Here is a 115343-nt window from a genome sequence, read left to right as displayed (position 1 = left end):
AAGGTCCCGTTTTTCGCATCGATGCAGATCAGATCGAGCGCATCGGCGCGTTGCCACCGGGTAGCTTGCTCGGGTGGCAAGTCGGTGTAGTGATCGGCGCTGTACCAGTTCTCGGCGTGCATATCGGTGGAGCGAGGCACTTCAACCTCGACAACATCCTTGGCGTTCTTCTCCATGGTAAAGCCGCCGCGGATATCGACGAATTCTGGGCCGCGTTGGACGAGGAATTCGAAGTCGCCGCCGCGAGGGACGAGGGTGAATTGGGGATTGGCGAGCCACCATTCGCCGTTCCAGAGCAAGCCGCGAGGTCGGCTCACCCGTTTCTCCCCCATCTTCCATTGGAAACGTGCGGTTACCGGCTCCCCCGATTCGTCATCGTAGAATTCCAAGTCGACGGTTTGGGCGTTGCCGATTGGAACAGCAAGGCACATCGCAAGGAAAGACGCACCCACGGCCGGCCACCGCAACCAACCCCGTCGCACAAGTTCGCTCCGGGCCATCTCTCGTCGCGGATGTTGGCAAGTCATGGGGATTGAGATCCATTCGCATGCAAGGGAGCGGAGTTCGTTCAGCCGGCTCGTGTTATACCGGCGGTTCTTTCTTGAGCGGCAGCAATGAAATCAAGAAGGCGGAACAAAGGCTGGTCGCACAGAGAACGTATAGACCATACTTGTATTCCCCGAAGTTGCTGTCCATATACCCCATGACCATCGGACCTAAAAAGCCGCCGAGGTTGCCGATGGAATTGATCATTCCGACGCTACCGGCCGCTGCCGACGAAGTGAGGAAGAGGCTGGGGAGGGACCAGAAGGCGGGCATATAGGATTTCGTGCCGGCCGCCGCGATGGTGAAGCAAAGAACGGTCAGAACCAAATTGCCTTGAGTGAACGTAGTAACCAGGAGCATGGTCGAACCGATCACCACGGGAATCACCGCATGCCATCGACGTTCGCGAAAGCGATCTGAGCTCCAGCCGACAAAGAGCTGACCCGGGATGATCAGCAGGGAAGGAATGATTGCCAGCAACGAGACTTGCCCTGGCGTCAGGTCATACCACTGCTTGAGCACGCTCGGCAGAAAGAACTCAATGCCGTAATTGGCGGTGACGATCCCGAAGTAAGCAAGCGAGAGAAGAAGGACGCGCGGGTTGGTGAATGCGGCCAGGGCCGATTTGTGTTTGGCGTCACCCTTCAAGGCTTTTTCGCGTGCGAGTTCCGATTCGAGTGCTTCGCGTTCCTCTTCGGTCAGCCATTTGGCGTGGCGCGGACGATCCGTCAGGTAGAGGAGTACAACGATCCCTGCGACGACGGCCGGGATGCCCCAAATGATGTAGATCCACTGCCAGCCCTGCATTCCCAAAAGAGAAGGATTGGTTTTGGTCACATCGTCGATCGTGATGGTGCGGCCGATATCGATGAATAGCCGTGAGATCGCGGGGCCGATCATCATCGCGATGGGGGATGCGACAAGAAAGTAGGAAATAGCTCGGGCCCGATCGCGCGTGGTAAACCAGTGGGTGAGATAAACCAGCACACCGGGAAAGAAGCCTGCTTCGGCGACACCGAGGAAAAAACGAACGATGTAGAACTGCGTCGGCGTCCGGACGAAGGCCGTCATCGCAGCCATGATTCCCCAGGTCACCATGATGCGGCAAATCCATTTGCGTGCGCTCCATCGTTCGACAATCAGCGAACCTGGGATCTCCAGAAGAAAGTAGCCAAGGAAGAAGATGCCACCGCCGAAGCCGAACACCCAACTGGTGAAGGCGGGCAGATCCTCCGCCATCGTCAGTTTGGCCACGGCAACGTTGGTACGATCCACGTACGCAATGATGTAGCAAACGAACAAAAGGGGAAGGAGTCGCCAATAGGCCTTCCTGCGCGCGGAGTTCAGCGCCGGTGAATTGGATTCCGAAATGATTGCACCCTTGGTCGTAAGCGAGAGGTGTCGTTAGCGGGGAGGCGTCAGCGGGAAATGTTGCGAGCCGCTGCTACTTTAACCTCCTGTGCGTGGGGTGCAATGCGGCTAGCTGCGCCGTTGCCCTGGTCCGGGGGTGAGCTGGACCAACGGCTTTTGGCCTTTTTGACTGCATCCGGTGCAATGACCGCATGGAGACTGGGGAGCGTCATGCACATGAACCCAACCCAAAATCGAGGCGACAACGCGACGGACCATCCACGCGAGGCATATGCCAACGATGGTTGCAACCAAGATGGTTTGCCCGTCCATTATGCGGCGAGCCCCCATGCGCTGGCGATGGTGTAGGTCAGGTAGGCCCCTGCATATGCGAGTGTGGTCATATAGACAAACGAGAAGATCGGCCAACGCCAGGAGTTGGTCTCGCGTCGAATGACAAGCAGTGTGGCGGAGCATTGCGCGCATAGAGCAAAGAAGACCATGATCGAAAGAGCGGTAGCCAGCGTGTAGACCGGTCGGCCATCCTCCCACTTCTCTGCTTTCATTTGAGCCTTGAGCCCTTCGCTTTCCTCATCCTCTTCCGCGCCGAGCGAGTAGATCGTACCGAGCGTGGCGATGATGACTTCGCGAGCCGGAAACGATGCGATGGTAGCAACCCCGATCTTCCAATCCCAGCCTAGCGGCTTCACGACCGGCTCGACCCACTTGCCAGCCATGCCGAGGAAACTGGCATCGATCAATTCGCTGCGAGCCGTGTTGAGTTCCTCCTCCGCTTGGGTCAATTGATTCGTTACGGCCTCTTTGTTGTCGTCAGTGGCCGCATCCAACTCCGTTTGCAATGTCTCCACTTGTTTTTGCGCTTCGGTCAATTTGGATGTGTCACCGGGGAAGTACCCAGCGGCCCAGACGAGGACCGACGTGCAGAAGATCAACGTTCCGGCTCGGGTCACGAACGCAGACGCCCTTTCCCAAACGCGTTGGAACAGGACATAGGGAGATGGCCACTTGTAGCTATGCAGCTCCATCAGGAATGTCGAAGCTTGCCCAGGGAAAAAGAACTTGCGAAGAAACCACGCGACGGGGATGGCGACCAAAGCCCCGACGCAGTGCATGAGAAAGAGAACGATCCCCTGCAGGGCGAGCCATCCGCCCGCGTAGCGAATATCGGGCACAAAGGCGGAGACCATCAGCACATAGACCGGAAGCCGCGCGGAGCAGCTCATCAGCGGTGCGATGAGAATGGTCACCATACGGTCGCGCGTATTGTCGATCGTCCGGGTGGCCATGATTCCTGGTACCGCGCAGGCGAACGACGACATGAGCGGCAGGAACGACCGACCGCTCAATCCGATCGATGACATCAATTTATCGACCACAAAGGCCGCGCGGGACATATACCCGCAATCCTCTAAGATTGCTATGAACAGGAACAAGATAACGATCTGGGGCAGGAAGACGAGAACACCACCTATCCCTGCGATCACGCCATCTTGAAGTAGACTTCGAAGGGGCCCCGGCGCAACGGCTTGTTCCACGAGTCCCTGCACCCAACCCTGCCACTGCTCGACCTGGTCCATCGGCCAAGCGGCCAGTAGGGTGATCGATTGAAAAATCAGGAACATGAGGGCGATGAAAAACGCCATCCCGAGCCATCGATGGGTTAGCCATCGATCGATTCGATCGCTGGAGCTCGCAACGTTTGCGGGGGGGCGTTCGACCAAACCCGCGATTTGTTGTCGAACCCATTGGTAACGATGCTTGGTTTCGAATAGCGGAATCTTGCAACCCGCTTCCCCCAGCCTCTCCCGAGCTTGTTCGATAGCATCGAGCAATCCTGGGATCTCCAGCTTGGCGATCTTCTGTTGGAAGTGACCATCTTTGTCGATCAAGACACGATCGACTTCCAGCGCCGGCAGGTGGTGATTGGCATCCGCTAATTTCTTTCGCAGGCTTTCCGACTCCTGCTGAAAGGATTCCGGATAGTACTCGCGAGGCGAGTGTTTGGGAGTGTAGACGTCGCTATTCGCAGCAACCAGTTGTTGAACGGCCGTGCGGACAGCGATCACTCCCTCGCGCCGGCTGGCGGTGGTACAGAGAAGGGGAACCCCCAATCGTTCGGCAAGAGTCTTGACGTCGACGCGATGTTTTTCATCGAGAACCCGATCCCACATGTTGAGGACAACCAATGTGGGAAGGGATAAATCGAGGACTTGGCTCAGGAGATAGAAGTTTCGTTCGATGTTGGTCGCATCGATGATGACAACGACCGCATCCGGGCGTGGCACCCCTGGCTGCACACCGCAGAGGACATCGATCGTAACCGCTTCATCGGCCGATCGGGCTGCGAGCGAGTAGGTGCCTGGCAGGTCGATGATATCGATCGGCTCGGGGGAATCGAGGAGAGACCCAATCTTCTGCTCGACGGTGACGCCGGGATAATTCCCGACACGCGCCGACATGCCGCAGAGCGCGTTGAAGAGGCTGCTTTTACCGGTGTTGGGGTTGCCGATCAGCGCGACCGACTTTTTGGCGGGTTTCATTGCGAAGCCGAGGGGGAGGTAAGGGTGACTTCGACTCGGTCGGACTCATTGCGACGCAAACTGATGCGATACCCTCGCAGCGCGTATTCCGTCGGGTCGCCCATCGGAGCCCGGCCGACCACCTCGATAGGCTCGCCATCGAGAAGTCCCATTTCCATCAGTCTGCTCGCGAGAACGTCATCTCCGACGATGTGATCAATGACGCCCGATTGACCTGGAGCAAGCTGGGAGAGTTTCACGCTGAGGCTCGCGAGATAGTTGGAAGGGCCACCTAACAATGGGAGGCGTCGTCGGTCGCGACAAAGATTTCGGCTTGCTCGTCCAGACGCAAACTGAGGCGGCGACCCTCTACGCAGATCATGCACGGCTTCCCGGGGCATACCATGCGAACGTTGCACCCGACCTGCAACCCGATCTCTTGAAGACGTTTGAGATGGCAAGGATCTCCCGACATATCAACGATCACCCCGTGATCTTCGGGTTTCAAGGTATCGAGAGGAACGGGGTTCGCGGACATAGTCGCTCAGCAGGTCTGTCGGAAACACCAAACACCATACTTTCTTTTACTATATCCATCATCGACCTAAATGAGAAGCGGTCTCAATAACGCCCGCCCCATTTTTGAATCTTTTTCGCATCTTCTAGTGAGAAAAAATTCGACCGTTCGCGACGGGCTCGACGGGACCCATTCCCATGGACTTCTGGGGGGTTCGCCAAATTACCTTGTTTGCCAAAACAAGGCTCGATCTGGGGATTCTTCGCAAGTCCTGGTTTTCAAACTGTCGATGCAAAGGAGACTTTAGTACACTACTGAGGCTGTTAGGGAAGACGGCGATAGCCAGGCTATGGACAATTCTGGCGGGTGACCAAAGGGGCAAAGCGTGCGGCAGAGTAAACTCGGCGGTAAGACATTCTACGATCGATTTGGGTGGTTGCTTCTCATCCTTTGCTTTGCTGGCATTCCATTCGCCTTCTTCGGCGCGGGGAAAGCTGTCCAGAGTAACGTCAATAAAGTTGAGGATTGGCTTCCCAAGACGTACGAAGAGACCGGCGAGCTTGCATGGTTTCGCAAGAATTTCCCATCCGATCAGTTCATTATCGTTAGCTGGGACGGTTGTCTCCTAGGTGATGATCCCAACGGGGATCCTTCTTTGGACGATCCCCGGATCGCGAAATTGGCGAATCTCGTCGCTCCAGAGTCCATCGATCCGAACGACATCGATGCGGTCGAAGCTCACAAATACTTTAAAGGCGTGCAGACGGGCCGGACGCTCATCGAGCAAATGACGCAGGGAAAGCATGCCCTGAGTTATGCCGAGGCCATCGAGCGTCTCAAAGGCACTGCGATCGGTCCCGATGGCCGTCAAACGTGTGTGATCGTTTCGTTAGATCCCGCGACGAGCGGGAAGATGAAGCCGATTCTGGGGCATGGGCAGATGCGGATCTTCCGTCCCAACGTTCCCCCTGGGGTTCTGCGACGACTGATTGCCAAAGCGGGCATTGAAGATTCTGAATTGCACCTGGGCGGTCCTCCTGTCGACAACATCTCCATCGACGAAGAGGGAGAAAAGACGCTTGTTCGCCTGGCCGGACTCTCCGGTCTATTGGGACTCTTTCTGGCGTGGTGGTCTCTTCGAAGCATCATTCTGACTTGGATTGTCTTTTCTTGCTCGGTCACGAGTGCGGCAGCTTCCTTGGCTATTATCTGGGCGTGCGGCGAGACGGTCGATGCGATCGTGCTATCGATGCCATCGCTGGTCTATGTGCTAGCGATGTCCGGCGCTGTGCACTTCATCAATTACTACAAAGACGCCGTGCGGCATGGCGGATTACACCGAGCGACCGAACGGGCGGTCATTCACGCGATCAAGCCCGCGATTTTGTGCTCGATCACCACTGCTCTGGGTCTTTTTTCACTCTGTGCTAGCGAACTGGTCCCGATCCAGAAGTTCGGATTCTTCTCCGCCACCGGGGTCTTAGTCCTGAACGTCATCCTTTTCTTGATCTTGCCCGCTGCGCTCCACGTAATCGGGTTCGCCAAGAATTGGGTCGGTGAGAAACCGAATGAGAAGCGGCCGATCGACGACGATACGCGCAGCGAGCGCATGTGGGCATCGTTTGCCCGCTTCCTTGTTCGAAATCATTATGGCGTCGCGGCGGCCTGTGTTCTGTTTGTCGCCTTCATCGGATTGGGTTTGAGCCACACCAAAACGAGCATCAATCTTTTGGAGCTCTTCGACTCGCAAGCTCGAATCCTGCGCGACTACCGATGGCTCGAAGAGAAGCTCGGCATGCTGGTGCCACTCGAGATCGTGATCGAGTTCGACAAAGAAAGCATGGCGGTCGCTTCCGACGGAAAGCCGACCGACAATACGAGCAGCACCGATGACACTGCTCTCGGAGAAGACCTTTCTCGCTTGACGTTCTTAGAACGGATGGAGACGATCGTTCGGATACAAGACGTGATCAAGAAGCGATTCGGCGAAGACGGGCCCCAAATCGTCGGGCGGAGTATGTCGGCAGCGACGTTCGCGTCGAGTCTTCCTTCCAAAGGAACGAGCACTCAGACTTACTTGATTCGAAAAGGCTACAATCAGCAGCTCGAAAACAGTCGCGATGAATTGATCCAATCCGGCTTTCTCCGCATCGATCCCGACACCGGGAGCGAGCTTTGGCGGATCAGCCTTCGGGTCGCAGCCTTCCAGGGAGTTGACTACGGTCAGTTCGTTCAGGAGATGAGGGATTCGCTGTATCCCATTATTCAAGCCCAGCAGGACCGCGTACGAATCCTTCGCCAGATGACCGCTTGGACCGGCGAAGCCAAGATGGCGGGTCGCGACATTGCCCTTTGGGACCCCACGAGCAAAGACCTGCCGCCGGCTGACGTAGAGAAATCGAAGCTTCGGTCGGAGGAATTATCCAATCTACTGGCGAAGTCGCGTGTCAAGATCGCTCGGATCAGTGCGCCTCCCGCCGATGTACCTTACGTCCAATTGCAGAAGCTGAACGACTTGGACGCCGTGGTTCTCGCGGGCTCTTTCTCCAACGCAGAAGTCGATGTTCTGGATGTCGCCCTCCAGCGCGTGATCGATTTAGAATCGGACGACCCCAAGGTTCCGAAAGAGTGGGTCCGTTCGGTTTACACGGGGGTGGTACCGATTGTTTATAAGGCCCAGCGCGCGTTGCTAGCGAGCTTGATCGAAAGCACCATGTGGTCTTTTTTGACCATCACTCCGTTGATGGTATTCGTCTCCCGCAGTTTGCGAGCGGGGATGGTGGCGATGATTCCAAACGTGCTACCTGTCCTTGCGATTTTCGGTGGCATGGGATGGCTGGGCATTCCGATTGATATCGGCTCGATGATGACGGCCAGCATCGCATTGGGAGTCGCGGTGGACGATACGATTCACTTCTTGGCTTGGTACCGAGAGGACCTCCACGTGGTTCGCGACCGACGCAAAGCCATCGTGTCTTGTTACAAGCGATGCGCGACACCGACGTTGCAAGCCGCATGTATCAGCGGGCTGGGATTGTCCGTCTTCGCATTTAGCACGTTCACGCCGACACAGCGGTTCGGATGGCTGATGCTGGCCATCCTCATCGCAGGGGTTATTGCTGAGCTCATCTTGTTGCCAGCGATTTTGGCAGGACCTCTCGGCAAGGTTTTCGAGCCGCGGCGCAAGAGCGAGACCATGGCAGGGCGTTTCTTCTTGATCTTCCGATACCAGCTTCGAAAGCGATTCGATCTCGGTGCCAAGGGAGTAGAAGATCGCGACTCCTCCGAGCTCCGCAGCGCTGCCTGAATGGACTCCTCGCTGGCTTCCGAGGTTAACGGTTAGTGTCAAGGATGGCTTTCTCTCCACTCCAAGAACGCATCCGACATGAACACTCCAAAGTCCTTCCCTCGGGAGGATCAAACCCCGTCTATTGGTCGACGCCAATGGCTTCAGAATGCGAGCGCAATCGCGGGAGGAACCTGGATTGCCTCGGGCTTGCACACACCAGGGACCGCGATGGCTACCGATTCGACCGACGAGCACGCGGCATTTTCTGATTCCTTTCGCGTCACGCATCGCCGCATTCGCCAATCCGTGATGGGATGGTGTTTCAAACCGATGCCCGAGTCGAAACTCATCGATCATTGCGTCGAAATTGGTATCGAAGGGATCGAGGGAATCGATGCGAAGTTCTATCCCGAAGCGGTTCAAAAGGGACTCAAAATCGCGCTGGTCAGCAGTCATGGGTTTGGAAACGGTCCCACCGACCGGTCCAATCACGCGCTGTGCATTGAAAAGCTGAAAACAGGCATCGATACAGCGGTTCGCTTTGGCGCTCCGTCGGTGATCACCTTCACCGGCATGCGAGTCCCCGACATGCTCGATGCCACCGCGGACCAGAATTGCTTGGATTGCTGGAAGCAAGTCATCGAGTACGCGGAAGAGAAGAAGATCACGCTCGTGTTGGAGCATCTCAACTCCCGAGACGACAGCCATCCCATGAAGGGGCATCCAGGCTACTATGGAGACGATGTCGACCACTGCATCGACTTGGTGAAGAAGATGGATTCGCCTCGATTCAAACTCCTTTTCGACATTTACCACGTCCAGATCATGAATGGAGACATCATTCGGCGCATCCGCGCGTACCATCCGTGGATTGGTCATTATCACACGGCGGGCAATCCGGGCCGTTGCGAAATGGATGAGCATCAAGAGATCTATTACCCACCCATTTTGAAGGAGATCTTAGCTACCGGCTATCAAGGATTTGTCGCCCAAGAGTTCATACCGAATTGGAAAGACACCGTCCGCTCGCTGCGGCACGGCGCATGGGTGATGGACGTCGCTTGATCGCGAACCTGACATTTGCGAGAGTTCTGAACTATAATCCGCCTATCGTTTGAACCCTTTCCTCTCTATCCTCCACCGAGAACTGATAATGCAATACGGAATGAATCTTCTTCTTTGGTCCGGCGAACTCCAGGACAGCATGTTGCCCAATCTGGAAAAGCTTAAGAAGATGGGGTTCGATGGAGTCGAGATTCCGCTGTTCAATCTCGATCTGGACTACGCGGCTTGGGGCAAGCGACTGGATGACCTGGGACTGCGGCGAACGGGAGTAACGGTTCGCGGTGTGGAAGATAACCCGATCAGTCCCGACGCAGCGGCCCGAAAGAAAGGGGTCGAGCTCAACAAGAAGACACTTGATTGCTGCGCCGCGGCTGGCGTAGAAACCCTCGTCGGTCCTTACCATTCCGCCATCGGCCACTTCACCGGCTCGGGTCGCACCGAACAAGAGTGGGCTTGGGGGATCGAAAGCATGAAGCAAACTGCGGAGCATGCTGGGAAAGTCGGAGTGATGCTCGGGGTCGAACCACTCAATCGATTCGAAGTCTATTTTCTTAACGGGCAAGCCGACGCAGCCGAGTTCTGCCGTCAGGTCAATCATCCAAACTGCCGCATGATGTACGACACTTTCCATGCGAACATCGAAGAGAAGAGCATCACCAAAGCGATTCATGCCATCCAGGACATGATGTGCCATGTTCACATCAGCGAAAACGACCGCAGCACTCCCGGCTTAGGTGACATTCGATGGGATGAGACCTTCGACGCGCTCGCATCGGTCCAATACGACGGCTGGTTGGTCATCGAAGCATTTGGCTTAGCACTGCCTGAACTGGCTGCTGCGACCCGGATCTGGAGACGGATGTTCGACGATGAACTGCAATTGGCTGAGCAAGGCCTCAAGTTCATGAAGGAACAAGTCGCCAAGCGAAAGAAGTAATCCCAACCGCGCCAACGCCCCTAGGAGCCGGAAAGTGCTCGTATGCGGCTATTGAATTTTCTGGCAGCGGGGACAAAAGAACGTGCTCCGCTGCCCCTGAACAATACGTTGCACCGTTCCTTTGGAGCAACGCGTGCAGGGCAAGCCTTCGCGGTCATAGACTCGGTGCATCGATTGGTATCCTCCTTCTCCATTGATGGCATTGCGATAGGTTCCATCTTTGAGCGTTGAGCCTTCATTCTCGATCGCTTGCTGGAGGATGCGAATGGTTTCTTCGTGGATTCGTTTCCATTGGCGAGTGGACAAATCGGTGCATCGCTGTTGCGGGTGTATCTTTGCAGCAAAGAGAATTTCGGCCGCGTAAAGGTTTCCGATCCCTGCGACGAGGGATTGGTCTAGCATGGCCACTTTGACTTCGCGATTGCATTCTCGAAATCGTGACACGAAGAGATCCGCATCGACAATCGATGCGTCGGGGCCGAGCCGATTCGGGCCTAGCACCGCATCGATCTCAGCCTGGCTCCAAAGGCAAACGTTCCCCAGCCCCCGGCGATCCCAATAGAGGAACTGGTCGTGAGGAGCGGGGCGATCGAGATGAAAGAGGACTCGAATATGCTGAGGAGAGGGCGCATCGCGAAGCATCGCGATGCCGGCCATTTTGGGTTGCATCACGATGGACAATCCGTTGTCGAGGTCTACCAGCACCCGTTTGGCGATCCGTCGCACATCGCGGATCTGTTTCCCCAAACATCCTCGTGCGAACGCCTCTCTATCCGGCAGTACAACGATGGGTCGGTAGGGAATTTCGGGAAATTCCACCTCGGTGATACGACTGCCGACGATGGGGAGCAAACCTCTCCGCATCGTCTCCACCTCGGGAAGCTCGGGCATCTAACGCTGTGCTGGCGGGATGAGATCATCGATCGTAAGCAGGGTGACTAATGGGATCCCTGCTGCGTCGAAATTGGCACGCCCACCTTCGAGTCGATCGACCACTCCGATCGCACCAATCACATCGAGTCCGAAATCCTTAGCCGCGGCAGCTGCTTTCAAGGCGCTGCCGCCGCTAGTGATGACGTCTTCGACGATGACCACTTTCATGCCTGGGGTCACGGGCCCTTCGACCAACTTTCCAGTTCCATGCTGCTTCGGTTCTTTGCGAACCATGAAGCCGAGGATGGGATGTTGTCGCAATCCGGCATGGACCACGACCGAAGCGGTGATGGGGTCGGCCCCGATGGCGAGCCCCCCAACAGCTTGTGGAATGCCACCAAAGGCTCCCTTCTCCAGGACATCGAGCATGCCTGCAGCAATTTGGTTGGCCCCTTGAGGGTGAAGCGTTACCATGCGGCAATCGAGATAGAAAGACGCTTGTTTACCGCTCGCCAACGTGAACTGCCCGAACTTGAGGGCATGCTGATGAATGCTGTCGATGAGCTGTTGTTTGTCGTAAGAAATGGTCATGAGTTAGAAAACCGTTGGATGATCGAATAAGCCGAAACGGGCCGAGATGCGGGTATCAGTGAACCCGTTGACCGGGGACAGCGCCGCTATCGACGCCGAGCAAAAAGACTTCGGTTCCTCCAGGGCCAGCTGCCGTGACCATCCCTTCGCTCAAACCGAACTTCATTTGACGAGGCTGCAGATTGGCAACGATGACGACCAATCGCCCCTGCAACTGCTCCAGCGTGTACGCCGCTTTGATTCCGGCAAAGACAGTGCGGACGTTTTCGCCACCTAAGGATACAGTCAGCTTGACGAGCTTTTTCGCCTCGGGGACTTCTTCCGCTTTGATAATTCGCGCGACCCGCAGATCCACCTTGGTGAAATCGTCGATCGTGCAGACGGGAGCGAGCGGTTCTGCGGCGAGAGCATCGCCTGAATCTTGGGGCGCTGCGGTCACTTCGGTGCTAGGAGTTGTTTCGGACAGTGGAGCTGCCTCCGCTTTGCTTTCTTCGATCATAGCTTGGACTTTCTCAGGTTGGAGTCTTTGGAGAAGGTGTTCGAATTTGGAGATAGGAGATCCGACCAATGGACTTTGGCTGTCGTTCCAATGCTCAATAGGGCTTTGAAGGAGCTGTCCACATTGCTCGGCCAACCGCGGGAGTACCGGGGCCAAATAGACGCAAAGTTGTCGGAACAAATTGAGAACAATGGTGCAGACTTCTTGCAGTCGGACTTGTTGAGTCGGATCCTTTTTCAGTGCCCAAGGAGCCGAGTTTTCGACGAACGCATTGGCTTGGTCGGCGATCTCCATGATGAGTCGCATGGCTCGCGCGTAGTCCAGTTGTTCGTAGGCTTGCGCGATTTTTTCGCCTGCCGAGGCTGCGGAAGCGAACAGGCCGCCATCATGCGGATATTCGGGAGCGAGTCCGACCGATTCGATGAATCTCGCCGTGCGGCTGGCCAAGTTCACGACCTTGCCGACCAAATCGGAGTTCACTTTGTTGGCAAACTCGGTCAGGTTGAGGTCGATATCATCCAATCGCGGCCCCAGTTTGGAGGCGTAGTAGTAACGCAGGTACGCGGGATCCAAATGCTTGAGGTAGGTGGCAGCCTGAACCTGCGTCCCCTTTCTCTTGGCCATCTTCTCACCATCGACGGTAAGGAATCCGTGGATGTGAACGGATTGCGGGAGCGAGAATCCAGCTGAGTGGAGAACGCCGGGCCAAAAGAGGGTGTGGAAATAGGTGATATCTTTGCCAATGAAGTGGTGGATTTCCGTCGCGTCGCTCTTCCACCAGTCCTCGAGATTCTCATTGTGTTTTTTGCACCACTGCCAAGTCGAGGCGATGTAGCCGATCGGCGCATCGAACCAAACATACCAGTAGTTCCCTGGGCTATCGGGGATCTCGAAACCGAAATAGGGAGCGGGGCGCGAGACGTCCCAATCGCGCAAAGGTTTGCCTAGGAAGTGACCCTTGAGATAGTTAGCGATCTCGTTTTGCAGGTGCTCGCCCGACTGAGTCCAGGAATCGAGGAAGTCGTGCAAGCTCTCAAGGCGGACAAACAAGTGCTTAGCCGTTTTCGCTACCGGGGTAGCTCCGCTGAGGGTGCTCACCGGATCGATCAACTCCGTCGGGGAGTAAGTCGCTCCGCATTTGCTGCAGTTGTCACCATACTGATCGGGTGATTTGCAGGAGGGGCAAGTTCCCTTGACGAACCGATCTGCGAGGAAGGTCCCTGCTTCGGGGTCGAAGAGCTGCTCGACATCATCCTCCACGATCAAGTTAGCATCGCGAAGGGACTGCCAAATGGTGTGGCAAAGCTGGCGGTTCTCGTCGCTGTTCGTGCTACCGTAATGATCAAAGGAGATATCGAAACCCGCGAAATCTCGTTCGTGCGATCGCTGCATATCGGCGATCAGCTCGACCTCCGCTCGTCCCTCTTGGCGGGCGCGAATCATGATGGCCGTGCCGTGCGTATCGTCGGCGCAAATGTAGATGCATCGACGGCCGATCAGACGTTGATAGCGGACCCAAATATCGGTTTGGATGTACTCGACCAAATGGCCCAAATGGATTTGCCCGTTTGCGTAGGGCAACGCCGCGGTAACCAGGAGTTTCGGTGGAGTCATAGGTCAGCTTTCAAGGAGCGAAGGTGGAGGGCGATCCGTCAGGGACCGGATTGTAGCCATTCAGGCCAGAATCCAAAACCGAACCCGGCCGACGGGCGCGAATGCGATGGGGTGACCAGGTTCAGGCGTCGCTCCAATCCAACACGACCTTGCCGCACATCCCGCTCTGCATGGCTTGGAATCCTTTTTCGAAATCACGGAAAGAGAAGCGATGGGTAATAACCGGGCTGATATCCAGGCCGCTATCGAGCATGACCGACATCTTGTACCAGGTCTCATACATCTCCCGTCCGTAGATACCTTTGATGGTCAACATGTTAAAGACCACCAGATTCCAATCGATGGCGATGGGTTCGGAGGGAATTCCCAACATGGCGATCTTTCCGCCATGGCACATGCTCTCGAGCATGGATCGGAGGGCTGCCGGGGACCCCGACATTTCGAGTCCGACGTCGAATCCCTCGCGCATGTCCAGCTCCTTTTGGACTTGCGCGAGCGTTTTCTCTCGGGGGTCGACGGCAACGGTCGCTCCCATCTTGCGGGCCAAATCGAGCCGATAAGGATTCAAATCGGAGACGACAACATGGCGAGCCCCCGCGTGGCGGACAACGGCGACGGCCATGAGACCGATCGGTCCCGCCCCCGTAATCAACACGTCCTCCCCGAGGAGATCGAAGCTTAGGGCGGTGTGGACCGCATTCCCGAGCGGGTCGAAGATGGACGCGATATCGCGGTCGATCGTACTCTTGTGATGCCAAACGTTTGTCATCGGGAGTGCGATGTATTCGGCAAATGCACCGGTCCGATTGACCCCAACCCCCGACGTGTCCTTGCACAAATGCCTGCGACCGGCCAAGCAATTGCGGCATCGACCACACACGACGTGCCCTTCGCCCGAGACGATTTCACCGGGGAAGAAATCGGTGACATTCGCTCCCACTTCGACGATTTCACCAACAAATTCATGGCCGACGACCATCGGTACCGGGATCGTCTTCTGGGCCCAAGCGTCCCAGTTGTAGATATGCAAATCGGTTCCGCAGATTCCCGTTTTGTGAACGCGGATCAGACAGTCGTTGATACCGATCGTCGGTTTGGGAACATCTAGAAGTTCCAACCCAACATCGCGCTTCGATTTGACAAGCGCCTTCATGACTCACCTCGTTTGGAAAAGAGCGGACTCTCGAGGTGAGAAAAGATAGTGCAAGGCTTAGGGGCGTGCTAGATCAGCGTGCCCCCTCCAAACGACGAATCTGAATCCAGTACTGCACAAGCTGGGACAGGGAGCTCACTCCGAGCTTCGACATCGCACGGGAACGGCGAGATTCAATCGTTCGCAACGCGACTCCCAATTGGGACGCAATTCGCTTGTTCATCTGACCATCCACTACCAGCTCGACGACTTGCCGCTCCACCGGAGTAAGCAACGCTGCTTTTTCAAGCAATTGCTTCTGCGCTTCGGGAGAGAGTTCGGTCGAATCGTTTGTCGACAAGTTCCTTAGGATACCGGTCGCGCCGACCATAATCCCGTGATGCACTACCGGAACCATCCAGCATTCAACCCGCAGGCGTTTGCCAGACGAGAACTCCAGTTCGCATTGCTTTTTGGTCGGAATGTACTCCGTGGACGAAATCCAATTGTTCGCCCGGAACGCGTCATTGATCGGCGAATCGGTAAGAAAGTCGTAAAACGATCGCTCCAACAATTCCCCTCGCGAAACCCCGAGGACGCTTTCGCAAGCATCGTTCAAAAAGGTGATTCGCCCGTTGTTGTCCTGACTAAAAAAGACGACTTCTTCCCGGAGGCTGCGAGCCAGAATGGGGAGAACAAGTTCAGGTCTGGAGAGGACTTCGTGAGCGGCCGTCGTTGGAAAGCCGGATGGATTCATGGAAACAAGTTCGGTTACTGGTATATGGTTATGCGGTGGATGAATTGGCATCGCGTGGAGCGAGTGAAAAGACACAGAACAGCCTCCTCGGAAATGGATACAACTGTCACCCTGAACCGTGCTATGAACGTCGGGGTGTTGTGGTAGCCCGCGACAAACGGAGGCGCTAACCGCAAAACTTTCTCTTAATTTCTGTTTAATTTCGTGTCCAAACAGGCACGCACGGCTCGTTTTGGCACACTTCTTTCTCTCGCGACCGGTTTTAAGGGAGTCGAAGGTCCCTTATCCGAAGAATCAAATTTTGGATTTGGGTGGGGGCGGAAGTGGGGAGGGATAGGTCGAGGTGCTTGGGTGCACACAATCGTTGGACCGAGCGTTGGAGAAGATTAAATTCGCTTCTGATGCTGATGTTGTACTTTTTCGGTGCATCGCGCATGCTATCGCTATGACCGATTTCCTATCGAACTACTTGCGACTCGAGCCGCCGACCTGGGTGTTTTTGTCGACATTCCTGGCCATCGGGTTGTTTCTGATGTTCCATCGGTTTTGGTCGTTGCGGAATCTCGACATCGTCTTGATCCTTTTGTTCACCCCCGGACTCATGATGGTCTTCGAAGGGAGTCGTCAATTGGTCCCTTCCCCGGCCGATGTCGCCACCCTGGACAAACGGGCCGAGGGCGACATTCCGAGCCAGGGAACCCCCGAGAGCGGAGGGGGTGTGGAGACGGCAGGGGACGGATCGACTGCGGCCGAGCGTGCGTTCCAAGCGTCGCTGCAGAGCCCGACATTGCTCTACTTCGGATACTTGTGGCTGATTATTGTCGCCAGTCTATTAGTGATACGACTGCTACTGGACACGGCCATTGTGCGGCGGCCCATGCTGGACCCGAATTTGAGCAGTGGCGGCATGCTCTTTCTGGGAACATCGATGCTGGTTTATCTCTTGGTGAATGTCGCCGTTAGCCAGCCGTCCTACTCGGGGCGTGATCTGACTAGTGGGGGGCCCGGATACATTTTGATGGCGGCGTTGCCGGATATCTCAACGGTTCCTATGTCGGGGCCAGGGGACGAGTCGAGTGACGAGATGCGAGAGGAGCCGAAACCCCCATCGCGGTTGAAGCTGTTGCTATCCCGATGCATGTCGATCGGCGCGAATTTGGTCATGGTGCTCAGCATTGTGGCGATTGGCTACTGGCACTTTGGCAATTTCAAAACCGGCGTAGGTGCGGCGACTCTTTATCTTTTGCTCCCCTACACGGCGTATATGACCGGGCGGGTCGATCACGTTGTCCCGAGCGCTTTGCTCCTGCTCGCGGTTCTTTTGTATCGCCAGCCCTTCGCAGCCGGATTGTGCTTGGGGTGCGCGGCCGGCGTGGTCTACTACCCGTTCTCCCTTTTGCCCCTTTGGTGCAGTTTCTATTGGCAAAGGGGCATTCGTCGCTTCACGGGCGGCTTTGTAACGTCGATTGTGGGGCTGATGGTCGCGATGATCATTCTCCATCCGAATAATGTTTTGCAGCACCTCGGCTACATGTTCGGCATTAAACAGATTGCCATGACCGGGATGGATGGCATCTGGGGTTTGGGCTGGTATCCCGTGATGCGTATCCCGTTGATTGTGATCTTTGTGCTTCTTAGCGTTTCCTTCGTCGCTTGGCCGGCTCAGAAAAGTCTTGCTACCCTGATGAGTTGCTCCGCCGCATTGATGGCCGCAACACAATGCTGGCACGGATTTGGTGGCGGTCTCTATTTGGCTTGGTTCGTCCCACTTGCGTTGCTCACGATCTTCCGTCCCAACCTCGATTACTGCGTCGCTCTGGAGGTCGTCCGCCCTCGAAGACGAAAGCCGACCAAAGTCACACCATCGATCGAAAAGGCGTCGGCAGCCTAACAGCCCCGCCCACACAACCCCTACACGCCGACTCTTCCGCAATCCTTACCCACGCAGCAAGCTTTCTCTGCTTTCAGCGCTCCGTCGATGCGACCCCGCCGCGAATTGCGTTCTATGGTACCGAAGATCTTGTAATCTCTGGTCCCATCGAGGCGCATTATGGCTCGCTCCCCTGAACACCCTACTTCCATGGATCCAAGCACCTTCGTCAATGCGTTGGCCTGGGATCAACTGCGACGCGAAGTAGCGCAACGAGAGAACAAACCATTTCGATCGCGTTCCCGATCGACCCACCGCGACCCAGCCCTCGCAGCCGTATGGAGCTGCTTGGAAGGGGAAGCGATGAAGGCTGTCACTCCTGGTGAGGCATTTCAGATCGTCCTGCAAGACTTGGGAGACTCGATGTCCTACGACTCGTTGGAACCTGGCACACTCGACTCCTTGGCGATGCAACTTGACTGCATGGCCGTCGATACGTGCTTTGCGCAGCATGCCCCATGGATGTTGAGCGACGAGTCGTTCACTTCCTCAGCGGAGAATGAATTCGATCAAGAGCTCGAACTGTTAGAGAGCGTTCAGCAGATCTCCCTCGAGATTCAAAGCGGAGTTCACCAGAAGCGAGATATGGAATCTTCGTGTATAATCCAAGCAACCGAGTCGCAGGTCGAAGGACAGTCCGTGTGATTCGGTTTTTTGTGTTCGAACACTTTGAAAGGTAGATATCATGAAACGCTCTTGGACTTGGATGGCATCGATTGCGATCGCTTCGGTACCCATGTTGGGTTGCACCCCGGAAGCCACCAAAAAAGCAGAAGAAATGAACAAAGAAGCGGCTTCGGCTGCGAAAGATGCAGCGGAATCCGCCAAGGATGCCGCCCAAAGCGCCGCGAGCGCTGCGCAAGACGCTGCTTCGGCTGCTAAGGAAATGGCCAAAGATGCTGCCGCCGCCGCAGGCCTCGACGACCTTTACAAGAAGGCAACCGATTCCCTGGCCTCTGTCGAAGGTGGCGAAGCGATGCTGAAAGGCATTCAAGCATCGATTGGACAACTCTCGTCGACCCTGGCGAATGTCAAAGATAGCGATACGGCCAAAGCAGCAGCCCCGGTTGTCACACAGCTCACCGAAACCTTCGGATCGATGGGCGAATCTTTTGCCAAATTGCCAGACGCAGCCAAAGGGGTGGTCGCCAATATCTTCCAAACCGCCTCGAAGGACCTGAAGCCTATGATCGACAAAGTGCTTGCACTGCCCGGTGTCGAAGAGGTTCTAAAGCCCGCTCTCGAAGCGCTCCTCGCGAAGCTTAACGAATTCAAAGCTAGCTAAACAGCGTTCGATGGACGCGAAGCATGCAAGGGCGGGGTTCACTCCGCCCTTTTTTCGTGGTCGCGCTCTGAGTTCGAGCCTGTCGACGCCCCCCTGCTTCCCGATCCTGTTTCACCGATCTGACCTGGACTCGCGACTGGCAAACTAGGTAAAGAAGAGGACTGTCGTAAACCGTCTTCTCCGAGCCACCGGACCGTCCATGCCAGCCGCCGATCAACGCATTCGCCAAGTCGCCATCGTCTTGCAGTCGCTGGATGCTGGCACCGCGAGAAGTTTGCTGGGGCAACTCCCCCCTGATATGGCTCGCCTGGTTAAGCAAGCGATGACCAAGCTCGGTACGGTTTCCGCATCCGAACGCGCCCAAGCGATGAACGACCTGCAGAGCATGCTGCATGCGCTCCAACCGTCGACCGGGACGATGGAATCCGCGACAGAGTCGCCCGCCGCCGCTCTCCTGGCCGAATCCTCCTCGCATGACCGCGTCGAATGGAGCGCCAACGCATCGCCCGCCGGAGCCGCTTCCAACACGGGGTCACCGCTCGCTAGCCGCGTAACCGAAAGCGAGTTGCCTTGGTTAGCCTGGGATCCCTCGGCCTTAGCGACCTTTCTCGCCAACGAACGACCGACAGTCATCGCCACGGTTCTCAACCAACTATCGCCCGAACGCGCCAAAGCCTTGCTCGACCACCTTCCGGTCGAGACCGCCGGTGCAACCCTGGCAGCGATCCCCAATCTCTTTTTGGTCGATCCCAGCATTCTCACGGATATCCTAGCCGAAGTCGAAAAGAAGCTCCCGAAGCAGCAGCCCACGACCACGACAGCTACCATCGCTGGCATCGCCAAACTCGCAGCCATCATCGAACAGTTCCAAGGGAACCAGAAGCAAGCCTGGCTCAAAGCGATCGCCGCAAAAAACCCGGACGTGGCGATGCAACTGGGCTGGCACGGACCATCGAACCCATCGAGCGAATCCTCCTTTGCCGGCCTCCCTCCATCCCCGTTGCCATCGAACGCGGCAATCTCCGGGAACGACGAGGCATCCGACATTTTCGAGTCCCCTCGCATTCTTTCGATGGAGTCCCATCGCAAAGATGCAAATCGGCCCAAGCTCGATTCGGAATCGGAACAAGAAACTGCACCGAACTCGCTCCCCCTGCAAACGGCCTTTGACGACCTGCTCCATCTGACCGATGGAGATTTGGTGACCCTCCTTCACTCCTGCGAGCGTACGGATGTTCTCCACGCTTTGAGAAATGCGAGTCCCGCGATGCTTCAACGCATCGAACGGCTCATTCCTCGCGACGATCTCAAAAAGTTTCGTGACTTCCTCCGACGCATGCCCCATCAGAGTGAATCGGAATCGAGTTGCTCGCAAAAAACGATCTTAGAACAATCCGAACGGTTGATGGCATCGGGCCGGATAGCCCAGGTCGATCGCGTTTCCTCTTTCAAAGCGGCATAACCGGGCGAAATCTTCTATGGCGAGTGTATTCAAATCGCGATCGATTCCGGCCGGATCCAACACCGCGCAGGCCGAGGTCTTCAATTGGGAAGATGTGACAACCCGAGCGAGGGAATACCTCGACACTGTTCGTCAACAAGCTCAGCAGTTGATACGAGAGAGCCAATCCGAGTGCGACCGCATCCGATCGCAAGCCCAGCAGGAAGGCTTGAAGAGCGGCCAAAACCAGGTTGAAAAAATGGCGCATCAACTCGCCAATCAGCTTGCAAGTGAGAAAGCCCAGCAGTCGACGCAGAGTGTCGATCGATTCTGCAAAGAGCTTGAAGCCGCGACCGAGCAGTGGCTGAGGCAATGGCAGCATGAGACCATCGCCCTTTCGATCGCGATCGCGGAAAAGCTTCTTATCCGTCAAATCGAATCCGATCCCACGATACTTTTGGATTGGATCCAAGACTCCATTCGGCTGGTCGCTGGACAGAGGAACATCACGATCAAGCTCCATCCTGAGGATGCACAGCAACTCTCGGACGGTCTTTCCTACTTGATCAATTCGTCGGGTCCCAACGCCCAGGTGCAAGTCTCCGAGGACGTGGAAGTAGGTCGGTTCGGCATCATTCTGCAAACCGATGACACCCAAATTGATCGCACACTTCGGACTCAGTTACGACGTTTGATGGAGGAACTGCAGTAGCAGAGAATCGACTATGACCCAAGCATTCGCTTCGTTCCCGAGCATGATCCAACGCAAGCACTGGAGCCAAAACCTTCAGCGGATCGTTCCGTTTGGAATCTCAGGACGCGTCCGAAGCATTCGCGGTACGACGATTGTTGTTGATGGATTGCCCGTCCCCGTAGGTGCCTTGGTAAAAATCCATCGAAGGCAACAGGATTCGCTCCAGGCGGAAGTCATCGGATTCGATGGCGGCAAAACCATCCTGGCGCCGCTCGACAACTGGGATGGGGTAAGCCAAGGGGATCACGTCGAACTCTTCCAAACCTATCGTTCGGTCAACGTTGCGTCGAACATTATCGGTCGGGTCCTGGATGCGACGGGGCAACCGATGGATGATGCTGGGCCTTTGGAGCTGGGACGCAAGATGCCTTGCGATGCTCCACCCGTCCCCGCATTGCAGCGACCTCCGATCGACAAAATTCTCCCGACGCAAGTTCGGGCCATCGACATGTTCCTCACCCTCGGGTGCGGCCAGCGGATGGGGATCTTTGCGGGGTCCGGTGTTGGAAAGAGCACGATCCTGGGCATGCTCGCGCGAGGCACCGCCGCAGACCATGTCGTGATCGCCTTGATCGGCGAACGGGGGCGAGAAGTGCGCGAGTTCCTCGAACGAGATCTGGGCGAAGAAGGACGCCAAAAAAGTGTGACGGTTGTCGCGACCAGCGACCAACCTGCCCCCAAGCGTATTCTGGCCGCCAAAACGGCCACGGCCATCGCCGAAGCGCTCCGAGACGAAGGGAAGAATGTATTGCTCCTGATGGACTCCGTCACCCGGTTCGCCATGGCGCAGCGCGAGGTCGGGCTCGCCGCCGGCGAAGTCCCCACGACGCGGGGCTATCCACCCAGCGTGTTCGCTATGTTGCCCCAGCTGGTCGAACGATCGGGCATCAATCATCGCGGCAGCATCACCGCGCTTTACACAGTCCTGGTCGAAGGCGATGACACCAACGAACCGATCAGCGATACGTTGCGAGGGCTCCTCGATGGTCACATTCACCTCTCCCGAAGCATCGCGTCGCGCGGTCGCTACCCCGCGATCGACGTACTTCCAAGCCTCAGCCGGCTGCAATCGCATTTGATCGACCCAGAACTCAAAAAGGGAACCGATGCGCTTCGAGCCCTCATGGCAATCTATCGCGAAAACGAAGACTTGATCAACATCGGAGCCTACACGCGAGGGAGCAACCCGCAGATCGATAAGGCCATTCAAATGCGACCGATGATCGAAGCACTGCTATCGCAGGGCCAACGCGAACTGGTTCCCTGGGAGAAGTCTCGCGAGGACGTATTGAAACTGGCGATCGCTGCAGCCGCTACGGCCCCACCTCCCGCGATGTCGAACCCACCGACCGCTCGAGCGGCCTAATGATTCTCCCGTGGAACGCGTTCGCAACCCAATTCCCAACCTATAGTTCTTACGAGAAGTAACCATGGCGAAATTTCGACTTGCGACCCTTCTCAAACTTCGCGAACGAGAGCGAGACCAAGCGGCCAAAGCAGTGCAAGACGCTCGAATGGCCATCGACAAACTGACAACCCAAAAGCAAGAGCTTCTAGCGGAGAACGAGACGATGAACTCGATTCGAAAATCCGCTAGCCAAGGAGCGATGAACTTGCAAAGCATTTTGGATACCCAGCGATTCCAAATGGTGCTCGGATCCCAGGTGCAACAGATTGATAATCACCTGGGAACCCTCCATCAGGAATTGCAGCGCCGCGAGGCCCTGCTCTTGAAATGCCAACAAGGGGTGAAGTCGCTGGAGAAACTTCGCGACCAACGCGAGGAGTCCGAGGAAGTGCTCGCCCTTCAAAAACAACAGGAGCGAACCGACGAGTGGGCAAGTGTTCGATTCGCGATGGATATTCAATCGCAGTCCGATGATTCGTAAACTGATGCAGCGAGGTTGAGATGTCGAAACTCATTCAGTTCTTCCTTTGGACGTGCACCGCCATGCTCCTCGGCTTGGTGGCGATCGTCACAATGGCCGCAGCAAAAGGAAACTTCGATCGGGATACTCTCGTCAAAATCGTTGCGCTACTGAGCGGGATCGACATCCAAGGAGACCGTCTCGCGGCAGCCATCCAGAGTGGCAAGGCAGCGCCGGTGCCTACGTACGACGAAGTGCTCGATGCCAAGGTCAAAGCGCTTCTGCAGTCCGACTCCCGGTCCGCCGCGCTCGACCGGTACAAAAAGGAACTCGACGATCGAGCCAAGCGGCTGCAGGAAGAATCGGAGCGCCACAACGCCCTCGTCGCGGAATTCAAAAAGACGGTCGCGCAAGCCGAGGAGGCAAGGCAGACGCAGAGCCAGCAACAGATCCGCGAAATCCTCGAAGCGCTCGATCCTGCCGCCGCGAAACAGCAGCTCGTGGCGATGCTAGAAAAGGAACAGAAAGCCGAGGTAATCTCGATTATGAAGGCCTTGGATGCCGATAAGCTGAAAAAGATCCTGGCAGAGTTTGCCGATCTTGCCGATCAGCAAAAGATTTCCGAGATCCTCGAAGAGATCCGTTTGCGGGGAACGGGGACCGACACCACCCCTCCAAAAGCCCCCTAACGGACCGAATCGTCGATCCGATCGACGAGCCGCGAAGGCTGGGAGGGATAAATCCATGGCCGAATCCGAACGCGTTCATTCCTCATCCATCACCCCTCCGATTTCGCTCCCATCGCGTAAACGTTTCGGCTCCGACGTCTCGGCCAAACGGTTCCAAGAAGAGCTCCTGAGCTTGGATTTCTTTCCAGCCCGCTCCTCCGAACCGGTAGATCCCTCCACTTCCGCTGTCGAATCCCCCCAATCTGGGCAACCCATTTCCGATTCCAGCCCGACAGCCAACGAAAAACAATCGGAGCCATCCGACACCTCCGACGAGGAAGAACCGGTAGAGAGCCAGCCCACGCTCTCGGACTCCTATCCGCTTCTGTGCAACCCCACCTCCTGCCGCGCCCCTGAAAACGCCCCTGCTGAGTCGGATAGCCCCTCCGAGGGAGACCGAGAACTCGTTGCTGCCAATTCCAAACAGGACGAACAAGATCGCTCGCCGCTCCCAAGCACCGAACAACCCGTTGCTACCCAGAGAGAGACAAACCAAGCCCATCGCTCCGTAACGCCCTCTCCAGCACCCCTTTCGGACGAAACCGAATCCGCCGAACAACAACCGACGCCCGTCGATACCGATCCGAAATCGCCTACGACCGAACCGTCCAACGCCCCACCCACGGTAACCATGGAGGATGCCGAACCCACGCTTTCGGAGTGGTCATCGACGCAGACCATGGTCGAGAACGAGGGACGCCCACGACCGAAGCGCCAAAGGGAGGATTCCAAACCCTCCGCCTCCGCGGAAGACACTTCGGCGCAACTTTCTGCAATAGCCGACAAGGCTCCCGATGACGAAGGAGTGCAACTGTCTTCGGATTGGAAAGGCGCGACGGAGGAAGAGACCTTCCCCACGATGGAGCTGCGGGAATCGGATACCAACCCCAAGAACCGTCGTGCTGATCGCCTGGAACGAGACAAGCGTTCGGGAAGGGACGAACTGGATCCGTCCGAGGCGAGCGCCTCGGAATCTCAGTCCGATTCCGAAGGGTCCGCATCGCGAGTGTCCGATGGCACGACGACTCTCGCGCTCCCATCCGACGCGTCGTGGAGTGGATTAGCCAATATCCCCACCGAAGTCGTCACCGCGGGTTTTACCGAGGCATCCGCAGCTGGCATCACCTCCTCCAGTCCTCAGATGGTGGTACCACCTGCAATCACCACTCCCTCCTCGGTCGACTCGACCGCCGCGACCGCTGCAGGAACAACGGCCTCGAATGGCTTCGACCCCGCATCCACATTGGGTGCATCTTTTAGTTCAACCAACGACGGACAACGAGTGGGGTCCAGTGAGAGGTCCCAGGCGGGAGCTTCCTCGGTGCGAGGTCCGCTGACTCCCTATCAGGAGAGCAAGCTGGTACAGCGGGTCATGCGAGGATTTGAGCAGCTAAGCGAGGGGGGAGGGCAAGTTCGATTGCGGCTCCACCCACCGGAGCTGGGCACGCTCCAAATGACCCTTCGCATCGAGTCGATGCAGGTCTTCGCCAAACTAGAGGTGGAAACCACTGTCGCTCGCGATGCTTTGGTTCAGAATGCGCAAGCGTTGAAGGATCAGTTGGCAGCCCAAGGGTTTGAAGTCGAGCGATTCGAAGTAGAAATTCGCGCCGAGGTAGGGGGCGACTCGTCGGGGATGGAAGATCGATCGGATCGCCAAGGTGAGAATCAGCGGTGGCAAACGCTAGAAAGTCGTTATGCTGCGATGCAATCGAATCGAATCAACGAGGGGCATCGCGATCCGCAAACCCCGCCCACCCGAACGCCTTGGTTCCGCAATGGGAACAACCTCGACCTCACCGTCTAGACGAGACTTCACCGTCTAGACGAGACTTCACCGTCTAGACGAGACTTCACCGTCTAGACGAGACTTCACCGTCTAGACGAGACTTAGCTGGCTAGATCGGTGGAATGCCGTTCCATTGCATCCAATTCCAGATCCAAGTCTGCGACCATGGGTTCCAATGGGGGTAGGTCGCTGCGAGAGCGGACAGAAATCCGAGCGCACCGACCAATGCGATTCCCCATTTTCTTTGCAACAGTCGACTCGCGACCGGTGCGGACGCGATCAGCCAAAGTGGGTGCAGCCAGAGCAATTGCCGAAACGCTGACGTCGTCCCTCCATAGTTCCTTTGCCGCGTATCGAGCATGAACAAATAGAACACGATGCACGCTGCGCTGACGGCGAGCAGCGATATCCCCCAAAGCTGTTGGTCGCGGCGCGCGCTCCAGCAGGTCACCAAAAGTCCTGGGATGGCGAGCGCGAGCAATGGGGTAAGCGAGAGAATGCCATGGTGCCCCAGGGTTGCGTGAAAGACGTATTTGCCCAGATCCTTTTCCCCCAGGTCCAACGGGTTGTCCGGTCGTCGCCAATAACTGTCGACTTTCTTCCCATCGAAAAGACGAATGAAGTCGTAGTCGTACCAATTCTCTTTTGTCTTGCTATCGGCGGTGTTCACGTCACCCGCTCCAAACGAATAAGGGGGACTCCATCTTCCGTGCGCCACATAGTTGGTTCCGAAATACGCGAACAATACCAAGACCACCGCGGGTGTGCCCACGAGAAGCGTTAGCTGGGGGGCGCGCCACAATAACAAAAGTCCAAACATTCCAACCAAACTAGCCGCAGGCAGCTCGCAGGCGAACGTGAATGCGCTCCAGAATCCCACCCAAGCAAAATCGCTCCACGCTTGACTTCCTCGCCAACATTTCGATGCGTACCAGCTCGCGGCCGCCGCGCTGATCGCCCCCCAAGTGTGATTGTTAATCGCCACATGAAACGTTGAAAGGAGAGTCGCGAAGCAGATCCCCGCCATGATGACGACGAACGTAAGATCCTCATCGCACCAAGCATCCAGCAGACGAGCGCAACACCACCAGCCGATTCCCAAAGGGACAACGTTCACGATGAACAAAAGGATGCGCCCAAGCTCAAACGGGTGGTCCCCTAGGGTCCAGCCAGTCATCTTGTGCAAAACCCAGTACGGGGCTGCGATCAACGTGGCTTGCAGGGGTGGTTTGCTCGAATAGAGTTTTTGCTCTCCCTGAGCATTCATATGGCTGACGATATCGACCGAATCCCAGGCCGGTTCGTATTCGAGAATCGAGTTGACTTCAAAGGTTCCATGCTCGACAAGAGAGCGAACCGTAAGCCAACGGCTTCGATCGTTCCCGCTGAGGAACGGACGTTGTTTATTGGTTTCTTTGAGCACCATATCCACGATCGCTTGGGTGCTGTAAAGTTCAGCGATTCGCTGGGCGTCGCGTTTCCGCAGCTCGATAGGCCAGTGGTGTTTTGCCTGTTGTTTGACGGCGCGAATCGATTCGGCGATCTCCGGGGCACGGAGTTGTTCTTCGGTAAGCGGAACCACGGTCGATACGACTTGATCGTTCGATGGCACTGGGTTTAGATTCTCCAGCGCTCGCAGATAGACGGCGAGATCTTCGGGCTTGTTCGATTCGAGCGCCTCGAGCGCCAGCCAGCGCAATTCCGCCACAAGATCCTCTTGACGATACTTGGTTTCCCCGACGACCTTCTTCACGAGAGCTTCCGTGGTGATCGTCTTTTGGCGGGAATCCCAGTTATCGCGTCTCGATTGAATGGGCCATTTGCGAGGGGCCTTCTCTTTGGACGCCTTTGCAGCTTTGGCGGCGGCATCTCCCTCAAGCACCTTTGGATCGAATCGAAACTCGCGTCGCAATGTTTCCTCGTAAATCGCGAGATCCTCAGCGTTGGATTCCTCTCGAGCGACGACCGCGAGATACTTCAACTCGTCGAGCAAATCGTTCCGGAGGACTTGCTCCAGGCTCAGCATGTTCACCGCGTTGATCGAGAAGATCCTGCCGCTGATCTGTCCCAATCCGATCAAGATCAAGAGAACGGCGACTCCGGCCCGAATCGGAGATCGAAACGTAGTGACTTGAGGGGCAGGAGATTCTGGGCTGGTTGTCGAATTCGACATCGTTCAGGCTCCTAGGTCACGAGTTGGTTGGAGTCGACTCGCCGATACTATCCCGAATCGAAAACGGAGGATTGCGATGCGCCGAATTGGCGACGACGAGTTCGGCCAACAGGCCAGTGCTCAAAAACTGCAAACCCGCGATGAACAAGATCATCGAGAGATAAAAGAGCGGAGTCTGCGTGAGATGAAATGGACTCGAATCGCTGAAGGCGCGCGTCAAAACCCAAAGCGAACAGAGCATGACAAAAATTGCCACGGAAAGCCCGCATGCGAACAACCCGATGCCCCCGAGAACATGCTGCGGTCGATAGCGAAACCGAGTGAGGAACACAACCGTGAAGAGATCCAAGAAACCTTTAAGGATGCGCGAAACGCCGTATTTCGAGACGCCATGCACGCGAGGATGGTGCTGCACCGCAAGCTCCGCGACGCGGTAGCCGCGCGAATTGGCGAGAACAGGGATAAAGCGGTGCATCTCGCCATACATTTGGACTTCGGAGAGGACTTCGCGGCGATAGGCTTTGAGTCCGCAGTTGAAATCATGCAAATGGAGCTTGGTCGCCGCTCGCAGGATTCCATTGAATACGAGGGACGGATATCGCTTGTGCCACGGGTCATACCGCGTTTGCTTCCAACCGCTCACCACATCGAATCCTTCCTCGAGTTTTTTCAAGAGGCGAGGAATCTCGGCTGGGTCGTCTTGCAAATCCGCATCCATGGTGATGACGTAATCCCCTGTCGCCCGCTGAAATCCGGCGTTCAATGCGGCAGCTTTGCCAAAGTTTCTACGGAACCGAATGGCGCGAACGGAAGTTTTTTTCGCGGCGATTTCCTGGATCACCTCCCAAGATCGATCGGTGGAACCGTCGTCGACGAATAGGATTTCATAGGAACCCAGTTGATGGCTTTGGATCGAGGCGTCGATGCGCTCGACCAGTTCTACGAGGGAGTCTTGCTCGTTCAGCAGGGGGACGACGATCGAGATCATGGACCAGCGTGGTGTGGGGGGAAAACCATCATTCTAGTCGATTCCGAGTCCTCAGGGCAGTTGTCCCGAGGCTCTGGGCCGACTGTTCCCCCCTTCCCACCGAAGTTCTAGCTTGCTTTCGGCATTTTCGTTGTAGAATGGAGATTGGCGTTTTCGATCGAAATCCTATCGGCCGAGCCGTCCCCACCTATCCTTCCTGTCCCCGATCGCCTCGCTCCGTCCCTTTCGAACCTTTCACCGAACCTGGAAGGGGCGCTGGGCTTCATCTTGTTCAACCGATGACGACTTATGCTCCATCACTTCGTTTCATCTAAGGCCTCGAGTTGGGTGATTGGGTTGCTCTGGATACCCCTTCTCTCGGTCGCCTCTCTCGCCGAGGGGATGGTTCAATACAATCGGGATATCCGACCGATCCTCACCGAGAACTGCTTTGCCTGCCACGGCCCGGATGCCAACAAACGCGCTGCGGACTTGCGACTGGACGTCCGCGACCAAGCCATCGCAGGGGGGGCTCTCGTCCCTCAGTCGGCCGAGGAGAGCGAGCTATGGAAGCGGATCATCTCCACCGATGCCGATTCGGTCATGCCTCCGCCAGAGTCCCACAAGTCGCTGACCGAGAAGCAAAAGGAACTGATTCGTCAGTGGATTTCCGAAGGTGCCGAGTACCAGAGCCACTGGGCATTCATTCCTCCGAAGAAGCCAGAGCTTCCCCACGTGCGAAACGGCGGCTGGGTGCGCAACCCAATCGATCGCTTCATCCTGGCCGAATTGGAACGCCGCGGCATGGAGCCTTCGCCGGAAGCGGACATGCGATCGCTCATTCGTCGCGTCTGCTATGACTTAACCGGCCTTCCTCCGACCCCCGAAGAGATCAAAGCGGTGCTGGAGGACCCCAGCCCCGATCGGTACGAGAACTACGTCGATCAACTGCTCAAACGTCCCGAATGGGGCGAGCACCGCGGTCGCTATTGGCTTGACTACGCGCGGTACGCCGACACGCACGGTATTCACTTCGACAACTTCCGCGAGATGTGGTCCTACCGCGAGTGGGTGATCAACGCCTTCAATCGAAACCTGCCTTTCGACCAATTCACCATCGAGCAGCTGGCCGGGGATCTTCTCCCCAATGCAGATTTGGACCAACGCATCGCGACCGGATTCAACCGCTGCAACATCACCACCAACGAAGGTGGAATCATCGATGAGGAATACCGAGTGCTCTACACGCGAGACCGGGTGGAGACGACTGGTCAAGTTTGGTTGGGACTCACCGTCGGATGCGCCGTTTGCCACGATCACAAATTCGATCCGATCAGCCAGGCGGAGTTCTACCAAATGGCGGCGTTTTTCAACAACACCACGCAGGCGGTCCGCGATGGCAATATCAAGGACACACCTCCGATCGTCCCGTCCCACTGGCCGAGGACCGCCCTCGCGCTGCCGAACTCGAAGGCTTGATCGCCAAATCCAATGAAAGCATCCAAGCGAGAAAAGAAGCCGCCAAAGAGCCTTTTGAAAAGTATTTGACCGATCCTGCTACAAGCGCCGAATTGGCTTGGCCATCCCCCGGCGCACCCGGTGCCCCTGAGACCCATATCCCCTTTGTGGCTTCCGAGGCGCGATGGATCGAGAGCGTTCACCAAGGTGTCTACCGACGGACGCCCCTGAGCCAAGAGGCCGCTCTCGCCGCAGGTTACATCGGCCCCAAAGCGTGGGAAGTGCGGGATGTCTTTCCATCCCTGCCAGTGGGGGACTTGGAACGAGATCAACCGTTTACGGTCGCGTTATGGGTCAAGCCAACCAATAACCAAAATGGTTCGTTGATCGCCCGGATGGATGAGGCCAACGGCCATCGAGGCTGGGATATCTGGATGGAAAACGGCACCGTGGGGATGCATTTGATCCACAAGTGGCCCGAGGACGCCCTTAAAGCGGTCTCCAAACCGAAGCTCCCGGCCAACCGATGGAGCCACGTCGCAGTGAGCTACGATGGCTCCTCGAAAATCGAAGGACTAAAGATCTTCATCAACGGAAATGAAGTCGATCGCACCATTCAATCCAAGACACTCACTGCGACCACGCGCACCGAAGTCCCCCTCACGATCGGACGCCGCCATACCAGCGCGCCTGCGGATAAGGCTGTCATCCAGGACATTCGAATCTATCGTTCGGTCGTTCCGGCGGACGCGATCGCCGAGTTGAAATCGAAGTCGCGGCGAGATTTCTTACTGGCCAAGTCCGAGCGATCGGATGCCGAGAGGGAAGAACTCTTCAGCCATTACTTGGCCACGCGCGACGAAGAATCGATTCGACTCAACAACGAGCGCAACCAATTGGTCGCCGAGCAAAATGCCATTCGGCAGCGAGGAACCATCGCTCACGTCATGCACGAAGCGGACTCGGCTCCCATGGCTCATGTGCTGACCCGGGGAGATTACGACAAACGGGGAACCGAAGTCCAACCGGCAGTCCCGGCCGTGTTGCCACCGATGGCGGAGGGACTGCCTAAGAACCGTTTGGGTTTTGCGAAATGGCTGCTGCAGCCCGATCATCCGCTGACCGCGAGGGTCACCGTGAATCGTTTTTGGCAAGAAGTCTTCGGAAACGGCTTGGTCCCCTCCGCTGGGGACTTTGGCATCACCGGGCAGCTCCCCACCCATCCGGAACTCCTCGATTACTTGGCCGTCCACTTCCAAGAAGACGGCTGGAACATCAGGAACTACTTCCGGTTGATCGTCACGAGTTCGACCTATCGCCAAACCGCCAGCGTTTCTCCTGAAAAACTGGCTCGGGATCCTTCCAACAAACTGCTCGCTCGCGGGCCTCGATTCCGAATGGATGCCGAGATGATCCGCGACACCGCCTTGGCGACGAGCGGACTGCTCGTGTCGAAGATCGGTGGTCCGAGCGTGAAGCCCTATCAACCCCCGGGAGTATGGGAAGCGGTCGCCATGCCGGAGAGCAACACGCGAAACTATGTGGCAGACAAAGGGGAGGGTTTGTATCGAAGAAGCATCTACACATTCCTCAAACGAGCCGCGCCACCCGCCAATATGGAAGTGTTCAATGCGACCGCTCGCGAGGTATGTACGATCCGACGAGAACGAACCAACACTCCCCTTCAAGCGCTCGTTACGTTGAATGACACGCAGTTTGTGGAAGCAGCCCGCGTCCTGGCCAACAAGGTCTTGAAAGAGCCAGGGGCCGGCGCGGAGGTCTCGTCACGCGTTCAATGGATTGCCGAGCGGCTGGTTGGCCGACCGCTTCGAGCCGAAGAGGTGCAAGTGGTCCAGGGCAGCTATCAAGAACTCTTGAGCTTCTACCAGACCAATTCGGAGCTAGCCACCCAGTTGCTGCAGGTGGGCGAATCGAAGAACGAGGAGTCGGTGCCCCCCGCGGAGTTAGCGGCTTGGACCATGCTTTGCAATGAACTGATGAACTTGGACGAAGTGATCACCAAGTGATTGGATCCATCGAATCCAACACATGCTGAGACGTCGACACGAACCCTACTTTTACGATCGAACCTGAACCATGATTCATCCGCTGTTTGAGGAATACGTTCGCAGCGAAACGCGACGCCAATTTTTTCGACGAGGCGGCAATGCGGTGGGACTCGCAGCGCTCGCATCGCTAGGGCTCCCGGTCGGCCAATCGTTCGGGGAGGATGCTCCCGTGACGGGTGGATTGCCGATGCTCCCCCACTTCGCCCCCAAAGCGAAACGGGTCATCTATATGCACATGGTCGGTGGTCCGTCGCAGATGGATCTCTTCGACTACAAACCTCAGATGAATGATTGGTACGACAAAGACTTGCCCGAGTCCATTCGCAATGGACAACGGTTGACGACGATGACGAGCGGACAGTCCCGCTTTCCCATCGCTCCTTCCAAATACAAGTTCGCGCAGTACGGACAGTCTGGCATGTGGGTTTCGGAGCTACTCCCCGAGACGGCGAAAGTGGTCGACGATATGTGCTTCGTGCGATCCATGCACACCGAGGCCATCAACCATGAGCCCGCCATCACCTACATGCAAACCGGCAACATGGTCACTGGCCGCCCCTGCATGGGAGCTTGGGTTTCCTACGGCTTGGGTTCGATGAACAACAACCTACCCACGTTCGTCGTGTTGGTGGCACAACCTAGCAATACCGAGCAGATCCAAGCCATCTCGGCGCGGCTATGGTCATCGGGGGTACTGCCTGGAGAGCATGCGGGAGTGAGCTTCCGTTCGTCCGGCGACCCGATCCTCTACATCAACAATCCGGCCGGTGTGCCGATGGATGTCCGCCGCAAAACCTTGGACGGATTGAAGCAGCTCAACGAAATGAATTTTCGAGCTGTGGGCGATCCGGAAATCCATACCCGTATCCAACAGTACGAACTTGCGTTCCGCATGCAGTCGAGCGTCCCGGAACTAACCAGCATCGCGAACGAGCCCGAGAGCACGTTTGAGCTGTATGGTGAAGACGCCAAGAAGCCGGGCACCTATGCCAACACCGTTCTTCTCGCTCGGCGCATGGTCGAACGCGACGTACGATTCGTTCAAGTCTACTTGAACAACTGGGATCACCACGGGAATGTAGCGAAACGTTTACCGTCGCAGTGCAAAGATGTCGATCGCGCCACCTACGGATTGATCACCGATCTCAAGGCCCGGGGATTGCTCGATTCGACCCTCCTCATTTGGGGCGGAGAATTTGGTCGAACCATTTATTCGCAAGGTGGACTCACCAAAGACAACTATGGACGGGATCACCATCCTCGCTGCTTCACCATGTGGATGGCGGGTGGAGGGATCAAGCCGGGGATGATTTACGGTGAGACCGACGACTTTTCGTACAACATTGTGAAGGATCCCGTTCACATCCGCGATTTCCACGCCACGGTTCTCCATCTGCTCGGCGTCGACCACGAGCGATTCACCTTTAAGAACCAAGGGTTGGATTTGAAATTGACGGGAGTCGAGCCAGCGAGAATCGTGAAAGAGATTCTCGCCTAAGCCTCGGCGCCATAGGCTTCGCTGAAACCTTGCGGAGCGTCCATTTCCGGCGTCGTTTCCGCGACCGGAATGCGGATGGAGAAAGCGGTCCCCTTCCCGACGGTGCTTTCTACCCGGATGCGACCTTTGTGGTTCTCCACGATCTCGCGGCAGACACTCAGCCCCAGCCCTGTTCCCCCTTTGCCCGTTTCATCGGGGCCTTTTTTGGTGGTGTAAAAGGCTTCGAAAATTCTCGGCAGTTGTTCAGGTGGAATCCCGCAGCCGGAGTCGCGGATTGTCAACGCGACCGAGTTCGTTTTCTTGTCCAAAGCTAGCTTGATACGGATCGTTCCGTTCTCGCCGATCGCTTGCCTGGCATTGGTGAGCAGATTCAGCAGCAGACGCTGGATTTGGCTTGGAGACGCGAAGACGGGAGGTACCTCGTCCAATTGCATCTCGACATAGATGCGGTACTTCTGCATCTCGCGTTCGAGAAGGACCAACGTGTCTTCGACGAGTTGCCCGAGTTGGCAAAGCTCTAGGTCGTTGGGGCGACTGCGCGAGAGGCCGAGGACGGTGGACGTGATTTTGGCACCTCGGTTGGCTGCGTCCAGGATCCGAGTAAACGCCTTTTCGCGAGTCGGCTCATCTTTGTAACGCAATCCCATCTTCGCGTAGTTGATGATGGTCATGAGCAGGTTGTTGAACTCGTGCGTGGTGGTGCTCGTCAGTTCCCCGACGGCCGCCAATCGCTCGACTTGCATGAGACGCGATTGCAGTTCCTCGAGCCAAATCGCAGACGAAGCATCCTCGTGGCGCTGCGTCGAAGAAGCTGGCAGGGGGGCGGTGGTGGAGAGCTCTTGATTTTGCATTGAGTTTCGCAAAGAAAGAGTAGTCGGTTCGATCTGGCGACACGCACGAAGAATGATTATCGTCCCGAAGGAAAGTCGACCTGGAGGCTTAGTTGGAGCTTTTCCGGCAAAGTCGCATGGGAGCGGCTCGGGTCTCCTAACCAAATGCGAGCTTGGGAGGTTTGCGAAATGCAGGGAACGGTAGACAAGCTAGAGCGAGTGCTTGCAATCGCCCTCGAGGAAGGAATTCAGATTCGTCGAGAGTGGCTTCGAGGGGTCCGGGGCGGATTGGTTCGAGTGGGTCGCCAGCCGATCCTATTCGTCGACGAATCCCTCGCGGTAACCGACCAGTGGGATCAAGTTCGTGCCGCTTTGACACAGTTAGATTGGACGGACACCCCGTTTGGGGAGGAAATGATCGATCTGCTGGGGGGCAAAGCACCTGTTTTGCCCAGCATCTTGGCCTAGTCCGAGGGATTCGATCCGGATGTTCGAGTGGCTTGGAATTCGTATTTCCGACGCGACGCAAATCGAGAAAAACCTGCATGGGGCTAGCCAACAATGGCTAAAAACGTTATCTAAATGCTTCGATTTTGGCGATAAAGCATAACCTGTTCGCCTTTTCCACCGTTCGGACAACGCGCTGAGCCTTGTCCCATATTTCGACCAAAGGTTCGAGGAATCATTGAAATGCCAGTGAGTGAAGAAGTCTTTACCAAAGTCCAGGCCGCGCTGACCGATGCGCTCGGAGTCGATGATTCCGAAGTGACCGAAGACGCGACATTGGTGGGAGATTTGGGAGCGGAATCGATCGACTTCCTCGATATCGTTTTCAAGCTTGAGAAGGCGTTTGGGATCAAGATCGCAACGGAAGATCTTTTCCCCAAGGACATTCTCACCGACAGTCAATATGTTCAAGACGGCAAGGTGACCGCATCGGGTCTCGCCGAACTCAAGAAGCGGATGGCTTGGGCCGACCTTTCCAAGTTCGAGCAAAATCCTCGCGTCCAAGACTTCGGTAATTTGCTGACCGTCAGCGATCTGTGCCGATACGTCGAATCCAAGGTTGCAGCGTAAGGTCGCCGATGCGTTGGTTTTGGATCGACCGGTTTACAGAGTTCGTGCGCGACAAGCGGGCTTGCGCGATCAAGAACATTTCCTTTGGTGAGGAGCCGCTGGACGATTACCAGCCAGGCCATCCGCACTACCCCCATTCGCTCATGATAGAGGGGATGGCGCAGACGGGTGGGCTATTGGTATCGGAGCCTGGTGGATTCAGAACGAAAACGGTTCTCGCTAAGGTTTCGAAAGCCGTGTTCCACCGCTTGGTCGTGCCCGGCGACCAAATCCACTTCGAGGCCGTCATCCAAGATAAGCAACCGACGGGTGCGATTATCGAAGGGACGATTCGAGTCGGAGGTGAAATCATCGCGGAACTGGAACTTTGGTTTGCATTTCTGGATGAGCGATTTGGGGAGTCCGCGCTATTCCCCCCGGAAGATCTGCTCCGAACACTTCGCATTCTGAAAATGTTCGACGTTGCTGTCGACCAGAACGGCAATAGAATAGGACCTCCAGCCCATATGATCGAGGCGGAGAAAGAGGCGGCAAAAGCATTCGCCCGATCGGCTGATTAGATCCTTTCCAGCCCAGCCCAGTTCCTTCTGCATTTTTGGAGTGATAGTTTAATGCGTCGACGCGTTGTCGTTACAGGGATTGGGATGATCAATCCTCTCGGTCATGACGTGACCACTGTGTGGTCCGCCTTGAAAGAGAGCCAAAGCGGGGTCGGCAAAATTTCCTTGTTCGACCCGACAGGCTACCCCACCACCATTGCAGCGGAGGTGAAGGCGTGGGACGTCAGTCGATGCGGCGAAGATCCCCAGGTGTGGAGTCACCGCGGCCGCCATACGCGATTCGCCATCGGCGCCGCCCATCAGGCGATCCGCCAATCCGGCATCCTCGACTCCGGTTTGGATCCCACTCGCCTCGGGGTTTATATGGGCGCTGGGGAAGGGAATCAGGACTTCCACAATTTCACCACCATGATGGCAGCGGCCGTTCAAAACGGTCCCTTTGATCTCGCCGCATTCCTGCGCAAGGGACGAGAAGTTCTCGACACCAAAGCGGAATTGGAGCAAGAACCCAACATGCCGGCCGCCCATTTGGCCGCCCTCTTCAATGCTCAAGGTCCCAACTCCAACTGTCTGACCGCGTGCGCCGCGAGCAGCCAAGCCGTCGGGGAAGCCACAGAGTTGATCCGCAGTGGAGACGCGGATGCCATGATCGCCGGGGGAGCGCACAGCATGATTCACCCCTTTGGGCTGACCGGCTTTAGCCTGCTCACGACTTTGTCGCAACGAAATGATGCACCGGAGAAAGCATCTCGTCCCTTCGACAAAGAGCGCGACGGCTTCGTGCTGGGTGAGGGAGCGGCCATCGTCATCCTGGAAGAATACGAACACGCTCGCAAACGGGGAGCGGAAATATTTGGTGAGATCCTTGGTTACGGAAGCACCGCCGATGCGTACCGTATCACCGATATCCACCCCGAAGGTCGCGGAGCGATCGGATGCATGCGGCAAGCCATCGCGGATGCCAAGCTCAACATTGAGGAGATCGGTTACGTCAACGCGCACGGAACGAGCACTTCGGTGAATGACCGAACCGAAACGCTTGCTTGCAAAGGAGTGTTTGGTGATTACGCTAAAAAGATCCCTGTCTCCAGCACCAAGAGCATGATGGGACACCTGATCGCCGCGGCAGGCGTCACCGAAATGATTGTCTGCTTGATGGCGATTCGCGATGGCATATTGCCGCCGACCATCAACCAAGAAACGCCAGATCCAGACTGCGATCTCGATTACGTCCCCAATGTCGCACGCCCAGCGAAGATCCAAGTTGCCTTGAACAACAGCTTCGGCTTCGGTGGACAAAACGTGACCTTGGCCGTCGGCAAACTTCGAAGTTAGATCGAACCTAAAACCCGCTTGGTTGCGCCAAGAACGAACATGGTCCCTTTAAACGATGCAACTCTCTTGGCCTATATCGAGGAGGCGTTGCCAGCCGAACAAATGTCCGAGCTGGAAAAGAGGTTGCGTCACGATGCCTCGATTCGAGATCGATTGCTGCAACTGGTCGCCCAACGCGACCATGGGGTACATTCCATCGGAGATATATGGCGTCGTCACCGTTTGAGCTGCCCCACCCGTGAAGAGATCGGAAGCTACATCCTCGGTGCGATGAACGAAGATCGCAAGGATTACATCCGATTCCATATCGAAGAGATCGGTTGCCGATTCTGCAAATCGAATTGGGAAGATCTTTCCGAGAGCCATCATCAAGAAGCGGTCCGTGCTCGCCGCCGCAAATACTTTCAAAGCAGTGTGGGCCGAATCAAGGCCGAAGGTTAGGTTGCTCATGCGAGTCGGAACCATTGTCAAACTCGTGGAAGATCGAAAGTTTGGGTTCATTCGAACCGAACATTTTCGCGACGACGTTTTCTTCCACCAATCCACTCTCAAAGGCTTGGTCTTTCGCCGTCTGGAAGTTGGCCTCGAAGTCGAGTTCGAGATCAATGAGATCCTTCGTATGGATGAGCAGAAGCTGGAAGCGACGTTGGTCCAAGCCGCTTCGAGACCTCTTTCGAAATCATTGACCGAATTGCCGATGCGCGAAATGCTCGCCTCGCATCATCCGCGCGCCCGACAAAGAAAGCCGACTTGGAGAGAAAAAAAGGACCCAGCCCCTCCGAACGACGATTCTGCCCCGCCACCCGAAACGGTAGACTAACTCCCCGATAGCATTTGTTTCTCACTCGGGCAATCGAATTGGCAACATGGTAAACGTCGGATTGGTTGGTATCGGATTCATGGGCTGGATCCATCAACTAGCTTATCGCCGCAGCGACAATGCAAACCTCGCTGCATTCTGCTCCCGAGATGCGAAGAAACGGGCGGGGGACTGGCGAGGTATCCAAGGGAATTTTGGCCCTCCCGGTGACCAGATCCATCTTCAGGGCATCGCCGCGTTCGAATCGTACGACGCGATGTTGCGTGATGCCAACATCGATGTGGTCGATATCTGCCTGCCGCCCCATTTGCACGCTAATGCAGCCGTACAAGCCATCGAGCACGGCAAGGATGTCTTCTGCGAAAAGCCGATCGCCCTCACCGCAGCAGATAGCCGACGCATCATGGACGCCGCCAACGCGAATGGCCGTCTCGTCATGGTCGCCCATGTTCTCCCCTACATGGGAGCCTTTGCTTTTGCTACCGAATTGGTGCGAAAGGGAACGTACGGCAAACCCATCGGCGGCTACTTCAAACGCGTTATCTCCGATCCGACCTGGATCCCGGACTTCTACGACCCGAACCGTGTCGGGGGTCCGCTCGTCGATCTCCATGTCCATGACTTGCATTGGATCCAACTCCTTTTCGGTAAACCGGTCAGCGTCGATGCGATCGGACGCATGCGGGGGGATGTCGCAGAGTATGTGCACGTGCTGTACCGCTTCGAAGATCCCAACATTTGCGTCGCGAGCAGCTCGGGGATCGTCAACGCCCCTGCTCGCCCCTTTACCCACGCGTTCGAACTCCATCTGGAACACGCGGCCCTGCAACACGAGTTCGCGGCCTTTTCCGATACCCCGGAAACCATGCCGCTCAAAATCCTCACGCGCGATGGCCAGATCCTGCGCCCCGATCTCCCCGGCGGAGACGAGATCGATGCCTTCGTCGCCGAAATTCGCGACATGGCTGAAAGCGTTCGAACCCGACAAGTGGCGCCGCGACTGAGCGGCCAATTGGCCAGCGAAGCTGTCGAGTTGGCATTGCAAATTCAATCGCAACTGGCCGGTAAGTAGTAAAAGGCTCGACTCACGCGAGCTACCTCAGCCAAGGATCCAAAGCCTATGCGTCGGTTCACTAGCGGTGGGTTGAGTCTTACCATCCTACTGGTCGCCTGGTTGACATCGGTGCAATCTCTCGTTCCCAGCGGTTTCACGCAAGAGGTTCGCACGACGAACGAAGGCTTCCACGAGTTGGTCGCGCCGAACATGCGGCTGATTACCGATCTCGAGATCGACGACGAACTGAAGCGATGGCCTGCCTACCTGGAGCAAGCTACCGAGCAGTGGAAGCGAATCTTTGCTCCCCCTCCCGCCAAGCTTCAAGGCTCCGGGCCGGTCGTCTATCTCGTCGGCGATCGCGCGCGATGGGAGCGAAGTGGCCTTCTTGCTCAGGTACCACGGTTGGAGGATGGGTTCCAGCTCGGAGATCAACTCTACGTCGTTGAGCAATCTAGTACCTATTACCGCAGACTCCTGTTCCTGCACGAAGCAACCCACTGGGTCATGTATCGATGGCAGGGAGGCGCAGGATCCCCATGGCTCATGGAGGGAATGGCCGATCTCCTCGGGACGCATCGATTCCAACAGGAACGACTGGAATTGGGCTATTTCCCCACCAAACCAGAGGACGTTCCCAGCTGGGGACGTCTCCGACTCATCCGCGAAACACTTGAACAAAAAACTGCACCCAAGCTCTCTGCAATCGTCTCATTCCCGGACATGCGTCAACAACGAATGGAACGTTATTCCTGGAGTTGGGCGGCCTGCACGTTCCTCATGGGACATCCTGAGCTCTCAAAAGATTTCCAAACGATCTATCGAGGAAACCTCGACTACGGCATGACGTCGTCAAAACGATTCTTTCAAGCGATGGAAGACCAATGGTCCGGATTGTCCCTCCGCTGGCGATGCTTTGTCGATGACTTGGACTTCGGTATGGATATCGCCCGTTCTTCGTTGCTCCTCCAGGGCATTTCACTCGACGAGCCCAACGCCAAACCGACCGCAACGGAGATCGCTTCAGACCGAGGTTGGCAAGCGGTGTTGGGTCCAGTCCCTCCCGGTACAAACGTTCAGATCAAAGCCTCCGGTCGCATTGTGGTGAGGCGGCCCGATAGCGCTCCAGTGTGGGAGTCGGAAGCAGCGGGTGTGACGGTGGAATACCATCGCGGATTCCCTCTCGGCTGCTTGCTCGGTGTCTGGGCCGAGGTGGACACGGAACAACCTTCGGAACCATGGACTCCCATCCGGATCGGGAAAGGCACTTCGCTCGAATCTCCCGCCCGTCCCGCCATCCTCCTCCTTCGCATCAACGAACCATCTTCAGGGTTGGCCGACAACCAAGGCTCCCTTCAAATCTCGCTCGGCCCTTGATCTCCACTCCTCGTTGCTCTTTCCGAGCTTTGCGCCTCAGCGAGCACCCTTCTGCCCCGCCGCCGCCTCTTTCACCCCTCGCGCCAAATGGTGGGATCGGCATCGGTCGGCATTCGCCAATCCCCGCGTGGTGACAGCGAGACCGTTCCCACTTTGGGACCATCTGGAACACATGTTCGTTTGAACTGGGCCGCGAAGAAGCGTTTCAGAAAGAGATCGAGCCAATGATCGATTTCACTCTCGGTGTACGGCTTGTCGAAGGACGCTGCGCGCGCCAATTCCCGAATCTTCTGGAGAGGCGCTCCGGTTCGGACAAAGTGATAGAGAAAGAAATCGTGCAGCTCGTAGGGGCCGACCGTCGCCTCCGTACTTTGCTCGATCGTCTTGTCCTTGGTAAGAGGCAACAACTCCGGACTGATGGGGGTCTCCGCAATATCGAGGAGCACACGACGAATCTCTCCATCGTATTTCGTGTGCGCTACATGCCGGACCAAGAAACGAACAAGTGTTTTGGGGACCGAGCAATTCACGTTGTACATCGACATATGATCGGCATTGTAAGTGCTCCACCCCAGCGCGCTCTCGGATAGGTCGCCTGTACCGATCACGAACCCACGGCTCATGAGAAGCAGTGTTCGCATGCGAGCTTGCACATTCTCAAAAACCAAATCATGTCGTTTGTTACTGGGCAAATGCTCCAGTTCGAGCTGTAGTGACTCCCATGTTTTGCCTTCGCACGAAACGCCGAAAGGAGCATGGTTCAGATTCTGAAAAATCTGAAAGCAGCTCGCACGGATATCCATCAACTCGCTGCGCAGACCCAACAGCCGAATCAAATCCAGCGCATTGCGTCGCGTTTGATCGGAAGTCCCAAAGCCGGGCATGGTGATCCCGAGGATGCGCTCGCCCGACCACCCCATCGCGTCGAGCATCTTGGCAGCCACAAGCGTCGCTAACGTACTATCCAACCCACCGGAAACACCGATGACGAGCGGCAGATCGGAAGGCAATTGCTGGACACGTTTGGCGAGTGCAGCGATCTGTATTTCGAAGATCTCATCGCATCGTTCCTGCAACGCCGCGTTTTCTTTCGGAACGAATGGATGGGGATCGATCCAACGCTGTAGAGGTCGCGACCCTCGCTCCAGAGCAAACGGGATTCGGCGAAAGGTACCCTCGGGCGATAACCGTTGATGCATCGTCCCAGTCGCCCGTCGATCCTGTTCGATGCGATCCAAATCGATATCGGCCGTTGCGAAGGCAGCGATCGGTCCCAATCCGGCGATCGGCCCAATCGGAAGCCCCGTTCCAATCCGCTTCGATTCCGCGAGCAAGCTCCCGGTTTCAGCGATCAAGCAGTGCCCGCTGAAGACAAGATCGGTGGTCGACTCCGACGGCCCGGCGCTGGCGTAACAGTACGCCGCATTGCATTTGCCCGACTGCGTTGCAACAAGCCCTTTTCGATAGACTGCTTTCCCCACTGTCTCATTGCTCGCTGACAGATTCAGCAGTACGTTCGCCCCCGCGATCGATTGGTATGCGCTCGGTGCGATCGGTACCCACAGATCCTCGCAGATCTCAATCCCAATCACCGCTCGCTCGTGCTGGAAGAGCAAGTCGCAGCCGAGCGGAATCGGATACGCTACTTCGGCGCACCGAATTGTTTCGCTCAGTCCTTGACCGGAATGGAACCACCGTCCCTCATAGAATTCTTGGTAGGTAGGCAAGTGCTGCTTGGGTACTAACCCGATCACGCGGCCATCGGTGAGGACAGCGGCGCAGTTCAGCAGTTTGCTATCGTGCACCCATGGAAGTCCAACGACGACGAATTGATTCGGAGCCGTGGTCGCTGCTAGCTCGAAGAGTTCGTGACGACACCGATCCAAAAGATGGGATTGTCGAAACAATTCTCCACAGGTGTAGCCACTGAGGCAAAGTTCACCGAAGAGCACGATGTCCGAATCGGTGAAACGTTCAAGCCCTCGCTGAAGGCAAATCCGATTTGCGTGCGGGTTTCCCACGCTGGTGATAGCCGAAGCGGTCGTGACGCGAAGGAACCCGGTGGGAGTCATAGTACAAGCCCCTTATGCGGGGGAACGATGGAAATGCACGTGCTTCCATTTGCCGTTCTGACGATGCCAAACGCGAGTCTCTTCCATCGCAGTCGTTACCGGTTTCCCGTCGACCAACTTTTGCGTCAAACGCACGTAAGCGATGATCCCTACGTCGCCGATGATTCGAATATGAGGACCGATCATGGTGGACTGGACGGCGCTCGGTGCGCCTCCACCGGGAAGATTGAAGTAATAGCGGTGGAAATCCAATCCGTCGACGAGATTGCCGAGGGCTTCTGGTTCAAAGCATGTAAGGGTCGGGTCGCAGATTTCCGCGTAAGCATCCCAATCCCCGGCGGTGATAGCGACCAATAGTTGTTGGGTACGAGAGAGAATCGCATCGCGATCGGATTCCAAAGACATCTGCAATCAGCCTTGTTCAAGAAATGGGGTTTCAGTCTTCATCGACCATCCGCCGACGCCACTATCCTATTCGCTTGGATGGTGATTGACTATGGAGGTTGCTCGGGCATGCTGAGGAATCGAAAAGGCCATAACGCACTGCCGCTTCATCCAGTCCGCGACATAGGCAAAGAACCGTTCTCGTTGGAGATCGTCGTGCAGGTCGTGGCGACATCCCATCCAGATCTTGAGCCTGGCAAAACCGGGAGCTGCCGCTGCGAACTCCGCGCTCGCCTGCGGGCTGGTGAGGGTATCCTCGGAGCCATGCATGAGCAGGGTCGGAACCCGCAACGAACTCGCGTTTTCCAATGCCCAAACACCGCTATCGATCAAATTGATGGCGAGTCGCAGGGACATCGCACGGTGGACATAACGATCGCGCAAATAAGCGTCCTGGGCGCGTCGATCGTGACTGAGCTTGTCGACCTGTACCGGCGCTTTGATGCGCCAATTCGGGACCCGTTTAGCCAGCCATCGACCCGCGTCCATGAATCGTTCTTTGGGCATCGTCGCAGGCCTGAGCATCGGCGAACCCGCCACGATGCCTCGAATGCTCTCGCAGAAAGCCGGCCGCCGCAATGCCAGATTGAGCACCAGATTCCCCCCCATGCTCTGACCGAAGAGGAAGCTGGGAATGTTACCGACCAACCCCCGAGTGTACTCCGCGCTCGCCTCCACATCGTCCAGCAGTTGCTCATACGATGTGATGCATCCCCGCCGACCCGGACTGCGACCATGGCCGATCAGATCGACCGCCGTCAAGGCGACCCCCATGGCGGCCAACGAAGTCCCCATGCCCGCGAATCGTTCACCATGGTCACCGAATCCATGGACGATCGTCAGGGCCGCCCAAGGTGCTTCTCGGGCTGGAAGCCAGGTGTGCGTGAAGCGTGTCGAGCCTCGCAGTTCCGCGGCCCTTGATTCGCAAGCGACAGATGTTCCGTATCCAATCACGCTGGTAAAACCTTCGGCTCGAGTTCTCTCTCTGCCTTCCCGTCTAGCCAGTTCGCCAAGGCGGAAAAGTCGATACCTTCACCGATACCATCGGAATCCAATCCGCGAAAACTGAGTCAAAGACCGCCCAATCCGAAAAGGTTTCGCAACTCCGAAGAATAGGTAAATGAGGAAAGGTCCCCAGCCGATACTCCGGATGTATTTCAACCCTTTCTGAGAACGCTAGCATTCATCGCATGCTGAACCACCCTGCTGACAAGATCCGACAAACGTTCCGTGAATACGTCGCATCGAAAGTGACGATCCCGCACGATGCAATCATGCTCGAGACAACGTTGATCCGCGATGGCATGTACTGCGGGCGAAGGTTCGCCCTGGAAGGATTTTGCGTCGTCTACTTTGCCGAAGAGAAACAGGTCAAGCTTTACGGACCAACGGGGACGGTGGAGTTCAGTTGCCCGCTCGCCGCATTTCTCGCCCCACCTTCGCAATCCATTGCCGCCTAGCCCTCGCCCTCTCCGCCCTGGGCTTGCCCACTCTTGGATCGCACCGAACCGCTTCGAGCCGTTCGGCAATGAGCTGCAGATCCCACCGCGATTCCTCCGCTCGACTACAATCGAGAGCCAATAGAATTGCACCCCGCGCTGGTTGCCTATATTGCGAGTCAACAGGATGAAAACTTTCAGTACTCGATCTCTGTTTGTTGTGACATCGCTCGTTGCAGTCCTCTGCGGTTTGATCTATCCAGCGGTACGATCGGCTCAAAACGCTGCCATGAAAATGCAGTGCATGAACTATGTCAAACAGATTGGCCTCGCCTTTTGGAACTACGAATCCGCCTACCGGCGATTGCCGATAGCCATCGAGACCTCCAAGGAAGGCAAATTGTGGCGTAGCTGGAGATCGCATCTTTATCCAACCTTTATGGAGCAGGCCCCTCAGCTCTACGATGTTTCGCAAGCATGGGATTCCAAAACGAACTTGCGATTGCTGGACGGAACCCCCATCACGACAGCCGCAGGTAAAGGGGGAGGAGTAATCACGAGATCCGTAGATCGCATTCCTTGGTGCTTTAAGTGTCCCGCATGCACGAGCCCAACCGGGGTGAACTATGTCGTCATTACCGGAGAAGGAACCGTATTCCCGGAATCGGCATCCACCAAGTTTTCCGATATCACAGATGGCCTAGAGAATACACTGCTCCTCGTGGAGTCCATCGATTGCACGCCCGACTGGACAGAGCCTCGCGATCTCCACGTGACGACCATGGACTTCAGAGTCAATTCGGAGACCAAACCCTCCATATCGAGCTTTCATCCATCCGGCGCAAACGTCTGCTTCGCAGATCTGGCTGTCTTCTTCATGACCACTCGTATCACCGAGCCTGAACTTCGCGCCCTGATCACCATCCAAGGGGGTGAAAACGTGACGCGGCAAGACTTGATCGCGCGCGGTGTTCTCATCGAACGATGATCTTTTCCATCTCGGATGTTCACCATTGGGTCGCAGCGCCTACAACAGATTCGCAACCTTCCCCATAAAGAGCGCGTAGATCAAAAGGAGCAAAGCCCCTTCGAATGGAGAAATCTTCTTGTCTTGAGTAAGAAGATAGAAGAAGAGGATGACCGCTGCGTAGAAAGGGAGAGAGAAATGGAGCAATTCCGAAGGAACGGACAAGGAACCGAACAAGCTGGCAACACCAGGAATCATCAACGCGTTGAAGATGCAGGATCCGAGCACGTTGCCGACGGCCAGCCCCGCCTTGCCGGCTCGAGCAGCCGAGACGCTCACCACGCATTCCGGTAAAGTAGTACCGATCGACAATAAGGTCACCGATACAATCGCCTTGCTCACACCTAAGGATTCCGCAATCTTCCCCAAGGAATCCACCGTTTGATTTGCGCTAAAAAAGATCACCACTCCGCTTACGATCAAAACCCCCACCGCCCACCCCAGCGAACGCGATGTTTCCGGAGGGTGCGGCAAGGCATCGGAAGCGGCGTTGGCATTGCCCGCTCGGAGCAAGTAAAAGACGTAGGCACCATAGGCAAGCAACCCAATGACCGCCTCCGAGATATTTACCACTCCATCAAACATCGTCACGATCACCATCAAAGCGGCCCCAGCCAAGTAATTCAAATCGATGTAGATGTATTGTGCTCCCAAATCGATACGGCTCTGGGAGAGCACCACGGTCAGACCTAATACAAACAAAATGTTGGAAAGTGAGGAGCCGATGATGTTCCCGGGTACGATCTCGGAACTTCCTGACCGGACCGACAGAATCGCTGAAATGAGCTCAGGAAGGGAGGTCCCGACCGACACGATCACGACCCCAACAACGAACGACGATAAGCCGAAACGATACCCCAACGTCTCCGCTGCCCCGGTAAAGAATTTTGCCGACGCGATGAGCAGTCCAACCGATACGACAAAGATGGCTAACGCAATCATCAAGTCCATGCTGACATAACTCCCGCTGGGTGAATCGTGGTATCTGGAAGATCGCCCCCCAGGGTTGGGATCCACTACGGCAAACGCTCTTCAATCGTTCGTACGTTTTTTGCTATTACAGGAATTCCATGGCGAGGCATCTTCCTACCCATCATGGCGCCAACCCTTTTTGCAAGCATTCGAACTGTTCCGACTATGAGTAACGAGATTGTCAGTCAGCAAGAAATCAGCGATCAAACGGTGAGAATGTGGGATCAGCTTCAACTCTCGGCTCAAAAGCTCCTGCAGGGAGACTTCTCGGAGCTTCTTGCATTAGGAGAAAAGTCACTGATGCCGGCTGCTCAAGCACTCGGTATCCTCGTCGCTTTCTACTTCGGAGCTCGTTACGCGTCCAAAGCGATCTCGTCACCCATTTACCGGAGGGTGGACGAGACTCTGGGTCGTTTCGTTGAGAAACTTATCTATCGAGGGCTTCTCGGGGCCGGGCTCATCTTTACCCTCCACCACTTCGGCCTTCGCTCCACCAGTTTTGCCGCAGTCTTAGGGGCCGTCGGATTCGCTGTAGGCTTAGCTTTTCAAGGAACACTCTCCAACTTTGCATCGGGTGTCCTGCTGATGGTCTTTCGACCTTTCAAAGTCGGTGACATGGTCGTCGCCGGCGGCATCACAGCCCGCGTTCACGAAATCGATCTGTTCACCACCGCAGTCGACACGCCGGACAACCGTCGGCTGATCATTCCCAACAGCTCCATCGCAGGTTCCACGATCGAAAATGTGACCTACCACCCCGAACGTCGCATCGAAGTGCCCGTGGGGGTCGCCTATTCCGCGGATATGGACGCGACCCGAGCCGCCCTGTGGCGTGCCGTCGAAAGCGTCCACGATGTGATTATCGAAAACGAAGAGCGGAAGAGCCAAGTCCAATTGACCGCACTCGGAGCCAGTTCCGTCGATTGGATTGTTCGCGTTTGGGCTCCCACCAAAGAGTTCGCCAACGTGCGAGATCGAGTGGTCTACTCCGTGAAGAAACACCTCGATAGCGACGGGATCGTCATCGCTTTCCCGCAACTGGATGTTCACCTAGCACCCCTCTCCGAATCTACTGCGACACCGGTTCCCCACGCGACACCGGCTCCTCAAATGGGTCGCCAACTCCCTAGACGAACCGAACCACCGCGCCACCACGCTGCCTAATCCCCCATTTGTTTGGAAGGCAGCCACATAGTTACTCGCCCCCCTCAACGGTGCAGCCGATAACTAAGAACCTCTATCTCTATCGCTCTCCCTTCCCATCTTAGCGCCATGGTACCTTGGCGAGAGACCGCCTCCCCAACCTCCAAGTGCGCGGGTTTGCAACATCCGAGATGCACCGAAGCGGTCCATCGACCGGCTGCTTAGCCGCTCGTCTCGCTCGCTCGGAAAGGAAAACGCCGACGAGGATCATCCATAACACATCCACAGTGCTTTCTTTCACACTCGATGACGGGATCTCCATGTCCGTGCGATCGAATGACGCTCGCTCCGCGTTATCCCTATTCGCATTGTTCTCTCCGCCAGCGAACCATTGAAGCAACCCAAAGGGAGAAGATTGCAATGCCGCCAGATTCGTCAACGCGGGAACACCCTCGATGACGGCGTGGTCGAGTTGACCCACTTCGAGATGTACCATTCCAGAGGGGATCGGGAGAGGGTTAAAGAAGGCCGATTCCCACGGCGTCTCTTTCCTTGGACTCGATGGGATGGTGCGGACAGATAGCATTAGCAAGCTTCCCCGTAATTGTGTCGTCGCCTTTCTATCCCTTTCCTCGAACCATTCCCTTTGGTCGCTCCACCAGTGGTCATCCTCTGACGAGTCGGACATGAGACGATCGACCGCCGCGTACGGGTCCATCGTTAAGGTTCGCGGAGGTATCGACCCTCGATAGAATTCGAATGGCGAGTTGCTACCAATCCCCCATGTCGCCATTCCATTCAGGGCCGTTCGATCTTCCTGTCCCCACTGCCGGCCTAGCGAAACAATCGGTGCGACAAGAGACTGGTTCTCACTGGAAACTCCAAGTCGATCGGTTTGTGTCACGGGATTGACCGATGGAGCCCGGCTTTCGGGAAGCGGCTCGAGTCGAGCGACGGTTGCATTCGGTGAGGCAGGTGCTTCTTGAATCGAAGGTATCTGCCTTGCCGTCACCAACGTCGGTGCCTGCTCTCCTGGTGTTGGTTGAGAGGGAATTCCACCACCGGAAGGATTGGTGACTCCGCTTGGTACATCACTATTGCCTCCTTCTCCCTCTCCCGCCAAACCGCGTGGTGCCTGCGTTGGTTGCCTCTGGCCCGCCGCCGTGCTGTCCTTTGCGACACACGTAAATTTCGAATTTTGTTCAACGAGGATCGATGCCAGGATAAACGAGTCGGACTCTTGTCTACGTTCGTCTACGAAGCACGACCAATCCCAATCGACCTGTGCAAGAACCTTTCGTACCTCGAGCGACTCCACGACCGACGTACGCTTTTTCACTCTCATCCATTGGTCTCCACGAGATAAGGCGGCCCTTGTTCGATCGCCCAGGATTCACGCATCGATTCGTATCGCTTTAGCAATTGGCTCTCTTGTTCGCTGGCGGACTCCGTCCGCGCAACGCACTGTTGGTAATAGACCGCTTTTTGCATCGATTCGAGAGCTTGCCTTTTTTCCCCCAATTGGAACTGGACCATCGCCATATTGTTCCATATCCCAGCCGCATGCTTAGCAGCTTCCGCGTTGCTTGAATCGGTATCTGCGAGGGACGTTGCGATGCCGATGGCGGATTGGAATGTCTTCAATGCGAGATCCAACCTCTGAGCGCTCGACTGCGCCATTCCCAGGTTGTTCAAGGTGACTGCCAACTCTCTCCTCGGGCCTAGCAATCCTGGCAACCGATCGACGGCCTGTTCTAAAAGCTCTGCACTGAAGGAATAGATCCGAATCGCCTCTTCCACATTGCCTTGTTTCCAAGCGAGCGATGCGAGGCCGTTGTACGACAACGCCAAACGGCGCAAGTCATCGGAACTATGCGGCGTGGAAGGTGCCGCGGTTCGCATCGCCAGAGAGCGTGCTGTAACGCGCTCGGCGACCTGTATGTACCCTTGCTCGGCCAGAATGAAACCGAGGTTATGGAGAGTATCGGCAATGGAGTGACGCATCCGCTGCTGGAATCGATTGATGTCCTTCGGCGATGTCGTAGAACTCGCGATCGGATCGATATCCAGTCGCTCAACCGCTCGGAGCGCATGGGTGCTCGCGGCTCGCATATCCCCCCGTTTGTAAGCCAGGATCGCCATCGAGTTCCAGAGAAGGGATTCGGTGAAGGCTTTGTCGATGCTAGGGGATACTCCTTCCGCCCAAGCGTTGGCCAAGTCCAATTCCTTTTGTGCTGCGACGAGTCTACCTTGATCTCCTAAAAGCCCTGCCAGTTCGCATTTGGATTGAATTGCGAGAAGCAGTAAATTCGAGTCCGCTGTTTCGGTCCATGCTTGATGAAGTTCGTCAGCAGCCAATGCCAACGCTTCGATAGCGTCTTCTTTGCTCCCAGCCATGCCGATTAAATTGGCCATCTTCCAACGCGTTTCTGCAACGTCGCGTTGAAGCAGCGGATCGTGATTGGACCGAGTGATGAATGCCTCGTAGTACTTCAAGGTTTCCTGCAAAACCTCTTGCCTCAAGGCCTCGGCTCCCGGGAGAGCGGCAAGCTGTTCCGAGACGCGAAACCCCAAAGAGTCGACGGCCGCGCGCGCTTGCTCGTAGTTTTCATTTCCTCTCGCCCACTGAGTGCGAGTCCGATCTCGTTCACGCTGAACCACCGCGCTGTGCACACCCATCGCCCCCGTCGCAACGACCATGGCGCACACACCGGCCAAAACGCGGTCCGGGTACTTTTTGCATGCAGCACTCGCTCGTTCACGCCAAGTCACGCGCAAAGCTTCGATCGACTCACCATTCGCGAATCTCTCCAAATCCAGCGCGAGCTCCCGCGCCGAGGAGTAGCGAGCATTGCGATCTGGCCGAATCGCTCGAAGGATGATCGTCTCTAAATCTTTGGGTATGTCCGGACAAAACCTTCGTGGGGGTTCGACCGCAGGCGATTGAATCGCCTTGAGCAACGCTGCTCCTTCGTATTTGGAAAATGGATTTGTCAGCGTGAATGCTTCGTAAATCGTTAGTCCCAATGAGTAGATGTCGGTACGAGAATCCAAGGGCTCCTTTCTCCCCGCCGCTTGCTCAGGACTCATGTATCGAAACGTTCCGATCAAATCGCCGGATCGGGTCAGTGTCTCGCTATCCGCGATCGACGCGAGTCCAAAGTCGAGTATCCATAAATGCTCTTGGAGATCGAGCAAGAGGTTCGAAGGCTTGATATCTCGATGCAGTATTCCGGATTGATGGACTCGATACAGACCATCCGCAACTTGTGCGAACTCACGAGCCAAATACTTTTTGGATTCCAACGAGGAAATCGGAGCACCCATGCCTCGCCGCCGCGCGATCCAGTTTGCCAGCGACTCACCTCGGATTCGCTTCATGGCGAAATAACACAAGTCCCCTTGGGAGCTCGTTTCGTAAACGGGAACAATACTGGGATGGCAAACCGATGCGGCGGCTTTCGCCTCTCGGTGAAATCGCTCTACCAAGTTCTTTGCGAGTCTCTGACCGCTCAGAAGTACCTTGATCGCCACCTCGCTGCTATCGGCCAGCCTGCGGGCGGCATAGACCACTCCCATCCCACCCCTGCCTATCTCCTCCAGGAGTTCGTACCCTTGGATTTGAAGCGAAGCAAACGGAGGGCAAGAGGATTCGGGGCTGAGCTTACCCACCCAGAGCAACCCATCCAACGCATCGATCAGCGCGTCGCCCAAGTCCGCGTTGGATTCCAGAAGCTTGATGCGGTCCGTCTCGCTCGCAAAGGGAGCTCCTTGCAAGCGTTGTCGCTGCAAACAGTTTTCGAGAATGGAGATCAACCGCTGTTGCTGTTCTGCCGTTAATTCGGCATGCGAATCGTCAACCGATGGACCGCGATGATTGCGCATGTTTCCTTCTCAGCGGCATCGTTGGCATGGGAGCCAAACGATCGGGGAAGCGATAACGTGATCGCGACGAAGACAAGGTCATTCCAACACGAGGTCCTTATGTTATACCCCTCCGATACCGAAGACAATCACCAAGCGATCGAGAGCAACGCCAGCGTTCAAGCGATTCCAAACGAGCAGTCGAGAATGCTGGAACTGCGTGCACTAATGTTGCGACATGCTAGCAATGTGGATTGTCACAAAGAGGATCGGGAGGGTGCGGAAACCGAGTTGGACTAGCGATGTGATCTTGTCACCGAAGCGCTATCCCATCTCACCGGAAGAAGAATCGACCGATACCCTTGCCACCTCGTTTTGACTCCATCCCAAGTTGCTCGATGACTTGCCCACCCACGATGGCTGTGTCATCGATGATCACGGTATCTTCCGAGTTCTTCGAGACGACACGAAGATTTCCTTCAATCACTCCCAGGTGCGTCACTTGGTTCGATCCCTTTCCCAAATCGATGGAAGCATTTCCGTTGATGACTCCCGTTTCTGCAATCTCCGCTGCGTCATCACCCGATCCGCCGCGATAACTCATGCGACCTTCAATCTGACCCGACACACTCGCGGAATTGTCTCCATCACCAAGCTGAAAATCGGCATTTCGACCGATCATAGCGTTATCCGATAAAGCCACTGTGTCATCCCCCGCTCCGGCGCGGACGAAGAGATTGCGCCCAATACTCCCATCGACCTCGACGAGATTGTCACCCTTGCCGAGCCATGCAAAAACATTGTCCTCCACTTCGACGTCTTGACCCATCAACAACGAATCGCTCCCTTCCCCGCCAAACAAAAACAATCTACCCGAAAGAGAACCCGAGTCGATCGACAGGACATTGTCTCCTCCGCCCAGATCCACCATCACCTGATCGATGGGCGCATCCCCCAACGAGAGCAGGACTTCATCATTGACGGTTCCCTCTGGATCTAATTGGATTCGGAGATCGTCGGTGACGTTGGTCAAGGTTGCAACCACCATATCCCCTTCCTTGACTTCCATCACGCCACCTTCGAGGGCGGCAATCGTCACCGCCCCATCCGCGGTCCCTCCGATCAGCAAGTCCCCGTCGACAACTCCAACATCGATAGCCATCAATCGACGATGCTCGAGCGACTCACAAGTCAATCGTGTCGGTCTGCCCAGTTTTCTCTTGCGTTGCATGACGTCTCCTTCCAGAAACCTTGAGTTGAAATCGATCCAGTTCGATTTCGTAATGAATCCGCTACAGCGGCAGTAGATCCGTACCACCGATGATTCCGGTAAGGAGCTAAGTACCGCGTCGGTCTCCAAAACCGCCGCGACTTTTTTGATTTTTTCGCAAGAATGGCTCAAGTCTCACGATGGCCTGCTTTCATCGTTTGTTTTAGCTTGAGCAAAGCACGTATCCACAACTTTTCCACACTATCGATCGATCGGTTCATCTCTTCGGCGATCTCGGGAAACGACATTCCGTGCAAGTTCCGAAGCAGAACCACCTGTTGGTAGTCTTCCGGGAGAGCTTCGATGGCTTGCGCTAGCTCAAGCGTCGTTTCGTTCCAGACGACGATCTCGCTGGGGGAATCACCTCCGCCAGAAAGGCAGCGTTCAAGATGCCCAGACGCTTCATCGAGTTGGCGTTGGAACTGCACTTCCATGTGGATGTCGCGTTGTTGCGTTCCTAGATACCGTCTCGCGGTCTTGGCCATGCGATCCGCGAGGATTCCGCGAAGCCACCCTGCGAACTCAGCCTTGGAGTTCCCGCGGAAGAGGCGTATTTGCCGGACTGCCTCGATACATGTTTCTTGAACGACATCGGACGGGTCTAGCTTTCCATTCAAGCCTGCGTGGAGCTTGCTTCTCGCTAGCATTCGCAAGTAAGAACGATACTGTTCAAGCAGTTGTCCCAGCCGTCTCGGATCCTCATCGAGGGTCGTCGGAATCCATGTACCGCTCCCGTTTTCCGCATCCATCGCTTTCTTTCCTTCGCGTCTGACTGTCCAAACCCATTTATATGCATGGGTGTTTGCGAGTGGAACTCACTTTTTCAGGTGACTTCAATAAGAATTGATCAAGCGGCAAAGTCGGCTTAGTCGATACAGTCCAGCACGGAATAACCGCCTTATTTACCCCTCGCTAAGAAACTGATTCATGAATCGATCTTCCGCACAAGTGATCGGTATCGAATGCTGCACCTTGAACGAGCAGTACTGCTACTCGGAAACGGTCAGCGCACCAGTTGTCGAACGGCATGTCCATTCACCGAGGGAACGGACCCTCGATGCGAGCGGAAAAGTGGTCTCTGTCCCGTTCCCTTCTGCAGGAAATTCCGCTGAGAGTTCCATCGTTCCGTCCGATCGTGTCACCGTTCGAGTCCGCGATCTCACCGCCGGGTTGCGAGCGATGGCCTCGATGCAACTCGCTTGGCTCGAGGATCTTGGCGACGACCCCGTCGTCCTCACTCGGGACTTTTACGAAGTCTTTCTCGTCTGCCAACAAATGCGCCGAGCTGGATAGATAGCATTCCTCCCAACGCCCCAACGCGTCATTGACCGTATCCAGACATGAAAAACTGCGTTCGAGCGCCGGTTTCGTCTTGACGCCTCGGTCCGACTTTTTCTATCCCTCCGTGCATGGACTACGAACGTTCACCCTCGCACGGAAGATTTGACGCCCGCTGTGTGCCCAAGGCTCACCGATCGCCGTATGCTCGGACCTTGCTTCTTATCGCCATTGCCTCGGTCACCGGATGCCGCCGCGCGGCGTTCAACGAGATCTACGTCGAGAACATGGCGGGCGAGATCAGAGCCTTGGAAGATCGGGTCTATGAGTACGACTCCGCATACCAAAGCCTGGAGATCGAAAACGAGGAACTGCGCCGCATCAACGAGGAGCTCCGAGCGAAGAACCGCGTCCTCAAATCCGATGCCTCTAGCGATCGATCCCTTCTACCTGTCCCGTTAGATCGGGACCGCAAACCTTCGACCACCAACAAACCAAAACAAACCGTTGAACCGGAGCTGAATGAACCGAGCGTTATCGATTTAAGCCCACCTCCGCTCCAACCCAGATCGGCGGTACCCAAATCGAGCGAACCGAATTTGGACGTAGTGCCTCCCAGCGCGTCGCCCCAACCATTGCCCATGCCCAGCGGCGGTGAATCGCTCTTGCCACCGCCCAAGAGCAATCCAGGACTCCCTGGTACCGAAGACAAAAAATCGAGTATCCAACGCCCTCAAGCCAAAGACCTGGTAGAGGACGTTCAGCTACCGGGTGGTCTAATCCGATCGGCTCAGCAACCGAGGCTCCAAGAGCCTTCGCAGACCCCTCCGTCGACCCCGCCCGCGAGCGTTCTACCTCAGCCCACCCTCCCCAAGCTGACCCCTGGCGCGATCCTTCAGGGCCGAATCGATTTGCCGATCGACCCCGCTAACGATCCGGCTGTTATTCCCGCCTCGGCGAATATCCCGGTCGAACGCAAAGTGACCGATCAGCGGATGGTCGAAATCGCCTTCCATGACACACTCTGCCGGGGACATAATTTTGACGATCAACCCGGTGACGATGGACTCTATTTGGTCCTTGTGCCCAAAAATGAGTCAGGGGAACCGCTTCAGCAAATCGGAAAACTGACCGTGGTAATCGAGGAATCGATCGACGAGTCATCGCACCGAATTGCGGCCTGGAACGTGACACCCGATGAACTTCAAGAATCGCTTGAACCGATCGGCGTCTCGCAAGGCTTTCATTTAAGTCTTCCATTTCAAGACGTTGCACCGGAGAGCAATCGCGTACAAGTCTTCCTGAAATACGAGCTTGCAGACGGTCGGGTATTGGTCAATCGCAAGGACATATCCTTACGACGCCCAGGTCATCGCCAAACGACTTGGACCCCTCGCTAGTCGTTATCGATCGTTCTATCGACGATGTGTTGAACGGCCCGACCGCTCAGGGACTTTTTTGCGATCAACTCCTCGGCGACGCGTTCAATGGCGAGCCAGGTATCCGGCGCGTCGAGGAGATGCTCGGTCTTATCGAGCCACCTGTGTTGCAATCGTTCGACCTGTTTCTCGGTGGCACCGCGGTAACGCGCCAATTGTCGAACTCCGACCATATCCTGCTGAGCGCCTGGCCAGTTGTAGCGTCCGACGATTCGCGCCTCGGCAACCACACCCGCCAGCAGAATGAGGGCTTGCACCTCCACCGCGTCCTTGATCGGTTGCCCTCGCCGCTTGCTCATGTGGACTTGGCCCAGCCGAAGCGAGTTTCGTTCGATCGTTACCTTCTCCACTGGTCTACCCAGCGTGATGGCGAGCACAGCGTGACCTGCCTCATGAAAGGCGGTCGCTCGTTCGTCGTCCGAATCCTCTTGATACAAGACCGCCTGTTGCCAGATTACGCGCTGACGCAATACTTGCTGACTCAATACTCGTTGATCTAGTACAACCCAATTCAATCTTCTACCTCACACGGTGCGCGATCGCGATGAAGCCACCCGCCCGAAGATGCGAAAACCAGGAGGATCGAAGCAGGCCGGACGATTCGCGATTCAACCGGTGCATGGTAGTGATCTTCAGCCCAGCGGACTCGATATCAGCCCGCAATTCTTGTTCGGAGTAGATATGAAGGAACATGCTGGGCAGGCCTCGGTAGGGATAGATTCGATCACCTAGCTCCCAACTCTTGTCGCGACGTTCTCGGCACCAATCGCTGATCGTGCGTCGAACGCCACCCGGATCGCGCAGCCACGACCCTCGATTGTGAACATGGACGATGAGACATCCCTCTCGACGCAGTATCCGGTGAGCATGCGAAAGGAATGCTCGACGGTTTGCCCGTCCTCGAACCATTCCTAGCGAACTATACATGCACAGTACACCGTCGGCGATGGAGTCTTGGAGACATCGAAGATCTGCCATGTTGGCGCGGAGAAAACCGCAGCGGTCGGAGAGTCCGTTCAAGGCCGCTTTTCGCGAGAACTCGTCGAGCATGTCCTGGCTCAAATCAACGCCGAGGACTTGATATCCCCGCTCTGCCAAGGGGATGAGATTTCGGCCAGGACCGCATCCAACATCGACGATGAGCCGGGTGGAGCCATCGCTTCGAGCGGTCTCTTGCGGAAGCGTCTCCGCGACAATTCGTTTGTCCAAATCGAGCAAAGGATGCCCAGCATGGAATCGATCGTACTCGGTTGCGATCGTTGATTCGTTGACGTAATCCCAGGTTCCTCGCGAGACCCCAGCAGGTAGTTGCCACGACGGTCGTTCAGGAACGGTCATGCCCTAAAACCCGCGTCGCTCGACATAGACCGGCGCCCGAGTAGACCGATAGGTGGGCGACGAAGGGGTGGTGATAATCGTTCGAGTCGCTGGTCGATATTCCTCTTGGATGATGACCTCGGACGGTTGACTGCGATAAACGGTCGACCTCGGGGGACGCGGAACATTGCCATTTTGCTGCAAAGCGGTGATGACATAGTCGCTCACCCCTCGCTCACTCATCCAAATCACTTCGTTGACGTTAGGCCGCACAGCAACTCCGTTGGCTTGGATGTGAGAAACAATGACCGCATCGCTCACTCCACTTTCGGTCATACTCACCACTTCACTGACCGTAACCGGACGACGTGTGACGACGTGGGTGTTCGTTGGAACGTAGGTCCGGTGCTCCACATAGGTCGGTGGGTTGTAGTGGCTGTGATAATGGTTGGGTCGTTGGTAATAATACTGCGTGGGCGCCTGCCGTCGTTCCGCATGGTCCCGGTTGTTTCCCAGGACCCCGCCGGCCACAGCACCGACCGCGCCGCCGATCAACGCACCTTCGGTGGTATCATCCCGCTGGTGCCCGATCACACCCCCGATCACGGCGCCTGTCACACCGCCGAGAATGGCGCCGTTTCGCGTGTTGACATTCTGCGGATAAGGCGCGACTTGGGCCATCGCAGTGCTAGCACAACAAAGCAAACTTCCTGTAAACCAACCAGCACGAATCCAACGCATCGGTGCACTCCTGTCGGCAAAGATTCCAGAACGCCCCCATCCTTGAAGGTCGTCATTCTGTGAGGCCAACTACGCAAATAGGATATCGACCGCGGCGCGTCGAGACTGAAAAAGGTTGTTGGCAATCTAGCCAATCCAGAACATAGCAACCCACAAAACCAGCGCGATCGCTAGCAGGAAACTCAAAGTCCATAATCCTGTTTTGATAGCTTGGCTCAAGATCAATGGTACCCGCTCGTGCCGTGTCGCCGCCATCACCATGGAGGAGGCGATCAAGACCGGTAAGAGCCAGAGCAAATACTCAACGGAAATACCCATCTGGTTTGCTATCCCTCACGTGATGGATCGAGGCCAACGCGACGATGGTTCGTGGCTACGCGTTGGGTTCGGTGTTGCTGACACGAGCATTGGTATCTTTCAAGGTCTCGCTCAAGTCAATACGAACACTGTCGGCCCAGAGACCTTCCAAGTCGTAGAATTTGCGCCATTCCTCGTCGAACAAATGGATAACGATCCCGCCGTAATCGATCGCGATCCAACGGCTTTCGTCGTACCCGGAAACACTGAGTCGGGTTTCCCCCTGCGCCTTGAGCAATCGATGGATTTCTTCCGCGATCGCATGCAATTGCCGGCGACTCGTTCCCGTGACAATCAAAAAGCAGTCGAAAATGCTCGTTTGCTTAGAGATATCGAGCAAAACGATGTCTTGTCCTTTGCTTTCGGCAGCGGCCCGTGCCGCGAGTTTTGCGTTGGCAATGCTATCGGCGACAGTTTGGGGGGAGAGGGTTCCTGATTCGGTTTCCACCATGCGACTTCGGTTCTCAGTTCGATTTGTTTCTTGGCAAAGGATCTACTCACTCAGTTTAGGTTACCAAGCTCCTATTGTCACGCTTCCAATTGGGGGGGTTCACTCCGGTTCAAGCAATTTAAAAGATTTTCTTATCCTCGCTGGCTTGCCCAGTCCGATCCGCTGAAAAATTCAGTCCAATTTTTCTAGCCCGCCGCCGAATCCTTTGCGGCTTTTTGGTGCTCCTAGACATGTGGACTTGGCCCTCCAATCCGCCAATAGAAATTTCGATGAACTTTTTCGCCCTGAAGACCGTCGAATAGGGCAATAAAAGACAGGGAACCGAATCGAGTTAGCGACTAAGATGCAGCCGATAGGAAAGCAGGAAGCGACCCCGATCCTACGAGGATGCGACTAACCCACCATGAAAAAACCTTTGAGAACCCGAACCAGAATCGACCAGAACGCCCATTACTTCCAAACCCTCGGGCTGAAACGAGGGGAATGCCGCATTGAAATCATTCGAGATGCGGCCAGGATTCGGGCCAAAGAATTGTCCGGCAGATCGCATCCCTCTACGGTCGATCTGCATCGGGCGGAAGTAGCCATTGCGGCTTACAAGCTGCTCGATCCGCGAGGACGGGCCGATCTGTACGAACGGGTCCAGCTGTCCTGCCCGCTCGATCAAGCTGACAACGCACCGCCTCCACCCCCTTCGATATCCCCGATCAACCGATCGATCGGTCGCCGATCCACGGAGGCAACCGCGGTCGACGCCACTTGCTCGATCCAACTGATGGCAGGCGAGGTGGTCGATCAGGCAATCGCCTTGGATGAAGATGCTTCCGAAGCCGAGACGGAGGGTGATTCTCGCAGGGAACCCTCTACGTTGTCATTGGCAGAGCGACGCCAAGTCGTCGAGCTGCTGAAAAAGACCGACGACGACACGCCCTCCAGCCGATCTACTCTCAGCTGGCTTCGATCGTACTTGGGCATTTGAAGGATCCCTCGGTGACGAGCCCAGAAAACCCGCTTTATTCCGATGCGTGGAGTTCCCAATGGAGCGCCACAATCCTTCCATGGATTCGCACGCGGATGGCACATGCTGATGCCGGGCATGGGATCGATCATGTGCAACGAGTTGTTCAGAATGCGATCGCGATTGGAGCGAGCGAGGGTGCCGAGGTGAACATCGTTCTTCCCGCGGCCTGGTTGCACGACTGCGTCATGGTCCCCAAAAATTCGCCGGAGCGTAGCAAGGCCTCCCGACTGGCAGCCGCAGCCGCCCTCGAATTCCTTCATTCCATTCGTTATCCGGTCGAATGGCTCGAACCGATCGAGCACTGCATTGCGGCTCACAGTTTCTCTGCCGGGATTCCCTGCGAAAGCTTGGAGGCGAAGGTCGTTCAAGACGCCGACCGACTCGAAGCGATTGGAGCCATCGGTATATCGCGCTGCTTGATGACGGGCGGATCGATGCGGCAACTTCTTTACTGCGCCGACCAACCCTTTCCGATCGATCGACCACCCCAGGACACCGTGCAGTCGATCGATCACTTCTTTGCCAAGTTGCTCGGACTCGCAAAGACGATGCAAACCGATCAAGGTCGCAGGATCGCCTCGCAGCGGACCGAGTTCATGATCGATTTCCTCCGCCAGTTGGCTTCCGAAATCGGAGTGGTTCCGGCAGACTTGGATCGCGCCATCTCCAAGGCTTCGCTGCGCTGAGCCACCAGCAAGAAAACGTTGCAATTTGGTCTCGTCGCGACGATAACTAGAGGTGCCCCGCACCGGACCGTTCTCCGCAATGCACCGACGCTCCTTTTCGATCGCCCTTCGGTAGCATTCCTATCCCACCCACTCTTGCTCCGAGCAAACAATCGATGATGCAGCGTCTCGCATGGATTTGGATTCCAATGGTTGGTGTAGGACTCAGCAACCTTCCCAGCACCGTGGTATCGCCACTTCACGCGCAAGAACGAAACCCACCCAGCCTGCTCGAGGAACTGCCTCGCATCGCACCCAAGGACCCCATGGACGCGATGCGGGAGATCCAGATCAAGCCCGGATACCGACTGGAACTGGCTGCGGCCGAGCCGGAAGTTCGCGACCCGGTAGCGATTTCGTTTGATGACCAAGAACGCATGTTTGTAGTCGAAATGTGCGACTACTCGGAACAGGACCAAGACTTTCTTGGAACCATCCATCGACTGGAGGATCGGGACCAAGATGGCCGTTACGAAACAAGCGTTCTGTTCGCCGACAAACTCTCCTGGCCGACGGGAGCTATTTGCTTCGATGGAGGAATTTTCGTCGCCGCAGCTCCTGACATTTGGTACCTCAAAGACACCGATGGAGACGGCAAGGCCGATGTCCGTCGCAAAGTCTTCACGGGATTTGGACGTCAGAATGTCCAAGGACTTTTGAACAGCTTTTGCTGGGGGCTCGACAATCGCATCTATTGCCAAGTGAGCAGCTCTGGCGCGAACATCACCCGCCCGGATCGCCCCGATTTGCCGCCTGTCTCGGCCAGCGGACGAGACTTTTCTTTCGATCCGATCACGTTCGATATCCGTCTCGAGAGCGGCGGCGGACAGCACGGCATGAGTTTTGACGATTGGGGCCGTCGGTTTGTTTGTCACAACAGCGATCACTTGCAGATGTACGTCTATCCTGACCGTTACGCTAGCTTGTGCAAAGCTTACCCGCTCCCTCCCTCGCGACAGAGCATCGCTGCCGATGGCCCGCAAGCCAATGTGTACCGAGTCAGTCCGGTTGAACCATGGAGAATCGTGCGCACGCGGATGCGCGTCACCAATCAGACACCGGGTATGATCGAGGGAGGTGGCCGAGCCTCCGGTTACTTCACCAGCGCGACGGGCATTACGATCTACCGCGGAGATGCCTTCCCATCCGACATGTTGGGAGTCGCCATCGTCGGTGATGTGGGCAGCAATATTGTCCACCGGAAGAAACTCTTGGAATCGGGATGCTCTATGGTGGGCCATCGCATCGACTCCGAATCCGAGTTTCTTGCCGCCACCGATACTTGGTTCCGCCCTGTGCAATTTGCGAACACACCCGACGGTACTCTCTATGTGGCGGATCTCTATCGCGAAGTCATCGAGCATCCGAAGTCTTTGCCTGAGGAAATCAAACAACACTTGGATCTCACCAGCGGGCGAGATCGCGGGCGAATCTATCGAGTCGCTCCGATCGATTTCAAACCAAAAGCTGCACCCAAGCTCTCTCAGCAATCCCCTCGGGAATGGGTAAAGGCTTTGGAGAGCCCCAATGGATGGAAGCGCGACACAGCATCACGACTCCTGTTCGAGCAACTTTCCTTGCGCGCGACCGACGCGGAACGGAGTGAAATTCTCGGTGCGTTGGAGAAGACAGCGATCCATTCGTCGTTCCCGCAAGCTCGATTGCACGCGTTGGGATTGTTGGCGCGGACGTCCGAATCTCGAGAGGCCCATCAACAAGGGCTTTTGGACGTCCATCCCCGCGTGCGGGAATGGTCCTTGGTGTGGCTGGAAGATCGGATCGGTTCCGACGAAGCGCTCCAGAAAATGCTTCCGAATCTCGCCAAGGACCCGGATTCGCGCGTTCGATTGCAACTGGCCCTTTCCCTCGTCGCCTCCTCCCTTCATCCTGTTGCGAAATCCAAAATCGCCCACGAAACTCTAGTAAATTCCCCTTCGGATCCGTGGATTGCGGCAGCCTGTTTCAATGCGATCGGATCGCAAGCTACCGCGATTCTGTTCCAGCAATTGGATGCATCGCCGAGCGCGCTCGAACTGGCCAAAGCACTACCGATGGGGCGATTGACGGGCAAGCTCGCTTCCGCCGATCAGCTGTCGACTCTGGACAAGCGACTGGCCGCGAGGCCCAAGTCCGATCCGAATGCGATGCCTTTGATCGCAGAGATTCTGAACGCGATTCACGAACGCAATATGGCGGATGCCAAGCGCGAGGAGTTGTTCGATTCTCTACCGACCCTGGCAACTCTGAGAGACCAACTGATCAAGAAGGGGCGCGTCGACTTTGCAAAGAGCGAGCTCCCGATTGCGGATCGCCAAGAAGCGATTCGAAGGATGATGTGGCAGGCCAACGAGTCTGATATCTCGACCCTGGCGGCCCTGATTCACCAGCGCGAACCCCAAGAGATTCAAGTTGCCGCGGCCAACGCGTTGCGACAGTTCACTTCCTCGCAAGTCCCCATTGAGTTGCTGAAGACTTGGACGATGATGTCCCCCAAACTCCGTTCGATTGCCTCCGATATCCTCTTCGCGCGCGCAGCGTGGGTGGAGGCTTTGGTATCGCAGGCCGAACAGGGAAATTTCCTTTTGACCGATCTCGATGTGATCCGTCTGAACGGACTGCGAAACGATCGGAAACTCAAGGATCGCGTGGAGAAGCTTCTCGCCAGCTCCACCTTTGGGACACGAAGCGACGTGTTTGAAACCTACCGATCCGCGTTGACCATGCCTGGCGATAAGCAAAAAGGTAAAAAGGTCTTCGCACAATCGTGCTCAGCATGCCATAAACTCGAAGGTGTTGGATACGAGCTGGCTCCCAGCTTGGCCTCGTTCCAATTCCGCGGTCCGGAAGCGATTCTTCAAAACATTATCGAACCGAATCGGGAAGTAAATCCTCAGTATGTTTCCTATACGATTGTTACCGAAGACGATCGCGTCCTCAGTGGAATGATCCAGTCCGAATCGGCAGCGAGTGTCACCCTGGTACGCGGTGAAAACCAGACCGACACCATCGATCGAAGCGAGATCGCCGAGATGAAGAGTTCCAAACTCTCTCTCATGCCCGAAGGACTAGAAAGGCAAATCGACGTTTCCAGCATGGCCGATCTTCTCGCGTATTTGATGTCGGTGAAATAGCTCTGGAACCTAGGTCACCCTTGCGTGCCCGGCCTGGTTTAAATGCTGTAGTCGGGTACGAAGACACGCGTGTTGGTCGGTTGAACAAAGACGGCGTCTCCCGGTACGAGTCGAAGGTTTTGGAATCGCTCCATAGGGAGATCGACCCGGATCTCTTCGTGCTGGGCGGTACTGAGAATCACCTTGGCCTGCGCGCCCGCTAAATTGATTCTCTGAACCCGTGCGGAAATGCTATCCTCGCTTTGCTTCGAGCGTTCGAGAGCCAACTCATGCGGTCGGACATATATCTTGGCCGCGTTCTCCGACCTCGATTCCAGATTGCCTGCTACGATTTCCTCGCGCGGAGCGGCCCATGTCGCCTTCCCATCTTGCACACGCCCGCGAAAGACATTGACGTTTCCTAGGAAATCGATGACGAATTCAGAAGTAGGATGGTGAAACACCTGCTCCGGTGTACCGACTTGTTCAATCCGAGCTTGATTCATTACAACGACTCGATCGGACACCTCGAGGGCCTCTTCCTGATCATGCGTCACCAAGACTGTCGTGGTGTGGAGTTCATCATGCAGTCGTCGGAGCCATTGTCGAAGGCTCTGCCGCACCTTGGCATCGAGTGCGCCGAATGGCTCATCCAAAAGGAGCACACGTGGTTCGATGGCGAGAGCGCGTGCCAGTGCAACACGCTGTCGTTGCCCGCCGGAAAGTTGGGAAGGAAATCGATCGCCAAAGCCCTCGAGTTGGATCAATCGCAAGAGTTCCCGAACGCGATCTTGAATCTCCTTTTTACCGGGTCGTCTGTCCCGAGGTCGTACTCGCAATCCGAATGCAATGTTATCGAATACGGTCATGTGTTGGAACAGAGCGTAGTGTTGGAAAACGAATCCCACATGCCGCTTGCCAACCGGCATCCTCACTACATCTTCATCGAAGAAAAGAATCTGGCTCCCGGGGGTGGGATCGGGAACATCCATTCCCGCGATGATTCGAAGTAGGGTCGTCTTTCCCGATCCGGATGGTCCGAGCAAAGAGATCAACTCGCCCGTCTCGATGCGCAGGTTCACATCCTTCAAGGCAGAGAAAGAACCGAACGACTTGCTTAGGTTTTTTACTTCAATACTCATTGCAATTTGATTGGCTGGCCGACGTAGCCATCAGGAGCGATGGCAAATGGGCGACAAGGTGATTGGTTTCTTAAATCGGAGTTCGCGGCGACGCGCTACCGGTCGGATTTCAGAGCTTTGATTCGGCTTTCTAAGATCGTCTTTCCGATCAAGGTGAATACACCTAAACCTGCGAGAAGCGATGCGAGAGCAAAAGCTGCCGCAGACTGATACTCGGAGTACAGTGCATCGATTTGTAATGGCATGGTATTGGTACGGCCGCGTATGTTGGAGGAGACAATCGATACCGCACCGAACTCTCCCATGGCCCGGGCATTGCAGAGGAGGACGCCATAAAGCAAGGCCCATTTGATATTGGGCAATGTGACCTTCCAAAAGGTCTGCCAACCGTTGGCGCCCAAGGAAATAGCAGCCCATTCTTCGTCGCTACCTTGCTCTTGCATCAACGGAATCAATTCCCGTGCTACGAATGGGAATGTGACAAAAACCGTCGCCAAAACCACGCCAGGAACCGCGAAGATCACTTGGATCCCCCGGTCGGAAAGCCACTCTCCCCACCAGCCTTGTGAGCCGAAAACGAGGACAAGCATGAGACCGGCCACGATCGGTGAAATGGCGAAGGGAAGATCGATCATGGAAATCAGAATGCTCTTTCCGCGGAACCGATACTTGGTCGTCGCCCAAGCGGCTGCGATTCCGAAAATCAGATTGAGCGGCACGGCGATCCCAGCGGTGATCAGGGTCATCTTCACCGCGTTCCAAGCGTTCCGATCCGAGATCGATTGAATATAAAACGCGATCCCCTTCGACAGAGCCTCTTGGAAGATAATGATCAGCGGTAAGAGCAATAGAAAGGTGAGAAAAGCAACAGATATTCCGATGAGCATCCATCGAACCCACCAAGGATCCGTCGATTGCAGGGGTTTGGTTTTGCTTGATCCCATTTTTACGCTCGTCCTGTTTTCTTATTAGCAATCCACTGGATCCCCTGCACCATCATGAGACTCACGAAGGTCCCCAGCAGGAGAACCATCGCGACCGCCGAAGCGCCCGCAATATCGGACTCCTCGATCTTGTTGGAGATGACGAGCGAGATGATCTCGGTCTTGTTCGGAAGATTTCCCGACATATAGACGACACTCCCGTATTCACCCAAGGAACGCGCGAACGCGAGGGTGAATCCCGTGATCATGGCCGGGAGGATGCTGGGGAGGGTTACTCTTAGGAAGGTCTGCCATCGGTTAGCCCCAAGGCTCGCTGCGGCTTGTTCCATCTCGGCATCGAGTTCTTCGATGGCGGGTTGCATGGTCCGAACGACAAAGGGCAATCCGATGAAGACCAAAGCGATCAACACTCCGAGGAACGAGATCGCGGTTTGGATTCCCCATGGGCGCAAGAAACTGCCCACCGGACCATTCGGTCCATAGATCGCCATCAGCGCGATTCCCGACACGGCCGTCGGCATAGCAAAAGGAAGATCGACGATCGCATCGAAGAAACGCGCCCCAAAAAATCGGTAGCGGACCAACGACCACGCAATGATCGAACCAAAGAGCGTGTTGATCAAAGCAGCCAGGAAAGACGCCCCGAAAGTGAGCCGAAGCGCCGAGCTGACGCGGGGATGCGTGAGAGTCGCCATCCACTCACTCCAAGGAGTCGACGCAGACTTCAACATCAACGCTGTCAGCGGTAGGAGAATGATCAAGCTGAGGTACAGCAAGGTATAGCCGATGGTGAGACCAAACCCAGGCAAACGGTTCTGTCTCTTGGAAACAAATAACATGACGCTCGTCCTGAATAGTCGGTTATTGGTTGAAGACTTGATCGAAGATTCCACTTCGATCCTTGAAGTGGATTTCTTGCGCTTCTTCCCAATCGCGCACCAAATCCTTCAACCCAAAGAGCTTCAAGTCGGCAAAGTTCTTTTTCGTTTCTTCGGTCAAGACCTCCGCGTTACGAGGGCGGTAGTAGTGCTTGGCAGCTAACCGTTGCCCCTCGTCGCTATAGAGATATTCAAGGTATGCGGCGGCCACTTCGACCGTCCCACGCTTCTCCGCATTCTTGGTGACGACCGCGACAGGCGGCTCTGCTAGGATGCTCAAACTCGGTACGACGATTTCTACCTCTCCTCGCCCCGATTCCTTCAAGGCCAGGAACGCCTCGTTCTCCCACGCGATCAGGACATCTCCGATCTTGCGTTGCAGGAAGGTGTTGGTGGCGGCTCGTGCCGCCGTATCCAGCACCGGAACGTTCTTGTAAAGCTTGCCGATAAACTCTTTCGCCTTTCCGTTTGCTGCCTCCACGACGTTCGCTTTGCTCGGGTCCTGAAGCAAGGACAAATCACCAAGCTCTTTCTGGAGCGCGAACCCCCAGGCTGCGAGGTAGTTCCATCGAGCCCCGCCGCCAGTCTTCGGATTCGGTGTGATGACCTCCACTCCGTCCCGAATCAAATCGTCCCAATCCCGAATCTGTTTAGGATTTCCCTTCCGAACGAGAAAGACGATGGTGGAGGTGTAAGGAGAACTGTTGTGCGGTAGTTTGGTTTGCCAGTCTTGTTCCAGTCGCTTCGAGCTCCTTGCGATCAGATCGATGTCCCCGGCCAACGCGAGAGAGACAATATCAGCATCCAATCCTTCGTTCACAGCCCGGGCTTGTTTGCCCGACCCGCCGTGCGATTGATCGATCAGAACGTCCTGGCCCGTTTGGTCCTTCCAATGACGGGCAAAGGCTTCATTGAACTCCACGTAGAGTTCGCGAGTTGGGTCATACGAAACATTGAGGAGTGTGATCGGATCGGAATTGTCACCCTTTGGGGACGACTCGCGGCTGGAGCAGCCACCGAGAAATCCGAGAGCTAGCAATCCGAGAGCAACAATCGATTTGGGATTCATGTGATTACCGTAAAGTAGGAGAACACGGCGGCTCGTAGTCGGACCGGGCCGCTTCTCCCTCCTCACGCAAACACAAGGCCATATGGTCGACACCACTTGTTCAAGAGCCTCCTCAACCTCAGCCTTCCAGCCTTCGCCAGTCATTTCCGAGGAAAAATATTTCTGAGCCCCTTGAACGGCCACGGGATTTCTAGCGTGATATCCCATTAAATATCACGGCCCGGCGTTATATTTGATGGTTAGCTGTGTCCTTTGAGGGGAAGACTTGGGCAGCGTCTCGAATCGAGCGGGTGAACCGATTGGCACAGGATTCGCGACCTGGATTTCGAGGACCGGATCTCGAGACTCGGATTTCGGGTCCGCATTTGCGATCGGGATTCGCAAACGTGATGGTGGAATCGAAGGAACAAACCCGAGTAAGGACAGGATGAAAGAGATCGTGTGGGATCAAGTCTTCCAAGCAGCTTCGACGTTGGAAGCCGTGCAGCGCGTTCTCAGCAATCTGCGTCTGGAATTGCCGATCCAGAGTTTGGTCGTGTATGCACTGGAGCGAAGCCAACGAGCGGCTACCGTCGTTGCGGCCGCGACCCACGGACCGTTCCCGATCGATGCACGAACGGTTCGCTGCACCGAATCGAAATGGTCCGAGATGGAGGCTTGGGTGGAGGAAAATGGAATCCTGAGGCAGCACGGCCCTCGTCGCACTGGCAAGCTCGCTTATTTGACCCCGGATTCCACCACGGGCTCCGCGTTAGGGATCCCGCTTCGCAGCTTTCACGCGGATGGGTGCGACCAAGTTGGAGTGGCGATCTTGGAGGTCGAGCATGGACGGGCGCTTCGGGACGAGCAGTGGCTCGCGTTAGAGCGACTCCGTGGTCCTCTTTGGTTTCTTCTCTTGGCAGCGACTCCGAGGCTTTCCCATGCGAGTGAGGCGATTGGCCCCGAGGAAGGCCCGTCGGCAACAAAAGATCTCATCGTCGGCGCGGACTCGGGATTGCGGTCGGTGATGGAGCGGGTGGAGATCGTCGCTCCATCGGATATGCCAGTGTTGATTTTAGGAGACACGGGCACGGGCAAGGAAGTGGTTGCGAGAGCCATTCATCAAAGATCCTCGCGAGCCGGAAGGCCGTTTATTCGCGTCAACTGCGGTGCCATACCTCCCGAGCTGATCGATTCGCAACTCTTTGGGCACGAGAGAGGGAGCTTCACGGGAGCGTCGGACCAGCGAAAGGGGTGGTTCGAACGAGCGGACGGAGGAACGCTTTTTCTGGATGAGATCGGTGAACTGCCTTTGGCTGCGCAAGTTCGGTTATTGCGGGTGCTCCAGGAGCATCAGATCGAGCGCGTGGGGGGGGAAGAGTGGATCCACGTCGACGTTCGGATTGTCGCCGCGACCCACCGCGATTTGGCAGGCATGGTGCATCAAAGGAGTTTTCGTGAAGACCTTTGGTATCGGATCAACATGTTTCCGATCTTATTACCTCGATTGTGCGAGCGGATCGAAGACATACCCGCTTTGGCCAGGCACTTCGCCAAGCGGGCCTCGACCAACTTTGGGCTCCCCTATGTCGAGCTCGCATCGAGCGATATCAAACAACTCATCGAATATCGATGGCCTGGCAATATTCGGGAGCTTCAAGCCGTGATGGATCGCGCTGTGATTCTAGGACGCGGGAGCAAGCTCGATATTGAGAACGCCTTGGGGATCGGCATCGCCACCCGGTATGAGCCCGCGGTGGAAACCGACGAACCGACCTTCTACGAGGTCATTCCCGAACAACCGGTCCAACGTGTTGCGGTTGCTAACGAGGGGCATCGCGTGGGATTGGAAAAGGAGCCGGAACGGGAGCTCGATGCGCTCGACAACGCGATCCGGAGGCATATCGAAAAAGCCCTTGTGTTAACCCAGGGGCAAATCGAAGGAAAGCGCGGTGCCGCCCACTACCTCAAAATCAACCCCCACACCTTGCGAGCCAAGATGCGCAAGCTAGGAATTGACTGGAACCAGTTTCGCGAGTCGACTTGATAATGACTCGCCGGGCGAAGTCACGCGCGATAGAATCTGGACAACAACGTCGTGTTTAGTCCAATCCCATCGAGGCTTTGAACGTGCCTATCTCGCGCGGTCCGGTTGTTTTGTCCGCTGTAGTTGCTATCGCGCTCATTGGACTGAATCTCTTTCTCTCCGCGCAAACCGCGCGCGAAATGTTCGCGCGCGCCGATTGGGTTACGCATACCCATCAAGTGCTCACCCATTCGGAACAACTGGTTTCTACCGTGCTGGACGCCGAGTCGGAATTGAGAGGATTTCTGCTTACCGATCGGGAAGAATATCTTCAATCGATCAATCAACTCGAAGGAAATGTTGAACGAACGCTTGGGGTTCTCCGCGATTTGGTCTCCGACAACTCGGTTCAATCGCGACGCGTTGAGGAGATAACGGAATTGGCTTCGGAAAAAGTAGGCCAGTTGATGCAAACGCTGCGGACAGCCCGAGAGAGTGGTGCACAGCAGGCGATCGACATGGTCGCATCCGGGGTAGGTCGAAATCGAATGGATAGGCTCGACCAAGCCGTTGCAGGGTTTGAAGAGGCCGAACGCGAGCTGCTCCGTTCCCGTCAGAAAGGTTTGAACGAAGCCTATCGGACCACTCTTGTTTCGGCGATCGGATCGGGGCTCGCTGTCCTCTTGGCAATCGGTCTTCACTTCGCGCTTTCTCGCCAACAGTCCAAACGGCTCACGCAACAAGCCGAAGAGATTCAAACCAATAGCGAGTTGATGCGTTTCACCCTCCAAAGCATTGGCGATGGAGTGATCACCACCGATGCAGATGGCTTGATCGTCGAAATGAACCCGATCGCCGAAGGCCTGACCGGATGGAAGCGAAGCATCGCGCGAGGGACGAAGCTGGAGGACGTCTTTCACATCGTCAACGAAACGACACGGGAAACCGTCGATAACCCCGCGATCCGTGCCTTGCAGACCGGAGTGATCGTGGGACTAGCTAACCACACCGTTCTGATTCGACCGGATGGATCCGAGTCCCCAATCGACGACAGCGCTGCGCCGATCAAGACGGATGATGGTCGTATCCAGGGAAGTGTTTTGGTCTTTCGCGATGTTTCCAAACGCCGCGCGTTCGAAGCGCAATTGCAGGAAAGCGAACAAACATTTCGGGCTTTGTTCGATTCCGCTCCGATCGGAATCGTCCATACTTCGATGGATGGAGTCTTGATCCGAGTGAACCGACGATTCTGCGAAATCCTCGGAATGAACGAGGAGGAATTGATTGGGCGCTCCTACAAAGAGATTACTCACCCGGACGATTTGCATCTCAACCAAGAGCTGGTCGCTCCGATGATGAACGGTCAACAAGAGTCATTCTCGATGAACAAACGTTATCGGACCCATCGCGACGATACGATTTGGGCTAACGTTTCCTCCCGGCTTATTCGCGACTATTACGGCAAACCGACTTCCATCATCTCAGCCGTAACGGATATATCCGAACAAAGAGCAGCGGAAGAGACTCGCATTCGCATGTCGGCCATTGTGAATGCTTCGAACGATGCGATTATCACAAAAGATCTTCAAGGGGTCGTTACATCCTGGAATGCTGCGGCGGTGAAGCTCTTTGGTTACGGCGAAGCCGAGATGATTGGGAGCCCTATTTTCAAGGTCGTACCAGAAGAGCGGAAGTCGGAGGAACTCGAGCTTTTGCGGCGCTCGAGTTTGCTGGAACAAATCGAGCCCTTGCGAACCGAACGGCTCCATCAAAATGGAACGCGGGTCGAAGTTCTGCTGAAAGTTGCTCCGTTGGTCGACGCCGATGGGAAATTGATTGGTATCTCGACCATTGCGAAGGATTTGACAGCCGAGTCGCGCGCCGCGATGGAGCTGCGCGAGAGCGAGCAACGATTCCGAATGCTCGCCGATAACATGTCCCAGTTCGCCTGGATGGCCGATCCAGAAGGGGAAGTCTATTGGTACAACAAACGCTGGTACGACTACACCGGAACAACCATCGAGTCGGTTCGCGGGTGGGGGTGGAAGCAAGTCCATCATCCGGACCATTTGGATCGCGTCGTTCAAAGTATCCAACGGAGCTGGGATACCGGTGAACCTTGGGAGGAAACATTCCCACTCCGTGGTAAGGATGGAAAGTATCGTTGGTTCCTATCGCGAGCGCTTCCCATCCGGGATGCGAACAACAAGATCACCCATTGGTTCGGCTCGAACACCGATATTGACGAATTGATCGAAAAGGAGGAGAAGCTCGAGAAGGCTCGCATCACGGCGGAGAATGCGACCAAAGCCCGCGGTGAGTTCCTCGCCAATATGAGTCATGAGATTCGGACTCCCATGACCGCCATCCTCGGTCATACCGAAATTTTGGCGGACCACATCACGAATCCCGACGATCTGCAATCGGTCGAAACGATTCAGCGCAATGGCAAGTTTCTTCTTCAAATCATCAACGATATTCTCGACCTTTCGAAAATCGATTCCGGCAAGTTTGAAATCGAGCAGATTGACATTTCACCGACCGAAGTGCTGCACGAAATTCGATCGCTGCTCGATGTTCGAGCGGCAGAGAAGCGGATCGACTTCCATGTCCATCTCGACGGTAGCATCCCTAATACCATCGAAACCGATCCCATTCGTTTGCGTCAGATCCTGGTCAACCTCGTCGGCAATGCCATCAAATTTACCGACACCGGTAGAGTCGATCTGCATTGCCGGTACGAACCCGAAAGAAACATCATGGTCTTTCGAATCGTCGATACGGGCATCGGTATCGATGCGAAAGTTCTTCCAAACCTTTTCCAACCCTTTGTTCAAGCGGACGCGTCTTCAACACGCGCGTTCGAAGGGACCGGTCTAGGGCTCGCGATCAGCAAACGTTTGGCAGAGATGCTCGGCGGTACGATCTTGGTAGAAAGTCGTCTCGGGGAAGGAAGCATCTTTTCGCTCGAAATCGACTGCGGCCGAATCGGCGAAGAACCTTGGATCGACGAGATCAAGCCGATCCACTCCGACGAAAGATCTACGAAACTGGCAAAGGTTCAAGGACTCGTTTTGGTCGTCGACGACCGTCGCGACATTCGTTTCCTCGCCCAAAACTTCTTGGAGAAGGCAGGCGCCCGCGTCGTTCTCGCCACAAATGGAGAAGAAGCGATCAGCATGCTCACTGCCGAACCATTTCTAACGCAATCGCCGGTCGACGCGGTGTTGATGGACATGCAAATGCCGATCATGGACGGCTACACGGCAGCAAAGAAACTGCGCGAATGGGGTTTCTCCAAACCGATCATCGCTTTGACCGCGAACGCAATGAAGGACGACCGGGACAAGTGCCTCGCGTGCGGCTGCAACGACTACGCCACCAAACCCTTGGACGGTGGTGCGCTGGTCCATTTGGTCGCCAGCTACATCCAAGAACACCAACTGTAATCGATCGCGGTGTGACCGGTCACGCTGTCGTCGACACGCTGTGATCTGTCATTCTGTGCTCAGTCACGCCGCGGTCGACCCAGTGAAGTCGACCCAGTGAAGTCGACCCAATATGGTGGACCCAGTGTGGTCGATATGCTCTGATCGACCACGTTGCACTGGGACCGCTCAGGATGCGGCTGGGTAGCAGCCACCGTCTTCCCCGAAAAGGAGGTATGCCAGCTCTGCCGTTCGGCAGGATGCCACAATCGCTCGCTGCTCTTTCTCTTTTTGAGACCAACCGCTGCGAATCGCAAGTTTCGTCTTGCGACGCTCGGTCGGTGTGGTTGTAGCTAGTTCATTGGTGCGAATGGAACGAACGGTTTCCGTCATCATTTTTAAGGTCTCCTGATCCACCCTAGGCAGTAGTTGATGAGAACACAACTGACTAGAGCAATATTCGTGCCAAAAGGTTCAGGAGTTTTTCTATTTCTTCTCTCCGCTGATGGATTGCATCAGTCGGCGGAGTTCTCGGAGGTCGATCGGTTTGGCTAGGAAGTGGGTGCAGCCTGCGGTGATGCAGGCTTGTTTTTCCGACTCCATGGCACCGGCGGTCAGTGCGATGATGGGTCGGCGGAACCCTTCTCGGCGCAGTTGCCGGGTCGCTTCGATGCCATCGACTTCGGGCATCTGGATATCCATCAGGACCAGATCGTAGGGGCGAGGGCCTTTTTCCGCCTCCATGACTTGCTCGACCGCCAATCGACCATTGGAGACGATTGCCAGTTCACTGACCAGCGAGCCGACCATCCTTCGCAGGACGAACTGGATCGCCCGGGTATCCTCAGCGGCTAGCACCTTCAAAGGAAGTCGTTGAAGTTCTTCGCGGACGACCGATTCCTCATTGGATTCGAGTGCGATTTGGTCCATGACGACCAAAGTCTCCTCGTCGATCGACCCGATGGGGATTCGGACGGTAAATGCCGAGCCGATTCCAATTTCGCTTCGGGCAGAGATGGTGCCTCCCATCAGGTTCACGAGGCGGCGGCATATGGCGAGACCCAGTCCCGCTCCGGAACGTTCCTCGCCTGCTTGTTCAAACTCTTCAAAGATCACGTCCAATTTGTCTTTCGGGATCCCGCAGCCCGTATCGCGCACTTCGGCTATCAGTTCGTTTTGGTCGGGGCCCGAAGATTCGAGTCGAGCTACGATGGTTACCGCGCCACGATCGGTGAACTTGATGGCGTTCCCGATGAGATTAACAAAGACTTGTTTCAATCGATATCGATCGCAAACGATGGTCTCCGGAATCTTCGTCTCCGCCAGCCATCGGATGGAGATACCTTTCTCTTGCGCCAGCGGATTCATGAGGGACCAGACATCGGCAAACACATTGGCCACGGGCGTCGGCTTGGCTTCGTACTTCAATCTCCCCGCTTCCATCTTCGACAGGTCTAACACGTCGTTCACCAAGACCTGCAGCAGTTCCCCTTGCGATCGCACGATTCCCAACATGTCGCGCGTATCGCTCTTTTCCAGCGTCAATAAAAGCGAGTCGATGCACCCGAGCATGGCAGCGAGGGGTGTTCGGATCTCATGGCTCACCTGAGCGATGAACCGGCTCTTGTGTTCGCTAGCGATGCGCGCTCGCTCGGCTTCCAAATCCAAAAGGTTTTCGCGTTCGACTTGAGCTGTTACGTCCTGATTGAGTCCGATGAATTTGAGTGGATTTCCTCGATTGTCTTTGAACACACAGCCACGTCCTGCCAGCCAGATTTTCCGGCCATCGGGGCGAAGAAAGGGGAAACGGACGTCGTACGGTTCCCCTTCTTCGACGGCCCGCCTCGCAGCCTCGCGAACCGACTCTTGATATTCCGGATCGATGCACGAAAAGAAATCGTCGGCCAGGATGTTGTTCTCCTTTTCGCCCATCCCAGTGAGAGCTACCTCCGCGGTATCCATCGCCACCAAATTGGACTTCAAATCCCAGTTGAAGAACCCTGTATCGCCCTCGGTCATGGCTAGCTTGAGCAATTCCCGGTGCTCGCGAAGATCCTGGACTACCTTTTCGCGTCTGTCGGCTTCGATCTGCAGCTGCAGAGTAAGTTTACGCAACTCGCTCGTCCGCTCGTCGATTTCACGCTGCGCCTCATTCGGTCCGCGCAGGAGGAGGGCTGCGGGTACAATCCGAAACAATGCGATCACGGTCGCAAACGAAACCACAGCCGTCGCAAACTTCATCAAACCGGCCAATCGATAGACGGGCCAGTAAAAAATCATGGCATCGACCAAGTGGGTGATGCTGCAAAGCAAAATGAAGGATGCGAAAAGCGCGAAGACGCTGGGAAACGGAACATCCCCTTTCTTCCGCGCGAAGGCAATCATCAGGAGAGGAATCGTGAAGTAACACATCCAAATCACGACATCGCTAACGATATGCAGCCATCCCCACCATGGCTCTTGATACCAGACCGTCCCGCAATTCCATCGCGCTGGAAAACCCTGCGTGTCCAACAATGAGGATAGCGATTCCAAAAAGCGTAACATATTTTTCTAGCTTCTCTTGGAGATCGAAACTGTCTTCTCTACCTGAATGCCAAAGGTGGCGATCCGGTCCCTTACCTTGCCGCGGGTAATCCCAAGAATCTCGGCCGCCTTGGATTGATTCCCCCCTGTCGCCTCCAGGACTTGGGTGAAAAGCCTCCGCTCCATCTGTTCCAACGCTTCGGCATACAGATTTACCGTCCCCTCGTGCATCCGGGACGCGACATACTCAAAAAGGGGAAATGCTTTATTCGAGTCTCTATCCGAGTACTCGGTCCCATATGTCTCGTCCTCGTAGTGACTCTCGGTCGGCCTGCGATCGATGGAGACGGCTCCCACGTACGCCGATTCCGTTGCTTCCCTTTCGAGGAATTCATTCGGTGCATCGATTGGTTCTACATCCTTCGATCGGTCCACTTCCACTTTTTCCACATGCGGAACCGATTTTGTCGGCCGCCTTCCTTCCCGAACAAAGTCGGGAAGATTCACCGACGCGATGACGGTCCCCGTCGTGTTGAGGACCGATTGCCGTACCACCGACTGCAACTGACGGACATTCCCCGGCCATTCATAGTGTTGAAGCAACTCGAAGGCTTCCGGAGAGATTCCTTCGAGCTCAGGGCGGGACATGTCGTGTTTGGCGCGACGGAAGAAGTATTCGAGCAGCAACGGAATATCTTCGACTCGCTCGCGAAGGGGAGGAAGGAAGACTGTGAAGCCGTTCAAGCGATAGAGTAAATCCTCCCGAAACGTTCCTTCCTCGACCATTTCTTCCAAGGGGCGATTGGTGGCCGCGATAATGCGAACGTTGGTCTGGATGATTTCGTTTCCTCCGACCCGCTCAAACTTCTGCTCCTGGAGCAACCGAAGAACCTTGCCCTGCGTGACTTGGGACATATCCCCGATCTCGTCGAGGAATATGGTTCCGCCATCGCATTGCTCAAACCGACCGATGCGCCGCTTCTCCGCGCCGGTGAACGCTCCCTTTTCATGGCCAAAGAGCTCGCTCTCCAGCAACTGATCCGGAATCGCAGCGCAGTTCACCGCCACATAAGGTTGATCGGCTCGATGGCTGTTCTGCATGATCGCGCGGGCGACCAGCTCCTTTCCACATCCACTTTCACCGCGGATCAAGACCGTCACGTTCTGAGCTGCCACACGGCCGATCGCCTTGTAGACCTCCACCATCGCCTTGGACCGGCCAATGAACCGCTCCACGTCCGCCATTCCCTCCCCGATCGAGAAGGCGACAGGTTGATCCATAGCTCTCCGGGCACGCACGGCGCTGATGGTAAGGTTGCGAACTTGCTCCACATTCAGCGGCTTGGACAAATAGTCAAAAGCCCCAGCTCGCATCGCTTGAATCGCCGTCTCGCTCGACGTGTCCGCGGTGATAAAGATCACAGGAATCTTCCCGTTGATCGCGCGGATCTTCCGAAAGAGTTCCAAACCGTTGTGCTCCGGAAGGAAAATATCCAAAAGAAGCACCGAGGGCTGCTCCCGTTCAATCAGTTGCAGCCCTGAATCTCCGTCACTCGCCTGCAGCACGTCGAGCCCTTCGTATCCATTCAATCCACTGCTGACGATATGCCGAACCATCCTATCGTCGTCGATCACCAGTACTTTTGTCATGAGACTCTCCAACCAAAACGAATGCCTTCTTATCGGTATGCTGTTTGCTGTGGGTTCCGTCCACTCATCGATGGGAACGGACACGCCACTCCGCTGCGAACCATCCTCACACTCTCTCCAACATGAACGGGACTGAAAATGCCTATCAACGAGGAACAAGCCTTGAGATCACTCGATGGCAACCGGGATCTATTGATGGAGTTGGCTAGTATCTTCGCCGAGGACTCTCCCCAGCTCGTCGCTGACTTTCGAGAAGCCGTATTGGATCGCGATGCCTCGCGAGCCAAACTCTTCGCACACAGCCTGAAAGGTCTTACTAGCACGTTCTATGCCACAGCCGAAGTGGACCAAATCGCCGTTTTTGAGCAAGCCGCATCGGATGCGGACTGGGACATCCTGGATACAGCCCCTAACTCCTTGGACGGAATCATCCAGTCGCTCATCGCCTCGATGCAAACCGCGCATTGGCTGAACGCTCAGTAGACACCCTGGTCGATCATCGAGCAATCCACCTGCTTGATGCTAGGAAAGAACGTTTGGCATAAAGGTTGCTACTGTTCATTTGTCCCTGGGCATGTTGCTGCTGGGCATGAGGCTGGAGGTTCGCGCTAGTACAGTGCGAATCCCAGCGATTGCATACTATTTTCCTTGTCATCTCGGAGGTTATCGTCATGCTTTCTTGGGCACTCACCTTTTTTATTCTTGCCTTGATCGCGGGCTTGTTCGGATTCGGCGGAATCGCCGCAGGTGCTGCTGGCATTGCTCAAATCCTCTTCGTCCTCTTCTTGGTCATGTTTGTGGTCAGCTTGATTATGAAGGTTGTTCGCGGGAAATCTCCAATGTAGGGGCTGGGGCGAGCAGCTCCGCCAAAATGGCTCGGAGCTCCTCGGTTTGCATAGGTTTCTCTAAGAACCGATCGCAGCCCGCGCTCAATGCCCGCTCTTGATCACCGGGCAATGGATGAGCCGTACATATCAGGATGGGAAGATCTTTGTGCACGGGGTGGGAGCGAAGCAATTCGGTGGCTTCGCACCCGTCAACCTCGGGCATATTCATATCCAAAATGATCAGATCGACCGGTTGAGCGTCCAAGGTTTCGACCAATCCCTCGGCGCTATCCCGAGAAAAGACTTCAAAACCCATATCGATCAGCTTTCTCGATACGATCCGTTCCGCATCTCGGCGATCGTCGATCACCATTACGGTTGTCATGCTTCACCTCCCTGAGAGTAATTCTTGAGCTTTCGACGTGTTTGCGAGAACGAAGTGAGGAGCGCCGTGGCACCCGCTTGTCGGAGCGCGACCAACAAGTCGTCGAAACGTCGCAATTTGCCCGGGCGCAAGACAAAGATCTCTTTTTCGTATCCACCGCGGCGCAAGGTGCGAATCCAAAACATGGTTTGCCTTATCCCGCCAGGGGGTAACGATAATAGTAACACCGCGCTGGGATTGAGCTGAAGTATCTCTTGTGCGAACAGTTCCGGCATCTCTCCCAAGCTATCTACCTTCCACAGCAAATCTGGCTCCATTTGACTGAACTTCTCCAAGAGAATCGTCTCGGTCGCCGCGCGAGCCCCGATCGCCGCGATGGTCTGGTGCCGATGCTCTCCTTCATCCGCGCGAAAGAGGCTCGCCAAGGGTTCCTCCGCGAGAACCGCCTTCAATCGCTCGGTCAATTCGCTCGAAGAGGGACGTTCCCCTGCCGGTTGCCGTTGTATTCGCTTCGATACCGGAACCAGAATCTCATCGAGCCATTCGACATCGCTTTTCTTTTTGGATTCTTCGACTAGGAATTCCTTCAATTTGTGGTCGTCGCCCGAAAGGAGTCTTTGATACGCGCGAAGCGAGGGGGAGACTTGCTCCTCGTCGCTGAGCAATGTGACAAAGAACTTGAGTCTCGGGATATACCTCCCGAGAACAACCAAACAAACCGTCAGCGGGGTCGCCAGCAGAAGACCGACCGCCCCCCAAAGCCATCCCCAAAAAACCGCCGCGGTGATGACGGCGATCGCTGACACTCCTGTTCGCGAACCATACAACCAAGGCTCCAAGACGTTGTTGTAGGTCAACTCGAGCACCACAATCATCGCCAACACGGCCATAAAAACCGTGTAACCAGGGAAGAGAGCGATCGATACCAACAGGGGTAGTCCAGCCCCGATCAAAGGACCGACGTAAGGCAAAAACCGGACGAGACCCGCCATTACCCCCAAAAACAGAACGTTGGGGAATCCACGCTGTGGGTCCATGACAAGCCCGACTACCCACAATCCCACTCCAAAGATCACACCATACGAGGAGTTCAGCAGGAATTGAGCCGTGATGTATCGACTGATTCGCTCCGACGCTTCGGCAATCGCCTCCGTCGTGACCACATAGTTGCCACGGCTGACCACCGCAACAAAACGATCTCGTAGGTCATCTCGATTGACTAGCAGGAAAATGGCGAACACGGCGACCAAGCCTGCGGTCCCGATCGGACCGAATACATTCGCGAGATTCCCTAGTAGACTTTGCCAAGGAACCTCCGGACCCTCCGACGACTTGCTGGCCTCCTCATCCCCGCGCTCCTTGGCTTTCGGTTCCTCGGACTCCGAAGTCTCTTCTCCTTTTTCACCGTTCCGACCAGACACTCGTTCCTTTTTCGGTTTCGCCAACACCTGCTCGAGCTGCTTGCCAATGTCTTGGACGGCGGATTGAACCGATTCGACCTTCTTCTCCACTTCCCCCTTGTATTTCGGAAAATCGGCTGCGAATTGAGCCATGCTCGAACCCAACACCACCAGTCCCAGAATTAGCAAGGTAAAAAGGCCCGCCGCGGTCACGAAGACCGCCGACAGGTTGGACAATCCTCTCTTTTGAATCCAATTCACCACGGGGGACAGCAGAAACGCCAACAACAGGCTCAGCGCGATCGGTATCAACACATCGCGCCCAGCGTACAGCAGAAAGACCACCAAAACCGCCGTCCCTAAATCGGCCGCGAATTTCACCGAACGCATGGTGGAAGCGGACAACGTTCGGGACGAAGAATGGGTCATAGTGCAATACCAATGGGAAGGCGATCAGCCAAATCGATTGCTGGCAAATCAACCAGCTCGAGCGGATAACAAGGCAAACGGTGTTCCAGGTTTTAAAACCCCTCCCCCCTCCCGACCACCTGATCGATGATCGATCACTTTGTTAGGAGATCGATCTGCTTGGCCGCGAGTTTCCATTTGGTCCGCGGGTTGCTTTCTCATCTTCCAACCACGAATCCGCGAGGCGTTGCCTCGATGTCCTCGCCTGGCGCGTCGCCGTTGCGAAGGGAGTGTCGTGTAGAAGTTCAGGAACAGGAGTCGATCCAACGTGAAGAATTCAGTCGCAGAAGCTACCACCGGGTTGGGATGCCATCGCGCAGACAAGGGCTATCGATTCGCGGTTTGGGCCCCGCATGCCGAACAGGTTTCGGTCATCGGGGATTTCAATACCTGGAACGCCGATGCCCACCCGTGCCAGATGGAAGAATCTGGAGTTTGGTCGGTGGAGATTCCGGAAGCGATGGTAGGGCAGGGATACAAGTTCGCGATTCGAAGGGGTAAGGAGCGATTCGATCGCATCGACCCGCGAGCGAAAGAGGTCTCGAACTCGGTCGGACACTCGTGCATCGTGGAAGATGACTTCGACTGGGAGGGGACCGAATTCACGATGCCCCACTGGAATGAGATGGTCGTTTACGAGTTGCACATCGGGACCTTCCATACTTCGGAGGGGCAAGTCGGGACATTTGATACCGCCATCGAGAAGCTCCCCTTCTTGAAGGAGCTTGGAATCAACGCGATCGAACTGATGCCCCTCGCTGAGTTCGCCGGCGATATTTCGTGGGGCTATAACCCGGCCCATCCGTTTGCGGTCGAGTCGGCTTATGGCGGAGTGAACGGCTTAAAGCGATTCATTCGCGAAGCGCACAAACAAGGAATCGCCGTCATCATCGATGTGGTCTACAACCACTTTGGTCCCTCGGATCTCGATCTATGGCGATTCGATGGTTGGAGCGAGAACGACAAGGGCGGTATCTATTTCTATAACGACTGGCGTTCCGCGACGCCTTGGGGCGACACCCGGCCCGACTATGGACGACAAGAGGTCCGTCAATACATCTTCGACAATGCCATGATGTGGCTGGAGGAGTTTCGAGCGGATGGTCTTCGCTACGACATGACGCTTTATATCCGGGCGGCCGATCATGACCAAAACAATACCAATGAAGATGGGTATTCCCTTCTGCAGTGGATCAACACAGAAGTGGCGAATCGATTCCCTGGCAAAATCACCATCGCGGAGGATTTGCAAAACAACCCCAGGCTCACCGAGTCGGCCGAACATGGAGGAGGGAATTTCGACGCGCAGTGGGACGCTGCTTTCGTCCATCCCGTCCGCGACGCGATCACGGCCGGAGAGGACTCTCTCCGTTCTCTCCAGGCGATATGCGATGCAGTTTTGCACAAGTACAACCATGATGTCTTTGAACGGGTGATCTATACCGAATCGCACGATGAAGTCGCGAATGGTAAACAGCGTGTTGTTTCGGAAATCGATCCCAGTGAAACTCCCAACCGGTATGCGGTGAAGCAGTCGACGCTGGGAGCTTGCTTGATGATGACAGCGCCCGGAATCCCCATGCTCTTTCAGGGTCAAGAGTTCTTGGTCGATGAGTGGTTTCGGGATACGGTTCCTCTCGATTGGTCCCGCGCCGAACAGTACGACGCCATCGTCCGCATGTACCGCGATCTGATCGTATTGCGGACCAATCGTTCGCAACTCACGGCAGGTTTGACCGGTCAAAAAGTTCAGATCTTGCATTGCAACGACGACGAGAAAGTCATCGCGTTCCATCGCTCCAAAGAGGGGGGTCCGCACGATGATGTGGTGGTGGTCCTGAAATTCTCCGATCAAGCGACCAGAGACTATCGCATCGGGTTCCCCGTACCAGGCCATTGGAAATTGGTTTTCAATGGCGATGCCGAGGTCTATGGCGAGCATCAAGACGGAACACAAGCCGACGGGATCCAAACCGAATCGATCGAGTACGATCAACAAGGCCAATCGGCCAATGTCCACTTGGGTGCATACTCTTGTTTAATCTATGCCTTGGAATCGGCCAGCACGGAGGACGTTCCCGCCTAAGTCCTAGGAGTGCTCCCAGGCCGATCATCAACCACCTTGGTTGGCGACGGAGCATCAAAAGCGGAATTTTCCCTGCAATTCCGCGTTGGCACGCCGAATGCTTAACCTTGAGATCAGAAATAGAAACGCCTTGCTAGGAATCGTCCGAGCAATGGGGCGTTCACACAGGACACGAGATAGCTGAAGGAGAACACAATGGTTGCTCAAGAAACTCTTGCTGGAAACTGGCACAAAGTCGTTGGCGCGATCAAGGAAAAGTTTGGTCAAATCACGGGCGACGATTTGACCCGCGTTCAGGGAAATGTCGACCAGTTGATCGGACTGATTGAACGCAAGACCGGTCAAACCCGAGAGCAGATCGAAGCGTTTTTGACCGACTGCTGCGATCAAGCAGGATCGGCCTATCGCAAGGCCTCTCATATGATCGACGAAGGGATCAACCGGGTTAGCGAACAAGCCGACCATGGGTACCAAGTAGCCAAGGACACCGTTTCGAAGCGGCCTATGGAATCGATCGCGATCGTTGCCGGATTGGGCTTGCTCGCCGGGATTGCCATTGGCGTTTCGATGGCGTCTCGCAAGTAGGTGGAACCCTCGCCATGCACCATTCTGACGAACCGACGGGAATCCAACAGCGCATGGAGCGCCTGCGCGCGCAGAGTCGGACACACGCGTCCGACGTCGTTCGCCAATCGCAGCGCATGTTGGACTGGAAAGAGCATCTTCGATCCGCACCCGTAACAACGTTCGTGGTCGGTGCATTAGCGGGTTTCACCCTGTTATACCGTAGATCTGGTTCGGCGGTCGCAACCCGGGTTTTACCTATTCATTCCAGTTCAGTTCCCGCTTCCCCTCCACCGGTAGCTAGCTCGAGCCATTCGGTTCGTTCGTTGGCACTATCGATGGCGACATCCTTTTTGCTGACGACGGGAAAGCGAGCTCTGTTGCGTGGACTTCAAACCTACCTTGCCCAATCCCATCATGGCCATCAATCGAATCAACGTGACAGTCAACGGGGCTCCAACCCGGAACGGTACCCTTCCTCCCTGCGAACGCCGGATAACTAAGCCGATGGCCGTTCGTCGAGCGGAATCTCCGTCGACGGCAACCCTCGCCGAGTGGATTCGCCGTTATCCGGCGTCGACGCTGGTAAGCGGCTTTCTGGTTGGAGGAATCGTCGGCTGGTTAGTGTCGAGGCGAAAATGAGCAGCACCTATCAACGAGCACCATCACCCCTATCCGGGCTGGTCCGGTCATCCGCCCAGCTAGCCGGGGACCTTTTGGAGATGGGCGAACTGCACTGGGAGCTTGCTCGAGAAGACTCCAAAGAGGCTTTCCGTCGATCGCTAACACCGATGGCACTGATCGCATTGGGGATGGCAGGATCCATAGCGGGCTTGCCCCTATTGGGTATGGCCCTTGCCTCGGTACTGATGGAACAAGCCGGTTGGAGCCCTTGGGCCGCCTACTTACTATCGGGCGCCGGAATGATGGTTTTATCGATGGTCCTCGCCGGAATCGGCGCTCGTGGACTTCGAGGTTCACTCCGATCTTTTTCCAGGTCCACTCACGAATTATCCAGGAATCTCGCGTGGCTCAAATCACTTGCGAGAGAAACGTCTACTTCAGAATAGAGGAACAACTATGTCGAATACATCCGTTTCCAAAGGGGAACAATCCCGATCTCAATCCCGTCCGAACCCTCCACGGTCCGACTCCAACAATGAGGAATCAGGCGATTTCGAGGCCATGGTTGGATCGATCGGCGACTCGATCAAAGAGTACGGGGGAAAACACCCTGCGGTGGTTGGCTTTAGTATTTTCCTCGCTGGATTTTACTTGGGCTGGAAGATTAAGCCTTGGTAATCGGCTTGAAGGCTTCTAGATGCGTCTCGCGCATCGTGACACCATCGCATTGAAAGCAAGGTGGATCGTCATACTTGAGCAATCGAATCCCTTCGAGTTTGCTCCCGGCGATCCACCCGACGACATCGTCTTTCGCGGGTACGAAACGAACCGGTGCACCTTTGCCCGGCAGCTCCGGCGCAGGATGCTCGCGATCACCGGAAAGGATGCGGATCAAAAGCCGTCCTCCAGGCTTCAGCATCCGAATCGCTTCCTCTAACAATCGATCCTTCTCTTCCTTCCCGAGCGGGACATTGAGACTCCCGCGCAACCGAACTTCGTCGGTGCTGTTCTCGCACGCTTCGGACCGAAGTGGTATGGGAGTCCCTAGCATGTGTTCCCACACGGTCGCTTCCTCCGGAAGGGTCGAGCTGGTCATCACCTCCAGAGATTGTCCAGCCCCGCGATGGTCGAGTTCATCCTCATCGAGCGTGTAGAACTCCCAGAGCGTTCCATCTGGATCTTGCACCCAAAACTTGGTCTGTCGCGCATAGCAGCATTCGACTCCTTCTTCGCGCTGCGAGCGGATACCGGCTCGTTCTAATCGCTCTTGCACGCTGACCAGTTGACGCGCATCTGGCAGGCGGATTCCTAAATGGTTGAGTGTTCCACCTCCACACCGACCGTTCGGTTCCAAGGACACGACCAATGGGGGATGATCCGGTTCAAACTTCGCATAGTCGTCGCGGCGTTTGTCTGGCTGCCGATCGAAAAGGATGCTGTAGAAACGGATGGACTTCTCCAAATCGGAAACATTGAGAGAGATGTGAAATCGGGCGACTTTGGTTTCGACAATGGGCAATGCCCCAGTCAGCAAGCTCATTTCGGTTCAGCCTCATCAAATTGGGGAATCGGTGTTAACCAAGCGGCGATCGCCAGAACAAACATAACCGCCGCAAGTATCTGAAAAACAATCGTATAGGAAGAGGTCCACTGTTTGGAAAAAGAAAACACCAGAGGGCCCGATGCGGATGCCAATACGGTCAGCATCTGCGCCATTCCCTGAATCTTTCCCAGCTCCCTCTGTCCAAACAGCTTCGCCCAAGTGGCGAAGAACAGCAATGCCACGGCCCCGGATGCAATTCCAATCGCAGATCCATACAAGAACGCATGCCAGGTGTGCGTCGCCCAGGGGAGACCGACAAGGGAGAGGGACGTTACCAAAAGGGAAATGGCAAGAAGCTTCGAGAGCGAAACATAGTTGACCAGCCAACCGAACAGAAACTTCGAGGCGACGGCGATGATGCTGATCCAAGTGAGGACTTGGAAGTAGATCTTCTCGTCGAAGCCCCGCTCTCGGAAGATATCCACGTTGAAAAGCGCCACTCCGCTGTAGATCATTCCCCACAATGCGATCGTGCAACTAAACATCCAAAACGCGGGAGTCTGCAAAGCCATCCTCAAACTCGCTCCTCGTAGTGGCGACGACGGTCCTTCGATGGCGTCTCGATGTTTGTCTGCCCCTAGAAGAAGAGAGCTCAACGATAGGACCAATAGAGAGATCCCCACGCAGGACCAGACCGATCTCCAAGGAAGCTCGTACTGGGTGAGCGCGATCCCGACCCCTTGGATCAGCAGCAAGTGGAATGGCATCGCGAGCACCGCGTAGAGGGCCATCGCCATCCCCAAATGCTTCTTGGAAAAAGATCGCGCGACGATACTCAAACTCACGACGGACAAAGCGCTCTGACCCAAGCCTCTCGAGAGTAGGATGCCAATAAAAAGTGCTTGCCAGGATTCGACGGTGGCCATCCACATCACGGCGAGTCCGAGGAGGATCATGTTAAGTGTCAAAACCGTACGACGATCGACGCGATCGAGAAGCCATCCGATGGGTAAGCAAAAAGATGCACCCAGTATTGTCCCCCAGAAATTCAGCGATGCAAAGAAGACTCGCCCTGCCGGATCGTCGAGTTGGAAATCCTGAAGAAGTGGTTCGGTTACCATTCCCAACCCGTGGGTTCGACCTGGGTACGTTGCCGTCATCGCCATCGCACCGATGACAATTGGCAGCCATCCCCACGTCAACCATTCGAACTGCAGTGGTAGCTTGCTACTGGAAATAGAGTCGGTCTTCATGTCCGGTGGGGATTCTGGAGCGGATCCAGGAGTGGAATTCTTGGTAGTGTTTGGGGTACTGCTGGCCGCCATCGGAACGAGCGTTGTAGCTGATGAAATAACCGCGTCGTGATGTGTCGCTCGTGTTGGCGGAAGAACGATGGGGCACCATGCAACCAAATATTGCGATATCTCCTGGATCCAAAACCAATGAGACCGGTTCGCACTCCATCTGCTCTTCGGAAAGCACATGATGTTTTCCGTCCATCGGTGATAAGGTCCCGTTCAAGTGCCCTCGTGGATATACCTCGGTTGCACCGCTTTTCTCGGTGAAAGGATCGATCGCCACCAACACGGTGAGGAAGGTGGTGGGAAATCCGGGCCATGCAATCCAGTCTTGGTGAAGAGATGCACCTAGTGCACCGGGCGGTTTGTAGATCAACTTGTCTTTGAAAAGTTCGGCAGGCTCACCATAGAGATCGAAAAGAACCGAGAGCAGTCGATCGTCCATGGTCAAACTCTTGGCCACCGGCGACAAATCAGCGATAGGATCGAGAACCTCGAGAAGATTCGCGCCAGTCGCATGATGAGGCTTGAACCGAACACGCATATTGCGAGGATCGAGAATTGCCCGATTTTCGACCAGGACACGATCGACGTCTTTTCCTAATTCTTCGATCTTCTCCGGTGCAAAGAATTGTTTTAAGGTCAGGTACCCCTCTTCGTGATACTGTCGAATTGCAGCCTCGTTCAAAATACGATGGGAGTCGTGGTGAAGGGTCTCGTTAGTTGTCACTCTGGATCACCTCACCTCCGCTGCGAGTCGCGAGCGATTGCCAGACCGCCAGTTCGATCGAATCGCTGACCATTCGAACACTTCCATCGCAGTAGGATGCATTGACGCCGCTGGTGTGGCGACTGCGGGCCGTCGAAAGACCATGAGCGGAGCTGCGGGTGAGAGGATCGGATCCTGTGAAGTTCGCCACGCAGTCGGCGTTGTTTCGATCGTTTGGGGAATAGAAATGGTTGTAGCTGGTGCAACGAGGTTCCCCTGCGACCCAGGTATACATGCGGCGTTGGTTGAAGTTCACTCGGAGGCTCGATTGGCAGTTAGCCACGGATGTCTCGGCCCCTGGATTTACGTACATGGTTTGGGGACGCAGTTCCGATCGATTGCTCAGCACGGTCGATTCGGGGCCTTCCCCGAGGATCCGTTCGGAGGCAGCGATGGTGTTGCTCGAGCCATCGTGGATGTCGGTGATTCGAGTCCGAGACTGGGCGTAGAATGTTCCGTCGGCGTCCCACGGTGAGCCGAGCCAACCGGTGCGCCCTCGCGTCGTGCCTGTTCCCATGCAGAACGAGTAGTTCGTTGGGGCCAAATCACCGACGATGCCGTATACATCCCGGCAAACCGCTTCCCCTTTATCGGAAGGGCAAAGGAAGCTGGGAACACGTGTTTGAACCGCTAGCGGGGATTGGATTCCATAGGGTGGGACGAGTTGGTACATCGTCTGTCGCAAATCGATCGCGTTGTAGACGTTGGACTGTTCGAGATAGGGGGTGAGGAGGGCCAAAGTCCCCCAAAGATCGAAGTAGCCTGGAGCCCCGCCAATCGATTGCGCTCGATAAGCCGCCGGGAGAACCTTCATGGCCGCTTCGTGGTTGTGGGAGGCCAAGCTCAATTGCTTCAGATTGTTCTGGCACTGCATGCGCCTCGCTGCTTCGCGAGCCGCTTGAACGGCTGGTAGGAGGAGTCCGACCAGGATCCCGATGATGGCGATGACGACGAGGAGCTCCACCAACGTAAAGCCTCGCCAAGGTTGCTTTGCCCGCATATCGATCCCCCATGCTTCAAAATAAACAATCAAACGAACGTTTGATCATTGGAGCATTATGCGGTTTGGGTAGGAGAATGCAAGCGGGGTGGAAACGGGATCTACTAGTCTCGATCAATGGTTTCGTACAATGCGGACCATCGCTGCTCGATGAGTTCCGACTTGCGCTCCACCGTTCTCGGCACGATCCCCAATTTGTCGGCTATCTCTCTATTGCTGAGTCCTTCGAGCTTGAGCTTGGCGACCTCTTTGGCGATCGGGTCTTTGATTTGGCGGATCATCCCTTGCCAGCAATCTACGATCTCAAGGATCTGGAAATCGGACTCGGAATCCTCCGAGAGAAAGGAATCCAGATCGTGATCGATGGTTTCGAGGGCATCCTCTAAAGTCCCGGTGAAAGGGACATGATGACTGAGGTTTTTCCTGGATCGCCATCGATCGATCACCATGCGATGGGTGATGAAGATCATCAAATACCAAAGGTCATTTCGATTCTGAAGATCGGGAAAATGGCCCTTTTCTACCTTCTGGCACACCGATGTGAGGACTTGGATGGCGATATCTTCCCCATCTTCGTAGATCGGTTTTCCCCGCCGGATGCGAGCTTCCGAAAGCTTTCTCAACCGCCCAAAGTATCTTTCGACCAGCTTGCGGATTGCATCGGGATCCCCCATTCGCATCGCTGAAATCCACCGCGTCACGGAACCTTGCCCGCCTTCGGAATGATTCATACGAGGGATTTCTATGCAACGCGTGGAGGGAAGTGGATGCCTTGGCCAGGGTACGCCAAGTAGAATGAATGGGTTGGGCAACGGGCTAGAAGTTTAGTTGGATGCTGGATGCGATTCAATACGACTGGGCGGAGGTCGACATCCCCTGCGGCAATCCAGCTGGATCGCGAAGTGCCCATGATAGGAGGCCCTCCCAATGAGGACACGATTTTTCCACCCTGCTCCCAAACCGTAGCGAAGCCTTGTTTCACGACACGAAATTCGACTCTTTTTCATAATAAAAATGCGTGGTCGGAATTAAGGATTTCTTTGGTTTTTATGGTTGCATGACCCGTTTTCCGTCTCTATTCTCCGGTGCGACGTGTCGTTCAAAGGGCCAATGATAAACTCCATACTGAATCGACTTGACTGCTCCATTTCGGACCTTCGTGCTCTCGATTACCTCGAGCAGCGCGAGCGGATCTGCGATGCATTTGAGGCGGACTTCCGATTTGGGTCACGACCCCACCCGCAGGAATTCGCCTCGCTCGGATCGCCCGAGTATTCGATGAGGATTCTTCGCGAGCTGATCCTGATCGAGCAGGAGTGGTTGGAACAGACCGAACGCATCGATCGTCCTTCGGATGTCCCTCCCCAGCCCGGGGAACTCCGAGAAACCGTACGTTCGAACGCCCCTTATCCGTCAGCCCCGGATGAGACTTGGACGGACAAAGAAGGTGATCGGACCGCAGAGTCCGCTCGACAACGCAATCAAAATCCCGAAGAGGCCGTTGGTGACGCATCCCGCCTCCCTCCTCATTTTGATCGCTATTTGGTTCTACGATTATTGGGGAAAGGAAGTCACGGGTTTGTCTTCGAGGCGGAAGACGTCGCCATCCGCCGCCGGGTAGCCCTCAAGCTCCCGATCGACTTCCTCCACACGCCCGGGGGATACTCCCAACGCGCCATCGCCGTCTCGTATGCTCGGGAGGCTGCGAAGGCTAGTTTGGTATCCCACCCCAATATCGTAAGAATCTTTGACGTGGGGGAATGGCAAGGGATTCCTTACCTCGTTTCGGAGTTGGTTCGCGGAAGACTGCTTTCCGAGCTCCCTTCCGAAGTGTTGCCCGACGATGCTTCCGTCGTACGACTCTTTCTGGATTTGCTCCAAGGCGTTCGCGCGGCCCACCAAGCCAATGTCATCCACCGCGATCTCAAGCCTTCCAACGTCATGGTCGAAGCCCGAAGCCTCGAACCTGACCTCCTCGCTTCCGACGATGAAACCCCATCGGACGAGGCCGCCCCGTCGCTGAATCCCTTCGACTCGAACGAGTACAAGGTTCGCATTCTCGATTTCGGCGTCGCCAAATCGTTTCATTCCACAACCTCGGCAACCCTCGATGGTCAGTGGATCGGTACGCCTCATTACATGAGCCCCGAGCAAGCCTCTGGGATATCCTCCCTAGTCGATGTTCGCTCGGATATCTTCAGCATCGGTGTCATGCTCTTCGAAAGACTGACCGGGAAGCTCCCATTCGATGGGGATCCCATCACGGTCGCGTCGTTGATCCGAGACCAACAAGCTCCTTGGGCGCGGTCGATTCGTCCCGATCTTCCACCCCCGCTCGAAACCATCATCGCGCGCTGCTTGGCGAGAAATCCAGCCGATCGCTATCGTTCCGTAGACGAGTTGTCTCACGACCTCTCCTCTTGGTTGATGGGGGAACCGATCTCTCTGGTTCCATCAGTTCCCTTCCATCCTTCGCAGGTTCCGATCCATCGCGGTCGACAGGGCCTGGTCCAGATTTCCATCGCAACCCTATCCCTGGCCCTCGTAGGCGGGGTCATCTACGGGATCTTCTCCTGGACACGAAACGATAATGGTAGCGATGTTCAACCTCTCGCTAATCTCTCGAGCACCGAAACGGGTTTGTCCGGCAAGGCCTTACCGACGATGGAATCGTCACTTCGCGATTGGTTTGTGTCTTCGGACCCGAAACACTTGAAGTCTTGGTACCAATCCTACGCGAGCAGCCCATCCTTTGCGAAACAGCAGCTCGAACCGTTCCTGGCATCGTCTCCGTCCACCGCGACTGAGCCTTGGAAGGTTCAGTTTATCCAATCGATTCTTTCCCCAGACGAATCTAAATCGAACTCCGTCGACCTTTCGAACTTCGCCTCGAAGAATTTTCACCAAGCGTTGACGCGGGGAAGCGAAAATGACTGGATTTTTCTGCTGGAACGAGCCGACCCTCGCCTTGCCGATACCCTCTTTGAAAGCCTCTCGGAAAGCTCGAGTGGAACCCATCGCGCTCGGTTAATTCGACTCCTCTCGCTTTGGCACCAATCGAGTCAATACGAAGCACGGATCCTTCGTTTGCTTCAATCCGTCGGGACAAGCGAACTGCTCGACGTGTTCGATGCGATACGAAACCATCCTGAACGATTCGATGCACCGATCCAAAAGGAGATGGAACCGTTTCGGGCGGCTTTGCCGCGAGCCGAAGCACTTCCAGAAGAGCTGAATCCAAAATGGTGTGGCAGGCTTTCCTTGGCTGCATGTATTCTCAACGATTGGGAATGGGTCGATGAAGTCCTTGGATTCTGCAACGACATACGCCCTCGCACCTATTTCCTATGTTCGTTTCCCTACTCGGGTATCGAACTCGAAACGATTGTCGACCGATATCGAAACGCAGTCGATGATTGGCGCTCGACCGCTATGCTTACCTGCATGGCATACACCCCGAAACAAGATATCGATACCCAAACCTTCGAGCTGCTCGTCGCTCAATTGGCCGACATCTACGGTCATCACCCCTCAGCCGGTGCGCACGAATTGAGCCGTGAGATCTTGATTCGGTGGGGATATCGTTCGAAAGTTGATTGGCTCAATCAATCACCGTGGCTCGAAGAAATCGTCGACTCCAGGAACTGGTACCACACCGAACATGGTTTACGCATGGCGATCATTCGCGCCCCTCGTGTCTTTTGGTACGGATGTTCGTCGGAGGATCGCTATTCCCACGACGATCCTTTGACCCTCAAAGTCTTAGACCACACGATGGCTTTTAGCTCGGAGGCGATCTCCACTCACCTCTATTCGAATGTTCGCCCCGAACTCGGAATCCGCTTCGACGAGGGTAGCGCACACGAGCCCTATCTGTCAGCCAAATTCGATGATATGAAACAATTCTGCCGGCGATTGAGCGCGTTAGAAGGGATCGACGACCCGGCTTCCGAGTACCGCTTGCCGACATTGTCGGAATGGGAATGCTTGGCCCGAAGCAGCACAATCTGTGAATCCTGGTATGGCGGCTACGAGGAATGGTTCGCGGACTCAGCAGACATTTTGAAACACTTTACGCCAACGGGGAGGGTGATGAACGCTAGGCTGAGTCCTTGTGAACTTGTCGGTACGACCAGTATCGAACACAGGGCCTATCCCAACGAAGAGGAAGCCAAGAGGTTCGAGGTCCTACTGTACACCAAGGGTGGATACCACTCCATCCGAAAGGGCCCTGTGCCTGATCATATCAACTCTTTCACCACAAACAGAATTCTACTTGAAACTGCGTTTCGCGTTGTGCGAACGCTGGATACTCCCCCTCTCCAAACGGACTAAGAACCTTTCATGAGCCAAGAGGCAAACGACGATAACGACGACAACGCCTCTTCGTCCTACGAATGCGTTTTTGAATGCAATGGATCCGTGTGGGTGCTTATCAGCGGTAATCCTCCCCCAGGCTACACCTGCCAACCACCTTCGGGAAATTGCTCTCCGAGTGCGTTAGGCCAACGAGTCGCCTATCCACCCATTCTCGAGTAACCCTTCGCGGTTCACCGTTGTGTCGATTGAATCCAACCGCAGCCTAGCGCTCGGCTACCTCGAAAAACCGCTGCGAGTTGCCCCGGTGAGACTCCAAAGGTTGGATCGTGAAACCGTACTTCGAAACTCCCATCGCTATGTCGCTGGACCATGGCTGGTTGCGGTTCGGAGTTGTATCGAATCTGCACCTCAGCCTCGAACGGAATCGCCCTGGGGAGATCTTCCGTCAACCAGTTGCTATCGATCGCCACTAACGACGTCCTTCCCAACGACTCGTGCGGTCCGATCACCACTTGTCGCTTCTCCGCATCGATCGAAGTCACAAAATATGGGGATCCCATCGCGACGCCGATCCCCTTTCGCTGCCCGATGGTAAAGCCCTCAATGCCCGCATGCGTCCCGACGACGCGTCCATTTTCGGTGACGATTTCTCCCGGCTCGGAAATTCCTGTCTTGTCCCTAATGAACTGAGCGTGCTGGCCGCTCGTCACGAAACAAATCTCTTGGCTGTCTTTCTTGTCGGCGACCCGTAAACCTACCTTGGCCGCCATCTCTCGTATTTCCGGTTTGTGATAGATACCGACGGGCAGGAGCATCCGCGACAAGTTCTCCTTAGGAATCCCGGTTAGCACATAAGCCTGGTCTTTATCGTTGTCCAATCCGCGGTGCAATTCCCACTCACCCGTTTCCCCTTGCACCATTCTGGCGTAATGCCCAGTCGCTACGTACTGCGCTTCCGCGGCATCGGCGTAATCGAACAGCCGCCCGAACTTGATCCAGTTGTTGCATTGCACGCACGGGTTGGGAGTCCTCCCATGCTGATATTCATCGATGAAGTAATCGACGATCCGTTTGAAATCCTCTTCCAAATCCAAGGCGTAGAAAGGGATTCCCAAGCGGTCGGCCACGCGCCTCGCATCGGCCGCGTCGCTGGCGGAACAACACCCTTGCTTGTGGTCCAACCGTCCCTGCAGGATCGGTAACAGCGGGTTTGGCTTTCCCGCTTCCAATTCGCACGCCTCGCTCGACTTTTCGCCGTGTCGCATGAACACGCCAATCACTTCAAAGCCTTGCTCCAATAGCAAACTCGCAGCGACACTCGAGTCGACCCCTCCGCTCATGGCCAACACTACTCGCTTGGCATTCATCACGCTTCCACTATCCTTTTTTCAAACAACCTTCGTATTCGTTCATCTCGCAACGTATCGGCGATCCATCGCGCTCCGTCGAACGGGCCGTGTTGGGTATGCGCGTTGGGTACCGATACCACGTAAGCTCCCGCGGAAACCCCCGCTCGCGTCCCGGTGGGACTATCCTCCAAAACCAACATCGATCCCGCGTCGACTCCCATTCGCCTGGCCGCCTCCTCATAGATGTCCGGATGGGGTTTGCCTCTCGGGACATCGGCTGCCGTCAACACAAAGTCAAATCGATCGAAAATGCCGACTTGCGTCAACGCCCTCGTCGCGAAACTTCGCGTCGAACTGGTGGCTACACACCTTGGAAGCCTCTGGCATTCGACATGGTCGAGCAATTCCTCCAAACCCGGCATCAAAGCCAACCGCGTCGGCAAAAGTTCTTCGAAGATCTCATCCGTTTCCCGCTGCAGTGCTTGCCATGTCTCCTGCAATCCCTCCGCCGCAATCAACACACCAAAGGCTTGGGGAGCGGGAAGACCAATCATCCGCTGCCGCACTTCCTCCCGATACATTCTTCCCCGTCGCGCCATGAGGATCTCCCCCACTTCGCCGTACAAGTCCTCCGTGTTGAGCAACAACCCATCCATGTCGAATGCGATCGCCTCTATTTTCGTGGATAAGTTGTCGATTGCCTGTTTCCCCATGTCTCTCGTATTTCCAAGTACCAACACCGCGAATTTCGATGTTCAAAGCTCGCGATTTCATCAACGTCTCTACCTTCTTTTTCTTTCGCTCCATCGACAGGTTGTCCACACAAGCGATTCGGGATCCCACCCAGCCTTTTGCTAGAGAAGGTTATCCAAGTCCTGGGTTGTGAACAAATCCTCGTCCCTTACTACTAATACAACATATGTTTAAATCTATATAGATAGACCTAAGAGCCTTCTAAATCCGAGGAACGCAAAACGAGTCGACCGATCGCGATCGCTTTCCCTGTCGAAGGATCGCAATCGACCCATGTTCCTGAGAGTCGCACATCCTCGGTCGCGACATGGAACGAGTTGGGATCAAAGGTCAGGGTCGTATTCAGAACCGGGGTGATGGATCGCCCCAGGATGCTCTCATACGGGCCCGTCATGCCGACATCGCACTGGAACGCCGTTCCACCCGGCAGGATGGACTCGTCGGCCGTAGGGACGTGCGTATGGGTCCCTAGGACGGCGGTCACTCGACCGTCGAGATACCGAGCGATGATTTGCTTGTCACTGGTTGCCTCGCCATGAAAGTCGACGAGGCGAATGCGGCAATCCTCGGGCATCCTTTCCAAAACGCGATCGGCCGCCAAGAAAGGACAATCGACCGGACGCATGAAGACGCGACCTAATAGACTGACGATCCCGATCGAGAACCCCAGTGAGGTCTGGATTGTGCAGAACTCCTGGCCCGGAGCACCGGGAGGGAAATTCGCCGGTTTGACGATGTTGCCCGCCGTGGTGAGAACGGTCGCGATCTCGCGCTTCTTGTAAATGTGATCGCCCAAGGTGATGGCATCGACACCGGCCTCCACCAATTTCTTGTACTGATTGACGGTAAGGCCAGCGCCGTCCGCAGCGTTTTCCGCATTGGCGACAATCGAGTCGATGTGGCCAACGCTCCGGAGCCATGGGACGGACTGGCATACGATCGAGACACCTGGTTTCCCGACGATGTCCCCGATGAGGATCAAACGATGAAGGTTCGAAGGTTTTGCGGGGAGTTGCGATAGTTTCAAGTGCATGTTTATCGAGGCTTGCGAGCGTAGACTTCGATCAAAGGTCCCAAGTGCAAACGAGATTCCCAGTAGTAAACGGACGATTTGATCCACTTGCCACAGGGCAATCGGCTGGCAAAGGATCGATTTCGACGAGGGGTTGAGGATTGTTCGATCGTCAACCCCATCGTCTCGAGCAATTGAGTGAGAGACGAGAGCGTGAAGAAGTGAAGATGGGTCGATGGGACGGAGTTGGATGGCCTCGGTTGACGAAGAAAGAGCTGGCGGACCCGATCAAACAGATCGCCGAACTCGTAGGGAACTTCGATAACCAGAACGCCGCCGGGCTTCAAAGCATCGATGAGTTGTTGAACGCGGAGCTTGGGCTCGCGGAGATGCTCTAAAACATGGCTGAGATGAATGCAGTCGTACGAGTTATCAGGAAGTCGTATCGATTCCAAGCTTTCGATGAGGATGGGAATGCCAAAGGTCTCCTTGGCAAAGGAAGCGCATTCGGGGCTCGCCTCGATGCCTTGAACCTCCCAACCCAACCGTTTGGCTTCCGCGAGAAAGAAACCCCGCGACGCCCCGACATCGAGCATTCTTCCCAGTTGGGGGAGCAATCGATGGAGAGCGTCGAAACGAGGGGCGAGTTGCTCCGAGACATGGGGGCCGCTGATGGCAAACGCTTCTCCCGCGGAGTCATACGACTCCGCATAGTCCGCGGAATCGTATATTTTTTGAATGGCCTTTTCATCCGGAAGCGGGAGCAACATTCCTTGACCGCACCGAGCGCAGCGATGCACGAACGCATCGGGAAAACGAGACCGAATGACGCCAGTGGTCGCGGCATCGGGGTTCCATCGATTGGACTCGCATACGAAGCACGCTGGATGAACTTTGGAGTAGGATGAAGACATCTTCCCAGTTTAGCTACGTGTCGCGGGAGTCGCGGAGTCGATCTTGTCCAGCCAAAGCGCATTTTCGGAAAAACCGCTACCCGACCGTATCGAATTGGTCATTCATGGACTTGCGGGAGGTGGCTCGGAGCGGCAGATGGCCTGCTTGGCAAACCATCTGGTGAAGAAGTCGGATGTCCGACTGGTTACCCTGTCTTCGGCATCGGAGGACCGATACCAGTTGGATGATCGGATCGAACGCCGAGGACTGGGATTGGTCTCGACGACCGGAGGTTGGTGGCGAGGTCCACTGGGAAACTGGCAGCGCATCCGAGCCTTGTATGAAGATGGACGCGATTGGGGGCCGAAGGCAATCGTCTCGTTCTGTGACTCCACCAACATCCTCGCGCTGGCGGCCTGGGCCAGCAGCGTCCCTGTTATCATTTCTGAACGGAGCGATCCGCGGAAGCAGAAGCTTTCGTTCCTATGGGAGGTATTCCGCAGGATCCAATATCCGCGGGCGTCGCAGTGCGTCGTGCAGTCGGACGATTTGAAGGAATACTACCAACGCACACTCTTTCGCAAATCGCCCGAGAAGGTCGTCACCATCCCCTCCGCGATCGAAGCGCCGTTGTTTGACGAGAAGGACTGGATCGAGAATCACTCCAGGCGAAATCGTTTCACCTGCCTCTACATGGGCCGATTCTCTCGCGAAAAGAGAATCGATCGAATTCTGCATGCTTGGTCCCAACTCGCGGCGCACCATCCGGATTGGAGACTCAAGTTGGTCGGCGAAGGTCCTGAGAAATCGCGACTGCAGTCGCTGGCGGACGCGAGCATCCCACCTCAATCGATTCAATGGGAATCTTGGACCACCGACGCTTGGAAGGAGTGGCAACAAGCGGATCTGTTCGTCCTGACCAGCGACTACGAAGGGTTCCCGCAGAGCGTTCTCGAAGGAATGACCGCAGGATTGCCAAGCGTCGTGATGAACTGCTCACCAGCGATCGAGTCGCTGTATCGAGATTCTCGCGCAGGACTATTGGTGGATAGCGAAACAGAGTTCGTGTCCGGCTTGAAACGAATGCTCTCATCCGCCGAAGAGCGCCGTGACATGGGATGGGAAGCGCACCAGATCGCGAGGCCTTACCAATGGCAAAACGTTGCACCGATGTGGGAGCAAGTCATCGCGGGTCCCGAGACCAGAGGAAGATAGACCTCGTTCGCGGACATTTCGTCCCCCCTATCTAGCGTAGAAGCCTCTTTGCGCTTCACGACATCCAGCCAAGCCTCTGCAAAAAAAATGTTGACACTAACTACAAATGTAGTTACCGTGACGCTTTGTGTAATAGAATGGGTTTCGCGGATGACAGCTGGGGGAAGATTTGCATGAGTAAGAGACGGGCCGAACTGTCGGCATCGCAACTGGAGATCATGAAAATCATTTGGGAACGGGGCGAAACGACGATTTCCGAAGTGTGGCAAGAGCTTCAAACACGACGCAAAGTCGCACGGGCTACGGTGCAAACGGTCATCGGTCGATTGGAAGAAAAAGGCTGGCTCAAACATCGAGAGATTGGCCAAGCATTCTTGTATTCGGCCGTAAGCGAGCAATCTGAAATCCAACGTACCCTGGTAGATAATCTTTGCAATCAAGCGTTCGATGGCTCGGCCTCGGGGCTGGTATGGACCCTACTCGATAGCCGTGGTGTTTCGAAAAAGGATTTGGAACGTATTCGTGAATTGATTTCCAAAGCGGAAGGTCAGAAAAATAGGAGAGGCCAATCATGACAGTTCTGTTTCAACTCGGCGCACAGAGCGACTTCTTGGTATGGATGTTCAGGGCTTTCGCATTCGTGACGTTCGTTCTCATCGGTGCTTGGTTGCTGGCCAGATTTGCAGGAAGAAACAATCCGGCGTTTCGCTCTACGGTTTGGACAACATCCATCCTGCTGACGTTGCTGTTCCCATTGATGGCATGGCTAGGCGACGTCAGCGAAATGCAAGGGATCCAGATACCAACACTTGGCTACCATCCAAGGATCGAATCGGGAATCGATCGGTCCACAATCGCATCTCCGAATTCCCCAAATAACGCACCGCGCATTTCGCAACCCGCAGCCCAATCCAGTCCGCGAAGCCGAACCCCAGCAGCACCAAGCGAAGCCATCTCGCACAACAATCCGAATGTAGATATCGCTCCTGCCCCCGAAACCAAAAGCGCAACCGATCCAACAATGGTTCCGGCAGGTACAGAAAGATGGTTCGAACCAATCGCCATCGAGAGCTTCATCTTCATTTGGGGCATGGGAGTCGTCTTTGGTATCGCTCGATGGGCGCTCACCATGGCAGGGATTCGTAGACTCTTGGCCAAAGCTCGTTTCCAGCATGCACCGAGGCTCGAACGGATCGCTCAAAGTGCGCGCGAGTCGATTGGAATGCGTTGGCAACCGACCATTGGAACCTCCGAACATGCAAACTCCGCATTCGCGGTCTTTCACGGCCTGCGAGGATGCATAGTCCTACCAGAGAGGATGGTACGCGAGTTGTCAGACAAGGAACTGAAGGATGTGATTACGCATGAGTGCGCTCACTTGCATCGATTCGATCCGGTTCTTGGAATGATTCAAGCGATCGCGATGATTGTTTACTGGCCGCACCCACTGATCTATCTGGCAAAGCGGGAGTTTATTAAGTCGCGAGAAGAAGTGTGCGACAACTACGTGATGAGAAACTCTGACTGCATCGAATACGCGAAGACTCTTCTTTCGATTGCAGAGCGAGGCGTATTGGGCTCTGCCGTCGCCGGGGCCACCTCCTTCACCAGCTATGCAATGGGCCTCGAAGATCGGATTGCAGGGCTTCTTTGTGGGAGGCGACTTCGCAGTATCTCGACCAGTTGGCATGCGAAAGGGAGCATCGTTGGGATATTTACCGCATTAGCACTTTTGTGCGCTACCTCGACATTTGGATTGGCTGAAGATCAAGGGGTTCCAAGCTTTCCATGGCATTCGGAGCGGATGCAAGTGTTGGGGGACGAGAGAGGAAGATCATGGGGAAAGACCTGGGGTGGATTGGATGTTCATCCCGATGGACATCAACTCGTGACAGCTGACAATTTGGGAAATGTGTATCTTTGGAACTCCAACACCTTGGTGCTTGAAAAGCACTTCCGTTTCGATCCAAGCGTCCAATCGGCTCGATATTCGTGGGATGGAAATGCGTTGGTGGTCCTTCGTGCGGAAAAGCCCATGCTATGGATCGACTTGAAGTCGGGCTTCTATACGACGAAGGAATCCTCGGATAGTCCTTTGCCTGCACAAATCACCCACAAATGGTTTGGCGATCGAAGAAGCTTTCTCGTTGGATTGCAGCTTCTGCAGATTTCCAAAGCAGGTGAATTGGAGAAACCACCAAGTGTGGAACTAACACTAGAAGAGTTTTCCACAGGGAAGCCTACACCGACTTACAGTATCAAGGCGCTATCGAACGACGGTCAAAAAATTGCTGGGGTGCGTGAGGTGAGAGAGGAAGGCCAAGATGAACAAGGCCGACGCACGTCGAGAGTTGTCGATGGCAACGTGATTATCATGCAACGGTTTTCCGGCTTCGGTAAAGATACATTCCGCCGTCAGTTTGTTCTCAATCAACCCATCGCGGTGCAAGCCATGGCGTTTTCGAACAATAACCGTCTCTTAGCGATGAGCACAGCCGACGGAAAGACAACGGTTTTCGACATCACTGGGGATTGGCCCGTTAGCCAGGCCGTCTTCGAACACAGCGGTCATGTCCAAACACTTTGCTTCCATCCCAAGGGGAAGATGCTTACTGTCGGGGCAACGGATTTGGAATTGTGGGCTCTCGACGAGGACCAGGCGACCAAGCTGGTGTCGATTTCACGCAATCGATCCAACGCAAACTTGTTCGGGGGGGGAGGCCAATCTGCATTGCTTAGCCCGAATGGAGACGCCTTGTTCTTCTTGGATGGCGACTACGGAATAAGACGTTGGGATCTAACACAATCGAATAACGATTCAAACGACGCCGAACGACCTCGCTATGACGAAAGTCACCTACTCGCTTCCCGTTTAAGCACCAATCGACTCATTTCGTTTGAGCATAATTCTTATAACTGGCGACGGTATTTCGAAGAACCAGCGACCGGTGAAGTAGTCGTACGCGACTTGAAAGAACTCGACGCGCCACCCAAGTCACTATTCAAGATCGGGCCAGATCCTGCGTGGGGCATGTGCATGAGCAATGACCAACGCCGAATTGCGTTCTTCACTCAGCACGAGTCGAAAACGGCTCTCGAACTTTGGCAGGTTTCCATCGAGGGATCTCAACGACTGGACCGCATGGAGTTGGAAGCCTCACTACCTGTTTCTTCAGGAGGACTCGCATTCAGTCCTGATGGCACCACCTTAGTAAGTGGTGGAAAACAAGGTGCGATTCAGGTCTGGGACGTCTCGCAAGGAAAGCTTCGGCAGCGCGCTGCCATCGTACCGGACCCCGAGTTATGTGATATTCGTGGATTGCGTTTTTCATCCGATGGGTCGACCTTTGCGTCGATAGAATCACCTGGGGGAGTCAATCTATGGCGTCTAGAAACGCAGGACGGGGCACTAAAAAAACTGCGAACGATCGGCAACAGCATTGATGGTGTCGCGTGCGTTCACTATTCGAACGATGGAACGATGCTCGCGACGGGGGACGACCAAGGTAGGATCAAGCTGTGGCCTCTCGATAATGCAAATGCATCTCCGATAGCGTGCGCACACCATGATTCAAGAATCCATTCGTTGGAGTTTCGCTCCACGAACGACGAGATTCTATCGTGCGGGGAAGACGGCCAAGTCATCGTGTGGGACATCAAAAAAACAAAGATTATTCGCGCATGGCGTTATCCTGGTCCCGTGTTCGATGCCAGATTTGACGCCACTGAAAGCAAGATTGTTACCGCGAATTCCAACGGATCCATTTATGTTTGCGATTACCGTTGATCCAGGTCCTGTTGGAGTTTTTCGAGACGCTTGGGGGAGATGCTGATTCGGGTGCCGAGCTGCTGGGAGTGGAGCGAGACTCGCAACTCTTCAATACCCCAGCGGTATTCCAGCAGCTTACCCGTCGGCGACAATGTATCGACACCTAAGGCGTCTCTCGCTTTGCTTCGCACGCTTTGCCAAGTAGCCGCGGAGGGTTGTTGTCGCTCGATACGCGATTCGTAATCCACCCAAAATCGATGAGCGGTTTCCTCGATCGCCATGTCTTTGGTGCATCCTGTTGCTTTGAGCTTGTCGATGCGGACCGCGAGTGACTGAAGATAGCGAGGATACTCTTTGAGGATCACCCAAGGGGTGAGCCATGCCGAATGGGGACTCCACAAGCAGGTTAATTGGTTTTTGATCTGTTGAAGGCTGGGACCCCAACTCGAAGGGGCACGCTCCAAGAGCGCTCGCACTTTGTGATTGGCTTCCGCCAGCTTCGGTAGCCATCGGGCTACTTCGCCCGCTGCGAGACCGATTCGCTCGATCCGCTTCAATCTGGCCAAATCAAATTCGACTAGTGTCCGAGGAACCTGTGTTAGTGACTCCAAATGCCATTGGGTATCCAGGAAAGCCAATCGGGCGATGATGTCTCCGAGCCAATCGCGGAGTTTGTCCCCTGGCAATCGGTCGGATAGCCATAGTCCGCTGGTAGAGAATTGAGGCAAGTATTGGATATGGCTTCGAATTTCCTTCCGATCGATCCGGTGCATCAGTCGGGTCCAGCCAATTCGCAAGAGCTGCTCGGCCAGAAGAGGATGATCGACGGTGATGGTTTGCATCTGCTCGGGGGTCGTCAGCAATGTGGGATACAATTCCACACGTACCCCACCCCGCAATTCCGTGACCGATCGAGGAAGCTGCTCGATATCCCATTTTTCCAGCTTGCTTCGCATCCAGTCATACGAAGTCGACGGCGCATGCGTCTGAATGGCCTGGTGCACCACATGCTGACGTTCGCGCTGGATCGCTTCCAAATCCCGTCCGGTCTGGACTACCTTTCCTTCCTCGTCGAGCACTTCGATACGCATGCGCAAGTGCTCTGGCAGCGACGCCATATCGAAGTCGTCGCGCACGACCGGTTCGCGCAGATGGTTGGAGAGAATCTCACATAGGGATTTCCAGAACGGCAGCTGCGATTGGAATGCAGCGAGCCATTTGGGTACCAACAGCTTGGCGGTGTCCGGGACGGGAACCAGCTGTCGTCTCAAACGCTTGGGAAGCGATTTGATCAGTTGAATCAGCTTCTCCTCGAGCAATCCGGGGACCAGCCAATCCAGGCGGTCGGGATGAATTTGGTGAACGACCGCTGCTGGGATACTGACGCTGACTCCGTCGGTTTCATGACCGGGCTCAAAACGATATTTGAGATTTAATTGGGTCACTCCCACCGAGACTTGAGAGGGGTATTGCGCATCGACCTCGACCTTATCGATCGGGAGCAAGACATCGTTCCAATCGAGGTAGGGACTGGTGTTGTTTGCCTCTCGCTTGAGAGTCCGATCCCATTGCTCGAGGGTATTGCGATCGACGACGGCGGTTGGGATTCTCTTTTCGTAGAAGTCGATGAGGACTTGCGGATCGAGGATGAGATCTCGTCGGCGGGTCCGATCGGCCAGCGATTGCACTTGCTCCATAAAGGCTTGGTTGTGCATCCAGAATTTGGCCCGGGACACCAGTTCTCCGCCCGCCAACCCATGCTCGATCAGCAGCGTCCGGGCGAGAGGAGCATTCAATGGCGCGAGGGAAACCGCAATTCGCGGGGAAACCGGGAGCCCAAAAAGGGTACCGCGGCGCATGACCATCGCACGTCCCTGTTTTCGGCTGAAGTGAGCTTCTTCGTAACTGTACTTGATCAAATGGGCAGCGACCCGTTCGATCCATTCCGGTTCGATCTTCGCGGCAGTTCTCGCGTAGCGTTGGGTCGTCTCGATGCGTTCGGCCGAGACGATCCATTTGGGCTTTGCGCTTCGAATGCCCGAGCCGGGCCATAGCACAACCTCTAAGTTTTGAGCACCGCGGTACTTGCCCGTATCCTCCATCATAGCGATGCCAGAGAGCATGCCGGTGAGCAAAGAGAGATGAAGCTGATCGTATCCTTTTGGATATTGCGTATTGGCTTTGGGATCGGGTGCGCTTTCCCCTTTTCGATCCCCTCGACGTCCTGTTTCGGGGCGGAGACTTGGGGCCAGGTCCAAAGGCTCCAGTGCAACGGATGGTTTATGTGTCGAGACTTTGGAGTCTTTGCAATGCTCCAGAAGTTGCCGATGGACATCGGCCCATTCCCGGAGTCGGATGATAGACAAAAAGTTCTCTTGCAACGCTCGCGTTAAGCGGGAACGGCCCAATTGCTCACGCAGCCCTTGGTAGAAGTCCCAAATGCGAAGGTAGGCGAGAAAATCGCTGAGGGGATCTTTGAAGCGAAGGTGAGCTTCGTCGGCTGCACCACTTTTTTCAGGAGGGCGGATGCGGGGGTCCTGCGTCTCGAGTGCGGCGGCAACGATAAGCATTTCATGCAAGCACCCGTTGGCTTCGGCGGCGATGATCATCCGTCCGACGCGGGGATCGACAGGCCATCGAGCGAGTTTTCGACCTACATCGGACAAACGGTCTTCGGCATCTAGAGCGCCCAATTCGCGCAGGACATTCATCCCTTCGCGCACCGCATCCGGGCGAGGCGGGTCCAGCCATGGCAAACCCTCGATGTCCTCGATCCCCAGGGATTTGGTATGCACGATGGTCGCGGCCAAATCGCTTCGCCGGATCTCGGGGGTGGCAAAGGGGGGGCGGCTCAGAAAGTCTTGCTCGTCATAAAGGCGAATGGCGATGCCGGGACCCAACCGTCCGCACCGGCCGGAGCGTTGATTCGCGGAGGCCTGCGGAATCGGCTCGATGGGGAGCCTTTGGACTTTGCTTTTGGCGGCGAAGCGGGAGACGCGGGCGGTACCGGTATCGATCACATAGCGTATTCCCGGGACGGTGAGCGAACTTTCCGCGACGTTGGTCGCCAGCACGATGCGCGTTTTGCTGTGGGGCTGAAAGACCCTTTGCTGTTCGGCTTCGGTAAGTCTCGCGTAGAGGGGCAATACCTCGACATGCTGAACCATACCTCGCTGGGTCAAATGCCCTCGCAAGAGTTTGGCCGCATCGCGAATATCGCGTTCGGTCGGGAAGAAGGCCAGGATGTCACCTCGCCCTTCCGCGAACAGTTCGTCAACTGCGTCGCAGAACCGCGCTAATTGACTTTCGTCCTCGCTCCACTCTCCGGTTTCACGCGAGAGGGCTCGTTTGTCGTTAGCACCTCGGTAGCGGATTTCAACGGGATAGCTTCTCCCCTCTACCATGACGACGGGTGCGGGCCCCAGAGCGTCGACAAAGTGTTCTGAGAAACGCTCCGCATCGATCGTAGCGCTCGTGATCACCACGCGAAGTTCCGGGCGTTTCGGTAAAAGCCTTTGCAGGTACGCCATCAGGAGATCGATGTTGAGCGAACGCTCGTGCGCTTCGTCAACAATGATGCAATCGTATGCGTCGAGGAACCGGTCCCGTTGGATCTCGGCGAGGAGAACCCCATCGGTCATCAGTTTGATCCAGGATTCCGGCTTGGTCTGGTCGTTGAACCGAACTTTAAAACCAACCGCGTCCCCGAGCTTGGAATCCATCTCTTCGGCAACTCGGGCTGCGACGGAACGGGCCGCGATCCTTCGCGGTTGGGTATGCCCGATCCAGCCCGTTTGGCCAAACCCAGCTTCGAGGCAGAGTTTGGGGAGCTGGGTGCTTTTTCCGGAACCGGTTTCGCCGCAGATGACCACGACCTGGCGATGCCGGAGCAGATCGATAATCTTTTCCCGCGCGGCGGTGATGGGTAGCTCGGGATCGTACGAAAGATTCCTAGGTACCTTTTGCCGTCGCTCGTAGGTTTCCAGCGACTGGGCGAGCAGATGTTCCCACCGCTGGAGATCGGCTTCCCTCCGCTTGCCATCCGGGATGCGGAGGATGCGATCTCGTTGTTGTTTGAGCCGCAGGTAGTGGCGGTGCAGCAATCGGTCTTGGGGAAGCGGACAGAGAGATTGCGAACGATTGCGTTCCCCCGAAGGAGCTTGGTTCATGAACGTTCCCAGCGAACAGCGAAGAGTCGCGCGAGAACGATAAAAACCGCCGCGCATCCGGTGAGCACTCCTAGCTCCAATCCAATTTCCTCCAACGATAGCTCTCTCCAAAAGACTTTGTTGTAGCCTTCGAGTGCCCAAGCGTTAAACGTAGCCAAGCCGACCCGTTGCATCGATTCGCTCATCAGGTAGCGAGGTACCATGCTCCCGCCCAGAGCGCTCATGCTTAGAATGACAATCGTCGACATCCATCCCAGCTGCGTCCGCGATTTGCACAGAGAAGCGAGCAACAAGGCAAAGCTCGAAGCGGCTCCAGCGGTGACGAGTGTCATCGCTGCAAAGCCATCGAAGTGTCTCCAGAGCTCGATTCGAAACACGATCGATCCCCACAGAAACATTAAAAACATTTGGATGCACCCAACGATGGTCAAATAGGCCCACTTGCCCAACAGCAGCTGGTCCATCGTCAATCGGCTGCAGAGAAGGCGATCGAGCGTCGAATTCTCGCGTTCTTCGAGGAGCGAACCGCTGGCGGTCGTCGCACTGAACAGGAGAAACATCACCGCGATGCCTGCTGCGTACATCGCGATAACCGGGTTGGTTTTGTTACCGCCGATCAAGTCCACGCTTTCGATGACCGGCATTCCGCTCGGAGTGGAGGTTCCAAACGCGGTGGCTGCGGCGGGTGTGTAAGAAGCGGGAATGACGTCGCCGGTTCTAGTCCCCACGGTGCCCGCGCCGGTTGGCGGAGATCCGTTGGGCAGAGATCCGGTCGGAAGAAATCCAAGAGAACCCGGCGTTGGAATGGCTTTGCTTTGGGCCGTGAATACGGACTTCTGAACGACCGCTACCAACACTTGCGATGCCACTTGATCGAACGAGTCGGTCAAGACCTCTATCTTCGGTGCATCGGTTTGATTAGAGCTTTTCGAAAAGACGACGGCCGCGGAGACCATGCCGCGTCGGACCAACTCTTCGGTTTCGGCGCGATCGATCTGTTTGAGGGTTCCTGCTTCGTCTACATCTTGTGTAATTCGCAAAGACTTTTGTTGTTGCAGCTCGTCGATTGCTCTTTGAGTCAAGGAGGAGCCAGACTCATCGCAGATCGCGATCTTGATCTTCGGGGTCGAGGAAGAGGAATCTCTCGAACCGAAGATCAGTGCGAAGATGCTGAAGAACAAAATGGGCACGACGAAGGTCAGCACCATTTCGGAGCGATTGTTCTTCAACCGTCGCCAGCTTGTTTGCACGACGGTCCAGATCATTCCCGAAGCTCCTTGCCAGTCAAATGCAAAAAGACATCGTGAAGATTGGGTTGATGGACATCAAGGTCTTTCAAGGTCCCTCCGAGTCGCTGAATGCTTTGCAATAACTCAGGCAACTCCTCGGCAACGTTTCCGATGTAGGCGTGGAAGCGCTCGGTTTTGGAATCCCAGCGTAGGCCCTTGGGGGTGGTGACCATCAATCCTTCAATCGAAACACTGACCAAGCGATCCGAGCCGATGGTGGACTCCAAGAGGGACTGAATGGTCCCTTCCGCGATGACTTGTCCGTGATCGACGATCACGATGCGGTCGCTACGTTGCTCGGCTTCCTCTAAATGATGCGTGGTCAGAACGATGCTGGTTCCAGCGAAATGCAGTTCGTCGAGCATATCAAAAATGCGTTGTCGGCTTTGTGGATCGACACCGACCGTAGGTTCGTCCAATAGCAACACGCGAGGGCGATGCAAAACTCCGCAGGCGATATTAACACGCCGTTTCATCCCGCCGGAGAAGGTACGGGTCAAATCGTGGGCTCGGTCGGTCAGACCGATCCACTCCAAAGCCCAAGCCACCCGTTCCCGGAGACTGCCGGAGCGGAGCCCGTGCAATCGACCAAAGCACTCGAGGTTTTCTTTGGCGGTCAAATCTGGGTAAATGGCCAACTCCTGTGGGATGACCCCGAGATGTAGCAAGGCTCCTGGGGCATGGATCGGTTTTCCTAAAAGGGTGACCGATCCGCTGTCGGGTCGGACGCGACCGCAGATCGCGCGGATCAGAGTGGTTTTGCCCGCACCATTGGGACCGAGCAAGGCAAGCCGTTCCCCCTCCCGTACTTCAAAAGAGAGGCCTCGGAGCGCTTCGGTTGCACCGAACTTCTTTCGGATACCATCAACCCTGAGCACCGCGTTGCCAGCGGTGCCGTCCGGGGAGCTCGAAGTGTTCGTGGGAGTGAGAAGCGAGGACACTAGTAAGGCTGCACGAGGTGAAAAAATCGAGGAGGATGAAGCCGATTACACGGCCGATTATACGTACGGCCCTGTTCAAAAGAAATGTAGATTCCTACTCCCTAGCCGCCATTCGATACCTGGGAGCAAACGACCAATAAGGAGGGTTTTGGTTCGCTTGCATTTCCAAATAGTTTCGATTGTTGATCGGCAGGTCCTTGAGCAAGTTCGCGATATCTTCAAGAACGTTTACGCTGCTTCCGTAGTAGGAATGCCCCAAAAGACTCGAATCGATCGACGTGGCATCGATGGTCTCGATACCTGGGAACACGACCACACCGTGACTGGAATCTCCAACCCGTTGGCCTTGATTAAAGTATCTCGAGGCGAGTAGGGCGAGATCGGTTTGCGACGTATACAGCGTGACGCGTTTCGCTTTACTGGTAATCCGGGGAGCGATTTGCTCGCGGAAGACCCCTGCATCGATATCTGGAGCGGCCAAAATGACTTGGCTGAACAAAGGCCCGTCGCTTTCCAGCTTTGCGAGCGCCTGGGTCAATCCCACGTTCCCCATACTGTGGGCGACGAGATGGATTGCCTCTGCACCGGAGTCCCTCGCGAGTTGCTCGAGGAAGGCGCGTATCTGACCGACGCTGGCTTGAATATTCAATGCATCATCCGGGTAGCGATACCAATCGTTGTGGGAAGGCCAGCTATAGAACACAGGAGCTCCCTGAAATTGAAGATCGACTGCCATCTGCGCGGTGCGCCGCGCCGCATCTTCAAAGGAAACGTTGTAGCCATGAATAAACACCAGCAGATTCTTGCCGGTTTGATCCATGTTCGTGTGAAGCTTCTTAAAGAATTCATCTCGCTCTAATTGCTCGGTCTTCGCGAGAATGATGTGTTGCGAGGGATTCTCTTTCACTTCGAACCGCATGAAGAGCGAAGGGGATTCGAGTTGCCCTGGGACGTGGGTTTCCGGGATGGTGACCTGGCAGACACCGAACTTTACTTCATCCGCATAATCTCCGCTGTAAAGGGCTGGCGATCGGAGGAACCAAGCGGAGCCATCCAAGGTGTCTTGGGCGAGAAACACGACCCCAGCTAAACCGACCAATGCCGTCAGCGCGTAGCGCGTCGCTCGTTGCCAAGCAAAGGCAACCAAGCAGATGACAAGGCATAGGACGGCGATCGCAAACAGACTCCATCGCAACGCATGGCTGAACTGCGAGATCAGTTTCAAGGCGCGGTTGGTACCGTAGAACACATCCACTCGCCGCGAGATGCCTGCTTCGCGATCGACAGCGGAAAGAGGGGGAAGAGGTGCTGGCACAGCACGATCCCCCAGCCACTTGTCGGGCGGTGGAGGAGCGGTCGCGACAGCTTCGGCCGCGGGCCTCGGCGTTCCCACGACCTCTCCCGGTTCAGGTTCTCGAGCCGAAAAGACGATGGCTTGCCGCATTGCGGAGGACATCCCATCCGTTTCTTCTCCTCCTGCTCCCAGACCGTCGGTGAAGTCATCGACCAATCTCCAAGCTTGCAATGCGATCGGTGAATTCGCAGGGGATTGGTCGATCCTGGTGAAGAGCGCGGGAACAATCGAATCATCGAAATTCCAAGCGGTTCGAAGCGACTCTTCGAATGCCATGCCTTCTTCATCCCCCGACACATATTTGAGTAGATCATTCCAATCGGCCGCTGGCATTCCAACCAGAGTTCGAAAGGCGATCAACCTTTGAGGAAGGGAGGCCGTCTTGGATTCCAAGGTTTCACGAAGGGCTTTTCGGCCTGGTTCACCGATCTCTCGGGCGATATTCTCGATCGATTCGTCGAGCTTTTTGCTCGGAACCATTGCCAACAGAAGATGTATGGCGGTATTGGTTTCCCCTGCCAGGTGATAACCATACCGAGCGGCGCATGCGAGCAACTCGTCCTCGACGTGGGTGTATTCCGAGAGAACTGGAATGGCACAGCTACCGGTGGCATGCGCGAGCGTATGCAATGCAGCTGCCTTGATCTGAGGGGACTCGTCTTCCGCGTTGATGACATTCATCATGTCATTCACGACGGCCACTGTATCGACGGAACATAGGCCTCGAGCTTGATAAGCGGCGAGCCTTTCCTCGAGCCAATACGACGAGTCGTTTGCAATCCGACTGCAAAGCCTATCGAGCTGCTCATCCCGCGCGCCAACGATTTCACATGCGCGGAGCAAGTCAACAATGCAGCGGTTATCCGGGTCGACATGGAGATCGCGAAGGATCGTTTCTCGCAATCGTTTGCTTGCCAGTTCCGGATTGGATTTCAGAATTCTCGCGGCGCGCAACTTGGCTTCGGCAGACTCGCGCTTATCACATAGGAGCGAAACGATGACGGAGACTTCCCTTTCACCGAGGCCTTTGACATGCTGCAAAGCGGCCAAAGTGAGCTCGCGTACGCCACCATCGGTGTTGGAAATCAAGTCGATGAGTCGCGGTGCGATCTGCGAGCAGGCTTCTCCATGGTACGAACAAGCCGCGAGGGCCTCCATGACGAGGGAATCACTATCGACCTCCTCCTGCATCAGGAGACTTTCGATCGACCGAAGAACTTCGGCGTCACCAGGCAGATACTCGCTTAACGCATGAACCAATTCACCTCGCCGCCAGCTATCCTCGCTATCGTTTTCGAGGATGGCCAGCCCATATCGCTTGACAGCCTGTCGCTCGGATTCACTCACGCGATCTCGGTTCTTGGTGAGGAGCGCGAACAACTCTGTTAAACGCGAGGGTGACCGTTGTTGCAGAGAGAATCGAATGATTTGCGAAAGGATCTGCGGCTCGCACATGGGACTCTGAGCTAGGGATGCCAGAGCCAGCAAACGATCTTCCTCGCTCCGAGCCGAATTGCAAGCGACCGAAGCGAGCGCTCTGCGAACTGCCTCTCTTTGGGGCGTTGCGATGGTCAATAAGAAAGCTTGATTCGCGTCGAATTCCTTTTTGCCCTGCATCAACACCGCAGACAGCACATCGTCGTCATAGTTGTCCGAAAGCAGGAGCATGAACTCGAACCATCGCGGAGGGGCGGTGGTCACGAGTTCTTCCAGAGCCCGCTGTCGGTCTGCCGAGGAGAGGGCTGGCAAATGACGATGGGCATAACGCCACATCTCAACAAGTTGATCTTCTTCGATTCGAAAGAAATCATCGAGGAACTGTTGAGTCTCCTTGTTGATCGCACGTTGATTCGTCGGCGGAAGGCCCCGTGGGAGAGTTTGGGTGCCAGCAAGGTGCAACTGTTCGTTTCGGTCGATGAAGGCATCGATTTGACGTTGGATGCGAGCGTACGTCCCGATGGAATCCAACCGGGCAGACGCATTGCGATAGAGCGGAGCGAGGTCCTCCCACTTGGGGAAGCTTCGACGGGAAAATCGGATTCGATCAAGCTTGACCGCCGAACTTCCGATCGCCTTGGCAGCAGCGAAGCGAACTTCCTTGCTCTCATCGTTCAATGCCTCCACGAGCTGTGGAAGACTTTCAGGAAGTGTCGAGAGATCGCGGACGGCAAGTTCCCCGATAGCACGAATTGCCTCCGCTCGGCGCGCGACGTCGCTCTGGGGGCCCGTAAAATCGGGATACCGAGGCGTTTGCCCTTGAGCCCAGAGACTGAGGCAAAGAGCGATCAACAAGCCTAGGAGGTTGGAACTATTCAAAAAACGCATCGACACTTCCCCGCAATGGTTAGCCGGACAGGAATAGTCTGTCGATTAGCAGGATGAGATCGCTAGCACAAGATGGATTCGGAGGTCCGCTGTCAGTTTAGCAGCATGCGAAGGGCGGCAGCGGCCGTCAGCGCCAGAACGATGCTATCAAAGATCCGCTGGGAGACCCATTTCAGCAACATCTTGCCCAAAACAAGTCCGATTGCAACAACCGGAAGGAGGATGGCATTGAGCCACAACGTATCGACTCGGATCAGTCCAAGCCCCCAGCTAAAGGGGAGTTTGATGACGTTGATCAGGAGAAAGAACCAAGCGGCGGTTCCTACAAATTCCATCTTCGGCAGTCCGATCGCTAGGAGATAGAGACCGAAAACCGGTCCGGCTGCGTTGGCAAGCATCGTGGTCGAACCGGCCAGAATGCCCATGCTCCAAGCGAACCACGCGCTGTGAGGAACCGACTCGAGCCACTCCCCTTTCCAGATGCGGATAATCTGCAGACCTACCAAGCCGAGAATGATCACCCCAATCAAAGGCTTGTAAAGAGATTCGGGGAGCCAAGTCATCATCCAGGCGCCCAGGAGGATCCCCGCCAAGGCGGGAGGAAGCATCTTGCGGATAAAGCCCCACTTCGCGTGCTTTCCGTAGGTCCACATCGCGAACAAGTCCCCGGCAATCAACAGAGGGAGCACCAGTCCGGTCGATTCTCTCGCGCCGAAGAGATGGGCGAAGATCAGCACATGGACCATGCTGACACCTGCGAAGCCGCTTTTCGTGATGCCGATGCCCAACGCTGCAATCGCGAGGAGTGCCCATTGCCAAGGCTGGTCAATCATGCTGCTTCTCGGATCGAAGCTGCAGCAATACCGCGATGTCCAATTGTCGAAGGAACGAGCGAAGCGAGCGAGCACGATGGCTGATCGCACGTTTCACCCCCAATCCCATTTCTGCGAACGTTTGGTGGTACTCGGCGATCTCGAAGAGTGGATCGTAGCCGAACCCTCCTTGGCCCCTCGGTTCTTTTAAAACACGTCCCCAACATTCACCGCTCGACTCCAGATGAACCACGCCGTCGGGGTCCGAGAGAGCGATAGTCGAAACATAATAAGCATGTCGATGCGTAGCTGGAACGTCTTTCATGCGTTCCAGGAGCAACGAGTTGTTCGACGCGTCGGTAGCTCCCGCGCCGCTGAATCGAGCGGAGTAAATGCCTGGTTCGCCATCGAGCGCTACGACGCACAGCCCGCTGTCTTCGCCTATTGCCCAAATGCCACGATGCTGAGCCTGCGCCATAGCTTTGATACGCGCATTCTCGATGAAGGTCGAACCGGTTTCCTCGACATCAAAGTGGTCTTCGAAATCTTTGGGACAACAAATGTCAAAACCACGAGGTCGAAGTTCATTTCCGAGTTCGAGGATTTTTTTCTTGTTGTTGGTCCCGAGAAAAAGCAACCGGTGCTGCAATAGATCGCTAAGAGAGTATGCCATCTCGAATGCCGTGTCGCAGGCTCTCGATGGACGGCGACCGATCAAGGACTGATGCGACGTAATTTCTGAAGGGTGGGTGAATCGCTGCTACCCTCACGATTCTCGCCCTCTGCGCGATTCGGACCGCTCGGAGGCTTTCGAGTGGAAATCGGTCTCGATGCCGCATCGGAGGATGTCAGTATGGCATCCGGTGGAGGAACCACCGTTGCAACGAGCTCGGATTCTACTTCGAACACCTCTTCGACGCTATAACCGCCAGGTGTAGATCCGATGACGAGCGGGCGCTGCCCTCGCGCTGGATACTTGGTCGCCATCGCTTTGGCCGTGCTAACAAACTGATCTCGGACACGAGGATCGACGGAGTCCAATCGCGAAGCCAAGTTCTGCAGGCCGACCGGGTTGTTGACGGCTACCTGAGACACTTGACCTACAAACGCGACGCACTCCACAAAGTTGTAGTCAGCGCTCTTGTTGACCAGCGGTCCCAGGGTTCGGACGACCAAGTCCGCCCCTAGATTCTCCAACTTCAAAAACACGTCCATCGTGACAGACATTTGTGGAACTCCACCGGATGCTGGCAACGCTTTGTGATGAAGGACGACGACGCTTTTCCCGTGCAACTCCTTAGGCCACATGCTTCCTTTGTAGCCGCCAGTCACATGATAAATGTGCGTGGTATCGTTACCGAAAATGAGATCCATTTTGCAAGTCGTGCCGGAACCATCATCTCCTGCCAACTGGTACTGACCCAATCGCTGCAGCGAGACACGGGTGATTCCCATCACATCCCAAATGTTCACAATCACTTCTGGATTGCGCACCAGGAACGAAAACATCTCCGGGTCGCATTCGACCGATTGCGAGGGGAGGCGTCGGAAATAACTGGCGTGGTCGACGACCTCACGGATCTTCGACGATGCTGCTTGCGTCAGTTGTGGGTAGGGAAGCGATCGTATCGCTTGGTCGCGCGCTTCTCGAGTGGAGTTTCCGACGGGAATCGTGACCTCGGGTTCTGGCCGCAACCCCTGAGCCTGCGTTGCCGAGCAAGCCAGTACGACGGCAAGCCCGCTTGTCGCAAGCATTCGAATGGAATTCGCTAGACGCAAAGCTGGCATTCCAATTCCGTTCGGAAACGAGAATAAAGAATTGATCGATCTTTGTCTGGCGCCCCTACCAAACTCGGATGTCTCGATCGGTCTTCTTTTATCGTCAAGGGAGTCGGGGTTTGGCCAGACGAATTAATCAGAATCCTCATGGGGTATTTTCCCGATCCAGGTCCTGAATCAATGCGGTCAGATATCGTTCCCAACCGGCGCGATCGTGCGGAGTTACCGCTTTGAATTTCGCGTCTTGCTCGGCAGGAATCCGTTGCAACGAATCCCTAGCCAGCTCGAGAGAGCGACGGCAATCGGCGAGCCGACCAAGCTTTCGTTGGCACAGCGCGATCTGTTTGCGGGCTTCGAGCGATTCGGGTTCATTGATAAAGCGATTGGCGGCATCCGTATAAGCGATCAATGCTTCTTCGTACTCCTCGTCGTTGAAGTACAAATCGGCTTCTCCAAAGAAACTATTTCGAAGAAGATCGTCGAGGTTGCTGACCAGCGCACGCGAAGCGTCCCGGTCGGCCAAAATCTCTTGCCGCAATCGACTGTATGCCTTCCTGGCCTGAACCAAGAGCTCTTTCTTTTGCGACTTGAGAGAGGCCAATCGCTCTTCGCTGGCGATCTTGCTCTCTCTCAGTTGTATCTCTGGCCAAAACGAGGCATGCTGGTAGCCTTGTGCCATTTGATACAAGAATTGAAATCGGCGTACATCGGTGGGATAACGGCGGAGGAATTCCTCGATGCGCCGGATCGATTCCAGCAACTGCTCCTGGCTCGCTTCGACTTGGCCAAGAAAGTCTTGCATCTTGCTCGGATTCGCTTCGATCTCGTTCCGAGCCTTCAACAACCCTCTCTCCCCGCGAGAGAAGAGCATCAGTGCAAGCTCGAAGAGAGACTCCCTCCATATAGGACTTTCCGGTCGAAGTTCCCCCGACAGGTTTTCCAACATCAAGTCTTGCGCTTCATCGAACGCATCCTGTTGACGTTTCAACTTCGCCAACTCTAGCCTCGCGTCGTAGATCAGTGGTGTGTCGATATTGCTAGCCAGGATCTGCTGCAACGATTTCATCGCATCGTCACTTTTTTCCATCGATGCCAAGTTCTTAGCCCGAACGAAGTAACCTTTTGGCCGATTCGCACGGTCTTGCAAACTGATATAGCGATCCAACATCCGATTGCTGCTGAGATAGTCGCCTGATTTGCGATAGTTTTCGATCGAGCTCCAAAGCCAGTCGTCATACTCTTTGGCGCGTGGCAGCTGCCGAGTCAGATCTTCGTATGCTTTGCCCGCACTTCGATAATGCTCCAGTCGATCGCGATCGTTGCTTCCACCCTTCGGTAGACTCTCCGCCCACTTCTCATAGAGGCT

General features: G+C 55.6%; 99 protein-coding genes (2 of these 99 running past the window's edge). 47 read left to right on the top strand and 52 right to left on the bottom strand.

Annotated elements, in window-relative coordinates:
- Together VN12_RS13570 and VN12_RS13565 are read right to left on the bottom strand one after the other, a co-directional pair.
- A protein-coding gene (locus tag VN12_RS13570; protein WP_146677344.1) for a hypothetical protein crosses the window boundary here: on the bottom strand, positions 1–527 show its start. Its footprint begins 1198 nt before the window's first position; the window shows 527 of its 1725 coding nt (coding positions 1–527); it begins with the start codon at positions 525–527; the stop codon falls past the left edge of the window.
- 55 nt (positions 528–582) lie between these two features.
- The gene (locus tag VN12_RS13565; RefSeq protein ID WP_256388087.1) at positions 583–1848 is read right to left on the bottom strand and encodes an MFS transporter; all 1266 of its coding nucleotides are present in this window, start codon (positions 1846–1848) and stop codon (positions 583–585) included.
- A 171-nt stretch (positions 1849–2019) separates the two neighbouring features.
- Here VN12_RS13565 and VN12_RS13560 point away from each other — a divergent pair, with 171 nt between their 5' ends.
- Positions 2020–2265 (top strand): hypothetical protein, encoded by a 246-nt coding sequence (locus VN12_RS13560; protein ID WP_146677342.1) that lies wholly within the window; start codon positions 2020–2022, stop codon positions 2263–2265.
- Here VN12_RS13560 and feoB read toward each other — a convergent pair.
- The 3 genes from feoB to VN12_RS13545 are packed head-to-tail and all read right to left on the bottom strand — an operon-like array spanning position 2229 to position 4974.
- Positions 2229–4457, bottom strand: a complete 2229-nt coding sequence (gene feoB / locus VN12_RS13555) for a ferrous iron transport protein B (RefSeq protein WP_146677341.1) — start codon at positions 4455–4457, stop codon at positions 2229–2231. The two genes, VN12_RS13560 and feoB, sit on opposite strands and share 37 nt — an antisense overlap.
- The gene (locus tag VN12_RS26480) at positions 4454–4696 is read right to left on the bottom strand and encodes a ferrous iron transport protein A (RefSeq protein WP_146677340.1); all 243 of its coding nucleotides are present in this window, start codon (positions 4694–4696) and stop codon (positions 4454–4456) included. Before VN12_RS26480 ends, feoB begins: the two co-directional genes overlap by 4 nt.
- A gap of 32 nt (positions 4697–4728) precedes the next feature.
- Positions 4729–4974, bottom strand: a complete 246-nt coding sequence (locus tag VN12_RS13545) for a ferrous iron transport protein A (RefSeq protein WP_146677339.1) — start codon at positions 4972–4974, stop codon at positions 4729–4731.
- 364 nt (positions 4975–5338) lie between these two features.
- Between VN12_RS13545 and VN12_RS13540 the strand changes: the two genes are divergently transcribed.
- The 3 genes from VN12_RS13540 to VN12_RS13530 all read left to right on the top strand — a co-directional run bounded on the left by VN12_RS13540 (position 5339) and on the right by VN12_RS13530 (position 10244).
- On the top strand, positions 5339–8260 hold the full coding sequence (locus VN12_RS13540; protein WP_146677338.1) for an efflux RND transporter permease subunit: 2922 nt from the start codon (positions 5339–5341) through the stop codon (positions 8258–8260).
- A gap of 210 nt (positions 8261–8470) precedes the next feature.
- Positions 8471–9307 (top strand): TIM barrel protein, encoded by an 837-nt coding sequence (locus VN12_RS13535; protein WP_240491138.1) that lies wholly within the window; start codon positions 8471–8473, stop codon positions 9305–9307.
- Positions 9308–9395: 88 nt separating this feature from the next.
- A complete protein-coding gene (locus VN12_RS13530; RefSeq protein WP_146677337.1) occupies positions 9396–10244 on the top strand; it encodes a sugar phosphate isomerase/epimerase family protein in 849 nt (282 codons plus the stop codon).
- Between the two features lie 48 nt (positions 10245–10292).
- Here VN12_RS13530 and mutM read toward each other — a convergent pair whose 3' ends face one another.
- The 5 genes from mutM to VN12_RS13505 all read right to left on the bottom strand — a co-directional run bounded on the left by mutM (position 10293) and on the right by VN12_RS13505 (position 15761).
- On the bottom strand, positions 10293–11135 hold the full coding sequence (gene mutM / locus VN12_RS13525; RefSeq protein ID WP_146677336.1) for a bifunctional DNA-formamidopyrimidine glycosylase/DNA-(apurinic or apyrimidinic site) lyase: 843 nt from the start codon (positions 11133–11135) through the stop codon (positions 10293–10295).
- Positions 11136–11708 (bottom strand): orotate phosphoribosyltransferase, encoded by a 573-nt coding sequence (pyrE, locus tag VN12_RS13520; protein WP_146677335.1) that lies wholly within the window; start codon positions 11706–11708, stop codon positions 11136–11138.
- A gap of 55 nt (positions 11709–11763) precedes the next feature.
- Complete coding sequence (gene metG, locus VN12_RS13515; protein ID WP_146677334.1) at positions 11764–13821, bottom strand: methionine--tRNA ligase; 2058 nt, start codon at positions 13819–13821, stop codon at positions 11764–11766.
- Between the two features lie 121 nt (positions 13822–13942).
- A complete protein-coding gene (gene tdh / locus VN12_RS13510) occupies positions 13943–14974 on the bottom strand; it encodes an L-threonine 3-dehydrogenase (protein ID WP_146677333.1) in 1032 nt (343 codons plus the stop codon).
- A gap of 73 nt (positions 14975–15047) precedes the next feature.
- Positions 15048–15761, bottom strand: a complete 714-nt coding sequence (locus VN12_RS13505; protein ID WP_146677332.1) for a LuxR C-terminal-related transcriptional regulator — start codon at positions 15759–15761, stop codon at positions 15048–15050.
- 394 nt (positions 15762–16155) lie between these two features.
- Here VN12_RS13505 and VN12_RS13500 point away from each other — a divergent pair, with 394 nt between their 5' ends.
- The 9 genes from VN12_RS13500 to VN12_RS13460 all read left to right on the top strand — a co-directional run bounded on the left by VN12_RS13500 (position 16156) and on the right by VN12_RS13460 (position 25520).
- Complete coding sequence (locus VN12_RS13500; RefSeq protein ID WP_205855037.1) at positions 16156–17601, top strand: hypothetical protein; 1446 nt, start codon at positions 16156–16158, stop codon at positions 17599–17601.
- A 189-nt stretch (positions 17602–17790) separates the two neighbouring features.
- Positions 17791–18285, top strand: a complete 495-nt coding sequence (locus tag VN12_RS13495; protein ID WP_146677331.1) for a hypothetical protein — start codon at positions 17791–17793, stop codon at positions 18283–18285.
- A gap of 40 nt (positions 18286–18325) precedes the next feature.
- Positions 18326–18925: a hypothetical protein gene (locus VN12_RS26195; RefSeq protein ID WP_205855036.1), complete on the top strand. Its 600-nt coding sequence runs from the start codon at positions 18326–18328 to the stop codon at positions 18923–18925.
- A 199-nt stretch (positions 18926–19124) separates the two neighbouring features.
- Complete coding sequence (locus VN12_RS13485; protein WP_146677330.1) at positions 19125–20387, top strand: FliG C-terminal domain-containing protein; 1263 nt, start codon at positions 19125–19127, stop codon at positions 20385–20387.
- A 16-nt stretch (positions 20388–20403) separates the two neighbouring features.
- Positions 20404–21078 carry a FliH/SctL family protein gene (locus tag VN12_RS13480; RefSeq protein WP_146677329.1) on the top strand — a complete coding sequence of 225 codons (675 nt, stop codon included), beginning with the start codon at positions 20404–20406 and terminating at the stop codon, positions 21076–21078.
- Between the two features lie 13 nt (positions 21079–21091).
- Positions 21092–22486: a FliI/YscN family ATPase gene (locus VN12_RS13475; RefSeq protein WP_240491136.1), complete on the top strand. Its 1395-nt coding sequence runs from the start codon at positions 21092–21094 to the stop codon at positions 22484–22486.
- A gap of 64 nt (positions 22487–22550) precedes the next feature.
- On the top strand, positions 22551–23009 hold the full coding sequence (fliJ, locus tag VN12_RS13470; RefSeq protein ID WP_146677328.1) for a flagellar export protein FliJ: 459 nt from the start codon (positions 22551–22553) through the stop codon (positions 23007–23009).
- A gap of 20 nt (positions 23010–23029) precedes the next feature.
- A complete protein-coding gene (locus VN12_RS13465) occupies positions 23030–23677 on the top strand; it encodes a hypothetical protein (protein WP_146677327.1) in 648 nt (215 codons plus the stop codon).
- A 55-nt stretch (positions 23678–23732) separates the two neighbouring features.
- Positions 23733–25520 carry a flagellar hook-length control protein FliK gene (locus VN12_RS13460; protein ID WP_146677326.1) on the top strand — a complete coding sequence of 596 codons (1788 nt, stop codon included), beginning with the start codon at positions 23733–23735 and terminating at the stop codon, positions 25518–25520.
- A gap of 91 nt (positions 25521–25611) precedes the next feature.
- On the opposite strand, the gene VN12_RS13455 is transcribed toward VN12_RS13460, so the two are convergent.
- Together VN12_RS13455 and VN12_RS13450 are read right to left on the bottom strand one after the other, a co-directional pair.
- Complete coding sequence (locus VN12_RS13455; protein ID WP_146677325.1) at positions 25612–27675, bottom strand: hypothetical protein; 2064 nt, start codon at positions 27673–27675, stop codon at positions 25612–25614.
- Between the two features lie 16 nt (positions 27676–27691).
- Positions 27692–28663, bottom strand: coding sequence for a glycosyltransferase family 2 protein (locus VN12_RS13450; protein WP_146677324.1), 972 nt, complete (start codon positions 28661–28663; stop codon positions 27692–27694).
- Between the two features lie 288 nt (positions 28664–28951).
- On the opposite strand from VN12_RS13450, the gene VN12_RS26475 reads away from it, so the two are divergent.
- The 3 genes from VN12_RS26475 to VN12_RS13440 all read left to right on the top strand — a co-directional run bounded on the left by VN12_RS26475 (position 28952) and on the right by VN12_RS13440 (position 33667).
- Positions 28952–30121: a DUF1549 domain-containing protein gene (locus VN12_RS26475; protein ID WP_240491135.1), complete on the top strand. Its 1170-nt coding sequence runs from the start codon at positions 28952–28954 to the stop codon at positions 30119–30121.
- 146 nt (positions 30122–30267) lie between these two features.
- Positions 30268–32127, top strand: coding sequence for a DUF1553 domain-containing protein (locus VN12_RS13445; RefSeq protein WP_240491432.1), 1860 nt, complete (start codon positions 30268–30270; stop codon positions 32125–32127).
- 70 nt (positions 32128–32197) lie between these two features.
- Positions 32198–33667, top strand: coding sequence for a DUF1501 domain-containing protein (locus VN12_RS13440; RefSeq protein ID WP_146677323.1), 1470 nt, complete (start codon positions 32198–32200; stop codon positions 33665–33667).
- On the opposite strand, the gene VN12_RS13435 is transcribed toward VN12_RS13440, so the two are convergent.
- On the bottom strand, positions 33664–34518 hold the full coding sequence (locus VN12_RS13435; protein WP_146677322.1) for a sensor histidine kinase: 855 nt from the start codon (positions 34516–34518) through the stop codon (positions 33664–33666). The genes VN12_RS13440 and VN12_RS13435 overlap by 4 nt on opposite strands.
- Before the next feature lie 168 nt (positions 34519–34686).
- On the opposite strand from VN12_RS13435, the gene VN12_RS13430 reads away from it, so the two are divergent.
- From VN12_RS13430 to VN12_RS13395, 8 genes are all read left to right on the top strand, one after another.
- Positions 34687–34965, top strand: coding sequence for a hypothetical protein (locus VN12_RS13430; protein WP_146677321.1), 279 nt, complete (start codon positions 34687–34689; stop codon positions 34963–34965).
- Positions 34966–35187: 222 nt separating this feature from the next.
- Positions 35188–35574 (top strand): acyl carrier protein, encoded by a 387-nt coding sequence (locus VN12_RS13425; RefSeq protein WP_146677320.1) that lies wholly within the window; start codon positions 35188–35190, stop codon positions 35572–35574.
- An 8-nt stretch (positions 35575–35582) separates the two neighbouring features.
- Positions 35583–36134, top strand: a complete 552-nt coding sequence (locus VN12_RS13420) for a 3-hydroxyacyl-ACP dehydratase FabZ family protein (protein ID WP_146677319.1) — start codon at positions 35583–35585, stop codon at positions 36132–36134.
- A 51-nt stretch (positions 36135–36185) separates the two neighbouring features.
- Complete coding sequence (locus tag VN12_RS13415) at positions 36186–37469, top strand: beta-ketoacyl-[acyl-carrier-protein] synthase family protein (RefSeq protein WP_146677318.1); 1284 nt, start codon at positions 36186–36188, stop codon at positions 37467–37469.
- A gap of 39 nt (positions 37470–37508) precedes the next feature.
- Positions 37509–37910, top strand: a complete 402-nt coding sequence (locus VN12_RS13410; protein WP_146677317.1) for a hypothetical protein — start codon at positions 37509–37511, stop codon at positions 37908–37910.
- Between the two features lie 7 nt (positions 37911–37917).
- Complete coding sequence (locus VN12_RS13405; RefSeq protein ID WP_146677316.1) at positions 37918–38289, top strand: cold shock domain-containing protein; 372 nt, start codon at positions 37918–37920, stop codon at positions 38287–38289.
- Positions 38290–38335: 46 nt separating this feature from the next.
- Positions 38336–39361 (top strand): Gfo/Idh/MocA family protein, encoded by a 1026-nt coding sequence (locus VN12_RS13400; protein ID WP_146677315.1) that lies wholly within the window; start codon positions 38336–38338, stop codon positions 39359–39361.
- Positions 39362–39409: 48 nt separating this feature from the next.
- The gene (locus VN12_RS13395) at positions 39410–40720 is read left to right on the top strand and encodes a hypothetical protein (RefSeq protein ID WP_146677314.1); all 1311 of its coding nucleotides are present in this window, start codon (positions 39410–39412) and stop codon (positions 40718–40720) included.
- A 71-nt stretch (positions 40721–40791) separates the two neighbouring features.
- Here VN12_RS13395 and VN12_RS13390 read toward each other — a convergent pair whose 3' ends face one another.
- The 3 genes from VN12_RS13390 to VN12_RS13380 all read right to left on the bottom strand — a co-directional run bounded on the left by VN12_RS13390 (position 40792) and on the right by VN12_RS13380 (position 44190).
- Positions 40792–42792 carry an NAD(+) synthase gene (locus VN12_RS13390; RefSeq protein ID WP_146677313.1) on the bottom strand — a complete coding sequence of 667 codons (2001 nt, stop codon included), beginning with the start codon at positions 42790–42792 and terminating at the stop codon, positions 40792–40794.
- Between the two features lie 12 nt (positions 42793–42804).
- Positions 42805–43197, bottom strand: coding sequence for a DUF4440 domain-containing protein (locus tag VN12_RS13385; protein WP_146677312.1), 393 nt, complete (start codon positions 43195–43197; stop codon positions 42805–42807).
- A gap of 66 nt (positions 43198–43263) precedes the next feature.
- Complete coding sequence (locus VN12_RS13380; protein WP_168164390.1) at positions 43264–44190, bottom strand: alpha/beta hydrolase; 927 nt, start codon at positions 44188–44190, stop codon at positions 43264–43266.
- A 236-nt stretch (positions 44191–44426) separates the two neighbouring features.
- On the opposite strand from VN12_RS13380, the gene VN12_RS13375 reads away from it, so the two are divergent.
- Entirely contained in the window at positions 44427–44696 is a 270-nt protein-coding gene (locus VN12_RS13375; RefSeq protein WP_146677310.1) for a hypothetical protein, read from the top strand.
- A 166-nt stretch (positions 44697–44862) separates the two neighbouring features.
- Positions 44863–45663: a DUF1559 domain-containing protein gene (locus VN12_RS13370; RefSeq protein WP_146677309.1), complete on the top strand. Its 801-nt coding sequence runs from the start codon at positions 44863–44865 to the stop codon at positions 45661–45663.
- Positions 45664–45702: 39 nt separating this feature from the next.
- On the opposite strand, the gene VN12_RS13365 is transcribed toward VN12_RS13370, so the two are convergent.
- Entirely contained in the window at positions 45703–46653 is a 951-nt protein-coding gene (locus VN12_RS13365) for a sodium:calcium antiporter (RefSeq protein WP_146677308.1), read from the bottom strand.
- Between the two features lie 186 nt (positions 46654–46839).
- Between VN12_RS13365 and VN12_RS13360 the strand changes: the two genes are divergently transcribed.
- Positions 46840–47838, top strand: a complete 999-nt coding sequence (locus tag VN12_RS13360; protein WP_168164389.1) for a mechanosensitive ion channel family protein — start codon at positions 46840–46842, stop codon at positions 47836–47838.
- A 100-nt stretch (positions 47839–47938) separates the two neighbouring features.
- Here the strand turns inward: VN12_RS13360 and VN12_RS13355 are convergent, their stop codons facing one another.
- A complete protein-coding gene (locus VN12_RS13355) occupies positions 47939–49162 on the bottom strand; it encodes a hypothetical protein (protein WP_146677306.1) in 1224 nt (407 codons plus the stop codon).
- Entirely contained in the window at positions 49159–51702 is a 2544-nt protein-coding gene (locus tag VN12_RS13350; protein ID WP_146677305.1) for a protein kinase domain-containing protein, read from the bottom strand. Before VN12_RS13350 ends, VN12_RS13355 begins: the two co-directional genes overlap by 4 nt.
- Positions 51703–51801: 99 nt before the next feature.
- Between VN12_RS13350 and VN12_RS13345 the strand changes: the two genes are divergently transcribed.
- Positions 51802–51981 (top strand): hypothetical protein, encoded by a 180-nt coding sequence (locus VN12_RS13345; RefSeq protein ID WP_146677304.1) that lies wholly within the window; start codon positions 51802–51804, stop codon positions 51979–51981.
- A gap of 34 nt (positions 51982–52015) precedes the next feature.
- On the opposite strand, the gene VN12_RS13340 is transcribed toward VN12_RS13345, so the two are convergent.
- Both VN12_RS13340 and VN12_RS13335 read right to left on the bottom strand, forming a co-directional pair.
- Positions 52016–52912 (bottom strand): hypothetical protein, encoded by an 897-nt coding sequence (locus VN12_RS13340; RefSeq protein ID WP_146677303.1) that lies wholly within the window; start codon positions 52910–52912, stop codon positions 52016–52018.
- Between the two features lie 167 nt (positions 52913–53079).
- Positions 53080–53700, bottom strand: a complete 621-nt coding sequence (locus VN12_RS13335) for a sigma-70 family RNA polymerase sigma factor (RefSeq protein WP_146677302.1) — start codon at positions 53698–53700, stop codon at positions 53080–53082.
- Between the two features lie 178 nt (positions 53701–53878).
- Between VN12_RS13335 and VN12_RS13330 the strand changes: the two genes are divergently transcribed.
- Together VN12_RS13330 and VN12_RS13325 are read left to right on the top strand one after the other, a co-directional pair.
- Positions 53879–54244, top strand: coding sequence for a hypothetical protein (locus VN12_RS13330; RefSeq protein ID WP_146677301.1), 366 nt, complete (start codon positions 53879–53881; stop codon positions 54242–54244).
- Positions 54245–54360: 116 nt separating this feature from the next.
- Positions 54361–55629 (top strand): hypothetical protein, encoded by a 1269-nt coding sequence (locus tag VN12_RS13325; RefSeq protein ID WP_146677300.1) that lies wholly within the window; start codon positions 54361–54363, stop codon positions 55627–55629.
- On the opposite strand, the gene VN12_RS13320 is transcribed toward VN12_RS13325, so the two are convergent.
- The 5 genes from VN12_RS13320 to rsfS all read right to left on the bottom strand — a co-directional run bounded on the left by VN12_RS13320 (position 55626) and on the right by rsfS (position 58534).
- The gene (locus VN12_RS13320) at positions 55626–56183 is read right to left on the bottom strand and encodes a cell division protein FtsH (RefSeq protein WP_146677299.1); all 558 of its coding nucleotides are present in this window, start codon (positions 56181–56183) and stop codon (positions 55626–55628) included. The two genes, VN12_RS13325 and VN12_RS13320, sit on opposite strands and share 4 nt — an antisense overlap.
- Positions 56184–56187: 4 nt before the next feature.
- Positions 56188–57006: a class I SAM-dependent methyltransferase gene (locus VN12_RS13315; protein ID WP_146677298.1), complete on the bottom strand. Its 819-nt coding sequence runs from the start codon at positions 57004–57006 to the stop codon at positions 56188–56190.
- A gap of 3 nt (positions 57007–57009) precedes the next feature.
- The gene (locus VN12_RS13310) at positions 57010–57726 is read right to left on the bottom strand and encodes a glycine zipper domain-containing protein (protein WP_146677297.1); all 717 of its coding nucleotides are present in this window, start codon (positions 57724–57726) and stop codon (positions 57010–57012) included.
- Between the two features lie 126 nt (positions 57727–57852).
- The gene (locus tag VN12_RS13305; protein WP_146677296.1) at positions 57853–58044 is read right to left on the bottom strand and encodes a hypothetical protein; all 192 of its coding nucleotides are present in this window, start codon (positions 58042–58044) and stop codon (positions 57853–57855) included.
- A 55-nt stretch (positions 58045–58099) separates the two neighbouring features.
- The gene (gene rsfS / locus VN12_RS13300; protein ID WP_146677295.1) at positions 58100–58534 is read right to left on the bottom strand and encodes a ribosome silencing factor; all 435 of its coding nucleotides are present in this window, start codon (positions 58532–58534) and stop codon (positions 58100–58102) included.
- 403 nt (positions 58535–58937) lie between these two features.
- Between rsfS and VN12_RS13295 the strand changes: the two genes are divergently transcribed.
- The 3 genes from VN12_RS13295 (at position 58938) to VN12_RS13285 (ending at position 63411) form a co-directional block, all read left to right on the top strand.
- Positions 58938–59513, top strand: coding sequence for a hypothetical protein (locus tag VN12_RS13295; protein WP_146677294.1), 576 nt, complete (start codon positions 58938–58940; stop codon positions 59511–59513).
- 11 nt (positions 59514–59524) lie between these two features.
- Entirely contained in the window at positions 59525–60241 is a 717-nt protein-coding gene (locus VN12_RS13290; protein ID WP_205855034.1) for an HD domain-containing protein, read from the top strand.
- Positions 60242–60396: 155 nt separating this feature from the next.
- Positions 60397–63411, top strand: a complete 3015-nt coding sequence (locus tag VN12_RS13285) for a PVC-type heme-binding CxxCH protein (protein WP_146677293.1) — start codon at positions 60397–60399, stop codon at positions 63409–63411.
- 38 nt (positions 63412–63449) lie between these two features.
- Here VN12_RS13285 and VN12_RS13280 read toward each other — a convergent pair whose 3' ends face one another.
- The 4 genes from VN12_RS13280 to VN12_RS13265 all read right to left on the bottom strand — a co-directional run bounded on the left by VN12_RS13280 (position 63450) and on the right by VN12_RS13265 (position 67423).
- Positions 63450–64532 carry a sulfate/molybdate ABC transporter ATP-binding protein gene (locus tag VN12_RS13280; protein ID WP_146677292.1) on the bottom strand — a complete coding sequence of 361 codons (1083 nt, stop codon included), beginning with the start codon at positions 64530–64532 and terminating at the stop codon, positions 63450–63452.
- A 95-nt stretch (positions 64533–64627) separates the two neighbouring features.
- Complete coding sequence (gene cysW, locus VN12_RS13275) at positions 64628–65476, bottom strand: sulfate ABC transporter permease subunit CysW (protein ID WP_146677291.1); 849 nt, start codon at positions 65474–65476, stop codon at positions 64628–64630.
- Positions 65477–65478: 2 nt separating this feature from the next.
- Positions 65479–66315, bottom strand: a complete 837-nt coding sequence (gene cysT, locus VN12_RS13270; RefSeq protein WP_146677290.1) for a sulfate ABC transporter permease subunit CysT — start codon at positions 66313–66315, stop codon at positions 65479–65481.
- A gap of 22 nt (positions 66316–66337) precedes the next feature.
- Positions 66338–67423 (bottom strand): sulfate ABC transporter substrate-binding protein, encoded by a 1086-nt coding sequence (locus tag VN12_RS13265; RefSeq protein ID WP_146677289.1) that lies wholly within the window; start codon positions 67421–67423, stop codon positions 66338–66340.
- Positions 67424–67850: 427 nt separating this feature from the next.
- Between VN12_RS13265 and VN12_RS13260 the strand changes: the two genes are divergently transcribed.
- Both VN12_RS13260 and VN12_RS13255 read left to right on the top strand, forming a co-directional pair.
- On the top strand, positions 67851–69449 hold the full coding sequence (locus VN12_RS13260; protein WP_205855033.1) for a sigma-54 interaction domain-containing protein: 1599 nt from the start codon (positions 67851–67853) through the stop codon (positions 69447–69449).
- Between the two features lie 83 nt (positions 69450–69532).
- The gene (locus VN12_RS13255) at positions 69533–72877 is read left to right on the top strand and encodes a PAS domain S-box protein (RefSeq protein ID WP_146677288.1); all 3345 of its coding nucleotides are present in this window, start codon (positions 69533–69535) and stop codon (positions 72875–72877) included.
- 168 nt (positions 72878–73045) lie between these two features.
- Here the strand turns inward: VN12_RS13255 and VN12_RS13250 are convergent, their stop codons facing one another.
- The 3 genes from VN12_RS13250 to VN12_RS13240 form a co-directional block, all read right to left on the bottom strand.
- Positions 73046–73252 (bottom strand): hypothetical protein, encoded by a 207-nt coding sequence (locus VN12_RS13250; protein WP_146677287.1) that lies wholly within the window; start codon positions 73250–73252, stop codon positions 73046–73048.
- A gap of 90 nt (positions 73253–73342) precedes the next feature.
- Complete coding sequence (locus VN12_RS13245; protein WP_146677286.1) at positions 73343–75403, bottom strand: PAS domain-containing hybrid sensor histidine kinase/response regulator; 2061 nt, start codon at positions 75401–75403, stop codon at positions 73343–73345.
- A gap of 6 nt (positions 75404–75409) precedes the next feature.
- Positions 75410–77032, bottom strand: a complete 1623-nt coding sequence (locus VN12_RS13240) for a sigma-54-dependent transcriptional regulator (protein ID WP_146677285.1) — start codon at positions 77030–77032, stop codon at positions 75410–75412.
- Between the two features lie 138 nt (positions 77033–77170).
- On the opposite strand from VN12_RS13240, the gene VN12_RS13235 reads away from it, so the two are divergent.
- Positions 77171–77515 carry an Hpt domain-containing protein gene (locus VN12_RS13235; protein WP_146677284.1) on the top strand — a complete coding sequence of 115 codons (345 nt, stop codon included), beginning with the start codon at positions 77171–77173 and terminating at the stop codon, positions 77513–77515.
- Between the two features lie 188 nt (positions 77516–77703).
- Entirely contained in the window at positions 77704–77877 is a 174-nt protein-coding gene (locus VN12_RS13230; RefSeq protein ID WP_146677283.1) for a DUF1328 domain-containing protein, read from the top strand.
- Here the strand turns inward: VN12_RS13230 and VN12_RS13225 are convergent.
- Together VN12_RS13225 and VN12_RS13220 are read right to left on the bottom strand one after the other, a co-directional pair.
- On the bottom strand, positions 77843–78244 hold the full coding sequence (locus tag VN12_RS13225) for a response regulator (RefSeq protein WP_146677282.1): 402 nt from the start codon (positions 78242–78244) through the stop codon (positions 77843–77845). The two genes, VN12_RS13230 and VN12_RS13225, sit on opposite strands and share 35 nt — an antisense overlap.
- Positions 78241–80073 (bottom strand): AI-2E family transporter, encoded by a 1833-nt coding sequence (locus VN12_RS13220; RefSeq protein WP_146677281.1) that lies wholly within the window; start codon positions 80071–80073, stop codon positions 78241–78243. The genes VN12_RS13225 and VN12_RS13220 overlap by 4 nt, the downstream gene beginning before the upstream one ends.
- A gap of 307 nt (positions 80074–80380) precedes the next feature.
- Here VN12_RS13220 and VN12_RS13215 point away from each other — a divergent pair, with 307 nt between their 5' ends.
- From VN12_RS13215 to VN12_RS13195, 5 genes are all read left to right on the top strand, one after another.
- Positions 80381–82198, top strand: a complete 1818-nt coding sequence (locus VN12_RS13215) for an alpha-amylase family glycosyl hydrolase (protein ID WP_205855032.1) — start codon at positions 80381–80383, stop codon at positions 82196–82198.
- Between the two features lie 195 nt (positions 82199–82393).
- Positions 82394–82783 (top strand): CsbD family protein, encoded by a 390-nt coding sequence (locus tag VN12_RS13210; RefSeq protein WP_146677280.1) that lies wholly within the window; start codon positions 82394–82396, stop codon positions 82781–82783.
- Positions 82784–82797: 14 nt separating this feature from the next.
- Positions 82798–83265: a hypothetical protein gene (locus tag VN12_RS13205; RefSeq protein WP_146677279.1), complete on the top strand. Its 468-nt coding sequence runs from the start codon at positions 82798–82800 to the stop codon at positions 83263–83265.
- 135 nt (positions 83266–83400) lie between these two features.
- Positions 83401–83832: a phage holin family protein gene (locus VN12_RS13200; protein ID WP_146677278.1), complete on the top strand. Its 432-nt coding sequence runs from the start codon at positions 83401–83403 to the stop codon at positions 83830–83832.
- A 10-nt stretch (positions 83833–83842) separates the two neighbouring features.
- Positions 83843–84064 carry a hypothetical protein gene (locus VN12_RS13195; RefSeq protein ID WP_146677277.1) on the top strand — a complete coding sequence of 74 codons (222 nt, stop codon included), beginning with the start codon at positions 83843–83845 and terminating at the stop codon, positions 84062–84064.
- Here the strand turns inward: VN12_RS13195 and VN12_RS13190 are convergent.
- The 5 genes from VN12_RS13190 to VN12_RS13170 form a co-directional block, all read right to left on the bottom strand.
- Entirely contained in the window at positions 84051–84926 is an 876-nt protein-coding gene (locus tag VN12_RS13190; RefSeq protein WP_146677276.1) for an ArsI/CadI family heavy metal resistance metalloenzyme, read from the bottom strand. The two genes, VN12_RS13195 and VN12_RS13190, sit on opposite strands and share 14 nt — an antisense overlap.
- A complete protein-coding gene (locus VN12_RS13185; RefSeq protein ID WP_168164388.1) occupies positions 84923–86182 on the bottom strand; it encodes an MFS transporter in 1260 nt (419 codons plus the stop codon). The genes VN12_RS13190 and VN12_RS13185 overlap by 4 nt, the downstream gene beginning before the upstream one ends.
- Positions 86157–86957 carry a phytanoyl-CoA dioxygenase family protein gene (locus VN12_RS13180; RefSeq protein ID WP_146677274.1) on the bottom strand — a complete coding sequence of 267 codons (801 nt, stop codon included), beginning with the start codon at positions 86955–86957 and terminating at the stop codon, positions 86157–86159. The genes VN12_RS13185 and VN12_RS13180 overlap by 26 nt, the downstream gene beginning before the upstream one ends.
- Positions 86947–87996: a DUF1559 domain-containing protein gene (locus tag VN12_RS13175; protein WP_146679914.1), complete on the bottom strand. Its 1050-nt coding sequence runs from the start codon at positions 87994–87996 to the stop codon at positions 86947–86949. The genes VN12_RS13180 and VN12_RS13175 overlap by 11 nt, the downstream gene beginning before the upstream one ends.
- Before the next feature lie 104 nt (positions 87997–88100).
- Positions 88101–88727, bottom strand: coding sequence for an ECF-type sigma factor (locus VN12_RS13170; RefSeq protein ID WP_146677273.1), 627 nt, complete (start codon positions 88725–88727; stop codon positions 88101–88103).
- A gap of 379 nt (positions 88728–89106) precedes the next feature.
- On the opposite strand from VN12_RS13170, the gene VN12_RS13165 reads away from it, so the two are divergent.
- Both VN12_RS13165 and VN12_RS13160 read left to right on the top strand, forming a co-directional pair.
- The gene (locus VN12_RS13165; RefSeq protein ID WP_146677272.1) at positions 89107–92331 is read left to right on the top strand and encodes a serine/threonine-protein kinase; all 3225 of its coding nucleotides are present in this window, start codon (positions 89107–89109) and stop codon (positions 92329–92331) included.
- 9 nt (positions 92332–92340) lie between these two features.
- Positions 92341–92535 (top strand): hypothetical protein, encoded by a 195-nt coding sequence (locus VN12_RS13160; RefSeq protein ID WP_146677271.1) that lies wholly within the window; start codon positions 92341–92343, stop codon positions 92533–92535.
- An 11-nt stretch (positions 92536–92546) separates the two neighbouring features.
- Here the strand turns inward: VN12_RS13160 and mnmA are convergent, their stop codons facing one another.
- The 4 genes from mnmA to VN12_RS13140 form a co-directional block, all read right to left on the bottom strand.
- Complete coding sequence (gene mnmA / locus VN12_RS13155) at positions 92547–93683, bottom strand: tRNA 2-thiouridine(34) synthase MnmA (protein WP_146677270.1); 1137 nt, start codon at positions 93681–93683, stop codon at positions 92547–92549.
- Entirely contained in the window at positions 93683–94378 is a 696-nt protein-coding gene (locus tag VN12_RS13150) for an HAD family hydrolase (protein ID WP_146677269.1), read from the bottom strand. The genes mnmA and VN12_RS13150 overlap by 1 nt, the downstream gene beginning before the upstream one ends.
- 230 nt (positions 94379–94608) lie before the next feature.
- A complete protein-coding gene (locus VN12_RS13145) occupies positions 94609–95451 on the bottom strand; it encodes a YmdB family metallophosphoesterase (protein ID WP_146677268.1) in 843 nt (280 codons plus the stop codon).
- Between the two features lie 2 nt (positions 95452–95453).
- The gene (locus tag VN12_RS13140) at positions 95454–96344 is read right to left on the bottom strand and encodes a class I SAM-dependent methyltransferase (protein WP_146677267.1); all 891 of its coding nucleotides are present in this window, start codon (positions 96342–96344) and stop codon (positions 95454–95456) included.
- Positions 96345–96387: 43 nt separating this feature from the next.
- Here VN12_RS13140 and VN12_RS13135 point away from each other — a divergent pair, with 43 nt between their 5' ends.
- The 3 genes from VN12_RS13135 (at position 96388) to VN12_RS13125 (ending at position 101326) form a co-directional block, all read left to right on the top strand.
- Entirely contained in the window at positions 96388–97539 is a 1152-nt protein-coding gene (locus VN12_RS13135; protein ID WP_146677266.1) for a glycosyltransferase, read from the top strand.
- Between the two features lie 173 nt (positions 97540–97712).
- Positions 97713–98114, top strand: a complete 402-nt coding sequence (locus VN12_RS13130) for a BlaI/MecI/CopY family transcriptional regulator (RefSeq protein ID WP_168164387.1) — start codon at positions 97713–97715, stop codon at positions 98112–98114.
- Positions 98111–101326, top strand: a complete 3216-nt coding sequence (locus VN12_RS13125; protein ID WP_146677264.1) for a M56 family metallopeptidase — start codon at positions 98111–98113, stop codon at positions 101324–101326. The genes VN12_RS13130 and VN12_RS13125 overlap by 4 nt, the downstream gene beginning before the upstream one ends.
- On the opposite strand, the gene hrpA is transcribed toward VN12_RS13125, so the two are convergent.
- The 8 genes from hrpA to VN12_RS13085 form a co-directional block, all read right to left on the bottom strand.
- Entirely contained in the window at positions 101317–105477 is a 4161-nt protein-coding gene (gene hrpA, locus VN12_RS13120; RefSeq protein WP_168164386.1) for an ATP-dependent RNA helicase HrpA, read from the bottom strand. The two genes, VN12_RS13125 and hrpA, sit on opposite strands and share 10 nt — an antisense overlap.
- Complete coding sequence (locus VN12_RS13115; protein WP_146677262.1) at positions 105474–106742, bottom strand: ABC transporter permease; 1269 nt, start codon at positions 106740–106742, stop codon at positions 105474–105476. Before VN12_RS13115 ends, hrpA begins: the two co-directional genes overlap by 4 nt.
- Positions 106739–107644 carry an ABC transporter ATP-binding protein gene (locus VN12_RS13110; protein ID WP_205855031.1) on the bottom strand — a complete coding sequence of 302 codons (906 nt, stop codon included), beginning with the start codon at positions 107642–107644 and terminating at the stop codon, positions 106739–106741. The genes VN12_RS13115 and VN12_RS13110 overlap by 4 nt, the downstream gene beginning before the upstream one ends.
- A gap of 157 nt (positions 107645–107801) precedes the next feature.
- Positions 107802–111386 (bottom strand): alpha/beta hydrolase, encoded by a 3585-nt coding sequence (locus VN12_RS13105; protein WP_146677260.1) that lies wholly within the window; start codon positions 111384–111386, stop codon positions 107802–107804.
- 92 nt (positions 111387–111478) lie between these two features.
- Positions 111479–112219, bottom strand: coding sequence for a sulfite exporter TauE/SafE family protein (locus tag VN12_RS13100; protein ID WP_146677259.1), 741 nt, complete (start codon positions 112217–112219; stop codon positions 111479–111481).
- Positions 112212–112871: an RdgB/HAM1 family non-canonical purine NTP pyrophosphatase gene (gene rdgB / locus VN12_RS13095; protein ID WP_146677258.1), complete on the bottom strand. Its 660-nt coding sequence runs from the start codon at positions 112869–112871 to the stop codon at positions 112212–112214. Before rdgB ends, VN12_RS13100 begins: the two co-directional genes overlap by 8 nt.
- Positions 112872–112912: 41 nt before the next feature.
- A complete protein-coding gene (locus tag VN12_RS13090) occupies positions 112913–113986 on the bottom strand; it encodes a hypothetical protein (protein WP_146677257.1) in 1074 nt (357 codons plus the stop codon).
- Positions 113987–114122: 136 nt separating this feature from the next.
- Positions 114123–115343, bottom strand: the 3' portion of a protein-coding gene (locus VN12_RS13085) for a tetratricopeptide repeat protein (protein WP_168164385.1). The gene runs 1197 nt beyond the window's last position; 1221 of the gene's 2418 nt are visible here — the last part of the coding sequence; the start codon falls outside the window, past its right edge; its stop codon occupies positions 114123–114125.

Source organism: Pirellula sp. SH-Sr6A, from assembly GCF_001610875.1.
Lineage (GTDB): Bacteria > Planctomycetota > Planctomycetia > Pirellulales > Pirellulaceae > JBKCUI01.
The sequence above is the reverse complement of the archived record's forward strand: the minus strand, read 5'-3'. Positions and strand labels throughout refer to the sequence as shown.

Bases quoted from the DNA above. Each gene is read 5' to 3' on its own strand.
- VN12_RS13560 (WP_146677342.1), top strand. From the start codon at position 2,020: ATGCGGCTAGCTGCGCCGTTGCCCTGGTCCGGGGGTGAGCTGGACCAA.
- feoB (WP_146677341.1), bottom strand. From the start codon at position 4,457: ATGAAACCCGCCAAAAAGTCGGTCGCGCTGATCGGCAACCCCAACACC.
- VN12_RS13545 (WP_146677339.1), bottom strand. From the start codon at position 4,974: ATGTCCGCGAACCCCGTTCCTCTCGATACCTTGAAACCCGAAGATCAC.
- VN12_RS13535 (WP_240491138.1), top strand. From the start codon at position 8,471: ATGGCTACCGATTCGACCGACGAGCACGCGGCATTTTCTGATTCCTTT.
- VN12_RS13530 (WP_146677337.1), top strand. From the start codon at position 9,396: ATGCAATACGGAATGAATCTTCTTCTTTGGTCCGGCGAACTCCAGGAC.
- mutM (WP_146677336.1), bottom strand. From the start codon at position 11,135: ATGCCCGAGCTTCCCGAGGTGGAGACGATGCGGAGAGGTTTGCTCCCC.
- pyrE (WP_146677335.1), bottom strand. From the start codon at position 11,708: ATGACCATTTCTTACGACAAACAACAGCTCATCGACAGCATTCATCAG.
- metG (WP_146677334.1), bottom strand. From the start codon at position 13,821: ATGACTCCACCGAAACTCCTGGTTACCGCGGCGTTGCCCTACGCAAAC.
- tdh (WP_146677333.1), bottom strand. From the start codon at position 14,974: ATGAAGGCGCTTGTCAAATCGAAGCGCGATGTTGGGTTGGAACTTCTA.
- VN12_RS13505 (WP_146677332.1), bottom strand. From the start codon at position 15,761: ATGCCAATTCATCCACCGCATAACCATATACCAGTAACCGAACTTGTT.
- VN12_RS13500 (WP_205855037.1), top strand. From the start codon at position 16,156: ATGACCGATTTCCTATCGAACTACTTGCGACTCGAGCCGCCGACCTGG.
- VN12_RS13495 (WP_146677331.1), top strand. From the start codon at position 17,791: ATGGATCCAAGCACCTTCGTCAATGCGTTGGCCTGGGATCAACTGCGA.
- VN12_RS26195 (WP_205855036.1), top strand. From the start codon at position 18,326: ATGAAACGCTCTTGGACTTGGATGGCATCGATTGCGATCGCTTCGGTA.
- VN12_RS13485 (WP_146677330.1), top strand. From the start codon at position 19,125: ATGCCAGCCGCCGATCAACGCATTCGCCAAGTCGCCATCGTCTTGCAG.
- VN12_RS13480 (WP_146677329.1), top strand. From the start codon at position 20,404: ATGGCGAGTGTATTCAAATCGCGATCGATTCCGGCCGGATCCAACACC.
- VN12_RS13475 (WP_240491136.1), top strand. From the start codon at position 21,092: ATGACCCAAGCATTCGCTTCGTTCCCGAGCATGATCCAACGCAAGCAC.
- fliJ (WP_146677328.1), top strand. From the start codon at position 22,551: ATGGCGAAATTTCGACTTGCGACCCTTCTCAAACTTCGCGAACGAGAG.
- VN12_RS13465 (WP_146677327.1), top strand. From the start codon at position 23,030: ATGTCGAAACTCATTCAGTTCTTCCTTTGGACGTGCACCGCCATGCTC.
- VN12_RS13460 (WP_146677326.1), top strand. From the start codon at position 23,733: ATGGCCGAATCCGAACGCGTTCATTCCTCATCCATCACCCCTCCGATT.
- VN12_RS13455 (WP_146677325.1), bottom strand. From the start codon at position 27,675: ATGTCGAATTCGACAACCAGCCCAGAATCTCCTGCCCCTCAAGTCACT.
- VN12_RS13450 (WP_146677324.1), bottom strand. From the start codon at position 28,663: ATGATCTCGATCGTCGTCCCCCTGCTGAACGAGCAAGACTCCCTCGTA.
- VN12_RS26475 (WP_240491135.1), top strand. From the start codon at position 28,952: ATGCTCCATCACTTCGTTTCATCTAAGGCCTCGAGTTGGGTGATTGGG.
- VN12_RS13440 (WP_146677323.1), top strand. From the start codon at position 32,198: ATGATTCATCCGCTGTTTGAGGAATACGTTCGCAGCGAAACGCGACGC.
- VN12_RS13435 (WP_146677322.1), bottom strand. From the start codon at position 34,518: ATGCAAAATCAAGAGCTCTCCACCACCGCCCCCCTGCCAGCTTCTTCG.
- VN12_RS13430 (WP_146677321.1), top strand. From the start codon at position 34,687: ATGCAGGGAACGGTAGACAAGCTAGAGCGAGTGCTTGCAATCGCCCTC.
- VN12_RS13425 (WP_146677320.1), top strand. From the start codon at position 35,188: ATGCCAGTGAGTGAAGAAGTCTTTACCAAAGTCCAGGCCGCGCTGACC.
- VN12_RS13420 (WP_146677319.1), top strand. From the start codon at position 35,583: ATGCGTTGGTTTTGGATCGACCGGTTTACAGAGTTCGTGCGCGACAAG.
- VN12_RS13415 (WP_146677318.1), top strand. From the start codon at position 36,186: ATGCGTCGACGCGTTGTCGTTACAGGGATTGGGATGATCAATCCTCTC.
- VN12_RS13410 (WP_146677317.1), top strand. From the start codon at position 37,509: ATGGTCCCTTTAAACGATGCAACTCTCTTGGCCTATATCGAGGAGGCG.
- VN12_RS13405 (WP_146677316.1), top strand. From the start codon at position 37,918: ATGCGAGTCGGAACCATTGTCAAACTCGTGGAAGATCGAAAGTTTGGG.
- VN12_RS13400 (WP_146677315.1), top strand. From the start codon at position 38,336: ATGGTAAACGTCGGATTGGTTGGTATCGGATTCATGGGCTGGATCCAT.
- VN12_RS13395 (WP_146677314.1), top strand. From the start codon at position 39,410: ATGCGTCGGTTCACTAGCGGTGGGTTGAGTCTTACCATCCTACTGGTC.
- VN12_RS13390 (WP_146677313.1), bottom strand. From the start codon at position 42,792: ATGACTCCCACCGGGTTCCTTCGCGTCACGACCGCTTCGGCTATCACC.
- VN12_RS13385 (WP_146677312.1), bottom strand. From the start codon at position 43,197: ATGTCTTTGGAATCCGATCGCGATGCGATTCTCTCTCGTACCCAACAA.
- VN12_RS13375 (WP_146677310.1), top strand. From the start codon at position 44,427: ATGCTGAACCACCCTGCTGACAAGATCCGACAAACGTTCCGTGAATAC.
- VN12_RS13370 (WP_146677309.1), top strand. From the start codon at position 44,863: ATGAAAACTTTCAGTACTCGATCTCTGTTTGTTGTGACATCGCTCGTT.
- VN12_RS13365 (WP_146677308.1), bottom strand. From the start codon at position 46,653: ATGGACTTGATGATTGCGTTAGCCATCTTTGTCGTATCGGTTGGACTG.
- VN12_RS13360 (WP_168164389.1), top strand. From the start codon at position 46,840: ATGAGTAACGAGATTGTCAGTCAGCAAGAAATCAGCGATCAAACGGTG.
- VN12_RS13355 (WP_146677306.1), bottom strand. From the start codon at position 49,162: ATGAGAGTGAAAAAGCGTACGTCGGTCGTGGAGTCGCTCGAGGTACGA.
- VN12_RS13350 (WP_146677305.1), bottom strand. From the start codon at position 51,702: ATGCGCAATCATCGCGGTCCATCGGTTGACGATTCGCATGCCGAATTA.
- VN12_RS13345 (WP_146677304.1), top strand. From the start codon at position 51,802: ATGTTATACCCCTCCGATACCGAAGACAATCACCAAGCGATCGAGAGC.
- VN12_RS13340 (WP_146677303.1), bottom strand. From the start codon at position 52,912: ATGCAACGCAAGAGAAAACTGGGCAGACCGACACGATTGACTTGTGAG.
- VN12_RS13335 (WP_146677302.1), bottom strand. From the start codon at position 53,700: ATGGATGCGGAAAACGGGAGCGGTACATGGATTCCGACGACCCTCGAT.
- VN12_RS13330 (WP_146677301.1), top strand. From the start codon at position 53,879: ATGAATCGATCTTCCGCACAAGTGATCGGTATCGAATGCTGCACCTTG.
- VN12_RS13325 (WP_146677300.1), top strand. From the start codon at position 54,361: ATGGACTACGAACGTTCACCCTCGCACGGAAGATTTGACGCCCGCTGT.
- VN12_RS13315 (WP_146677298.1), bottom strand. From the start codon at position 57,006: ATGACCGTTCCTGAACGACCGTCGTGGCAACTACCTGCTGGGGTCTCG.
- VN12_RS13310 (WP_146677297.1), bottom strand. From the start codon at position 57,726: ATGCGTTGGATTCGTGCTGGTTGGTTTACAGGAAGTTTGCTTTGTTGT.
- VN12_RS13305 (WP_146677296.1), bottom strand. From the start codon at position 58,044: ATGGGTATTTCCGTTGAGTATTTGCTCTGGCTCTTACCGGTCTTGATC.
- rsfS (WP_146677295.1), bottom strand. From the start codon at position 58,534: ATGGTGGAAACCGAATCAGGAACCCTCTCCCCCCAAACTGTCGCCGAT.
- VN12_RS13295 (WP_146677294.1), top strand. From the start codon at position 58,938: ATGAAAAAACCTTTGAGAACCCGAACCAGAATCGACCAGAACGCCCAT.
- VN12_RS13285 (WP_146677293.1), top strand. From the start codon at position 60,397: ATGATGCAGCGTCTCGCATGGATTTGGATTCCAATGGTTGGTGTAGGA.
- VN12_RS13280 (WP_146677292.1), bottom strand. From the start codon at position 64,532: ATGAGTATTGAAGTAAAAAACCTAAGCAAGTCGTTCGGTTCTTTCTCT.
- cysW (WP_146677291.1), bottom strand. From the start codon at position 65,476: ATGGGATCAAGCAAAACCAAACCCCTGCAATCGACGGATCCTTGGTGG.
- cysT (WP_146677290.1), bottom strand. From the start codon at position 66,315: ATGTTATTTGTTTCCAAGAGACAGAACCGTTTGCCTGGGTTTGGTCTC.
- VN12_RS13265 (WP_146677289.1), bottom strand. From the start codon at position 67,423: ATGAATCCCAAATCGATTGTTGCTCTCGGATTGCTAGCTCTCGGATTT.
- VN12_RS13260 (WP_205855033.1), top strand. From the start codon at position 67,851: ATGAAAGAGATCGTGTGGGATCAAGTCTTCCAAGCAGCTTCGACGTTG.
- VN12_RS13250 (WP_146677287.1), bottom strand. From the start codon at position 73,252: ATGATGACGGAAACCGTTCGTTCCATTCGCACCAATGAACTAGCTACA.
- VN12_RS13245 (WP_146677286.1), bottom strand. From the start codon at position 75,403: ATGTTACGCTTTTTGGAATCGCTATCCTCATTGTTGGACACGCAGGGT.
- VN12_RS13240 (WP_146677285.1), bottom strand. From the start codon at position 77,032: ATGACAAAAGTACTGGTGATCGACGACGATAGGATGGTTCGGCATATC.
- VN12_RS13235 (WP_146677284.1), top strand. From the start codon at position 77,171: ATGCCTATCAACGAGGAACAAGCCTTGAGATCACTCGATGGCAACCGG.
- VN12_RS13230 (WP_146677283.1), top strand. From the start codon at position 77,704: ATGCTTTCTTGGGCACTCACCTTTTTTATTCTTGCCTTGATCGCGGGC.
- VN12_RS13225 (WP_146677282.1), bottom strand. From the start codon at position 78,244: ATGACAACCGTAATGGTGATCGACGATCGCCGAGATGCGGAACGGATC.
- VN12_RS13220 (WP_146677281.1), bottom strand. From the start codon at position 80,073: ATGACCCATTCTTCGTCCCGAACGTTGTCCGCTTCCACCATGCGTTCG.
- VN12_RS13210 (WP_146677280.1), top strand. From the start codon at position 82,394: ATGGTTGCTCAAGAAACTCTTGCTGGAAACTGGCACAAAGTCGTTGGC.
- VN12_RS13205 (WP_146677279.1), top strand. From the start codon at position 82,798: ATGCACCATTCTGACGAACCGACGGGAATCCAACAGCGCATGGAGCGC.
- VN12_RS13200 (WP_146677278.1), top strand. From the start codon at position 83,401: ATGAGCAGCACCTATCAACGAGCACCATCACCCCTATCCGGGCTGGTC.
- VN12_RS13195 (WP_146677277.1), top strand. From the start codon at position 83,843: ATGTCGAATACATCCGTTTCCAAAGGGGAACAATCCCGATCTCAATCC.
- VN12_RS13190 (WP_146677276.1), bottom strand. From the start codon at position 84,926: ATGAGCTTGCTGACTGGGGCATTGCCCATTGTCGAAACCAAAGTCGCC.
- VN12_RS13185 (WP_168164388.1), bottom strand. From the start codon at position 86,182: ATGAAGACCGACTCTATTTCCAGTAGCAAGCTACCACTGCAGTTCGAA.
- VN12_RS13175 (WP_146679914.1), bottom strand. From the start codon at position 87,996: ATGCGGGCAAAGCAACCTTGGCGAGGCTTTACGTTGGTGGAGCTCCTC.
- VN12_RS13170 (WP_146677273.1), bottom strand. From the start codon at position 88,727: ATGAATCATTCCGAAGGCGGGCAAGGTTCCGTGACGCGGTGGATTTCA.
- VN12_RS13165 (WP_146677272.1), top strand. From the start codon at position 89,107: ATGATAAACTCCATACTGAATCGACTTGACTGCTCCATTTCGGACCTT.
- VN12_RS13160 (WP_146677271.1), top strand. From the start codon at position 92,341: ATGAGCCAAGAGGCAAACGACGATAACGACGACAACGCCTCTTCGTCC.
- mnmA (WP_146677270.1), bottom strand. From the start codon at position 93,683: ATGAATGCCAAGCGAGTAGTGTTGGCCATGAGCGGAGGGGTCGACTCG.
- VN12_RS13150 (WP_146677269.1), bottom strand. From the start codon at position 94,378: ATGGGGAAACAGGCAATCGACAACTTATCCACGAAAATAGAGGCGATC.
- VN12_RS13145 (WP_146677268.1), bottom strand. From the start codon at position 95,451: ATGCACTTGAAACTATCGCAACTCCCCGCAAAACCTTCGAACCTTCAT.
- VN12_RS13140 (WP_146677267.1), bottom strand. From the start codon at position 96,344: ATGTCTTCATCCTACTCCAAAGTTCATCCAGCGTGCTTCGTATGCGAG.
- VN12_RS13130 (WP_168164387.1), top strand. From the start codon at position 97,713: ATGAGTAAGAGACGGGCCGAACTGTCGGCATCGCAACTGGAGATCATG.
- VN12_RS13125 (WP_146677264.1), top strand. From the start codon at position 98,111: ATGACAGTTCTGTTTCAACTCGGCGCACAGAGCGACTTCTTGGTATGG.
- hrpA (WP_168164386.1), bottom strand. From the start codon at position 105,477: ATGAACCAAGCTCCTTCGGGGGAACGCAATCGTTCGCAATCTCTCTGT.
- VN12_RS13115 (WP_146677262.1), bottom strand. From the start codon at position 106,742: ATGATCTGGACCGTCGTGCAAACAAGCTGGCGACGGTTGAAGAACAAT.
- VN12_RS13105 (WP_146677260.1), bottom strand. From the start codon at position 111,386: ATGCGTTTTTTGAATAGTTCCAACCTCCTAGGCTTGTTGATCGCTCTT.
- VN12_RS13100 (WP_146677259.1), bottom strand. From the start codon at position 112,219: ATGATTGACCAGCCTTGGCAATGGGCACTCCTCGCGATTGCAGCGTTG.
- rdgB (WP_146677258.1), bottom strand. From the start codon at position 112,871: ATGGCATACTCTCTTAGCGATCTATTGCAGCACCGGTTGCTTTTTCTC.
- VN12_RS13090 (WP_146677257.1), bottom strand. From the start codon at position 113,986: ATGCCAGCTTTGCGTCTAGCGAATTCCATTCGAATGCTTGCGACAAGC.